Genomic DNA, 114,222 nt, shown 5'->3' with positions numbered 1-114,222 from the left:
TACGGCCTGTCGGCGCTGTCCGCGCGCGGTGGACTGGTCGACTCCGCCCGAGAGCACCTCGACCTGCTCGACCTGCTCTCCGCGGGAGACGCCGGCGGTTCCGAGCGGCTGATGCGCAACCACATCCAGCATGTGCGGGGCATCTGGGCCAGCAAGCCGGAGTAGCGGCCCCGGTTCAGCGAGGGCCGCGGGTCGCGCCCACGCTGGCGACGACCACGCAGCCGATGGCGGCCCATTCGCGCACGTCGAGCACCTCGCCCAGCACGAGCAGGCCGACCATCGCGGCCACCGCCGGCTCCAGGCTCATGAGGATGCCGAACACCTGCTTCGGCATCCTGCGCAGGGCCTCCAGCTCGATCGAGTAGGGGATGACCGACGACAGCAGGCCCACCCCGAGGCCGATCAGCAGCAGCTCGGGCTGGAGCAGGTCGGCGCCGCCCGTGCCGATCCCCACGGGGGCGATCAGCAGGAACGACACGATCATCGCGAAGGACAGGCCGGTCGTGCCGGGGAAGCGCTGGCCCACGGCGGCCGAGAGGAGGATGTAGCCCGCCCAGCAGACCGCCGCGACCAGGGCGAATCCGATCCCGACCCAGCTGATGCGCGAGGCCGCCGTCCCCCAGGGCGCCAGCAGCACCACGCCCGAACCGGCCAGCGCGACCCAGAGCAGGTCCAGACGGCGGCGCGAGGCGGCCACCGCGACCCCGAGCGGCCCGAGGAACTCGATCGCCACCGCGATGCCCATGGGCAGCCGGGCCAGTGCCTCGTAGAACGACAGGTTCATCACACCCAGCGTCACGCCGAAGGCCACCCCCAGCCCGATGTCCACGCGGGTCAGCCCCTTCAGCCGGGGCCGGGCGACCACCCCCATGATGAGCGCGCCCATCGCGATCCGCAGGAACACCACCGCGCTGGGCGGCAACTGGGAGAAGAGGTCCTTGGCGAAACCCGCGCCCACCTGGACCGACAGGATCGCCAGCAGTACCAGGCCGGACGGCGGGATGGCGTCGGAGGCGGCCCTCAGCAACGCTCCCGGCCTGGGCAGGCCCGGCTTGTACGGCTCAGCGGGCCCATGCAGGGCTTCGGCGGTCATCAGATTCCTCGCGCCAGGGGCCAAACGGTCTTTCACACCTTACTAAGCGCGGCGCGGCTCCCGGAAAAGGCGTCCGCGATGCGAGACCGGTCTAACGGGTGTAGAGGGCCACGGTCATGCCGGGCGACCGCCCCGCGTGCCACGTCCGGCTGCGGGTGAACCGCTGGACCAGCGGGTCGAGCCTGCCGATCCGCAGGGCCGCCCCGGCGGGGCCCCGCCAGAGCGCCCAGACCCGCTCGCGCCCGTCGAGGGCGGCGGAGACGTCGGCGCGCTCGGGGTAGTCGAAGGACACCGGCCGGGGGTCGGCGTCCAGGAGCAGCACGTCGTCGGGCAGGCCCCGCCCGCCGTAGTAGAGCATCCCGGTCCGCAGCCACGACCCGCCGTACACGATCGCGTCGCCCGGCAGGGCGTTCGCCGAGATGATCCGCACCGCGCGGGGGAAGCTCTCGCGGTGCCCGTCCTCCCTGCGCAGGTCGAGCTGTCCGGGCAGCCCCGCGGCCAGGGCACCCGCCAGGGCGAGCGCGGCGAGCAGGTGGGGCATCGAGGCGAGCGCGAGACCGGCCAGCAGCGCGTAGGCGGGCACCGTCGCGAACAGGTAGCGGTCGACGTAGACGGGGGAGAGCAGGTGCGACAGGGCGAACAGCAGGACGGGCGGCAGCAGGGCCCAGGCGGCCAGCAGCGTGGGCCAGAGCCCGTGGGCGCGCCGCGTCCGCAGGAGGAGCGGGGCGGCCGCCAGGGCCAGTAGGACGCAGCCCGCCGGTATGGTGCCCCCGGCCGTCCTGGGCAGGGCCAGGAAGACCGCGGGGCCGGGCATGTCGATCCACCGGATGGCGTGCCGCTCGGCGAAGCCGACCACGGTCCAGACGGCCCCCGGAACGCATCCCAGGGCCAGGGCGGGCAGCATCCTGGCCAGGGCGCCCCGGCCGTACAGCGTCATGGCGAGCACGTGGGCGGCCAGCACGAGCAGGGCGAACACCTGCGTGCAGCCGAGCAGGGCGACGGCCGCGGCGTATCCCCACCGGCCGCCGCGCCGCCCCGGTTCCTCGATCGCGCGGTGCAGCGCCCAGGCGGCCAGCACCGCGGCGGCGGCCGCGAAGGCGTAGGGGCGGACGTTCTGCCCGTGATGGGATACCGACGGCAGGAAAACGTATATGGCGGCGGCCGCCACCCCGGCGGCCGGGGAGTGCAGGCGCCGTCCCAGGCCGGCGATGAGCGCGGCCGCCGCGCCCGTCGCGATCGCCGAGGGCAGCCGCAGCCACCACTCGGCCTGGCCGAACCCCGCCCACAGGTGCATGAACGCGTAGTAGGGCAGGAAGTGCCCGTCGACGTGCTGCGCGAGCTCCCACAGGCCCGCCGCGCTCCGGCGGGCCGCGCTGAGGGTGGCCAGCTCGTCCGACGACTGGGAGACCCGCCACGAGCCGGCGACGGCGACGACCGTGGCGGCGAGGCCCGCGGCCAGGCTCGGCCAGACCGGTCCCGTCCGCCGTGCCGCCGATGGGCGCGGAGCGCGCGCTCCGGTGATGATCACTCAGCGGATGCTACGGGTTCTTGATCATTCCTGGCGGTACGTCCGGGTAATGATTGTCCGCAGGATGACAAAGGTTTCCGGTCACTCCCAGCGGAACGTCCGGGAGGTGAGGAAGAGCGAGACCGCCGCCCACCCCGCCAGGATCGCCGCCGCGGCCACCGGCAGGCCGGCGCCCTCGGTCAGGACCGAGCGGAGCCCGCCGGTCAGGGCGGAGATCGGCAGCAGTTCGAGCGCCGGCTGCACCGAGTCGGGGAACTTCGACATGGGGAAGATCACGCCGCCGCAGCCGAGCAGGACCAGGTAGACCAGGTTGGCCCCGGCGAGGGTGGCCTCGGCGCGCAGGGTGCCCGCCATCAGCAGGCCGAGCCCGCTGAACGCGGCGGTGCCCAGCAGGATCAGCAGGAGCGCGGCCAGTGGGGAGCCCGCCGGGCGCCAGCCCAGGGCGAGCGCCACCCCGCTGATGACGGCCACCTGGATGATCTCCACGGCCACCACCGCGAGCGTCTTGGCCAGCATCAGCCCGGTCCGCGACAGCGGGGTCGCGCCCAGCCGCTTCAGCACGCCGTAGCGGCGCTCGAAGCCGGTCGCGATGGCCTGCCCGGTGAAGGCCGTCGACATCACCGCCAGCGCGAGCACGCCGGGGGCGATGAAGCTCACCCGGGGGCCGCCGCCGACGTCCACCAGCGGAGCCGCGGAGAACCCGACGAGCAGCAGCACCGGGATGATCATCGTGAGCAGGAGCTGCTCGCCGTTGCGGAGCATCGCCCGGATCTCCGCGCCCGTCTGCGCCAGCACCATCCGGGGCAGCGGCGCGGCCCCGGGGGCGGGGGTCAGGTCCAGGGTCGTCACTGTGCTCTCCTGCGGTCTGGCGCGGTCCGTGCTCGGCGAGGGGTCATCGGAGCTCCCGGCCGGTCAGCTCCAGGAAGACGTCTTCCAGGGTGCGGCGCTCGATGCTGAGGTCGTCGGCGGTGACGCCCTCGGCGGCGCACCAGGCCGTCACGGTCGCCAGCAGCTCGGGGCCGACCTGCCCCTCGATGATGTAGTGCCCCGACGGCGACTCCTTGGCGGCGCTGCCGGCGGGCAGGGCGGTGAGCAGCTCGTCCAGGGTGAGCCCCGGCCGGGCGCGGAAGCGGAGCTGCCGCTCGGCGCCGGTGAGCGAGGACGGCGTGCCCTCGGCCACCACCTTGCCGTGGTCGATGATGACGACCTGGTCGGAGAGCTTCTCCGCCTCGTCCATGTGGTGGGTGGTGAGCACCACCGCTACCCCGGCGGCGCGCAGGTCGCCGACCAGCTCCCAGCACGCGTGCCGGGCCTGGGGGTCCAGCCCCGCGGTCGGCTCGTCGAGGAAGACCAGCTCGGGGCGGCCGACGACGGCCGAGGCCAGCGACACGCGCTGCTGCTGGCCGCCGGAGAGCCTGCGGTACGGCGTGCGCGCGTGCCCGGTCAGCCCGAGCCGCTCCAGCAGCGCCGCCGGGTCCAGCGGGTGGGCGTGGAAACGGGCCATCAGGCGCAGCCACTCGCCGCAGCGCATCGCCGGGGGCACGCCTCCGGCCTGGAGCATCACCCCGACCCTCGCCCGGAGCTCCGGGCGGGAGGGGTCGAGCCCGAGCACCCTCACGGTGCCGCCGTCGGCCCGGCGGAATCCCTCGCAGATCTCGACGGTGGAGGTCTTGCCCGCGCCGTTGGGCCCGAGGATCGCGGTGACCGCGCCACGGGTGGCACTGAGGCTGAGGCCGTCGATCGCCGTCGTTCGGCCGTATCTCTTGACCAGATCGATGATCTCGACGGCTGGGGATTCCATGGCCACGAGTTTAGGGACTGTACCGGCCGGTCACGTTCCCGCACCTGCTGATCGGAGCCCCCCATGCCCGGTAAAAGGCTTCGGGCGGATCCCGCCAAGCCCCCTGATCGCCCACCAGGCGGCCCAAGCCCCTCATGTAACGCTGCGTGTGTCCCGAATCACGACTTGAGGAGGTTCGGCGTGTCCGAACGGAGTGGTTACAAATCCGGTGTCCCGTGCTGGGTCGACCTGTCGAGTACCGACGTCACCCTGTCGGTCAGGTTCTACCGGGAGATCTTCGGCTGGGAGGCGGTGTTCGACCCGCGCCCGGAGGCCGGCGGACACGGGCGGTTCACGCTGAGGGGGAAGGCCGTCGCGGGGATCGGGCCGAGCCGCGGCGACGGCGGGTCCTCCGTCTGGAACACCTGGGTGGCCACCGAGGACGCCGGCCTCACGGCCGCAAGGGTCCGCGAGGCCGGAGGAGAGGTCGTCGTGGAGCCCGCGGGCGTCTTCGGCGAGGGCGCCATGACCGTCGTGCGGGATCCCTCGGGCGCCTCCGTCACGGCATGGCAGGTGGGCCCGCGCCAGGGCGCGGAGATCGTCGGCGAGCCCGGCGCGCTCGCCTGGAACGAGCTGGTCACCCGGGACACCGCCCGGTGCGGGGCCTTCTACCCGGCCGTCTTCGGCTGGGGCGTCAAGGACGTCGACGGGGCAGGGGGGCGGTGCGTCGAGTGGCAGGTGGACGGCCACCCGGTCGCGGGGATGACGGAGTCCGGCCCCCGGGTCCCGCCGGACACGCCGCCGCACTGGCTGGCCTACTTCGCGGCCGAGGACGTCGACGCCACCGTGGCCAGGGCCGAGGAACTCGGCGGTACCGTGGTGCTGCCCCGGACACCGGCGCCCAGGGGGCCGGTGGCGGTGCTGGCCGATCCACAGTCCGCCCTCTTCGCGGTCGTCGGGCCGGACCGCCCCCCGGCGGTGAGCCCGGCCGTCCGCCGCCCGGCTGACGGGCCGCCGGCACGGGCGGGGCACGGCCCGGCAGGTACGGGGCCGGCGCGGGCCGAGCACGAGAGCGACCCCGCGCCCTCCCCGGGGCAGGTAGATCTTTCTTGTGGAGTTTCCTAAATATGGGAATTTGAGTGACCTGATTGCGGTTGGAAACCCCTGGCCCTCATGGGCCCACTGTGGCCTGTGAGGGTAAAGGGGATCTGATATGACCGCGGCGGTCGCCGAGCCGGAGGTCGCGCCGGTCGCGCGGCGCAGAGGGCTGCTGCTGCTCATCCTGGGGGCGCTGTCCGCCATCGGCCCGCTCTCGATCGACATGTACCTGCCCGCGTTCCCCGCCATCGCCGGGGAGATGGGCACGGGACAGGCCCAGGTGCAGCTCACCCTGACCTCCTGCCTCATCGGCCTCTCCGTCGGGCAGGTCGTCGCCGGCCCGCTCAGCGACGTGCGCGGCCGGCGGATGCCGCTGCTGATCGGCATCGCCGCCTACGCGGTGGCCTCCCTGCTGTGCGCGTTCTCCCCCTCCGTCTACGGGCTGATCGGTTTCCGCCTGCTGCAGGGCGTGGCGGGCGGCGCCGCGCTGGTGATCGTCCGCGCGGTCGTCCGCGACCTGTACGAGGGGGCGGCCATCGCCCGCATCTTCGCCACCCTCATGCTCGTCAGCGGTCTCGCGCCGATCCTGGCCCCGATCGCGGGCGCGCAGCTGCTCGAACACACCTCCTGGCGCGGCGTGTTCGTCTCGCTGAGCGTCGCCGGACTGCTGCTGCTGGCCGCCGCCCTGTTCGGGGTGCGCGAGACGCTTCCCCGCGAACGGCGGGAGAGCGGCGGGCTCCGGCACACCCTCGTCACCTTCAGGCACCTGCTGCGCAACCGTTCCTTCATGGCCAGCGCGCTGGCCGGCGGCCTCGGCTTCGGCGGCATGTTCGCCTACATCTCCGGCTCGCCGTTCGTGCTCCAGCAGGTGTACGGCGCCTCGCCGCAGACCTTCTCGCTGGTGTTCGCGCTGAACGCGATCGGCCTGACCGTCACCGCGCAGATCGGCGGCCGTCTCGCCGGGGGCAGGGTGGCTCCGGCGCGGCTGATCCTCGTCGGGCTGTTCATCTCCGTGGCCGGAGTGGTGGCGCTGCTGGCCACCGTGCTGCTCGGCCTGCCCCTCGCCGTCCTGATCGCCGCGCTGTTCGTGATGATGTGCGGGGCCGGGTTCGTCCTGCCGGGCACCGGCGCGCTCGCGCTGGCCGGTCAGCCCCAGCAGGTGGCGGGGAGCGCCTCGGCGCTGACCGGAGTGCTGCAGTTCGCCATCGGCGCGCTCGCGGCACCGCTGGTCGGGCTGGGCGGGGAGGACTCGGCGCTGCCGATGGCCGCCGTCCTGGCCGGGCTCACCCTCGCCTCCCTCGCCGCCTTCGTCGGCCTGCGGAAGCACGCGAAGGACGTTTCCGCAGGTTAGGTAAGGCTTACCTGCGTGACAAATCGCATTCGGCTATCCCGGCCATCGGTTTGTATGCGGGGAAGGAATTACGCCACACTGATGTTGTGAAATACGTGAGCCAGATGCCGGGCACCGAGGAGACCGCCGCCGCGCGGCCCTCCGGCGTGTCCGCCGAGCGCAGCACGCGTGCGCGTGTCGCCCGGCTCATTCTGGAGCACGGACCCATCACCGCCGCCGCCCTCGGCGAACGGCTCGGGCTCACCCCGGCCGCCGTCCGCCGCCATCTGGACGCACTGCTCGCCGAAGGGATGATCGAGCCCCGTACGGCCCGGCCCCGCGGCCAGCGGGGGAGAGGGCGGCCGGCGAAGCTCTTCGCCATAACCGACGCCGGGCGCAGCGCCTTCGAGCACGCCTACGACGGTCTCGCCGGAAACGCGCTGCGCTTCCTCGCCGAGCGCGTGGGCGAGGAGGCGGTGGCCGAGTTCGCCCGGTCGCAGGTGTCCGGCCTCGTCGGACGGCTGCAGCTGGAGATGCGCAAGGTCCCCGCCGACCAGCGGGTCCGCGTCCTGGCCGAGGCCCTGTCGGCCGACGGTTACGCGGCCTCGGCGAGCAAGGCCAGTCTCGGCGGCGAGCAGTTGTGCCAGCACCACTGCCCCGTGGCGCACGTGGCCGCGGAGTTCCCGCAGCTCTGCGAGGCCGAGACCGAGGCGTTCGCGCAGATCCTCGGCACGCCTGTCCAGCGGCTGGCGACCATCGCCCATGGCGACGGGGTGTGCACCACCCACGTGAGCCCGCACAGAGCGGCCGAGCCGGACGCGCGGGAGCGTGAAGCGGGACGGCGGGCACCCGGGCGATCGCGACCATCCATAAGGCAACAAACGATCGATGACGAATCGAGCAAGGAGACCGGAAGGTGACTGTCACCGACCGCCCGGAGCTGGAAGGCCTCGGGAATTACAAGTTCGGCTGGGCCGACTCGGACGCTGCCGGATCGACGGCCCGCCGTGGCCTGTCCGAGGAAGTCGTCCGTAATATCTCCGCGCTCAAGAACGAGCCGGAGTGGATGCTGGACCTTCGCCTGAAGGGCCTGCGCCTGTTCGGCAAGAAGCCGCTGCCGAACTGGGGTTCCGATCTCAGCGGAATCGACTTCGACAACATCAAGTACTTCGTGCGCTCCACCGAGAAGCAGGCTGCCTCCTGGGAGGAGCTGCCCGACGACATCAAGAACACCTACGACAAGCTGGGCATCCCCGAGGCGGAGAAGCAGCGCCTCATCGCCGGTGTCGCCGCCCAGTACGAATCCGAGGTCGTCTACCACCAGATCCAGAAGGACCTCGAGGACAAGGGCGTCATCTTCGTCGACACCGACACCGCGCTCAAGGAGCACGAGGAGCTCTTCAAGGAGTACTTCGGCACCGTGATCCCGGTCGGCGACAACAAGTTCGCCGCGCTGAACACCGCCACGTGGAGCGGCGGCAGCTTCATCTACGTGCCCCCGAACGTCAACGTCGAGATCCCGCTTCAGGCCTACTTCCGGATCAACACCGAGAACATGGGGCAGTTCGAGCGGACCCTGATCATCGTGGACGAGAACTCCTACGTCCACTACGTCGAGGGCTGCACCGCGCCGATCTACTCCTCCGACTCGCTGCACAGCGCGGTCGTGGAGATCATCGTGAAGAAGGGCGCCCGCTGCCGCTACACGACGATCCAGAACTGGTCGAACAACGTCTACAACCTGGTCACCAAGCGCGCCGTGGCCTACGAGGGCGCGACCATGGAGTGGATCGACGGCAACATCGGCTCCAAGGTCACCATGAAGTACCCGGCCGTCTACCTGATGGGCGAGCACGCCAAGGGTGAGACGCTGAGCGTCGCCTTCGCCGGCGAGGGCCAGCACCAGGACGCCGGCGCCAAGATGGTGCACCTCGCGCCGAACACCAGCTCCACCGTGATCTCCAAGTCCGTCGCCCGCGGCGGCGGCCGTACCTCCTACCGCGGTCTGGTCCAGATCGAGGAGGGCGCGCACGGCAGCGCCAGCACGGTCAAGTGCGACGCGCTCCTGGTCGACCAGATCAGCCGCTCCGACACCTACCCCTATGTGGACGTGCGCGAGGACGACGTCTCCATGGGACACGAGGCCACCGTCTCCAAGGTCTCCGACGACCAGCTCTTCTACCTGATGAGCCGCGGTCTGAACGAGGACGAGGCGATGGCGATGATCGTGCGCGGCTTCGTCGAGCCGATCGCGCGCGAGCTCCCGATGGAGTACGCCCTCGAACTGAACCGCCTCATCGAGCTGCAGATGGAAGGAGCCGTCGGCTGATGGGTCTCGAAACCAAACCCCTGTCGACCCTCCACGAGAAGGCCTCCTACAACGTGGAGGACTTCCCGGTCCCGACCGGCCGCGAGGAGGAGTGGCGCTTCACCCCGCTGTCGCGCCTGAAGGGCCTGCACAGCGGCGCCGCCCCGGCCGGCGGCGTGCTGATCCACGTCGACGCGGCCCCCGAGGTCACGGTGGAGACCGTGGGCCGCGACGACCAGCGGCTCGGCAAGGCCTACGTGCCCGCCGACCGGGTCAGCGCCCAGGCCTTCGCCGTCTTCGAGAAGGCCACCGTCCTGACGGTCCCGCGCGAGGCGGTCGCCTCCAAGCCGACGGTGATCACGCTCACCGGCTCCGGCGAGGGCGCCGCCTACGGCCACATCCTGGTCACGCTGGAGCCGATGGCCGAGGCCGTCCTCGTCCTGGACCACCAGGGCAGCGCGGTCTACGCCGACAACGTCGAGTTCGTCGTGGGCGAGGGCGCCACGCTCAAGGTCATCAGCCTGCAGGACTGGGCCGACGACGCCGTGCACGTCTCCCACCACCACGCCCTGCTCGGCAAGGACGCGACCTTCCGCAGCTTCGTGGTCACCCTCGGCGGCGACCTGGTACGGCTGTCGCCGTCGGTCTCCTACAGCGGCCCCGGCGGCGACGCCGACCTGACCGGCCTCTACTTCGTGGACGCCGGGCAGCACATGGAGCACCGCCTGCTGGTGGACCACTCCCAGCCCAACTGCAAGAGCAACGTCGTCTACAAGGGCGCGCTGCAGGGTGAGGACGCCCACGCCGTCTGGATCGGCGACGTCATCATCCGGGTCGAGGCCGAGGGCACCGACACCTACGAGCTCAACCGCAACCTCCTGCTCACCGACGGCGCCCGCGCCGACTCGGTGCCGAACCTGGAGATCCTCACCGGCGAGGTCGCCGGAGCGGGGCACGCGAGCGCCTCGGGCCGCCTGGACGACGAGCACATCTTCTACCTCCAGGCCCGCGGCATCCCGTTCGACGACGCGCGCCGCCTGGTCATCCGGGGCTTCTTCGCGCAGCTGCTGGAGAAGATCGAGCTCCCCGAGCTGCGTGAGCGGGTGCTCGGCAAGGTTGAGGCGGAGCTCGAGAAGTGACGTTCGAAAAGGTCTGCAAGCTCAGCGACATCCCCGATGACGGCGTGATCGGCCTGGAGGTGGGGCAGACCCCCGTCGCCCTGGTCCGCCGGGGTTCGGAGGTCTTCGCCCTGCACGACGTCTGCTCCCACGCCGAGGTGAAGCTCAGCGAGGGCGAGGTCTACGACGAGACCCTGGAGTGCTGGCTGCACGGCTCGTGCTTCGACCTGCGCTCCGGCAAGCCCACCGGCCCGCCCGCCACCAAGCCCGTTCCCGTCTACCAAGTCAAGATCGACGGCGATGACGTCCTCGTCTCGCTCTCGAAGGAGTCATAACAGTGTCTGATTCGAGCCGAGTCCGCTCGGGATCCACCCTTGAGATCCGTGACCTGCACGTCGCCGTCGAGGACAAGGAAATCCTGCGCGGCGTCAACCTGACCGTCCGGTCCGGCGAGACCCACGCCATCATGGGCCCCAACGGCTCGGGCAAGTCCACGCTCGCCTACGCGATCGCCGGCCACCCCAAGTACACCGTGACCGGTGGCCAGGTCCTGCTGGACGGCGTCGACCTGCTGGAGCTGACGGTCGACGAGCGCGCCCGCGCCGGCCTGTTCCTCGCCATGCAGTACCCCGTCGAGGTCCCCGGCGTCAGCGTCTCCAACTTCCTGCGCTCGGCGGTCACCTCCGTGCGCGGCGAGGCCCCCAAGCTCCGCGAGTTCGCCAAGGACCTGAAGGCCGGCATGGACGCCCTGTCCATCGACGCCGCCTTCGCCCAGCGCAACCTGAACGAGGGCTTCTCCGGTGGCGAGAAGAAGCGCCACGAGATCCTCCAGCTCGAACTGCTCAAGCCGAAGATCGCCGTCCTCGACGAGACCGACTCCGGCCTCGACGTCGACGCGCTGCGCGTGGTCTCCGAGGGCATCAACCGCTTCCGTGACTCCGGCGAGACCGGCGTCCTCCTCATCACCCACTACACCCGCATCCTGCGCTACGTGAAGCCGGACTTCGTCCACGTCTTCGCGGGCGGCCGGATCGTGGAGCAGGGTGGCCACGAGCTCGCCGACAAGCTCGAGGCCGAGGGCTACGAGGCCTACACGAAGGCATCGGTCTGATGAACACGGGCTTTGACGTGGAGAGGATCAGGAAGGACTTCCCGGTCCTCTCCCGCGAGCTGTCCGGCGGTCGGCCGCTGGTCTATCTCGACTCGGGCAACTCCGCGCAGAAGCCCACCCAGGTGATCGACGTCATGCGCGAGCACCTGGCCATGCACTACAGCAACGTCGGCCGCGCCATGCACGCGCTGGGCGCCGAGTCCACCGAGGCGTACGAGAACGCCCGCGACAAGGTCGCCGCCTTCATCGGCGCGCCGAGCCGCGAGGAGGTCGTCTTCACCAAGAACGCCTCCGAGGCGCTCAACCTGGTGGCCTACGGCTTCGGCAACCCCACCAACGACGACCCCCGGTTCCGTCTCGGCCCCGGCGACGAGATCGTCATCTCCGAGATGGAACACCACTCCAACATCGTGCCGTGGCAGCTGCTCGCGCAGCGCACCGGCGCCACGCTGCGGTGGTTCTCGGTCACCGACGAGGGCCGCCTGGACCTGTCGAACCTCGAAGAGCTGGTCACCGAGCGCACGAAGATCGTTTCGATCGTGCACCAGTCCAACGTGCTCGGCACGGTCAACCCGGTCGCCGAGGTGCTCGCCAGGGTCCGCCAGGTCGGGGCGCTGATGATGCTGGACGCCTCGCAGTCGGTGCCCCACCAGCAGGTGGACGTCGCCGCGCTCGGCGTGGACTTCCTCGCCTTCACCGGGCACAAGGTCGTCGGCCCCTCCGGTATCGGCGTGCTGTGGGGCCGCGGGGAGCTGCTGGAGGCCATGCCTCCCTTCATGGGCGGCGGAGAGATGATCGAGGCGGTCTGGATGGACCACTCGACCTATGCCCCCGCGCCGCACAAGTTCGAGGCGGGCACCCCGCCGATCGTCGAGGCCATCGGCCTCGGCGCCGCGGTCGACTACCTGTCCGCGATCGGCATGGACGCCATCGTCCAGCACGAGCGCGAGCTCACCGGCTACGCTCTCGGCGCGCTGCGAGAGGTCCCCGGCCTGAGAGTGATCGGCCCGGAGAGCCTGGACCGGCGTGGTGGCACGGTGTCGTTCACCCTTGAGGGGATTCACCCGCACGATGTCGGGCAGATCCTGGATGACAACTTCGGTGTGGCAGTGCGCGTGGGGCATCACTGCGCCCGCCCGCTGCACCTGAGGTTCGGGATTCCCGCCACCACGCGGGCCTCCTTCTACCTGTACAACACCCCGGCCGAGATCGACGCCCTGGTCCGCGGCCTCCACCACGTGCAGAAGGTGTTCGCCTAGCCATGCCGGAGCAGTCGAGATGATCGCCGAGTCCATGTACCAGGAGCTGATCCTGGAACACTACAAGCACCCCCAGGGACGGGGGCTGCGCGACCCCTACGACGCCGAGGTCCACCACGTGAACCCGACGTGCGGCGACGAGATCACCATGCGGGTGAAGCTGGGTGACGGGGGCAAGGTCGAGGACGTCTCCTACGACGGCCAGGGCTGTTCCATCAGCCAGGCCGCCGCCTCGGTGCTGCACGAGCTGGCCTCCGGTTCGACCGTGGACGAGACGCTCGCGGTGGTGGAGGAGTTCACCAGGCTCATGCAGAGCAGGGGCCAGGTGGAGGCGGACGAGGACGTGCTCGGGGACGCTGTGGCGTTCGCCGGGGTCGCGAAGTTCCCGGCCCGGGTGAAGTGCGCGCTGCTGGCCTGGATGGCCTACAAGGACGCGGTTGTGAGGAGTTCTACATGAGCAAGCCTGTTGAGACGCCGACCGCGGCGTACGACGGGGAGACGACCCTTGACGAGGTCATGGAGGCCCTCAAGGACGTCGTGGACCCCGAGCTCGGCATCAACGTCGTCGACCTCGGCCTGATCTACGGGGTCAACCTCGACGCGGCCGAGGCCGGCACCCCGCCGATCGCGACCATCGACATGACGCTGACCAGCGCGGCCTGCCCGCTGACCGACGTCATCGAGGACCAGGCGCACTCCGCCCTGGACGGCATGGTCTCCGACGTGAAGATCAACTGGGTCTGGCTCCCGCCGTGGGGCCCGGACAAGATCACTGACGACGGGCGCGAGCAGCTGCGCATGCTCGGTTTCAACGTCTGATCTCCCCGTTCCGGTACGGCTCGCGCCCTCCGAGGTGCGGGCCGTACCGAATTGTGTGAGAGGATGCCCGATGCCGGGAAGAAAAGCCCGGCTCGGAGCGTTGGCTCTACCAGCGGACAAGCGTCCACATGATGTTGGACGCCCCGGATCACCTGGCGCTGCGAAGGCCGGGTATGCTTGATCGTGGTTTGACTGCGTGCGGGTAAGCTAGACCCGCCCCGTGCGGTGCGCCTCGACTTGCACCGCACTACCGCCCCGAAAGTGGGCGTTGATTAAGCGCGGCCTCAGGCCGCGCGTTCCAGGCTCGTCCTTTCGCAGAAGTGACGTGCCCCGTTCTTCTATCGAAAGGCACGAACCTTCGTGACCATGCTTGACGCTGCCCTGCCCGAAATCACCGACATCCCCGAGGTTGCCGCCGGGCCGTCCGAGTTCACGCTCCTCGGCCTGCCGAAGCCGCTGGTGACCGGGCTTTCCCGCCAGGGCATCGACAGCCCCTTCCCCATCCAGAGCGCGACGATCCCCGACATCCTCGCCGGCAGTGACGTCCTCGGCCGCGGCCAGACCGGCTCCGGCAAGACGCTGGCCTTCGGCCTGCCCATGATGGCCCGCATCGCCGGGAGCAAGGCCCGTCCGGGCCGCCCCCTCGCCGTCGTCCTCGTGCCGACCCGCGAGCTGGCCATGCAGGTGACCGACGCGCTCGAGCCGCTCGGCCGGGGCCTGTCCCTGAGGATGAAGACCGTCGTCGGCGGCATGTCGATGGGCCGGCAGATCGAGGCGCTGCGCCGCGGCGTCGAGGTCGTCGTGGCCACTCCGGGCCGGCTGACCGACCTGATCCAGCAGGGCGAGTGCACGCTGGACGAGGTCCAGGTGACCATCCTGGACGAGGCCGACCACATGTGCGACCTCGGCTTCTTCCCGGTCGTCAGCGCGATCCTGCAGCAGACCCCGGCCGACAGCCAGCGCCTGCTGTTCTCCGCCACCCTCGACGGCGACGTCGACAAGCTCGTCCGCCGCTTCCTCACCGACCCGGTGACCCACTCCATGGCGCCGGTCGCCTCCTCGGTGGACACCATGGAGCACCACGTGCTCGAGGTGCACCGCGACGACAAGTTCCCGGTGACGGCCGAGATCGCCAACCGCGAGGGCCGCACCATCATCTTCGTGCGCACCCAGCACGGAGTGGACCGCCTCTGCAAGCAGCTCGCCCAGGTCGGCATCAAGGCCGGCGGCCTGCACGGCGGCAAGCGCCAGAACCAGCGCACCCGCATCCTGGCCGAGTTCAAGGAAGGTGCGATCAACGTCCTGGTCTGCACCGACGTCGCGGCCCGCGGCATCCACGTCGACAACATCAGCCTCGTGCTGCACGTCGACCCGCCGCAGGACCACAAGAGCTACCTGCACCGCGGCGGCCGTACCGCCCGCGCCGGGGAGAAGGGCACCGTCATGACGCTGGTGCTCCCCAACGAGCGCCGCTCCACCGACGCGATGACCCGCCGCGCGGGCATCAAGCCCTTCCGTCTCAAGGCCACGCCGGGCCACCCGCGCCTGGAGGAGGTCGCCGGTGCGCGCCAGCCCAGCGGCGAGCCGATCCCGGTCTGGGAGCCCTCGGCTCCGGCCGCCAAGCAGCGCGAGCGTCGCGGTTTCGGCGGCAACGGCGGTGGCCGCGGTCCGCGCCGCTTCCGTGACCGTCCCGCCCACGGCGGCGAGGGCCACCAGCCCCGCGAGCGCTCCGCCGGCGACGCCGCCCGTGGTGGCGAGCGCGGTGGCAACGGCAGCGTGAGCGACGTGCGCGGCCAGTACCGCTCCGAGCGTTCCGGCGGCTACCGCGGCGACCGCTCCAGCGGCGGCGGCTACCGTGGTGACCGTCCCGCGGGCGACCGCGAGCCGTTCCGCGGCGACCGCCCCGCCGGCGGTGGCGGCGGTTACCGCGCCGGCGAGCGGCGTGAGCCGTTCCGCAGCGGCGAGCGCCAGGGCGGCGCTTTCCGCGCCGAGGGCCGTTCCGACGGCCGCGGCGACAGCCGTGGCGGTGGCTTCCGCGGTGGCCGCCAGGGCGACCACGCCGCGGGCCGCTACGGCCGCTGATCCACGCCCGCGGGCCGAACGGCAGGCCGCCACGGCGGCCGGCCGGACCCGCGGACCGACAACCCGGCTGATCAGATCGCGGGCCGTTACGGCGGCCGGTCGACCCAGCTGACCCAGGAGGGGCCGGTACGGCAGTCGCCGTACCGGCCCCTCCGTCGTGTCCGGGGCCCGGGGCGACGGTCGCGCCGCCGGCGGACATCCCGGAAGGCACCTGCCGGGGCTGCGTGGCGCGGCCGCGCGGCGGTGTGGTTTCCGGTGACCGCCAGCCGGTCACCTCCTGGACCGCGATCGACGGCGACGGCCGCCGCAAGCCGCTGTGGTACGCGCTGCGCCGTGTCCACGCCGACCGGCCCTCACGGTCCAGGACGGTGCCGTGGCCGTCGTCAACGACGGCACAGGGCCGTGGACGGGCGTGCTGGAGCCGCTGCGGCCCGGCCGGGGCGGTGGTCGCCCGGCCGGTCCGGCGCCGCGTCAACGAATGACCGGTGGATCGCCAATCCCTGTCCAGAGCGTGGACGGGCACCCCTGTGGGTCTGACGGCCCATTACTCTGGGAGGGCACATCCGACGACGCCGAGAGAGACCATGAAGACCTTCGAAGAGCTGTACGCCGAGCTGTCCGACAAGGCGCGCACCCGGCCCGAGGGGTCGGGGACCGTGGCCGCGCTGGACGCCGGAGTCCATGCCATCGGCAAGAAGGTCGTGGAGGAGGCCGCCGAGAGCTGGATGGCGGCCGAGCACGAGTCGAACGAGCGGGCGGCCGAGGAGATCTCCCAGCTCCTCTACCACGTGCAGGTCCTCATGATCGCGAAAGGGATCGGGCTGGACGAGGTCTACAAGCATCTGTGAGCCGGTGCGCCCGGCTCCAGCCTCGCAGGACCCGACATCCACGTAAGGATCTTCACGCCATGCTCCGTCTAGCTGTTCCCAACAAGGGCGCCCTCACCGAGGCCGCCCAGCGGATACTCAAGGAAGCCGGATACCGCGCCCGCACCGACAGCAAGGAGCTCGTGGTCGTCGACCCCGACAACTCCTGTGAGCTGTTCTTCCTGCGTCCCAAGGACATCGCCGTCTACGTCGGCGAGGGCACCCTGGACGCCGGGATCACCGGCCGCGACATGCTCCGCGACTCCGGCGCGCAGGTCGAGGAGATCCTGCCGCTCGGCTTCGGCAAGTCCACCTTCCGCTTCGCCGCCGACCCGGGCGCCTTCTCCTCCGTCGCCGACCTCAAGGGCAGGCGCATCGCCACCGCCTACGCCGGCCTGCTGGAGACCTACCTCGACGAGCAGGACGTCGAAGCCCGCGTGATCAAGCTGGACGGCGCGGTCGAGACCGCCGTCCGGCTGGGCGTGGCCGACGCCGTGGCCGACGTCGTGGAGACCGGCACCACGCTGCGCAACATGGGCCTGGAAGTATTCGGCGAGCCGATCGCCCGCTCCGAAGGTGTGCTGATCAAGCGGGTCGGCGGCGTGGAGACCCAGGGGCTGCAGCAGCTCGTCCGCCGCCTGCAGGGGGTGCTGGTGGCGCGCGACTACGTGATGATGGACTACGACATCCGGGCCGAGCGGATCGAGGAGGCCATCGCCCTCACCCCGGGCATGGAGGGCCCCACGGTCTCCCCCCTGCACCGGGAGGGCTGGGTCGCCGTCCGCGCCATGGTGCCGCGCAAGGGCCACCAGCAGGTGATGGACCAGCTCTGGGAGATCGGCGCGAAGGCCATCCTGGTCACCGCCATCTTCGCCTGCCGCCTCTGAGCGTGGTGCCGCCCGGGGCGGAGCCGATCCGCCTCTGCGCGGAGCTCCGCCCAGGGGGCCGATCCACCTCTGAGCGGCGCTCCGCCCAGGGGGGCCGATCCACCTCTGAGCGGCGCTCCGCCCGGGGAGGCGGCGTCGCGGCTCAGGACGACAGCGCCGCGGCCTCCTCCTCCTCGATCTGCCGGTTCCACTCCTTCTTGGAGGACCGCCAGGCCTCGTCGTCGCGGCCGAGGCGCCAGTAGCCGGAGATGGACAGCTGGGGCAGCGGGATGCCGCGCTCGGTCCGCAGGTGGCGGCGGAGCTCCTTGACGAAGCCGGCCTCACCGTGGACGAAGGCGTGCGGGGCGCCCGGAGGGAAGTCGAGCGCGCGCACGGCGGCGACCAGCGCCTCGCCGATGGGCGCGCCGCCCCGGTGCAGCCAGACGATCTTCGCGTCGGCGGAGGTGTCCAGTGCCTGCTCCTCCTCGGGGCCGGCCACTTCCACGAACACGTGGGCCAGGGCGCCGGCGGGCAGGCGCTCCAGCGAGGCGGCGATGGCGGGCAGCGCGCTCTCGTCGCCCACCAGGAGATGCCAGCCGGCCTGCGGGTCGGGCGCGTAGGCGCCGCCGGGGCCGAAGAAGTGGATCTCGTCGCCGGGCCGCGCCCCGGCGGCCCAGGGGCCGGCGAGGCCGCTGTCGCCGTGGTAGACGAAGTCGAGCGTCAGCTCCACCGCCTCCGGGTCCCACGCGCGGACGGTGTAGGTCCGGGTGGTGGGGAACTGCTCGCGGGGCAGATCACGCTGGATCGCCGCGAGGTCGAACGGTTCCGGATAGGTCACCCCGTGCGGGGCGAACAGGAGCTTCACGTAGTGGTCGGTGAACTCGCCCGCGCCGAACTCCGCGAGCCCGTCGCCGCCCAGCACCACCCGGATCATGTGCGGGGTGAGCTGCTCCACCCGTTTCACCTCGCCACGAGTCGCCTTCCGTGCGGGCCTGTCATCTGCCATATGCCACACTCCCGATCAACTCATATTAGGTAACCCTAAGTTGTAGCATACGGGCATTTCAGGGATGGAGGCCGTCCTGGCGGGTTTGCCGTCGGCCCGGGGGTCGCGCATAGTTATAGAGATTACTCTCTAAAACTGTTGGAGGCATCATGAACGCCGTCGAGCGACTCTACGGGGGGTTCGCCGCGGGTGATCCGCAGGAGATCCTCGCCTCGCTGCACCCGGACTTCACCGGGGTGGTGAGCGCGGGCATGCCGCTGGGCGTCGGAGGCATCCATCGAGGGCCGGAGGCGATGCTCCGCGACTGCTGGGGGGTCGTCTTCCGGCACCTCGACACCGGCCCGCAGCCCGAGGAGCAGGTCTGGTCGGGGCCCGACCGGGTGGTGGTGCTCGGTCACTACCGGGGGACGGCGCGGGCCACCGGCCGCACCCACGAGGCGGCCTTCGCCCATGACCTGCGCCTGCGGGACGGCCTGATCGTCAGGCTCGTGCAGGTCACCGACACGGCCAGGTGGGCCGAGGCGCTCACCGATAAATCTACAACGTAAAGGAGACGGGCGGGGAGCGTCCGGTGACGAGCCTCCCGCATGGCGGCTCGCCACCGGACGAGGCCGAACTCGGCAGGCAGGGAGCACGTAGGGCAGGGCGGGGTGGAGCGGCAGGCGGGGCGGGACGGAAGCGTCCGGCAGGCAGGGAGCACGCGGGGCCGGGAGCCGGTCAGGGGGGGCGTCCGGCAGGTACAGGGCCTAGCGGGCCGCGGCCACCTGGCGGATCAGGTCGGAGACCCGGACGATCCCCATGCAGCGGCCGACCTCGTCCACGACCACCAGGTCGTCGTAGACGCGTTCGGCGTCGCGACCGGCGACCTGCATGGCGGCGATGGCCGGAGTGGTCTTGGGGACCGTGCGGGCGGAGTCCGCCAGGCGCCTGGCGGGCTTCTTGCCGTGCAGGGCGTGGCCGAAGCGGCTGGCGATGGACAGCAGGAAACGGCTGCGGTCGAGGCTGCCCTTCGGGCGCTGGTACTCGTCCACCAGGATCACGCTGGTGATGGAGGGCTCGCTGCCGAAGGCCCCGACCGCGTCCTCCGCGGTGGCCTCGTGGGGGAGGGTCACCGCGGGCAGCAGGAACTCCTGGACGCGGGGGCCGAGCAGGGCCTGCACCGGTTCCTGCGCGAGGACCGGCAGCGGCACGTGGACCCGGCCGGACGGGCCCGGGACCAGTAGCGGGCCCTGCGCCAGCCGTACTCCCCAGCCGCGGACCGCGGAGAGCTGCGCCTCCTCGGTCACGCCCGGGGCCAGGACGTGCGCGCCCACCTCGCGGGCGAGCCTGGCCAGCCCCTCGGCGAGCGCCGCGCGGCGCGGGTCGCGGGGGACGCGCGCCATGAGCTCGGGGGAGAGCACCGCCAGGTACGGCGCCGCGTCGGTGAGCAGGTCCATCGGGATGTGGCCGGTCCCCAGGTCGCCCACCGCGATCAGGTAGCCGATGGCGCGCAGCCCGTCCAGGCCGGTGACCAGGGCCCGGCGTTCGGCCTGGGAGAAGCCGCCCCGGAGCATGAGGATCACTTCGCGGGGCCGCCGCCCGGACACGCGCAGCGCCTCGTGGAGCGGTGCCAGCGCGGCCGAACCGCCGATCACCGCCTCCGCCGGCAGGCCGAGCACCAGCGGGAGCAGGATCTCGCTCCGGGCCGCGCCGAGGAGCGTCCCGGCGAGGGAGGCGACGTTGCCGTGGTGGTCGCCGACCGCCTGGAGGGCGATGACGCCCCCCGTGTCGAGATCGACGATCGGTGTGATGTCCACGGTGGCCGCCGCGGAGGCGGGGAGGAGATGCGTTCGACTCGCCACGTACAGAGGATGAACCACTCTCAGCAATCACATAAGCCACGTTCGGTGATGTTCACCGATATTTCGCTGTTCGTTGGAGCCGGCAGCCGAAGAGCCGGCGGGCGGGGGAGGCCCGACCGGTAGTGTCCCGTTCCATGACGTCACGACCTGCCAAGGGAGGGGGGCGCTGGGTCTCGGTGGGCCCCGAGCGCCTCGGCCGCTGGGTGGACGGCTTCGTCGAGCGGCACGGCCCGCCGGACGTGACGGCCGCCGACGGGGTCGTGCGGCTCCGGGGCGCCGACGGCGCGGTGGCCGAATGCCAGGTGCCCTTCCCCCCGCTGACCCCCGCCGGCGGCGGGCCGCTGGCGCGCCTCATCACCCACGCGCGCACGGAGCGCCGGATCGGCGTGCTGCTGGTACGGCTCGGCGGCCACGCGGCCGGCATCTTCCAGGGTGACGAGCTCGTCTCCTCCAAGGTGGGGTCTCGGCAGGTCCACGGCCGCAGCGCGGCGGGAGGCTGGTCCCAGCAGCGCTTCGCCCGGCGCAGGGAGAATCAGGCCGGGCAGGCGCACGACGCGGCGGCCGAGGTCGCGCTGCGGATCCTCGGCCCGCACGTGGCCGAGCTGGAGGCGGTGATCCTGGGCGGTGACCGGCGTTCGGTGGACGCGCTGCGGGCCGACCGCAGGCTCGCCCCGGTCTTCGCGCTGGAGACCGACCCCTTCCTGACGGTCCCCGATCCCCGGCTGGTCGTGCTCCGGGACACCCCCGCTCAGTTCCGAGCGGTCCGCATCAGGGTGATCGACCCCGAATAATCATGGAGAAGCGCTCATGTGTGCGCCGTACACTGATCGGTATGCGCACTTCCGACTGACGCCGCCCTGATGAGGCGAGACAGCCGAACCGGGCCGGAAGAGACAGGGCGCGGCGGGTTCGGCCACAGCGAGGTGAGCCGGTTTATTTCCAGTCTGGGAGTGTTCTCCAACCATGATCGTAGCTTCTGACATCGAACTGCGCGCCGGGGCCCGCTTGCTCATCGAGGGCGCGTCGTTCCGGGTGAACCCCGGTGACAAGATCGGGCTCGTCGGCCGTAACGGGGCGGGCAAGACCACCCTGACCAGGGTGCTCGCGGGTGAGGGGGCGCCCGCCGCGGGCGCCGTCTCCACCACCGGCGCCGTCGGCTACCTGCCGCAGGACCCGCGCACCGGCGACCTGCAGGTGCTCGCCCGCGACCGGATCCTGTCCGCGCGCGGGCTGGACGAGGTGCTGCGCGAGCTGCGCGAGGCCGAGCTCGGCATGGCCTCCGACGACGAGCGCAGGAGGGACCGCGCGGTGCGCGCCTACGGGCGGCTGGAGGACCGGCTGCACGTGCTGGGCGGATACGCCGCCGAGTCGGAGGCGGCCTCGATCGCCTCCAGTCTCGGGCTGCCCGACCGGGTGCTGGGCCAGCCGCTGGAGACCCTTTCGGGAGGGCAGCGCAGGCGGGTGGAGCTGGCCCGGATCCTCTTCAGCGGAGCGGAGACTCTCCTCCTTGACGAGCCGACAAACCACCTCGATGCCGACTCAATCGGGTGGCTTCGTGATTTTTTACGATCGCATCAGGGCGGCTTGATCATTATTAGCCACGATGTCGGACTTCTTGAAGCGACGGTAAACAGGGTCCTGCACCTGGACGCCAACCGCGCGACGATCGACACCTACAACGTCGGCTGGAAGACCTACCTGGCCCAGCGGGAGACCGACGAGAAGCGCAGGAGGCGCGAGCGCGCCAACGCCGAGAAGCAGGCCTCGGCGCTGATGTCGCAGGCCGACAAGATGCGGGCCAAGGCCACCAAGGCCAAGGCCGCGCAGGACATGCAGCGCCGCGCCGAGCGCCTGCTCTCCGGCCTGGAGGTCGAGCGGCGCAGCGACAGGGTCGCCAAGCTGCGCTTCCCCGAGCCCGCGCCGTGCGGGCGGACCCCGATCGCCGCGGAGGGGCTGTCGAAGTCCTACGGCTCGCTGGAGGTCTTCACCGACGTGGACGCGGCCGTGGACAAGGGGACCAGGGTCGTCATCCTGGGCCTGAACGGTGCGGGCAAGACCACCCTGCTGCGCATCCTGGGCGGCATCGAGCAGCCCGACACCGGCGCCGTCAAGCCCGGCCACGGGCTCAAGCTGGGCTACTACGCCCAGGAGCACGAGACGATCGACCCGGACAGGACCGTCCTGGAGAACATGCGCTCGGCCGGGGGGATGCTCGCCGACGTCGAGCTCCGCAAGGTCCTGGGCTCGTTCCTGTTCACCGGCGACGACGTGGACAAACCCGCCGGAGTGCTCTCCGGAGGCGAGAAGACCCGGCTGGCCCTGGCCACCCTGGTGCTGTCGGCGGCCAACGTCCTGCTCCTCGACGAGCCCACCAACAACCTCGATCCCGCCAGTCGCGAGCAGGTTCTTTCGGCACTAAGGTCCTATTCTGGGGCGATTGTGCTCGTCACGCACGATGAGGGTGCTGTCGAGGCTCTACAACCAGATAGGGTGATCTTGCTGCCTGACGGAGTTGAAGACGCTTGGAGCGACGAATTTTCCGATCTTGTGGCACTTGCCTGATCTTAATTTGAGCGGGTACGGATCTTTTCCCATGGAGTAGGTAGCCGATCTCGCTGAAATGACTGATCATGGCGTGAGTAACGCTGCGGAAGTCTGGCACTACAGGAGGTACTCGTGGCCGAGACTCTTAAGAAAGGCACCCGGGTCACCGGGGCCGATCGCGACAAACTGGCCGCCGATCTAAAGAAGCGCTACAGCGCGGGTGAGAGCATCCGGGCGCTGGCCGCTTCGACCGGCCGGTCGTACGGCTTCATCCACCGCATCCTGAGCGAGTCCGGTGTGACTCTGCGCGGGCGCGGCGGCGCCACCCGAGGTAAGTCAAAGCGCTGACCCCGCCTCGGAACGCGCGTCCGCAGCCGCTCGTCCCCGCACTGAGACGTCCCGCTCGAGCCTGTAGAACCTCATTCTAGAGTGTCGATAGGCTCGGGCGAGACGGAATACGACAGGTGGGAGAGCGGGCGATGGCGGAAGTGGCGTTCGGGGGGAGTGCGGAGAAGATCTCCCTCGAGGAGGTCGGTCTGCGCTTCGAGGTGGACGGCGAGATCGCGACGATCACGCTGGACCGGCCGGAGAAGAGGAACGCTCAGACGTTCGCGACCTGGTCGGCGCTGGCTCAGATCGGTGACACCCTGCCGCAGCAGGTGAGAATCGTCGTGATCAGAGGTGAGGGGCCGTCCTTCTCGGCAGGCATCGACCTGCGGATGTTCACCCCCGAGGGGGTTCCCGGTCAGGGTTCGTTCGCGGCCTCCGCGACACTCGACAGCTCGACCTTCGAGCAGCGGATAGCGCAGGCCCAGCAGGGTTTCCTGTGGCTGCGACGTCCCGACATCGTCTCCGTCGCGGCCGTTCAGGGCCACGCGATCGGTGCCGGGTTCCAGCTTGCGCTCGCCTGCGACCTGCGAGTTCTCGCCGACGACGCCAAACTCTGCATGAAGGAGCCCGCGCTCGGGCTGGTCCCCGACCTGACCGGCACCAAGCCGCTGGTCGACCTCGTCGGGCTGTCCCGTGCCGTCGAGATCTGCCTCACGGCCCGTACCGTGGGAGCGGAGGAGGCGGCCAGGCTCGGGCTGGCCGAGCTGGTCGTCGCGCCGCAGGAGCTTGATGGGGCCGTACGCGACCTGACCGCCGCGCTGCTGGCCACCGGCCGGGACGCGGCGACGGCGACCAAGCGGCTCCTCCAGGGGGCCTCCGGCCGCACCCTGGAGGAGCAGTGCGCCGCCGAACGGCGCGAGCAGGTCGTGCGGATCAAGTCGCTGTTCGCCGGGAGCTGACGGGGGAATGGAGGTGCCTCTCCCGGTGCTCGCACCGGGAGAGGAGGCCAGATGGCGATGATGGGTGGGGGCTTCGGCCCGCAGATGATGCGCTCGCTGCGGCGCGACAGCTCCGTGACCAAGGAGCGTCTGACGCCGGGCACGGTCAGGCGCATCGCCCGCTACGCGCGGCCGTTCTCACGGCACATCTCGGCCTTCCTCGCGCTGGTCGTGATCGGCTCGGGCATCGTGATCGCCAACCCGCTGCTGATGAAGGCGATCATCGACAACGGCATCATGCCCAAGCGGCCCGGGGTCGTGGTCACCCTCGCGGTGGTCATCGCGGTCCTGGCGGTGGCCGACGCCGGGCTCACCCTGGCCCAGCGCTGGTTCTCGGCGCGGGTCGGCGAGGGCCTGATCTACAACCTGCGCACCGAGGTCTTCGACCACGTGCAGCGCATGCCCGTGGCGTTCTTCATGCGGACCCAGACCGGCGCCCTGGTCTCCCGGCTGAACACCGACGTGATCGGCGCGCAGCGGGCGCTGACCAGCACGCTGTCCTCGGTCGTGTCCAACGTGGTCATGCTGGTGCTGGTGCTCGGCGCCATGCTGGTGCTGTCCTGGCAGATCACGGCCGTCGCCCTCGTGCTGCTGCCGATCTTCATTTTCCCCGCCAAGTGGGTCGGCCGGAAGATGTCCGGGCTCACCCGCGAGCAGATGGAGCTCGACGCCGAGATGAGCTCCATGATGACCGAGCGCTTCAACGTCGCCGGCGCGATGGTGGCCAAGCTGTACGGCAGGCCGGACGAGGAGGCCGCGGCCTTCGGCCGCAGGGCCGGGCGGGTGAGGGACGTCGGCGTCACGGTCGGGATGTACGGGACGGTGTTCCGGGTCGCGCTCGGCCTGGTCGCGGCGCTGGCGACCGCCCTGGTGTACGGCGGGGGCGGTCTGCTGGCCGTCGACGACGTCTTCGAGCTCGGCACCCTCGTCGCCCTCGCCGCCCTCCTGATGCGCCTGTACGGCCCGCTGACGAGCCTGTCCAACGTGCACGTCGACGTGATGACCGCGCTGGTCAGCTTCGACCGGGTCTTCGAGGTGCTCGATCTCGAACCGATGGTCGCCGAGCGGCCCGGCGCCCGTGCCGTCCCGGACGGGACGGCCTCCGTCGAGTTCGACGACGTCCGGTTCAGGTATCCGGCGGCCTCGGAGGTGTCGCTGGCCTCCCTGGAGGCGGTGGCCCGGCCCGACACCGGGCCCAGCCAGGAGGTGCTGCGCGGGATCACCTTCACCGCCCGGCCGGGCGAGATGATCGCGCTGGTCGGCCACTCCGGCGCGGGCAAGACGACCATCACGAGCCTGGTCTCCCGGCTCTACGACCCCGACGAGGGCGCGGTCCGGATCAACGGCCTGGACGTGCGCGATGCCACCTTCGACTCCCTGCGCGACACCGTGGGCGTGGTCATGCAGGATGCCCACCTCTTCCACGACACCATCGGAGCCAACCTCGCCTATGCCAGGCCCGGGGCCACCGAGGAGGAGATCTGGGAGGCGCTGCGCGCCGCGCAGATCGCCGAGCTGGTCGAGGGGCTGCCCGAAGGGCTCGAGACCGTGGTGGGCGACCGGGGCTACCGGCTGTCCGGCGGTGAGAAGCAGCGGCTGGCCCTGGCGAGGCTGCTGCTCAAGGCGCCCCGCGTGGTCGTGCTCGACGAGGCCACCGCGCACCTGGACTCCGAGTCCGAGGTCGCGGTCCAGCAGGCGCTCAAGATCGCGCTGGCCGGGCGGACCTCGCTGGTGATCGCCCACCGGCTGTCCACGATCCGCGAGGCGGACCAGATCCTGGTGGTCCAGGACGGCCGCGTCGTGGAGCGGGGCCGTCACGAGGAGCTGCTCGCCAGGGGCGCGGTCTACGCCGAGCTCTACCGCACCCAGTTCAGCTCGGAGCCGTGAGCCGGGCCGATCACTGGTAGCCCAGGCGGCTGAGCTCCTCGCGGGCCACCTTCTCCACCAGCTCGGCGTCCTGGCCCCGCAGCCGGGTGCGCCAGGCACCCACCTTCGGCGCGCTCCCGCCGTACAGGGCGACCTTGGAGACCCGCGTCTCCAGGAAGGCCGACAGTCCCTCCACCGTCTCGGCGGGGGAGGAGACCAGGTCCTCGTAGCGCAGGGTCAGCAGCTGCTCGCGGGGGAGCTCCTGGCGCAGGGTGGCCGACAGCCGGACCGCGCTGCGCCAGCGCAGCGCGCACTTGCCGGCCGTGGGCATCGCCTTCCAGCGGTCGCGGTGCTCTCCGGAGTTGACGCCGAGGAACGGGTTGGGGAACTCCGTCTCGTCGCTCAGCATGACCGGCTTGAACCACGACAGGGCCGCCGGATCGGCCAGCATGTCGGCGGCCACGTCGCGGCCGTCCCTGATGAGCTGGACGAACCGGGCGTCGGGGAAGGCCTGCAGCAGCACCGAGGCGCTGTAGAGCAGGTCGGGACTGGCGTCGCCGAACCGGGCCACCGCGCCCGGGGCCGCGCACGGGCCCTCCCCGGTCACGCCTCCCGCCTCCCGGCACGCCGCCGGGCAGTCGAGGCACGCGCCCGGGACGATCTGCCAGGCCTCGGCCAGGGCGTCGCGGAGCACGCGGGTGGCGCCCATGCCCCGGCCGGCGATGGACGGGCGCCGGGCGAAGGCGTACACGACGTGGGCCACCGAGGGACGCCCCATCGTGACGTGGAAGCCGGGGGAACGCTTCAGGGCACGGGCAAGCAGATCCGCGCCGGAGTGAGGGGCGGAGAGCACGAACACCGGCTGGCGGACCTTGATCCCGTTGACCACGAGGATGTGGGTCGGAGGTCGCATATGTGAGCCCAGTGTGGCACCGTTTGGGAGGTGAACGAACCGGCCACGTCCATCGCAGCCCGGCCAGAAGGCATGATCGTCCCGCCTCCGCTGCGCGCCGGCGACGTGGTGGCGCTGGTGGCTCCGTGCGGGCCTCCCGACCCGGTACGGCTGGCGCGCGGAGCCCGCGTCCTCGAAGGCCTCGGCCTGAAGGTCGTCACCGGGGCCCACGCGCTCGACCGCGACCGCTACCTGGCCGGATCCGACGCCGACCGGGCCGCGGACCTGCAGGAGGCCTGGTGCGATCCCGCCGTGGCCGCGGTGATCTGCGCCCGGGGCGGCTACGGCGCCACCCGGATCCTGGACCTGCTCGACTGGGACGCGCTGCGCGCCGCCGGGCCCAAGACGCTGGCCGGCTCCAGCGACGTCACCGCGCTGCACCGGGCGTTCGCCGTCGAGCTGGGCGTCGCCTCCTGGTTCGGGCCCATGCCCGCCTGCGCCACGATCAGCGACCCCGAAGGACCGGAGCCCCGCTCCTTCGGGCACTTCAGCGCGGCCCTGTTCGGTGACGCGCCGCCGATCACCGGAGACCGGGTGATCGTGCCGGGCGATGTCGTCGCCCCGGTCACGGGCGGCAACCTCAGCCTGCTGGCCGCGCTGTGCGGCACGCCGTACGGGCTGCGGGCGCGCGGGCGGATCGTGCTGCTGGAGGACGTCGGCGAGCAGCCCTACCGGATCGACCGGATGCTCACCCAGCTTCTGCGGTCGGGGGCGCTGGACGGCGCCGCCGGGTTCGTCCTGGGCTCCTGGGAGGGCTGCGGCGATCCCTACCCGACGCTGGAGGAGCGGCTCGCGCCGCTCGGGGTGCCGGTGATCGCCGGATTGCCGGTGGGACACGGATCACCACAGTTCAGTGTGCTCCTAGGGGCACTTGGTGCTATTGATGCAGAATCGTGCTCTCTGACCGGCTCAATCATCGACCCCGTGGAGGCAGTCTAGGTGCGGACCTAGGAGGAAACCGGCAGAGGGGATGCATGCGTGAGGCTGTTCCGGCGGCACCGTGACCGGCAGACCAACCGGCATCGTGACCGGCAGGCCGAGAGGCCGTCGCGTCCGGTCGAGGAAGTGGATCTCGACTCCCTGCTCGCGCTGGTCGCCGACTCCCTGGGATACACCTGCTCTTTCGCCCCCGACGGCGGCACGCTGACGCTGTCGGGCCCCCGCCGGATCGTGGTGCGGCTGACCGGGCTGCACACGGAGGCGCGCCGGCGCTCGCGGGAGGACTGGCCGATGCTCGTCTCCGAGCACCTGTCCCACGCCCTGGCGACGGTGGACGAGCCGTTCGACGCCTGTGACCTGGACCAGGTCCGCCCGCTGCTGCGGACCAGGATCCGGCTCGACGACGACCTGGGGACGGCCCGGGTGGTCGGCCGCCACCTCAGCACCGACCTGGTGGAGGTGCTCACCGTCGGGCACGGCGCGGCCGGACGCCCGGTCCGCCCGGAGGAGGCCGGCTGCTGGCCGATCACCGCCGCCCAGGCGCTGGACCTGGCCGCCGGCAACGCCCGCGGCGACGAGCCGCTCTCGGTCGCCGAAGCCGACCTCGGCGGGGTGGCGATCCGGCGGCTGAGCGGCCCCACCGTGAGCGCCGCCGCCCACCTGCGCTGCCTGGACGACTACCTGATCGTCCCCGCCGACGGCGTGCTCGTCGTGCTGCCCGATCCCGCCACGCTGGTCGTCCACGCGGTCGAGGGCATCGGGGTGGTCCGCGCGATCGAGCGGCTGCGACTGTTCGCCCAGCGGGAGTTCGACCGGGGCGCCGGGGCGCTCAGCCCGCAGGTCTACTGGTGGCACGACGGCCGCCTGACCCTGATCCGGGCCGACCTGGTCAGCCAGGAAGGGCAGACCCGGCTGGTGGTGGCCCCGCCGCCGGAGTTCGCCCGCGTCCTCGCCGCCCTGGCCGTCCGCCCTGACGGCGGGACCGGCGACACCTGAGGGCACCCCGCGGGGCACCGGGAAGATCACTGGACCGCCGCGGGCCGCAGGGACGGACCACCGCGGGCCGCAGGGACGTGGTCGCCCGCTCCGCGCCCGCCTCGGCGATCCTCACGCGTCGCCTGGACCGTTCCCGGCGGGCCCGCCCGCGCTCCCGCCGTGGTCCGTGGATGCGAGATGATCGGGTCCGTATCTACGAGGAGGGGACATGGCGCAGTGGTGCCTCGGTGTCGATCTCGGGACGAGCTTCTCCGCCGGGGTGATAGCCGCCGAAGGACGCTTCGACATCCTGGAGGTCGAGGGGGAACGGCGCATTCCCTCCGCCGTCATGCTCGACGAGCACGGAACTCTGGTGGCAGGCCGGATCGCCCAGCGGGGGATCGCGATCAGCCCCGAACGCGTCGAGCGCAACCCCAAGCGCTACGTCGGCCGCGGCCGGATGCTGCTCGGCGGGGTCCCGGTGGACGTGACCGACGCCATGGCGGCTCTGCTTGAGCTGTTCGTGACCGAGGGGCGGCGGCGGTTCGACGGTGCGGCCCCCGAGTGCGTCGCGCTGACCCACCCGGTGGCCTGGGGCGCGGACCGCAAGGCCGTGCTCCTGGCGGCGGCCAGGAAGGTCGTGCGCGGCGTGCGGATCGTGCTCATCGACGAGCCCGTGGCCTCGGCCCGCTACTTCGCCTCCGCCGGGAGGGCGGCGGGCGGATCGCACCTGGCCGTCTACGACCTCGGCGGCGGCACGTTCGACGCCGCCGTGCTCAGCGTGGACGGCGGCGACTTCAGCGTCCTGGGGGAGCCGGGCGGCAGCGACGAGATCGGCGGTGAGGGGTTCGACGAGCAGGTCTTCGCCTTCCTCGGCGCCCAGATCGAGCGCCTCGACCCCGAATGGTGGCAGCAGGTGACCACGAGCCCGGAGCGGCGCTACGTGAGCTACGCCGCCGACCTGCTCAAGATGGCCAGGGAGGCGAAGGAGTCGCTGTCGAAGTTCGATACCTCCTCCCACTACGTGGTCGGCATCAACGAGGACGTGCACATCAGCAGGACCGACCTGGAGGACCTCATCGGAGGGGAGATCGTCAGGACGGTCGACATCCTGGACGAGACGATCCGGGGCTCCGGGATCCGGGAGGAGGAGCTGGGCGCGGTGTTCATGACCGGTGGGGCCAGCCGGATGCCGCTGGTCCAGAAGGTCGTGCGCGAGCGCCTCGGGGACCGGGTGCGGACCTACGACGACCCGAAGATCGTCGTCGCCTACGGCGCCGCGCAGCTCGCCTGGAAGCTCAAGGTCGAGCACCGCGACCCCGCCCGGAGCACCGGTCCGGCGACGGGCGCGGCGGCCGGGACGGCGCAGGCCGTCACCGGCCCGCACGCCGGTCCGCGGACCGGCCCGACCGGAGGTCATCGGGTGCCGGCCGGTACGGCGGGCGGGCACCAGGTATTCACGGGCCCGGCCGCGGGTGCCGGGAGCCCCACCGGGCCCGCGAACGCCGGTGGCCCGGCGGGCGCGCCCACCGGAGGTCACGCGGTCGTCCCCGCCGGGACGGGCGCCCCCACCGACGGTCCCACGGTCAAGGGGATCGAGAAGGTGCTGGACGGCGTGCTGGAGGCGCGCGCCGAGGCGGGCCGGGTCTTCGTCCACCAGGCCTTCGACAGCGGTCACCTCCTGCGCAGGCTCGACGGGATCGAGGGCCGCCACGACCGCGAGCTCGGCTTCGGCAGGCTGGTGGAGTGGGCCGCCTCGCGCGAGGGCGTCGTGGCGGTGGAGCAGGTCGGCCCGGCACAGGTGCTGGTCCGCACGCTCAGCTCCGATCTGGCCATCCGCGCCACCCATCCGCTGCAGATGTGGGGCGATCCCACCGTGATCGCCCACGGCCGTACGGCATGGGTCTTCTTCCAGCCCCGGCAGACCGTCGCGGTCGACACCACGGTGGGCCTGCCCTGGGGGGAGACCGGGCACCTGGCGATGATCGAGCTCGACCTGGGCGGTGGATTCTTCTTCCAGGCACCCCCGACCCGCGACCTGGGCCCGTACGCCCGGTGGTTCGTGAACGAGGACAACAGGCTGCGCCGCCTGCTCGACCAGGAGGGGCCCAGCGGCACCGAGCCGTCGCCCTCCGTGGGCGCGCCGGGCTGCACGGTGGTCCTCGGGCAGTTCAGCAGCAACAAGCCGATATTCCAGAACCGGCACCAGGACTTCAGGCCGTGGCAGGTGCTGTGCCTGGTCGATCCCGGCGGCGCCGTGCGCCCCACGGTGCGGGAGCCGGGGCGGAGCTGGCTCCACCAGGTGGTCCTGCACAACGGCAGATGGTTCACCTCCAGCTCGGCGGGGCTTGAGGCGGACACCGCGGACGGGCAGACCAAGCTGGTCATGCCGCGGCCCCCGGCCGGCGCCCTGCGCTGGTTCCCCGCCGGGAACCAGATCTACGCGGTCGGCGCCGACCAGGTGAGCCCCGCCCGGGGCTGGTCGGTCAGGATCTTCGACCAGCGGTCCCACACGCTGGAGTTCCTGATGGGCAAGCAGTCGGCGACCCTGGCCGGCCATCTCACCTCCCGCCACCGCTGGGAGCGCCCGAGACTGGTCGTCGACGGCGACTCGATGTGGATGACCATGCAGGACGCGGGGCGCAGCAGGCTCCTGCACGTCACCCCGGGAGGGGCGCGGGAGGTGCACCGCACGCCGGGGATGTTCGAGCCGGTCGCCCGGGTCCCCACGGGGCTGCTCTGCCTGCATCGTCCCGCGGACGCGGCCGGGACCACCCGCGACCGGCCCGCGACCCTGGTGCACCTGCCGCTCTGACGGCCGGCCGGGACCACTCGCGACCGGCCCGCCGACCTTGGTGCACCTGCCGCTCCGACGGTCGCCGGCCGTGACCTTGGTGCACCTGCCGCTCCGGCGGCCGCCCGTCCCGGGCGAGGGGCGGCCACCGGGGGAGGGCGGGTCAGCTTCCGGGTGTCCCGGCCGGGGCGGCGCCGAGGGCGGCCACCGCGGCCGCGAGCTCCTTGCGCAGCTCGTGTCCGCGCGTGGTGAGGGAGGCGATGGCGGCGATCCGGTCCTCACCGGACTGCCGCGCCTTGCGCCGGTCGGCCGCCGACCGGGTGGAGGAGGTCTTCAGCTCGGCGCGCCTGCCCTCCAGCTCCTTGCGCCGCCGCACGAGGCTCTCGTCCGCCGTCTGCTCGACCCCGACCCGCCAGGTGGCCACCATCCGCTCCAGGTCGAGCGTCATCTCCCGGGCGACCACCGCGAACTGGTCGCGGAGCGCCCCCCTGATCGCCGCCTGGCTGCGCTGGACCTTCTCCAGGGAGCGCCGTCCCATGAAGATGGCCGCCCCGATGGCCGGGGCGACCAGGAGGAAGCCCACCGGGCCGAGCAGGGCTGCGGCGAGGCCGCCGAACGACAACCCCATCGACGAGGCGGGCAGCACGTCCCGGACCAGGTCCACCTGGCCCGGGTCGTCGGCCGCCAGATCCCCCTTGACCTGGACCTGCGTCAGGCTGGGCATGGCCCGGCCGTCGGCGGCGAGCTCCACCGGATCGAGGCCGAGATCGCGGGCGAAGGCGTTCAGGGTGCCCTTCGCCAGGTTCTCCACGTCGTAGACGATCTGCGACCAGATGGCCTCCAGCGAGCGCTGGACGCTCTCCGGCAGCTCCGCCATGTACTTCTCGAGCTGGGCCTGCGTCTTCAGCGTGGCGATCGCGTTCTCGTACGGCTGGCGGATCTCGGCCACCCGCGCCGCCACGATCCCCGCCACCTCGCGCCCGAGGAAGGTGTTGGCCACCGCGCCCGCCCTGCGGCGGCCGGCCAGCTCGGCGAGCCCCGTCAGCTCGGCCTCCACCTCGGCGAGCCGGGCGGTGACGTCGCCCTCGTCGTCCGAGCCCGCGGCGACGTCGTCCTCGGCCCCGGCCGTCAGCGCGCCCAGCACCGACAGCGCGGCGGCGACCACGGTGGCGCCCCGGGCCGACTCCCTGCCCTCGGCGAAGCCCCGCAGGTGCCGTTCCAGCACGTCCATGCCGCTACGCGCGCGCAGCGTGTCCGCGCGCTCCCGGCGGCCCTCCCGCCGTTTGGCCTCGGCGGCCTCGGCGAGCTTGGAGCTCACCGGGATCCAGGGCGCCTCCAGCAGCGGGCCCAGCGTCGCCGCCCTGGCCGGGTTCTCCGCGACGGCCTGGGTCACGAAGGTCCTCAGCCGGGCCTTGTTCTCCTCCTGCAGGCTCTGCCAGTTGGCCGAGTCCTCCACCTTGGTCAGCACGAACGCGATCGCCTGGACCCGCTCGGCGGCCTCGGCGAGGAACTCCAGCTCGTGCCGGAGCACCGGCTGGTCCTGCGCGCTGAGCGTGAAGAGCAGCGCGTCGGCCCGCTGGAGCATGGCGACGGTGACCTGCCGGTGCCCCACGGTCAGGCTGTCCACCCCGGGAGTGTCGAGCAGCCGCAGGCCGTCGAGCAGGGGAGCGTCGAGGGTGATGTCCACGCTGACGACGTCACGGCGCTTGCCGGCGTCGCCGCGCATCGAGGCGTAGTCGGGGATCGACTCGACGGTGATCGGGGTCTGGACCGGCCCGCCGTCGGTGCTGCGGTGCACGACGGCGGTCAGGGCGGGGCCGCGACGCAGGGACAGGAAGCAGTTGGTGGCGACGTCGGCGTCGACCGGGAGCAGGTCGGGGTGGCCCACCAGCGTGTTCAGCAGGCGGCTCTTGCCGCGCTTCTGTGCCCCGGCGACCACGATGTCGGTGCACTCGTCCTTCCAGCGGCCCGCGCACGCGGCGAGCACCTTCGCCAGGTCCTCCCTGCCGCACCGGCCGGCCAGCGAGTGAACCTCGTTGGCGTAGCGGAGCAGCCGGGTCACAGGGCCGTTCGGGTCGGGGGTCGTCATGGTATGCCGTCTTTCCTGTCGGGCGAGGAGGGGAAGGGGGAACGCGCCGGTGGCACTGTTGTTCAGGGACCGTCCTGGTGGTGCCGGGCCCAGACGTCCTCGCAGGCGTCGCAGAGGGCCTCCGCCGCCCGCCGCTGCCGCAGGGAGAGCGGCCGGTGGGAGAGGACGCGGAAGCGGGCGCCCAGGGCGGCGGCGTAGCCCGCGAGCTCGCCGCCCGGGGTCCCGGGGGGCGCGCCGAGCTGGGTCGCCAGCTCGGCGCCGGCGAGCAGGGTCTCCATGGCGTGCCGGTCGCCGGCCGGGAGCATCGGGGAGGAGCGCAGGGTCGCGACCGCGGCGGGATCCACGGGGATCGGGGGGAGCGGGCCGCCTCCCTCCGGGGCGGCCGGGCCGCGCCCCTCGTCCAGGGCCGTGGAGACCAGGTCCTCCAGGACCGTCAGCACGTCTCTGGCCCGGTGCCCGCCGGTGCGGCCCTCGCTCATCATGGCGAGGGTGCGCCAGCGCATGGACGCCGCCGTGGCCGCGGCGGCGATCTCCTGCTGCGAGGCTCCGGCGGGCAGGCCGAGCTGCTCGGCGGGGTCGTCGTGGCGGGCCAGGAGGAGGAGCTCGGCGGTCATCTCCTCGTCCAGCACCAGCGTCCCCCGGTCGAGGGCCTCGGCCGCGGCGAAGATCCGCAGACCGCCCAGGGCGGTCGCGATCGGCCGGTTCTCGTCGAGCTGGGCCGCCAGCGCGTCCAGGGTCGAGCGGTCGGAGCCCATCGCGGGCGAGCGGGCGATCCGGCGGAGCCGGGTCAGGGCGTCGAGCGCCTTGAGCTGGTCGGCGCGGCGGGCGAAGTGGGCCAGGCCCGCGGCCACGGAACCGGTCGCGGCCTGTCCGGCCGAGGCGTATCCCGAACGTTCCAGCAGGTGGGCCGCGAGCCGGGCGGGGTCGGAGGCCTCGCCCCGCCGTAGCGCGCCGATCGCGGTGGCGATGCCGTAGCGGTGCAGCCGCTCCACCAGCCGCTGCCGTATCCCGGCCGGCACGGGGAGGTCGGGTGCCGAGCGGAAGTCGTTGAGGTCCAGGAGGTAGTCCTCCAGGTCGTCCTCGTCGAGGTCGGCCAGCCGTGACAGGGCCTCGACCTCCTCGGCGTCCAGCGGGCACGCGCGCGCGGTCTCGGCCAGCAGGCCGATCACCGGGACCACGTCGAAGACGGAGGTGCGCAGATCCCGGTAGCCCTTGGCCGCCAGCCGCCGCGCGGTCGGCCAGGGGTCGTCCTCGTCGCCGCGCCGGTCGACCTGGCCCAGCACGGCGAGGGTGTTGACGCAGCTCATGCCGCACGCGTCGGTGAGACCGCGGAACTCGGCAAGGGCGTTGTCATCGAATTTCTGGACATAGCGCAGCACGTAGATCATCGCCTGTGCGCGGTCGTCCTCCTCGCCGGAGCCGAACAGCATGCTCCTGGCGGCCCGCTCGTTGGCGGCCGTCACCGTGTTCATGCCGGGGGTGTCGATGATGGTGACCGCGCGCAGGGACGGCAGGTCCAGCGTGACGCGCAGGCGCCGGATGCGGGCCACGTCGACGCCGAGGTCGGCGGGGAGCCGGTGGCCGGGCAGCAGCCGGGAGTGGGCCACGCCGCCGTCCAGGAGCTCGACGGTGATGCGGCCGTCGTCCTCGCCGTACTCGTACTGGGTGACCACGAAGGTGCACTCGCCCGCGTCCACGGGAGCGACGGGCAGCCCGAGCAGCGCGTTCACCAGGGTGGACTTACCGCTGCTCACCGAGCCCGCCACCGCGACCCGCAGCGGCGCGTCGAGGCCGGCGCGTACCTGCCCCACCCGCTCGCGCAGCTCGGCCCCGGCCAGTTTGGCCGAGGTGGTGTCGCACAGGCGGCGCAGCAGCTCCGCCGGGCCGGCCGTCACGCGTCACCGCCGGGGCGCGGATCCCCGCCGTGGACGAGCGGGTCCTCGCCGTGAACGGGGAGGACCGGATCGGGCGGCGGATCGGGCAGCAGGGAGAGGTCGCCGCCGTCCGATGAGAACGTCTGGTCGAGCATGTGCCGGTGCTCCTCCTCGGTCGGTCCCGGGATCGTCTCGAAGAGGAGTCGACGCAGTTCAGTCAGGCCGTCTGACTCCTCATCGGGAGACCTGGGGGCCGAATTGTCACGGTCCAATATCATGACGAGTTACCTCATGCCGGGTGATCGCGCGACGTGGTGTCATTGGCTGATTTCCACCCCGGGAGGATGTGTGACCGATGACGAGCGGGTCGCTGAGCAGTACCGTCGAGGACGAGAGTCGTCTCGTCGCGGCAGCGCGGGCGGGTGATGAGCAGGCCTTCGCCGAGCTGTGGTCGACCGCGCAGCGCCAGGCCTTCGGCGTCTGCTACCACCTGACCGGAAACCGCGCCGACGCGCTCGACGCGCTGCAGGAGACGCAGCTCGCCGCGTGGAAGGGGCTGACCGCCTTCGAGGGCAGGGCGTCCTTCCGGTCCTGGGTCCTCGTCATCGCGCGCAACGCCGCCCACGCGGTGGTCCGGCGCCGCTCTCCCGGCGGGGTGCTCTTCGCCGAAGTGGCCGAGGAGTCGGTGCTCACGGCCCCCTTCGAGGACTCCGTCGCCCAGCTCGCCGACCTGCGCCGGGCGCTGGCCACGCTGCCGGCCTCCCACCGGGAGGCGCTGCTGCTGTGGGCGGGCGGCCTCACCTACGAGCAGGTGGCGGCCTCGCTGGAGGTGCCGCTCAACACGGTGAGGGCCTGGATCCACCGGGCCAGGCGGCGGCTTCAGGCCGGGCTCGCCGGTGGCTGAGCGCCTCACGGCTCCGTCCCGGTTCCGGGTGCCCCGTGCCGGTAGACGGCGACCTGCGGCACGCGGATCACACGGTCACCGTCGGCGTACCCCCGCTTGACGGTCTCCGCGACGACGTCGTGCAGCTCCGGCCGCTCGGTCGGCTCGGTGCCGAACGCCTCGTGCACGCGCGGGTCGAAGCGCTGCCCGTCCGCGACGATCTCCCGGACCCCGGCCCGGTTCAGCCCGTCCAGCAGCGTGCCGGCCAGCCGGGGATGCCGCTCGGCGATCTGGTCCCGGCAGCCGATGCAGGCCTCCACCAGGGCCTCACGCCCCGGACGGCCCTCGGCGAACAGGCGCTCCACCTGCTGGGTGAGCGCCTGGCTGATCCCGCTCCCGGCGACCTCCGCCAGCGCGTCGGCCATCGGGTCGGACGCGGCAGGAGCGGCCTGCTGCAGCGGAGGCTGCGATGCGTGGTGCGGTGTGGCAGGCGCCTGCGGGACCGGGTGCGGTGGAGGTACGGCGGGCGGAGGCTGCGATGCGTGGTGCGGTGTGGCAGGCGCCTGCGGGGCCGCGTGCGGTGCGGGAGGTACGGCGGGCGGGGCCTGCGGGGCCGGGTGGAGCGGGGGTGGGATGGGCGGTGTGCGCGGTGTGGCGGGCGCCCGCGGGATCGCGGAGCCGGGGGGCTCCGGCAGGGCGGGCCCGCCCTGCCACGTGGCCGGGGCAGGGGCGGGCGCGGGCCGCCGGTTCCGCCGCCGGAGGTGGACCCCGGCGGCGACCGCGACGACGGATCCCGACGCCAGCGCGAGAAGCAGCGGCAGTGGCAGCGGCAGCGGGAATGACCCGCCCGCCGTTCCCGTCCCGGCCGTTCCGGTCCGGTGACTCCTGGCCTGCGGGGGCGGGACGCCGTCTCCGGCCGATCCGCCGGCCCGCACGGGCGCCGGCGGCGCGGTGGCCGCCGTCCCCCCGCCGGAACCCGCCACCGGGCCGCAGCCGGTCACCGTCAGGCAGGCCAGGAGCAGCAGGGGCAGGAGCCCGCGTCGGTCTGTCATCGATCGTCTTCCTCGTCGGCGGGCCCGTGTGAACCCGAGTCCGGGTTCCCCCCTGGTGAGATCACACGGGCGCGTGCCGGATCGTGTGATCAGGCGGTCGGGAAGGGCCCCTGGGTCTGGGTGTAGTCGGAGACCCCGTCGCCGTTGACGTCGACCCGGGCCTCGTCGACGTAGCCGTCGCCGTCGATGTCGAGGTAGACGATGTCGGTGACACCGTCGCCGTCGACGTCGTAGCGCTCCTCGTCGGCGATGCCGTCCCCGTCGATGTCGATCAGCTGGGCGTCGGCGCTGCCGTCACCGTCGTAGTCGATCAGGTCCGTGGAGGTCACGTCGAAATCGCTCATTTTCCGATCCTTTCGAATGGTGTTCGTCAGCGGAGAGTCGTGGCCGCGACGGATTGTTGCACCGGGACCGGAGAATTCTCGCCGGACGTCCGCCCGGAGGCCCGCGCCGCCGCCTCAGCTCAGCGCGCGGGCGGTGTGGATCAGCGGAACGTGGCTGAAGGCCTGCGGGAAGTTGCCGACCATGCGGCCGTAGCGGGGGTCGTACTCCTCGGCGAGGAGGCCGACGTCGTTGCGCAGGGACAGCAGCCGCTCGAACAGCTCCACCGCCTCGTCCTTGCGGCCGATCATCGCCAGCGCGTCGGCCAGCCAGAAGCTGCACGCCAGGAACGCCCCCTCGCCGCCGGGCAGGCCGTCCACGTCGTTGTCGGAGGCCACGGGGTAGCGCAGCACGAAGCCGTCGATCATCAGCTCACGCTGGACCGCCTCCACGGTGCCGACCACGCGGGGGTCCTCCGGTGGCAGGAAGCCGACGATCGGGATCAGCAGCAGGGAGGCGTCCAGCTCGTGCGAGCCGTACGACTGGGTGAAGGTCCCGCGTGCCTCGTCGAAGCCCTTGTCGCAGATCTCGGCGTGGATCCGGTCGCGCACCTCCTTCCAGCGCTCCACCGGGCCGGTGCGGCCGAAGGTCTCCGCCTGCTTGACGGCCCGGTCCAGGGCCACCCAGCACATCACCTTGGAGTGGGTGAAGTGGCGGCGCGGGCCGCGGACCTCCCACAGCCCCTCGTCGGGCTCGTCCCAGTGCTGGGCCACGTATTCGACGAGCTCGCGCTGGATGGTCCAGGCCCGCTCGTCCGGCTCCATGCCCGACACGCGCGACAGGTACAGGGCGTTCATCACCTCCCCGTAGACGTCCAGCTGGAGCTGGTCGACCGCGCCGTTGCCGATCCGGACCGGCCGGGAGTCCTCGTAGCCGGGCAGCCAGTCGAGCTCCAGCTCCGTCAGCCGGCGCTCACCCGACACGCTGTACATGATCTGCAGGTCCTGAGCCCGGCCCGCGATGGCCCGCAGCAGCCACGCCCTCCAGGCGCGGGCCTCGCCCAGGTATCCGCCGCCGATGAGGGCCTCCAGCGTCATGGTGGCGTCGCGCAGCCAGCAGAAGCGGTAGTCCCAGTTGCGGACCCCGCCGAGGTCCTCGGGCAGGGAGGTGGTGGGGGCGGCGACGATGCCCCCGGTGGGCTCGTAGGTGAGCGCCTTGAGGGTGATGAGGGAGCGGATCACGGCCTCGCGCCACGGGCCCTGGTAGGTGCACTGCTCCACCCATTCGGCCCACAGTGCCTCGGTCTCGCTCAGCTGCTCGAAGGGGTCGATCTCGACCGGCCTGGACTCGTGCGAGGGGTGCCAGGTGAACACGAACGCCAGGCGCTCGCCGGCGGAGACCCGGAACCTCGCCTTGTGCGCGTAGTCGCCGCCCTGCAGGGGGACGGGGGAGTGCAGCCATGCCGAGTCGGGCCCGCCGACGGCCTGCAGCAGGCCGTCGGTGCGGCGCACCCAGGGCACGATCCGGCCGTAGTCGAAGCGGATGCGGATCTCGGTGGCCATCTCCACCGTGCCGGACACGCACTCCACGATCCTGACCAGGTCGGGGTTGGCCTGCCGCGCGGGCATGAAGTCGGTCACGCGGACCGTGCCGTCAGGGGTGTCCCACTCGCTCTCCAGCACCAGGGACTCGCCCTTGTAGTGCCGCCGGGTGGCGGCGGGCCGCCCGGCGTCGGCCGGGCCGAGCCACCACTGCCCGTTCTGCTTGTCGCCGAGCAGCGCCGCGAAGCACGCCGGCGAGTCGAACCTGGGCAGGCAGAGCCAGTCGATGGCACCGTTCCGCCCGACCAGGGCGGCTGACTGCATGTCTCCAATGAGAGCGTAATCTTCGATCCGCATGTCCTTGACGCTAATGCCTCCGGCGGCCGCCGATCAGCCCTTGGGGCGCATCCGGGGCATGAAGAACTGGGTCAGGGGCCCGATCGCCAGGGCGAACACCACGGTGCCGATCCCCACGGTCCCGCCGAGCAGCCAGCCGATGGCCAGCACCGTGACCTCGATGATCGTGCGGGCCGTACGGATGGACAGGCCGAGGCGGTTGAGGCCGGTCATCAGCCCGTCGCGCGGACCCGGGCCGAGGCCCGCGCCGATGTAGAGGCCGGTCGCCGCGCCGGTGGCGACGACGCCGAGCAGCAGGTAGGCCCAGCGCGCGGCCAGCGGGTCCGGGGTCGGGGCCAGCCACATGACGGCGTCGGCGAACACGCCGAGCAGGACGACGTTGCTGACGGTGCCGATCCCGGGCTTCTGCCTGAGCGGGATCCACAGCAGCATGACCAGGGCTCCCACCAGGATGATCCAGGTGCCGATCGACAGGCCCATGTGGATGGACAGGCCCTGGTGGAACACGTCCCAGGGGCTGCCGCCGAGGTGCGACTCGATCTGCAGGCCGATCCCGACCCCGTAGAGCGCCAGGCCCGCGTAGAGACGCGTGAGGCGGCTGGGAAGGGAGCCAAGAGTGGGGAGAGAAATTTCGCTCATAATGGCCTTAATCATCCAGGCCATCGGCCTGAATCAAAAGGGCCAATCATGGAAAGTGGCCTTATAGTGGTCGGTATGGACCGGTATCTGAGCGGGCCCCAGCTCGCCCGCCTCGTGGCGATCGACCCCGACACCAGGCCGTACTACAGCGCGCTGGCCGGGGCCGTGCGGCTGCTGATCCTCGACGGCCGGCTGTCCGTGCGGATGCGCGTCCCGGCCGAGCGGCACCTCGCCGAGGCCCTGGGCGTCAGCCGTACCACCGTGACCGCCGCCTACGACCGGCTCCGCGAGCAGGGATACCTGGAGAGCAGGCAGGGGGCGGGGAGCTGGACCGCGCTGCCCGACCCGGGCTCGATGGGCGCGGAGAACCCGTGGATCGCCTCCAACGACGACGGGCTGCTGCCGCTGCACGCCGCCGCTCCGCTCGCGCCCTCGACGCTCGCCCCGGCGGTCGCCTACGCGGCCGAACACTACCAGCGCCACGCGCTCGGCATCGGCTACGACCCGCTCGGGATCGCGCCGCTGCGCCAGGCGATCGCGGCCCACTACACCGCGAGGGGGCTGGCCACCCGGCCCGAGCAGATCCTGGTCACCACGGGGGCCCAGCAGGCGCTCCACCTGCTGGCCTCGATGCTGCTCCCGGCGGGCGACGCGATCCTGCTGGAGTCGCCCACCTATCCGCACGCGATGGACGTGGCGAGGATGCGCGGTGCCCGGATCGTCCCGGTCGGCGTCCCCGACGACGGCTGGCACCTGGACCTGCTCACCTGCGCGATGCGCCAGTCGGCCGCCCGCCTCGCCTACCTGATCCCCGACTTCCAGAACCCGACCGGGCACCTGATGGACGACGCCACGCGGGCCGCCCTGGCCGGTGCGGCCAGGCAGTACGGCACCACGCTGATCGTGGACGAGACCTGGAGCGAGCTGGCGATCGACGAGGTGCCCGCGGCGGCTCCGCTGGCCGCGTTCGACACCGACGGGCGGGTGATCAGCATCGGGTCGGCGTCCAAGCTGTGGTGGGGCGGGCTGCGCATCGGCTGGATCCGCACCACCGCCGCCATGGTCCGCCGCCTGGCGGTGCTCCGCGCGGGAGTGGACATCGCCAGCCCGCTGTTCGAGCAGCTCGTCGTGGCGAGGCTGTTCGAGGGCATCGAGGAGACCAGGGCCGAGCGCCGCCGCACCCTCCGCGCCTCCAGGGACGCCCTGGTGGCGGCGGTGCGGGAGCGGATGCCCGACTGGGACTTCACCGTGCCCAAGGGTGGAGGCGCGCTCTGGGTGCGGCTGGCGACCCCGTCGGCCACCGCGCTCGCCGACGCGGCGAGCTGCCACGGGGTACGGCTCGCGCCCGGCCCCTGGTTCGGCGTGGACGGCACGCTGGAGGGCCGGCTCCGCCTGCCCTTCACCCAGCCGCCGCAGGTCCTCGCCGAGGCGGTGGAGCGCATCGCCGAGGCCAGGGTCAGGGGGCCGTACGGCGTCCGTCCCGCCGAGCCGCTCACCCCCGCGCTGTGAGGCCTACTCCGAGGTGACGCCTCTGGCCAGCGGCGCGCGCAGCCGCAGCCGCATGGCCGCGATCCGCAGTCCGAAGGCGAGCACGGCGGCGGCCAGCGTGGCCGGCCAGCCGTGCAGGTCGACGGTGTAGAGCGCGGCCATGACCGCCGAGCCGAGCATGGCGGGCACCGCGTAGAGCTGGCGGTCGTAGAGCAGGTTCGGGATCTGGCCGGCGAGGATGTCGCGCAGGATGCCGCCGCCGACCGCCGTGGTGACCCCGAGCAGCGCCCCGTGCAGTGGGCTGAGGCCGAAGTTCATCGCCTTCTCGGTGCCGACCGCGCAGAACAGGCCGAGGCCCGCCGCGTCGAGCACGTCCACCGCCGGCATCACCCGCTGCACGTGCGGGTGCCAGAAGAACACGATCACCGTGGCGGCGATCGGCACGAGCACGTAGCCGGTGCTGGAGAAGGCGGCGGGCCGTACGTTGAGGATCAGGTCGCGCAGGATGCCGCCGCCCAGGGCCGTCATCTCGGCGAGTACGGCCATGCCCACCACGTCCAGCCGTTTGCGGACGCCGACGAGGGCACCGGAGAGGGCGAAGACGAAGATTCCGACAAGGTCGAGCACCTGGTTCACTGATGAATCATCCCATGACCGGCTCTATGTGATTTCCGTCAGGGCGACGCGGGCCCCGTCCCCGCCGCACTCTCGTGGTGCTCGCGCATCATGGCCCGGAGCCTGCCGACGGACGCGAGCAGCGCCAGGCCCGCCACGACGGCGATCGCCGCGAGTGTCAGGAAGTACGCGGGATCCGACATGTAGTTCTTCAGGCGGCCCGTCTGCCCGCCCACGGCGTCGCCCACCGAGACGGCGATGAACCACACCCCGAGCATCTGGCCCTTGAACGCCTGGGGGGCGAGCTTGGTGGTGACCGACAGGCCGACCGGGCTCAGCGACAGCTCGCCGAAGACCTGGATGAGGTAGACCAGCACCAGCCACCACACCGAGATCCTCCCGCTCTCGGCCAGCCGGGCGGCCAGGGCCATGACCACGAAGCTCAGAGCGATCATGAACAGCGCGAAGGCGAACTTCTGCGGAGCGGTCACCCGGTTGCCCAGCCTGACCCAGAGCGAGGCGAAGACCGGCACGAAGATCATGATGAACAGCGGGTTGAACGACTGCGTGGTCGCTGCCGTGATCCGGATGCCGAACAGCGACAGGTCGGTCCTGTCCTGGGCGAAGAACAGCAGCACCGTCGGGGCCAGGTCGTAGATCATCCAGAAGACGGCGGCGGCGATGAACAGCCAGATGTAGGCCTTCATCCGCGAGCGCTCGTCGTCGGTCAGGTTGTGGCTGCCGAACAGGACGTAGGCGAAGTAGACCACCGGGACGATGACGATGATCACCGTCACCACGAGCGCGAAGGTGTCGAGGTCGAACGTGCCCGAGGCCACCCAGGCGGCCAGGGCGCCGGCGATCACGACGGCGGCGGCGAGGGCCGACAGCACGAAGTGCCGGTGCTCGCGCGGGGTCAGCCGGTGGCCGGGCTCCTCGCCCGCGCCTTTGAGGTGGCGGCGGCCCAGCACGTACTGGAGCAGGCCCAGGGCCATGCCGACCGCCGCCGCGCCGAAGCCCAGATGCCAGCGGTTGTCGGCGGCGAGCCAGCCGACGACGATGGGGGCGATGAAGGCGCCGAGGTTGATGCCGAGGTAGAAGATGGAGAAGCCCGCGTCCCTGCGCGCGTCGTCGTCCTCCGGATAGAGCTTGCCGACCATGGCGGAGATGTTGGGCTTCAGCAGCCCGGTCCCGATGATGATGAGCAGCAGGCCCAGGGCGACGAAGACGCCCGTCCTGACCGGGATGGCCATGCTGATGTGGCCGCACATGATGACGAAGCCGCCCCACAGCACCGCCCTGCGGGCGCCGAGCACGCGGTCGGCGACCCAGCCGCCGGGCAGGGCCACCAGATAGATGAGCGCGCCGTAGATGCCGACGATCGCCTGGGCGGTCTGCTGCGTCAGGCCGAGGCCGCCCACGACCGGGGAGGCCGCCATGAAGGTGGCCAGGATGGCCCGGAGGCCGTACCAGCTGAAGCGCTCCCACATCTCGGTGCCGAACAGCGTGGCCAGGCCCCGCGGATGTCCGAAGAAAGTCTTCTCGCGAGCACCCGTCCCCGATGTCATGTGGCCCCCCGGCATCATCATGTGATCGGGTTCTAACTCTACGTACAGCTCCCGGCAGGGGGTGAGGGAGGTTGTGCATTGTGGCGCTTCTTCTCAGGTGCAGGGGCTTGTCCGGGGCACCGCCGTGTGGTGCGATGCATGCCACTCATGCAAGTGAGCACTTTCAGGAGGCGTCATGGCCGGTGTCCTTGAAGAGCGTGCGGCGATCGAGCGGGAGATCGCGGGCCGTACCGTTTGCGAGCAGTTGAGGGAGACGGCGGAGCGCAATCCCGACGCTCCGGCCTACTCCGACCCGGTCGAGGGGGGCTGGGCCACCCTCACCTACGCCGAGGCCCGGCAGCGGATCCTGGAGATCGCCGCCGGCTTCGTCGCCCTCGGGCTGCGGCCGGGCGAGGCGGTCGCGCTGATGATGGTCAACCGCAGCGAGCACGTCCTGGCCGACCTGGGCGCCGTGCACGCGGGCGGCGTGCCGTGCTCGGTATACGCCACCTTCACCCCGGACCAGGTGGCCTTCGTCGCCGGCGACGTCGGCGCGAGGATCGTCGTGCTGGGCGGGCCCGCCGACCTGGCCAGGTGGGAGCCGGTGCTGGACGGGCTTCCCGGGATCTCCAAGGTCGTCATGCTGGAGGGCGCCCCGTCCGGCGACCGCTTCCTCGGCTGGGAGGAGTTCCTGGCCCTGGGCCGCGCGCGGCTCGCCGAGGACCCCGCCTCGATCGAGGACCGCTGGCGGGCCGTGACCGCCGACGACACCCTGACGGTCCTGTACACCTCGGGCACCACCGGCAACCCCAAGGGCGTGCCGCTGACCCACGCCAACGTGTTCTTCGAGGTGGCGGCGACCAGCCGGATGGTCGCGCTGCCCGACAGGGGCACCCAGATCTCCTACCTCACCTACGCCCACATCGCCGAGCGGGTGCTCAGCCTCTACCTGCCGCTGTTCAAGATCTCCCACACCCACTTCTGCACCGACCTCGCCCAGCTCGGCGCCACCCTCGGCCAGGTCAAGCCGGTGCTGTTCTTCGGTGTCCCGCGCGTCTGGGAGAAGATGATGGCCCGCCTGCAGGCGCTGCTGGCCACCCAGCCGGAGGAGCAGCAGGAGAACGTGCGCAACGCCATGGCCGCCGGTCTCGCCCACGTCGAGGCCAGCCAGTACGGGCGGACCCCCTCGCCCGAGGTCCAGGCCGCCTACGAGAAGGCCGACGCCGCGCTGCTGTCGATCATCCGCTCGATGATCGGCCTCGACAACGCGGCCTGGCTGGCCAGCGCCGCCGCCCCGATGCCGCTGGAGGTCCAGCGCTTCTTCGCCGGCCTCGGCATGCGCGTGATCGACGTGTACGGCATGACCGAGACGACGGGCGCGTTCACCGCCAACGCCCCCGACCGCTTCAAGCTCGGCACGGTCGGCCAGGCGGGCCCGGGCGTCGAGGTCCGCATAGCCGAGGACGGGGAGATCGTCACCCGCAGCCCCGCCAACGCCCGCGGCTACCTGAACCGGCCCGAGGCGACCGCCGAGCTGCTGGACGAGGACGGCTGGCTGCACACCGGCGACGTGGGCTCCATCGACGAGGACGGCTTCGTCCGCATCGTCGACCGCAAGAAGGAGCTCATCATCACCTCCGGCGGCGAGAACATCTCACCGGCCAACATCGAGAACTACCTCAAGGAGCACCCCCTCGTCGGACAGGCCCTGGCCTACGGCGACGGCAGGCCGTACCCGGTGGCGGTCCTGACCCTCGACGGCGAGGTCGCCCCCGGCTGGGCGCAGGGCCGCGGCATCGAGTTCACCACCCTGGCCGACCTCGCCGAGCACCCCGACGTCCTCAAGGTCGTCGAGGCCGCGGTCGCCACGGCCAACGACAAGCTCGCCCGCGTCCAGCAGGTCAAGCGCTGGCGTCTGCTGCCGGTGGAGTGGACGGCCGAGACCGAGGAGCTCACGCCGAGCCTGAAGCTCAAGCGCCGCGTCATCCACGCCAAGTACGCCGAGATCATCGATGGAATGTACGAGAGCAGCTAGACCTCACGGCCCCGGAGGGCGCCCGGCCCCACCCCGGGGCGCGGGTGCCCCGCCGGTGGCGTTTTGCCCAATCAGACGTGTGTCGTCTCCTCGGTCATTACCGGGCGCTTCCTAGCCTCCTTCCCATGACCATGAGAGTCCTTCTTCCCGCCCTGGCGGCGGGGGCCGCCACTCTGCCGGCGGGGGCCGCCGCCCTGCCGGCACGGGCCGAGCCGCCCGCCGCCGTCAGGGACCTGGCGATCCGCTCCATAACCCTGGACCCCGAAGCCCCCGTGGTCGGACCGGCCGGCACAGTGCGCCTGGTGATCGAGGTGGTCGCCCGCGGGGTCTCGGGCCCGCGGGGAATGACGGTCCAGGTCGAACCGGGCGCACCACCCGAATCCGGGACGGGCTCTCTTCCCGGTGCTGTTATCCAGACGGTGTCCGGGACGGGCTCTCTTCCTGGGGTTGTCACTCAGGCGGTGTCCGGGACGGGCTCTCTTCCCGGGGTTGTTACCCAGGCGGTGTCCGGGACGGGCTCTCTCCCCGGCGTTGTCACTCAGGCGGTGTCCGGGACGGGCTCTCTCCCCGGGGCCGTTCCCCAGACGGTGTCCGTCCCGGTCTCCGAGCCGGACGCCGGGACGGCCCAGATCCCCGTGTCGCCCGCCCTGACGTACCTCACCCCTCCGGGGCCGGCCAGCCGGGTGCCCGCCGCCTCCGGCCGCGCCCGCCGGCACGCGACCGGGCCGGCCGCGCGTGCCGCCGGGGAGTGGGAGACCTGGCGGTTCCAGCCGGAGAAGAGGCTCAGCCGCTGGTATCCCGCCGGGCGCTGGACCGTCGCGGTGACCGCCAGGGGGGCGGATGGCGGCACGGTCACCGAGTACGCCGGGTTCTGGCTGAAACGCGAGGCCAAGTTCAGCGCCGTCCAGGCGGCCAGGAAGGCGGCGGGGGTGGAGGTCAGAGGCGTGCTCAACCGGGTCGATCCGCAGGGCTACCTGGACTACGCGCCCTTCCCCGGCCAGACCGTCGAGATCCTGCACCGGGCGACGGGGCAGGAGGAGTGGACGGAGACGGCCGAGGCCACGACCGACCTGCAGGGCCATTTCCTCCAGACCGTGACGGGCCGCCAGGGAGGCGAGTGGCGGGCGCGGTTCGCGGGGACGGGGCACTACGCCCTCAGGCACAGCCGCGTCCACGAGGCCTCCCGGCGGTAACCCCCCGATCGCCGGCCGCGCTCAGGCCCTGTCCGCACCGCCGCGTCCGCACTGCCCTGTCCGCACCGCCCTGTCCGCACTGCCCTGTCCGCACTGCCCTGTCCGCACCGCCGCGTCCGCACCGCCGCGTCCGGGCCGGTGCGCGTTGCCACGCTCAGGCCAGCGCGTGCACCGCCGCGCCGAACAGGGCCGGCAGCCGCTGGGCCGCGGGGACGATCAGCCGCGCGGATGCCCGGTGCCGGCGAGTCTCCAGAAGAGCCCCGGTGAGCAGCCGGTGGCGCCGCGACAGCCGCAGCCAGGCACCCTCGTACGCCTGCGGAGCTCCGGCCCGCAGGCAGCCCACCAGGGCCTGCGCGGACAGCAGGGCCAGCGACACCCCCTCGCCGGTGAGCGCGTCGGTGTATCCGGCCGCGTCGCCGACCAGCAGCACCCGCCCGGCGACCCGGGCGCGCACCCGCTGGCGCAGCGGTCCGGCACCGCGCACCGGGGTCGCGGCCGGTCCCTCCAGCCGGGCCAGGAGGTCGGGGAAGTCCGCCAGGTGCTCCCGGTATCCCCGGCGCCGGGAGCTCAGCACGGCCACGCCGACCAGGTCGTCACCCACCGGGGTCACGTACGCCTCGCCCTCCGCGGCCCAGTGGACCTCGACGAAGTCCGTCCAGGGCGGCACCCGGTAGTGCCGCCGCAGGCCGTACCGGCGCGGGCGGCGGTCGGGCAGCTCCAGCCCGAGCAGGGCGCGCAACGGGGAGTGCAGACCGTCCGCGGCCACCAGCCAGCGGGCCCGCAGCCCCGCCGCCTCGACCCCGTCGCCGCCCTGCCGTACCCCCTCCACCTTGCCGGGGACGACCTCCACCCCCAGCTCGGCCGCCCGCCGTGCCAGCGCGGCGTGCAGCGTGGTGCGCCGCACGCCCAGCCCCCGGCCGTCGCGGAACGCGGCGTCCACCCGGCGGCGCCCGTCCAGGTAGCGGATCCCCCGCAGCGGGCGGCCCTCCACCGGCACGCCCAGCGACCGCAGCGCGGCGGCCCCGCTGGGCATCAGCCCCTCGCCGCACGCCTTGTCCACCGGCGTGGGCCGGGGCTCGACGACCACCGCCTCCATCCCGGCCAGTGCCGCGTGGATGGCGGTGGCCAGGCCCGCCGGTCCGCCGCCGGCGACCAGGACGTCGATCACGTGGCCACCCGTCCGGGCGGCGGCGCCGTGGCGAGCGAGGCCAGGGCGGTCTCCTCGCACCGGATCCGTACCACCATCAGCGCGGCGTTGAGCACGGTGAAGGTCACCGCGGTGATCCACGCGCCGTGCACCAGCGGCAGCGCCGCGCCCTCCACCGCCACCGCCACGTAGTTGGGGTGGCGCAGCCAGTGCAGCCGGTAGGGGCCGCGCGTCACCGGCGGCAGACCGGGCACCACGATCACCTGGGTGTTCCAGCGGTGACCCAGCGCGGCGATGCACCACCAGCGCAGCCCCTGCGCGGCGACCACCAGGACGAGCATGGGCCAGCCGAGCGCCGGGACGAAGGGCCGGCCGGCCAGGCCCGCCTCCAGCAGGCACCCGGCCAGCAGGCCGGTGTGCAGGGCGACCATCCAGGGGTAGTGGCCCTGCCCGGACACGACCCCGCCACGGGCCGCGCTCCACCGCGCGTTGCGGCGCGCGACGACCAGCTCGGCGAGGCGTTCGGCTCCGACGAGCAGCACGAGCAGCAGGTACCACGACGAAAGATGCCAGGTCATCGGCCCCTACCAGCGCAGCAGGACGAGCTCGGAACAGAAGCCGGGCCCCATCGCGATCAGCAGCCCCGGCGTGCCCGGCGGTGGCGGCCGCAGGGCGAGGGTGTCCCGCAGGACGTGCAGCACCGAGGAGGAGGACAGGTTGCCGACCTCGGCCAGCGAACGCCAGGTGAGGTCCAGCGCGCCGTCGGGCAGCCGGAGCGTCTCGGCGACGGCCTCCAGGACCTTCGGGCCGCCCGGGTGGCACACCCAGGCCGTCACGTCCCGCGCCGTCAGGCCGTGGTCGGCGAGGAAGCCGTGCACGTCGTCGGCCAGGTAGGTGCGCACCACGTCCGGGACGCTCGCGTCGAGCACCACCTGGAAGCCGCTGTCGCGGACGTCCCAGCCCATCACGCCCTCGGAGCCGGGATACAGGTGGCTCCGGGTGGCCAGCACCGACGGGCCCGCCCGCTCCGGCAGCCGTCCGTCGCCGCAGGCCACCACCGCCGTGGCCCCGTCGCCGAACAGCGCGCCGGCGACCAGGTTGGCGGGGGAGGCGTCACCGCGCTGCAGGGTCAGCGAGCACAGCTCGACCGAGAGCAGCACGGCCACGTGATCCGGCCAGCCACGCAGGTAGTCGTGCAGGCGGGAGATCCCGGCGGCCCCTCCCACGCAGCCGAGCCCGAACACCGGGATCCGTTTGACGTCGGGGCGCAGCCCCAGGCGGCCCACCAGCCTGGCGTCCACCGAGGGCGCGGCGATGCCGGTCACCGAGGTGAAGAGGATCATGTCCACGTCCTCCGGCGCGAGCCCTGCCGCCTCCAGCGCGCCGCCGACCGCCTCGGCCCCCAGGTCGACGGCGGAGCCGACGAAGACGTCGTTGGCCATCCCGAAGCCGTCGAGCTTGGCGTACTGGTCGAGGGGCAGTGCCAGATGGCGGAATTCGACCCGTGCGCCGGTGTGCAGGCGCTCCAGCAGCCGGCGGTCGGCGCCCTCGGGCAGGCATAACCGCGCGAACGCGTCGGTGATCTCAGCCTGGGAGTGGCGGTTAGGCGGAAGAGCGCCGCATACAGCGGCGATTCGCGTCATCTGATGACTACCCCCTGGTTGACGAATAGCAGACATCTGCCTTTTGCCCATCTGCGTGTACGGCATGCCTTGCGGGCACGGGCAGCGGTCCGGACACCCGGAAACCATGGCCCGCCGGGCTTTCGAGCACCACGTGCGGCGCCCCGGGCAGTGGCCCGCGGCGCGGGTCGCGCGCGGAGCTCCGGCGTGCTCCACGCCTGCCGGGACGCTTACGATCGTTCCGTGACGACGAGCCGCCCTCCGGGCCTGGGCCGTGAATCCGGGCCCCAGGCCGTTCTGGGGCTGGTGCGGGCCTGTCACCCGGGGCCGACCGTGGCGGTCACCGCACTGGTGACCGCGCTGGCCGTGGCGAGCGGGCGCGACGCGGCCGGGTGCGCCCTGGTGGCCGCCGCCGTGCTGACCGGTCAGCTCTCGATCGGCTGGTGCAACGACGCGGTGGACGCCGGGCGGGACGTCGCGGCGGGCCGTACCGGCAAGCCGGTTGCCGACGGCGCGGTGAGCGTCCGGACGGTGTGGGCCGCGGCGGCCGCCGCCCTGGTGCTCTGCGTGCCGCTCTCCCTCGCCTCCGGCCTGGCGGCCGGGACCGTCCACCTCGCCGGGGTCGCCGCGGCCTGGGCCTACGACCTGTGGCTGAAGGCCACCGTGCTGTCGTGGCTGCCCTACGCCGTGGGCTTCGGCGTGCTGCCGCCGTTCGTGACCCTCGGGCTGCCGGGCGGTCCGTGGCCCGCGTGGTGGGCGGTCCTCGCCGCGGCGCTCCTCGGCTGCGGGGCGCACCTGGCCAACGTGCTGCCCGACATCCCCGCCGATCTCGCCACCGGGGTCCGCGGCTGGCCGCAGCGGCTCGGCCCGGCCCGCGTCCGCGCCCTGGTCCCGGTGCCGCTGCTGCTGGCCACCGGGCTGCTCGTCTTCGGGCCTCCGGGACCGGTCGGCGCCGGGGGCTGGGCCGCGCTCGCCGGGGCCGGGGCGTTCGCCGTCGCCGGGCTGCTGGCGGCGGGGCGCTCACCGCGCGCCCCCTTCGTGGCGGCCGTCGCCGTCGCGGCGGTCGACGTGCTGCTCCTGCTCGCCCGGGGCACCGAGATCACCGCGCTCTGATCCGCCCTCGGGTGGCGGGCCCGTACTAGGCGGGCCCGTACTAAGAGATTTAAAGGCATTTTTCCTGGTAAAGAGGGTTATAGATTTTTAATTCGGTTGCAGGAGCGGTGGAGTTCTGACGTCATTGTCGTCGTCGGTTGATCGGCTGGAGGGAGGCGATGTGAGGATGACGTACAACGAGGTGATGGGTGGCCGCGCGCCGATCCGCATGTGGGCCGACCCGGCCGAGGTCGAGCCCGAGGTGATGCAGCAGCTGCGCAACGTCGCGAACCTGCCGTGGGTGCAGGGCGTCGCCGTGATGCCGGACGTGCACCACGGGATGGGCGCGACGGTGGGGTCGGTCATCGCGATGCGGGACGCGGTCTCGCCGGCGGCGGTGGGTGTGGACATCGGGTGCGGGATGACCGCGGTGAAGACCTCGTTCAGGGCCGCCAACCTGCCCGACAACCTCGCCTACCTGCGCTCGAAGCTGGAGCAGGCGGTCCCCGTCGGGTTCGGTCACCACAAGAGGCCGGTCGACCCGACCAGGCTGCACGGGATGAAGACCGCCGACTGGGCGGGCTTCTGGAAGGACTTCGACACCCTGGCCCCGGCCGTGCGCCCGAAGCGGGAGCGCGCCGAGGTGCAGATGGGCACCCTGGGCGGAGGCAACCACTTCCTGGAGGTCTGCGCCGACGACGAGGGCGTGGTCTGGGTCGTGCTGCACTCCGGATCGCGCAACATCGGCAAGGAGCTGGCCGAGTTCCACATCGGGCAGGCCCAGAAGCTGCCGCACAACCAGGACCTGCCCGACCGGAACCTCGCGGTGTTCGTCGGGGGCACGCCGCAGATGGACGCCTACCGGCGGGACCTGTTCTGGGCGCAGGACTACGCGCGGCGCAACCGGGCGGTCATGATGGCCCTGGTCTGCGACGTGCTCAGGCGTCACCTGTCGGGCATCACCTTCGAACAGCCGATCTCCTGCCACCACAACTACGTGGCCGAGGAGCGGTACGACGACGTGGATGTGCTCGTCACCCGCAAGGGCGCGATCCGCGCGGGATCCGGCGAGTTCGGCATCATCCCCGGCTCGATGGCGACCGGCACCTACATCGTGAAGGGCCGGGGGAACGCCGGTGCGTTCAACTCGGCCTCACACGGTGCCGGTCGCCGGATGAGCCGGAGCAAGGCCAAGAAGACCTTCACGCTGGCGGACTTCAAGGCGCAGACCGACGGCGTCGAGTGCCGCAAGGACACCGGGGTGATCGACGAGATCCCCGGCGCCTACAAGGACATCCGGTCGGTCATGGCGGCCCAGGCCGACCTGGTCGAGGTGGTCGCCCGCCTCCGGCAGCTCATCTGCATCAAGGGCTGAGGCCCCCGTCCGCGCCGAGGGTCGCACGGCGGGCGGTTCAGGAATCATCCGCTGGATTGCGATGTTGTCGGCAGATACGGGCTCAGTATGGGCACAGGAGGGGGCTGGCCTTAGGCTGGCCCCCTGCCTGGATGAGGATGGACGAGAGGAGGTGACGCCCCATGTTGACGTTGCAAGACTCGTTCGGCCGGGTGGCGACTGATCTGCGGGTGTCCCTCACCGACCGTTGCAACCTGCGGTGTTCCTACTGCATGCCGCCCGAGGGCCTCGAATGGCTGCCCAAGCCCGACCTGCTGACCGCCGACGAGATCGTCCGGCTGGTGACCGTCGGGGTGGAGCGGCTCGGCATCACCGAGGTCCGCTACACCGGTGGTGAGCCCCTGCTCCGCCGCGAGCTGTTGGAGATCGTGGCCCGCACCACCGCCCTCCGTCCCGGCCCCCAGGTCTCGCTGACCACCAACGGCATCGGGCTCGCCCGGCTGGCGGCCCCGCTCGCCGAGGCCGGTCTGCACCGGGTCAACGTCTCCCTCGACACCCTCGACCGGGAGACGTTCAAGCGGCTCGCCAACCGCGACCGGCTGGCCGACGTGCTCGACGGCCTGGCCGCGGCCGACGCCGCCGGACTGCGCCCGGTCAAGGTCAACACGGTGCTGATGCGCGGGATCAACGACCACGAGGCCGTCGCGCTGCTCCACCACTGCCTGGAGCGGGGCTACGAGCTGCGGTTCATCGAACAGATGCCGCTGGACGCCCAGCACGGCTGGCGCCGCGAGAACATGGTCACCGCCGATGAGATCCTCGCGCGGCTGCGCGACTCCTTCGACCTGACCGACGACGATCCGGTGGAGCGCGGCAGCGCCCCGGCCGAGCTGTTCCTCGTCGACGGCGGGCCGGCCAGGGTCGGGGTGATCGGATCGGTCACCAGGCCGTTCTGCGGCGCCTGCGACCGGGTACGGCTCACCGCCGACGGCCAGATCCGCAACTGCCTGTTCGCCACCGACGAGTCCGACCTGCGCGCCGCGCTCCGCTCGGGAGCCGGCGACGACGAGATCGCCGAACGCTGGCTGGCCGCGGTCCGGATCAAGAAGGCCGGGCACGGCATCGACGACCCGGCCTTCCTGCAGCCCTCCCGGCCGATGTCCGCGATCGGCGGATGACCGCTCGCCACGACGCGTGCATCCTGGCGGGCGGCCTCGCCCGGCGGCTCGGCGGGCGTGACAAGCCGGGCCTGCGCGTCGCCGGCCGCCCGCTGATCGAGTCGGTGGCGGCGGCCGTACCGGACGCCGGGAGGCTCATCGTCGTCGGAGCGCCCCGTCCCGGACTGCCTCGGGGGATCTTCGTTCAGGAGGATCCGCCCGGAGGCGGCCCGGTCCCGGCGCTGCGCGCGGGGCTGGCGGAGGTCACCGCGCCCTGGGTGGCGCTGCTCGCGGCCGACCTGCCGTTCCTGGCCGCCGGGCACGTGTCGGCGCTGCTGGACGCGGCGGGGACGGGAGCGGGAGCGGTGCTCGTCGACGACGACGGACGGGAGCAGTGGCTCGCCGGAGTCTGGCGTACGGCGGAGCTCGCCGGGGCGCTCGCCCGCTACGAGGGGCGGTCCCTGCACGGGCTTCTCGCCCCGCTGGCCCCCGCCGGGCTCCACCTCGCCGGGCGGCCGTGGTTCGATTGCGACACGGCGGAGGATCTTCGCCGCGCCCGGAGCGGTGAGCCGGATGACCGGATGAGGAGTGAGAGTTGAACGTGCTGAGGGAGTGGACCGAGCTGGTCTGCCGCGAGCTGGGGGTCGATCCCGCGACGGTCGACCGCGACGCGCTGCTTGACCTGACCAAGGAGGTCGCCCACGGAGTGACCCGTCCGGCCGCGCCGCTGACGGCCTACGTGCTGGGGCTGGCCCAGGGCGCGGGCTCGGCGCCGCCGGACGCGGTGGAACGGCTCACCGCGCTGGCGCAGGAGTGGGAGAGAAAGGCCGCCGAGACGACAGGCGACAGATAAAGGCCGGGAAAAGGGCGACGCCGGGTGGTTACGGGGGCAAACCACCCGGCGCCGCTTCATCGGCGTTCCGACGGGGGCCCGGAACGCCGGCACCAGTGCCCCGACGGGGGACCAGGGCACTTGGCTAAAGCGTACACCTCCTACCCCTGAGATGCGTCAAGACTTAGTCACGACCCGATCTCGCGTCGGTGGAGCGGGATCTCGTTCTGGTCGGTTTCCGCCATGTCAGGGGCACTGGACACCCCGCGCTGAGGGGCGTTGGCCCCGATGACGGCAACGTATGGTAAAAAGATCGCCCCGGCGAAGAGGAGCAGCCTGACGGGCAGTGGGGCCGGGACCGTGAAGGCGAGCACGAGGCAGACAAGCCGGATCCCCATCTTGATGAAATAGCTTCTCTCGCGTTTCCCGATGTCCTCGCTCAGCGACGGCTGGGCATCGGTCACCTGATGGACCACCTGGCGCTTGTGCCATAGCTTCACAATTCCAACCTAGCCCCCGGACGGGGCGGGTCAGACTCCACCCCGGGACCGGGTGGGCGCCGGAGCGCGTGCGATCATGGCCGCCGGGTAAGGATGACGGCATGACGGATCGCACATACCGGGTGACCGAGATAGTCGGCACGTCCGAGGAGAGCATCGAGGCGGCCATTCGCAACGGCGTCCGCCGTGCGTCGCAGACCCTCCGTCACCTCGACTGGTTCGAGGTGACCGAGGTCAGAGGGCACATCGTCGACGGTGAGGTCGGCCACTTCCAGGTCGGGATGAAGGTCGGATTCCGCCTGGAGGACACCTGATCTTGTACGGCGGGGCCCGGCGGCGCAGACTACGGGGATGGAAGATCTACGCCGGACCACGGGCGCCGCGCTGGCCGCGGTGCTGCTGCTCGCCGGATGCTCCACCCCGGTGGGCGGCACCGCCGCCCCTCCGGCCGCCTCCGTCTCCCCAGCCACCTCTCCGGCCGCCTCCCCGGCGGCGCGCGGCTCCGCGCTCGACCAGACCGCCGCCGACACGCGGCGGACGGTCCAGAGCCTGCGCCGGGTGGACGACCTGCCGCTGTACGAGATGACCTTCCACGGCTCCTACGACCGCGAGGCCTCCCTGAGCGAGGAGGACCTCGCCGGGCGTGCCGACGGCTGGGCCTGCTCGCTGTTCCACCTGGCGGGGGAGCGGCCGCTGTTCGGCCGGAACTTCGACTGGGACCCCAACCCGGCGATGGTCGTGCACGCCGATCCGCCCGACGGTTACGCCTCGGTGTCCATCGCGGACCTGTTCTACGTGCTCGGCAGCAACATCCCGCCCGACCCGGCCGACTCGAGGACCCGCCGCCGGCTGGCCCACGCCGTGCTCACCCCCTTCGACGGGGTCAACGAGAAGGGCCTGGCGATCGGCATGGCCGCGGTGCCCGACGGCGAACTGCCCCCCAGGACGCCCGGACGCCCGTCCGTCGGCAGCGTGCGGATCATCCGGGTGATGCTGGACAAGGCGGCGACCGTGGACGAGGCGGTGGCGATCATGCGCCGCTACGACGTCGACTTCACCGGCAGCCCGCAGATCCACTACCTGCTCGCCGACGCCACCGGGAAGTCGGCCGTCGTGGAGTTCTCCGGCGGCAGGCTCAACGTCATCGAGGACCGGGTGCTGACCAACTTCGCCATGACCGGCACCACCCGCGAGCGGCGCATGGCCGACACCCGCTACGGCGAGCTCGCCAGGGGCCTTCCCGCGGCGAAGAGCTGGCGGGACGGGATGGACCTGCTCCAGCGGGTGGCCCAGGGGCACACCCGCTGGTCGGTCGTCTACGACCTCACCGACGCCACGGCCCGCGTGGTGACGGGCAAACGGTGGGAGCGGGTGCACACCATCCCGCTGGCCCAGCGCTAGTTCGCCTGGCTGACCGTCGACATGTTGAAGTCGGGCACCCGGATCGCGGGCATGACCGTGCGGGTGAAGTAGTCGCTCCACTCGCGCGGCAGGGTCTGCTCCGAGGCGCCGACCTCCGTGAGGCGGCCGAGCAGGTCCACCGGGCTCTCGTTGAAGCGGAAGTTGTTCACCTCGCCGACGACCTCGCCGTTCTCCACCAGGTAGACGCCGTCACGGGTCAGCCCGGTGAGGAGCAGGCTCTGCGGGTCCACCTCGCGGATGTACCACAGGCAGGTGAGCAGCAGGCCGCGCTCGGTGGAGGCGATCATCTCCTCCAGCGACCGGCCGCCCTCGGGCCCCCGCATGATCAGGTTGTCGATCGCCGGAGTCACGGGCAGCTCGGTCAGCTCGGCCGAGTGCCGGGTCTGGATCAGGCTCGTCAGGGTGCCGTCGGCGATCCAGTCGGTGGGCGCCAGCGGCAGGGTGTTGTCGAACACCGAGCTCTGCCTGCTGGAGGCGTGCGCCACCACGGACGGCGCGCACGCGATGCCCGGCGCGGCCGGATCGCTGTACAGGCGGATCGGGAGGGGGGAGAGGGTCTCCCCGACGCGGGTCCCGCCGCCCGGCCTGGAGAAGACCGTCCGGCCCTCAAGCGCGTCCCGGGCGCCGGCCGTCCAGTACAGGTAGACCATCAGATCGGCCACCGCCGTCGGAGGCAGGAGCGTCTCGTATCGGCCCGCCGGCAGGTCGATCCGGTTCTTCGCCCACTCCAGCCGCTGGGCCAGCGAGGCGTCGAGCGCCGCCACGTCCACGTCGGAGAAGTCGCGGGTGGCCACGCCCGTCCACGCCGAGCGCTTCATGTCCGGTGACTTGGCGTTGAGCTCCAGCCGGCCGGTGGGCTGGGTGTGCCGGAGCCGGGCCCCGGCCGAGGTGCCCACGAAGGTGGTGGTGACGATGTGCTCGGCGAAGCCGTACAGCCTGCGCCCGCCCGCCTCGGCCGTGGCGAAGGCCTCGCCCAGGGCGGGGGCGAAGGCACCGAACACGCCGATGGAGGTGGACTCCGCCGGCAGGTCCCAGTCCGCCGAGCGGCCGCCCTCGACCAGCGGCCGGGCGTCCTCGGACGGCGTCGCGTCCTCTGCGGCGTGATCGGCGGCGGCGACGATGTCGGCGAGCTGCTCGGGGCGGACCGCCGCCCGCGACACCACACCCACCCCCCGGCCCACGATCGAGATCACGGTGAGCTGCGAGGAACGGCCCACGCCGTTGGTGGTGAGCGTGTTGCCCGCGAAACGCAGGTTGGCGCTGGAGCCCTCGTCCACGATCACGACGACGTCGTCGGCCGTGGAGAGATCCAGAGCCTTCTCGATCATCTCCTGGGGGCTCATCCCGATCCCTTCCCCACGGCCGGTCGAGACGTCCGCCGAGGTGTGCTGTTCTCCGGTCCGCTCGCTCATGCGATCCCCTCGCCCCGGGCGCGGAGCCCGCATCCGCGGACGCCGTCGTGCCTGTCGCCGCGCCCGTTCAATTGCCACTCTCCTGCAGGGTGTTGAGAATGCGCACATCGCGGAAGAGCGCCGACGGGCAGCCGTGGCTGACCGGGGCGACCTGGCCGGGCTGGCCCTTGCCGCAGTTGAACGCGCCGCCCAGCACGTAGGTCTGCGGCCCGCCGACGGCCGCCATCGACCGCCAGAAGTCGGTGGTCGTGGCCTGGTAGGCGACGTCGCGGACCTGGCCGGCGATCCTGCCGTTCTCGATCCGGTAGAACCGCTGGCCGGTGAATTGGAAATTGTAACGCTGCATGTCGATGGACCAGCTCTTGTCGCCCACGACGTAGATGCCGCGCTCCACCCCGGAGATCAGCCCCTCGGTGGAGGGTCCATCGGGCGCAGGCAGCAGCGAGACGTTGGCCATGCGCTGGATCGGCATGTGGCCGGGGGAGTCGGCGAAGGCGCAGCCGTTGGAGGCGCCGAGGCCCTTCAACCGCGCCATCCGCCGGTCGAGCTGGTATCCGGCCAGGACGCCGCCGGAGACGATGTCGAACCGCTTGGTCGCCACGCCCTCGTCGTCGTAGCCGACCGTGGACAGGCCGTGCTCCGTCGTGCGGTCGCCGACCACGTTCATCACCTGCGAGCCGTACACCAGCTTGCCGAGCTGGTCGAAGGTGGCGAAGCTGGTCCCGGCGTAGGCCGCCTCGTAGCCGAGGGCCCGGTCCAGCTCGGTGGCGTGCCCGATGGACTCGTGGATCGTCAGCCACAGGTTGGACGGGTCGATGACCAGGTCGTAGCGTCCCGCCTCGACGGAGGGCGCCTTCAGCTTCTCCTCGAGGAACTCGGGCAGGCGGGCCAGCTCGCCGGGGAAGTCCCAGCCGGTGCCGGTGAGGTATTCGTACCCCCGGCCGACCGGCGGGGCCAGCGTGCGCATCGACTCGAAGCGCCCGTCCTCGACCTTCATCACCTCCAGCTCGGGGTGCAGGCGCACCCGCTGCTGGGTGGTGGAGGTGCCGGCGGTGTCGGCGTAGAACTTCTGCTCCTTGACCTGCTGCAGCGAGGCCTGGACGTGGTCCACTCGCGGCTCCCTCAGCAGGGCGTCCGACCAGTCGGCGAGCAGGGCGACCTTGTCGCGCAGCGGCACCGCGAAGGGGTCGACGTCGTAGGCCGAGACCCAGGTGACGTCGGAGTGGACCGGTTCGGGGGCCAGCGTGATGGGTTCGCGGTTGACGGCCGCGGAGATGACGGCCACTTCCACCGCCTGCTCGGCGGCCCTCACGGCCGCCTCAGGGGTAAGGTCGATGCCGGAGGCGAAGCCCCAGGTGCCGTTCTTGACGACCCGTACGGCGTAGCCGAGGTCGTCGGCGTCGATGGCGCCTTCGAGTGAGGCGTCGGACAGGCGCAGGGTCTCCGAGCGGACGCGCTCAAGCCGGAAGTCGGCGTGCTCGGCGCCGAGGTCACGGGCGCGTTGCAGGGCCGCGTCCGCCAGCCGCCTCAGGGGCAGAGCGAGGAAATCGGGATCGATCTGGCGCATGTCAACGATCCTAGCCCTGTGATCTTGTCCCTCACGGACAAGAGGTTTACCCCCGGGTAGCCGATAGCGTCAGCTCTATGGCTCGATCTGTTCTCGTAACCGGCGGCAACCGCGGCATCGGCCTCGCGATCGCCCGCCAGCTCGCCCAGGCCGGTGACGCCGTCGCCGTGACCTACCGCTCCGGAGAGCCCCCAGAGGGCCTCTTCGGCGTGCGGTGCGATGTGACCAGCACGGCCGATGTCGATGCGGCGTTCGGGAAGATCGAGGCCGAGCACGGCCCGGTCGAGGTGCTCGTCGCCAACGCGGGCATCACCAGGGACACGCTGCTGCCGATGATGAAGGAGGAGACCTTCGCCGACGTCATCGACGCCAACCTGACCGGCGCCTACCGGGTGGCCAAGCGCGCCACGCGCGGCATGCTGCGGCTCAAGCGCGGCCGGATCGTGCTGGTCTCCTCGGTGGTGGCCATGCTCGGCTCGGCGGGGCAGAGCAACTACGCCGCCTCCAAGGCCGGGCTGATCGGCTTCGCCCGGTCCGTGGCCCGCGAGCTCGGTTCGCGCGGCATCACGGTCAACGTGGTCTCCCCGGGCTTCGTGGAGACCGACATGACCGCCGCGCTGGACGAGGCCCACCAGGAGCAGATCCGCAAGAACATCCCGCTGGGCCGCTACGCGAGCGCCGACGAGGTCGCGCGCGTGGTCAAGTTCCTGGCGAGCGAGGACGCCGCCTACATCACCGGGGCCGTCATCCCCGTGGACGGCGGGCTGGGAATGGGGCACTGAGGTGACTCCTCCACTCCCCGGAAGGAGTGGCTTCTCGCCTTCCTCCACAGTGGTGAGCGGCGGGCAGGTCCTGCCCGCCGGAACACATGAACGATTCATCAGATGAGGGGCGGCACCCATGGGAATCCTTGAAGGCAAGCGCATTCTGGTCACCGGCGTCCTGACCGACGCCTCCATCGCCTTCTCCGTCGCCAAGCTGGCCCAGCAGGAGGGCGCGCAGGTCGTGCTGACCGGTTTCGGCCGCCTCAGCCTGGTCGAGCGCATCGCCAAGCGGCTCCCCGAGCCGCCGCCGGTGATCGAGCTGGACGTGCAGAACACCGAGCATCTCGACTCGCTGGCCGACCGCGTCGGCCAGCACCTGGACGGGATCGACGGCGTGGTGCACTCCATCGGCTTCGCCCCGCAGAGCTGCCTCGGCGGAAACTTCCTGAACACCCCGTGGGAGGACGTGGCGACCGCCCTGCACATCTCGACCTACTCGTTCAAGTCGCTGGCCGTCGCCTGCCTGCCGCTGATGAAGGAGGGCGGCGCGGTCGTCGGCCTCGACTTCGACGCGACCAAGGCCTGGCCCGTGTACGACTGGATGGGCGTGGCCAAGGCGGGCCTGGAGTCGTGCTCCCGCTACCTGGCCCGTGATCTGGCCAAGCACGGGATCCGCGTCAACCTGGTGGCGGCCGGGCCGCTGCGCACGATGGCGGCCAAGAGCATCCCCGGCTTCAAGGAGTTCGAGGAGAGCTGGCCGGAGAAGGCGCCGCTGGGCTGGGACCTGGGCGACACCGTGCCCGCGGCCAAGGCCTGCCTGGCCCTGATGTCGGACTGGTTCCCGGCCACGACCGGTGAGATCGTGCACGTCGACGGCGGCGTGCACGCGATCGGCGCCTGACCTCCGTCCGGCGGGCCGGGCCTCCCCCGTTCGCGGACGAGGCCGCCCGGCCGGCGCCGCCCGATGTCCGGCGGACCGCCGGACATCGGCCCAGGCCTCGACGCCAGGCTGACGCCGGCTCAGGCTTCGACGCCCGCCGAACGCCGGCTCAGGCTTCGACGCCCGCCGAACGCCGGCCTCCGCCGCTGTCGTGCCGCGCTACGAGGTCCTCACCCATGCCGGGATCATTCCGGTCGCGGCGCCGTCACCGACGTCCATGGGCGGTACGCCTAGGCCGTCCGCTGCCGTCCCATCCGGATCGGCTCGAACGGCATCGACTCCTCCTCGCCCCGCTTGGCGTAGAGCAGGCGGACGGCGAGGATCGCCACGACCAGCAGGCCGGCGGTGAGCACGGTGCCCAGCGTGCCGGACGACCGGGTGGGCGTGACGGTCCCCCCGCCGGTCACCCGCCCCTGGAAGTCCTGCACGCGCTTCTGGAGCTCCTCCATGCCCGGACGGGGCCACAGCAGCTCGACCCGGGGCGCCTCGGCGTCGATCACGGGGGGCGGCTGGGGGACCACCGGCTCGCCGGCGTCCGTGACGCGCGTCCGCGTCTCCGGCGGGCGGAGGGGCTCGGTCGGCAGCGGCACCGGCTTCTTCCCGGCGGAGTCGGGTCTGCCGCTCCGCGAGGGGCGGGGATGCGACCGCGCGGGCGGCTGCCCGGTCTTCTCCGGGGCGGAGATCGCCGACGGGCTCTCGCACTCCGGCGAGGCCACCAGCGGGAGACAGACATCGTCGAGGACCTTGGGCAGCAGGCCGTCGCCGGCGGGCTCCTCCGTGGCGGCCCTGGTGTCCGGTGCGGGCGCGGAACGCGAGGCTCCGGCGTCGTCCACGGCCGCTTCCTCGGCGGTGCCGGTGCCGGTGCCGGAGCCGGTGGCGCCGGAGCCGTCGTCACCGGCCGCGGGCGGCGTGGCGGTGCCCGTGAGCCCGCCCACGACATCGCCGACGGTGCCCACGGCCTTGCAGAGCCCGCCGGTTATCCCACCCAGCAGCCCGCTGTTGTCGCAGTCCACCTGTGCGGCGGCGCTCGCGGTCGTGGCCGCGATCATGGGGATCCCGCCGCCCAGCGCCAGCGCCAGCACACCGGCGGAGATCGTGGTTCGCAATTGCCCCCCTCGCCCATCAACGATCAGGTCTCGCTGACATCCGGGCGCCCCCTCCCGTCACTCACAGACAGTTTTGTTGGGGAGCCGGAGTTTTCCAGGTAAAGTTGCGATTCGGTATCGACTAGTGATACGCGAGACGGATTCTCGTTCTGTTCAACCTTCTCCTCGTCTCCCGCCTCCGGGTCTCAGTCGGCGGAGACGTCGTCGAGCGCCTCCCTGATCTCCATCGGCAGGGTGAGGTCCTCGGCCTGGAGCACACCGGCCAGCTGGGCATGGGTGCGGGCACCGACGATCGCCGAGGTCACCCCGGGCTGGTCGCGGACCCAGGACAGGGCCACCGACAGCGGCGAGACGCCGAGCCCCTCGGCCGCGGTCGTCACCGACTCCACGACCCGGCGGCACCTCTCGTCCAGGTAGGGCTTGACGAAGTCGGCGAAGTGCGGGGTCGCGGCCCGGGAGTCGGCGGGGATGCCCGTGCGGTACTTGCCGGTGAGGACTCCCCGGCCGAGCGGCGACCAGGCGAGCACCCCGGCGCCGACGTGCTCGGCGGCCGGGACCAGCTCGCGCTCGGCCTCCCTGGCCAGCAGCGAGTATTCGACCTGGGCCGCGACGATCGGCACCCGGCCGGGAACGGTCCGCTGGCCGACGGCGGCGGCCGCCAGCTGCCAGCCGGCGTAGTCGCACACCCCGGCGTAGGCGGCCCGGCCCGAGGACACGATGGCGTCCACCGCGGCCAGGGTCTCCTCCAGGGGGACGGCGGGGTCGAAGGCGTGGAGCTGCCACAGCTCCACCTCGTTGACCCCGAGCCGGGTCAGCGAGGCGTCGATGGCGGCGATCAGGTGCTTTCTGGAGGCGTCGCGCGGCCGGCGCCCGGTGGGGGTGAGCACGGCCTTGGTGGACAGCACCAGCTCCGAGCGCGGCACCGCGTCGCGGATCAGCCGGCCGAGCAGCCGCTCGGCCTCCCCGCCCGTGTAGACGTCGGCGGTGTCGATGAGGGTGCCGCCGGCCTCGGCGAACGTGCGGAGCTGCGCCGCGGCCTCCTCGGCGCCGGTGTCACGCCCCCATGTCATCGTCCCCAGTCCAAGGCGGGATACCGACAAGCCGCTCCGGCCCACATAGCGCTGCTCCATGATCCGGCCAGATTACCGGTCAGGCAGTTAAAAGTAGTGGAGTGAGGCCTGCAAGACTTGGCCACGTGACGACCTTGTTGCTGGCCAGACACGGCCTTACCCATCTCACCGGTCCGGTGCTGGCCGGCTGGACCCCGGATGTCCATCTCAGCGAGGCGGGACAGGCGCAGGCGGAGGCGCTGGCCACGCGGCTGGCGTCGCTCGAGCTGGACGCGATCGTCTCCAGCCCGCTGGAGCGCTGCCAGGAGACCGCCCAGGCGATCGCCGGCGCGCGGGACGGGCGGACGGCGGAGGTGCTGACCGACGACCGGTTCGGCGAGTGCCGTTACGGCGACTGGACGGGCCGCCCGCTGGGCGAGCTCGCCAAGGACCCGCTCTGGCAGGTCGTGCAGACCCACCCGAGCGCCGTGACGTTCCCCGGGGGAGAATCCCTGCCCGCCGTCCAGCACCGCGCCGTGAGTGCCGTCCGGGAGTGGAACGAGCGCCTGGGCCCGGAGGCGGTCTATCTCGTCTGCAGCCACGGAGACGTGATCAAGGCAATCGTGGCCGACGCCATGGGCCTCCATCTGGACCAGTTCCAGCGGATAGCCGCCGACCCCGCCTCGCTCACCGCGATCCGTTACACCCCGCTGCGCCCCTTCGTGCTCAGGCTCAACGATCTGGGAGGAGATGTGGCCGGACTGCGGCCCCCGGAGGGTTCGGAGCACAAAGACGGGGGAGAAAACTTCACCGGGAGCGATGCCGCAGTCGGCGGCGGAGCCGGGACCACGTAAGGTCGGGCTATGCCGGTCTTCGACTACGACCCACCCGAGAGGTTTGTGGCCGGTGCCGTTGGGCAACCGGGATCACGAGCCTTCTTCCTGCAGGCCCGGGGACAGGGCCGGTTGACCACCGTCGGCCTGGAGAAGTTCCAGGTCGCCGCGTTGGCTGATCGGCTGGACGAGCTCCTCGACGAGGTGCTGCGGCGCAGCGGGGGGACCGCGCAGGTGCCCGCCACCGCCCCGGCCGCTCTCGCCGACAACGGCCCGCTCGACGTGCCGATCAGCGAGGACTTCAAGGTCGGCACGATGGCCCTGGCCTGGGATTCCGACACCGCGCAGGTGGTGATCGAGGCCCAGGAGATCGTCGCGGAGGACGAGGAGCTCGAGCCGCCCTCGCTCGCCGAGCCCGCGGTGCTGCGCGTGCACATCAGCCCCGGCGCTGCCAGGGCCTTCACCAAGCGCGCCATGGCCCTCGTCGCGGCAGGACGCCCGCCCTGCCCGCTGTGCGGCCAGCCGCTCGACGCCGAGGGGCATATCTGCGTGCGTCTCAATGGTTACCGGGGTAGTAGCGCTTCATCGGTTGAAGGAGGCGAATGAGTGCCGAAAGCGAGCCCACGCTGAGCGCGGCGCCCGCGGCGGGGCTGGACGACGAGACTGCTCTGCGTCTGCTCCGCGACGGTCAGTTGGAGGTCGCCGGCCGGCTTGTCGAGGCGACCAACATGACGCTCTACTGTTCGGTCCGGCTGGGCGGGCTCGCGGCGGCCTGCGTCTACAAACCCGTACGCGGAGAGCGCCCGCTCTGGGATTTTCCCGACGGCACCCTGGCCGCCCGCGAGGTGGCCGCCTTCGAGGTCTCGGCGGCGACCGGCTGGCGGATCGTCCCGCCGACCGTCTACCGCGACGGCCCCTTCGGCCCCGGCATGTGCCAGCTCTGGATCGACACCGATCCGGAGGTCGACCTGATGGCGCTCATCCGCAGCCGCCAGCCCGCCCTGCGGCGGATGGCCGTGTTCGACGCGGTCGTCAACAACGCCGACCGCAAGGGCGGCCACCTGCTCCCTCTGATCGACGGCCACATCCACGGGGTGGACCACGGCGTCTCCTTCTCCGCCGAGGACAAGCTCCGCACCGTGCTCTGGCAGTGGCGCGGCAAGCCCCTGTCCCGTGAGGCCATGAACGTCCTGGCCCGCCTCGAGCGCGATCTGGAGCAGGGCCGCCTGGGCCGCCGCCTGCGCGAGCTCCTCACCCTGGCCGAGGTCGAGGCCACCTGGTCCCGGGTCCGCAGGCTCCTCGACACCGGCCTGCACCCCCTCCCGTCGCAGGACTGGCCCGCCCTCCCCTGGCCCCCGATCTGAGGTCGTCCCCGGCGGGGGCGATACCCTGCCGGGCATGTGCACGGTTGTCGTCAGCATCGATCCGAGCGCCGAGATCCCCCTGATCCTCGTCGGGGTGCGCGATGAGTTCACCGGCCGGCCGTGGGTCCCCCCGGCCGAGCACTGGCCGGGCCTGATCGGCGGGCGTGATCTCCAGGCGGGCGGCACCTGGCTGGCCGTCGATCCCCCCACCAGGCGGGTCGGGGCCCTGCTCAACGGCCGTGGCGTGCTCGCCCCGGAGGAGACCCGCCGGTCCCGGGGCGAGCTGCCGCTCCGGGCGGCGGCCGAAGGCCGTCTACCGGACCTGGACCTGACCTGCTATGACCCTTTCCATCTGGTTCTGGCGGATCCGGGCGGGGCCCGGCTGTGGCACTGGAACGGCGTCCTGCTGGGGGAGGAGGAGCTCCCGCCGGGGACCCACATGATCGTCAACAGTGGCTGGGAGCAGGGCGACGAGAACGAGCGCGTGGCCTTCTTCCGCCCCCTCTTCGCCAAGGCCGGCCGCCCCGCGACCCTCGACGCCCCCTGGGAGGAGTGGCGGGAGCTCGCGACCGGGGCGGGCCTGCCCTCCGGGGACCCTCGCGCCATGATCATCCATCACGAGCTGCCCGACGGGCGGGTCTTCGGCTCCCTGTCGGTGACCCTGCTCGCCCTGGCCGCCGGCGGCGTCCGCTACGACTTCACCGAAGATCCACGCGACCCGGCGGCCTTCCGCCGCGTCCTCCCGGGATGATGAACCGGGCTCCGGCGGTTGAGACAAGTGCCCCTGTATCCACCGCCCCGGGCTGATCGGGGCGGTCCGTCTGCTGGATAGGCTCAATACATGAGATCGTGGTCTGCGCCGAAGGTCCCTCGGCTCCCTGGTGTTGGTGCTCCGCTGCGGCTGTTCGACACCGCCGCCGGAGAGGTCGGCCCCACCCAGCCCGGCCCCACGGCGCGGCTGTACGTCTGCGGCATCACGCCCTACGACGCCACCCACCTGGGCCACGCCAACACCTACCTCGCCTTCGACCTGGTCAACCGGCTCTGGCGGGACGCCGGTCACGAGGTCCACTTCACCCAGAACGCCACCGACGTGGACGATCCCCTCCTGGAGCGCGCCGAGCAGACCGGGCAGGACTGGCGGGAGCTCGCCGAGCGCGAGATCGAGCTGTTCCGGACCGACATGGAGGCGCTGCGGATCCTCCCGCCGCGCGAATACGTCGGCGTCACCGAGGTCATCGACCAGGTGGCCGAGCTGATCGAGCTCCTGCGCGACAAGGGCGCCACCTACGACCTCGACGGGGACCTCTACTTCGACGTCGCCGCGGCGCCCAAGTTCGGTGCCGTCTCCGGATACTCCGAGGAGCGGATGCTCGACCTGTTCGGCCAGCGCGGCGGAGACCCCGACAGGGCCGGCAAGAAGCACCCGCTCGACTGGCTGCTCTGGCGCGCCGAGCGTCCCGGCGAGCCGTCCTGGCCCTCGCCGTTCGGCCAGGGCAGGCCCGGCTGGCACATCGAGTGCACCGCGATCGCGCTGGCCAACCTGGGCAGCGGGTTCGACGTCGCGGGCGGCGGTTCGGATCTGATCTTCCCGCACCACGAGTGCGGCGCGCACGAGGGCCACGTCGCCTGCGGGGAGTGGCCCTTCGCGAAGGCCTACGTGCACGCGGGCATGGTCGCCCTGGACGGCGAGAAGATGTCCAAGTCCAAGGGCAACCTGGTCTTCGTCTCCCGGCTCCGCAAGGAGGCCGACCCGATGGCCATCCGGCTGGCCCTGCTGGCCCATCACTACCGCAGCGACTGGGAGTGGACCGCCGACCAGCTGGCCTCCGCCGAGGTACGGCTGGCACGCTGGCGCTCGGCCGTCGGCCTGCCGGCCGGACCCGAGGCGGAGACCGTGCTCGCGGAGCTCCGCGCCCGCATGACCGACGACCTGGACGCCCCCGGAGCGCTCGCGGTGGTCGACGCCTGGGCGGACCGGGCCCTGGCGGGCGGCGGCACCGACCCCGGAGCGCCCGCGCTCGTCAGGGACATCGTGGACGCGCTGCTCGGCGTCGAGCTCTGAGAGCCGGCCGCTGCCCTGCCGGCGGGCGCCGTCCCGTGGGCAGGGCGCCCGCCGCCGACGGCCGGACGCCCGCCCGCGTACGGGGCGCCTGAAGGCGGGATGACCCGGGAAGGTGACGGCGGCGTCTCCGGGGGAGGCGCCGGGGTCCCGGCGGGTCACGGCGGCAAAAAAGTCCGGGCCCGTACCGCTGGAGCGGTACGGGCCCGGACAGGAAGCCTTTAGATCAGGTCAGATGACCTGAACCTGGTCGGCCTGCGGGCCCTTCTGGCCCTGCGTGGTGGTGAAACTGACACGCTGGTTCTCCTCCAGGGTGCGGTAACCACCGGAGTTGATAGCCGAGTAGTGCACGAAGACATCGGCGGTGCCGTCATCCGGCGCGATGAATCCGAAGCCCTTTTCGGCGTTGAACCACTTAACAGTGCCCTCAGACAAAACTACTTCTCCTCATTGGGAGCCTCACCGAACCATCAGGTCGAAGGTTCGGGGCTGCGTTGCGGACCCTACCATGCATCCGCGGAAACCATCCGGAGAAACTGTAACGCCCGCTGTCGGCGGTCTTCCTGTGGTGCTTGAGATGACAAGCGCCGTCGAGAACTACGACTGCAACCATCGAAGTGTACAGGTCGGCGGCATGGCGGGCAAATGTTTCCGCGGAGAGTCGGCGCACAGGGGGATCCGGCGCCGGAGCCCGCGGGCGGGAGGGGGCGGGATCGCGCGCGGCGGGAGCCGCCGGGGAGCGGGGCCGCCGGGACGGGCCCGGCGTTCCGGCGGCGGTCGTGGAAGGGCCCGAGGCTCCGGAGGGGTCAGGAGGAGGCGGTCTGGAGGAAGCGTTCCCGCTCGTCCTCCGGGAGGCGGTCGATGAAGAGGACGCCGTCGAGATGGTCGGCCTCGTGCTGCAGGACCCGGGCGAGCATGCCCAGGGCGCGGACGGTGACGGGCTTGCCGAACATGTCACGGCCACGGGCGGTGACCATGTAGGAGCGTTCCAGCGGCCACCACAGGCCGGGGGCGGACAGGCAGGCCTCGTCGGCCACGATCTTCCGCTCGGACGGCTCCAGGCGCGGATTGATCAGATGGCCCGCCCTGCCGTCCAGCTCGTAGACGAGAACCCGGAGCGAAACGCCGAGCTGCGGGGCGGCGAGGCCCGCGCGACCGGCGCCGGCCCGCATGGTCGCCTGGAGGGATTTGACCAGGCCGCGCAGCTCGCGATCGAAGCTGGTCACGGGTTCGGCTACGGTCCGTAGCACTGGATCTGCGAACGGTCGGATCGGCTGGACGGCCACGCGCACTCCCCGAGGCGACGAACGGACATGCACACGATTCCCATTGTCGCATTGCCTCAACCGTGACCGGCGGAATCATCGTGTTTCCGGGACGTTACGTATGTGCGGCCTGTGCATTGCATATTTCAGCGGTTAGTCACACGTAACCCGCGCACCATCACAGAGCGTGAATGTGCGTAACGCCCCCCTCCTACGGTTTTCCCAATAATCCCCCTTTTGGAAAACTAGGAGGAACGATGGCGAAGCGCTGGATCAGCGAGTGGCGGCCCGACGACCAGGGCTTCTGGGAGGCGGAAGGACGGAAGGTCGCCCGGCGCAACCTGATCTTCTCGATCTTCGCCGAGCATCTCGGCTTCACGCTCTGGACGGTGTGGAGCATCGTGACCGTGCAGCTCGGCTCCTACGAGTTCTCCACCGACCAGCTCTTCTGGATGGTCGCGCTGCCCAACCTGATCGGCTCGGCGCTGCGCATCCCCTACACCTTCGCCCCGGCCAGATTCGGCGGCCGGAACTTCACGGTCGTCAGCGTGCTGCTGCTGCTCGTGCCCGCCGTGCTGCTGGCCGTGGCGGTCGGCGACCCGGGCACGCCGTACTGGGTGTTCCTGTTGATCGCGGCCACCGCGGGGCTGGGCGGCGGCAACTTCGCCTCAAGCATGGCCAACATCACCTACTTCTACCCCCAGTCCAAGCAGGGGTCGGCGCTCGGTCTCAACGCGGCCGGCGGCAACATCGGCGTCAGCTCCGTCCAGCTCGTCATGCCGCTGGTGATCGGCGCCTTCGGCCTGGCCGCCGCCGGGCTGTTCTGGATCCCGTTCATCCTGGCCGCCGCGCTCGGCGCCTACTTCTTCATGGACAACCTGACCTCCGCCAAGGCCAGCCCGAGGGACCAGCTGAAGATCGCAGGGCGGGCCCAGACCTGGATCATGGCGGTCCTCTACATCGGCACCTTCGGCTCCTTCATCGGCTACTCCACCGCGCTCCCGCTGCTCATCAAGAGCCAGTTCCCCGAGCACGCGTCCCTGGTCGGCCTGGCCTTCATCGGCCCGCTGCTCGGATCGCTGATCCGCCCGGTCGGAGGGTGGCTGTCGGACCGGCTCGGCGGGGCCCGGGTGACGCTCGTCAACTTCGCCGCCATGGCGGGTGCGGCGGCGCTGGTCTGGCAGGGGGTGGCCCAGCACGGCTTCGCCCTCTTCTTCGGCGCGTACATGCTCCTGGTCGCCACCACCGGCATCGGCAACGGCTCCACCTACCGGATGATCCCGGCGATCTTCCGGGCCAAGGCCGTCGCGGGGATCGCCCCCGGTACGCCCGCCTACGACACCGCCCTGGCCGTCGGCAAGCGCGACGCCTCCGCCGCGATCGGGATCATCTCCGCGATCGGCGCGTTCGGCGGCTTCTTCATCAACCGGGGATTCGGCAGCTCCATCGCGGCGACCGGGGGCGCGGGCGCCGCGCTGGCCGCGTTCGCCGGATTCTACGCGATGTGCGCGCTCCTGACCTGGGCCTGCTACCTGCGGACGGCGGGCCCGGTGCGGAGCCTGGCGGCCGCCCGCGTATGACGGGTTCACACCCGGCTCACCGCCAATGTGAACGTCGTTAGCGGCTTGTAGCACATCGGTAACAGAGGGGACCCAGCGGTGAAACCGCCTGAAAGCACCATCGGAGATGTGTCGATCTCACTTTCCGCCCCGACGCCTGTGAAGGCGGCGACGGCGACGCACTGCCCGTACTGCGCGCTGCAGTGCGGCATGAGCGTCGCCGTGGACGAGACGGTCACGATCACCCCCAGGAAGGACGTCCCCGCCAACGCGGGCGGTCTCTGCCAGAAGGGCTGGACCGCCGGTGAGCTGCTGACCAGTGGAGATCGGCTCACCACCCCGCTCCTGTACGGCGAGCCGGTCGGCTGGGACGAGGCGCTCGACTTCGTCGCCGCCCGGATCCGCGCGGTCCAGGAAGAGCACGGCCCCAACGGCGTGGCCGTGTTCGGCGGCGGCGGGCTCACCAATGAGAAGGCCTACCAGCTCGGCAAGTTCGCCCGGATGGTGCTGCGGACCAGCCAGATCGACTACAACGGCCGGTTCTGCATGTCCTCGGCCGCCGCGGCCGCCAACCGCGCCTTCGGCATGGACCGCGGCCTGCCGTTCCCGATCACCGACCTCGGCGGGGCCGACGCGGTCCTGATCGCAGGCGGCAACGTGGCCGAGACCATGCCACCGTTCGTCCGCCACCTGACCGCGATGCGCGACAGGGGCGGCCGGCTGGTCGTCATCGACCCCAGGGTCACCGCGACCGCGCGGCAGGCAGACCTCCACCTCCAGCCGGCCCCCGGCACCGACCTGGCGCTCGCCCTGGGCCTGCTGCACATCGTGATCACCGAGGGCCACGTGGACGAGGACTACGTGGCCGGCCGTACCAGCGGCTTCGACGGGGTCCGCACCTCGGCCGCCGCCTGGTGGCCCGAGCGGGTGGAACGGATCACCGGCGTGCCGGTCGCCCGGATGCGCCTGGCCGCGGAGATCCTCGCGGACGCCGGACGCGCGGTGATCCTCACCGGGCGCGGCGCCGAGCAGCACGCCAAAGGCACCGACACGGTGAGCGCGTTCATCAACCTGGCGCTCGCGCTCGGGCTGCCGGGCAGGGAGGGATCCGGCTACGGCTGCATCACCGGGCAGGGCAACGGGCAGGGCGGGCGCGAGCACGGTCAGAAGGCCGACCAGCTTCCGGGATACCGCAGGATCGACGATCCCGCCGCCCGCGCCCACGTGGCCGCCGTGTGGGGGATCGCGCCGGAGGATCTGCCGGGGCCCGGCCGCTCCGCCTACGAGCTGCTGGACGCCCTCGGCACCGCCGCCGGCCCCAGGGCGCTGCTGCTGTTCGGCTCCAACCCGGTGATCTCCGCGCCCCGGGCAGGGCACGTCACCGAGCGGCTGCGCTCGCTGGACCTGCTCGTGGTCTCCGACCTCGTCATGTCGGAGACGGCCGCGCTGGCCGACGTCGTCCTCCCCACCACCCAGTGGGCGGAGGAGAGCGGCACGATGACCAACCTCGAGGGCCGGGTGCTGCTGCGCCACCAGGCCGCCGCGCCGCCGCCGGGAGTGCGGAGCGATCTGGAGATCCTCCGCGGCCTCGCCGTACGGCTGCGCGGAGCCGAGGGGTTCCCGGCCGACCCGCGCGAGGTCTTCGACGAGCTGCGGCGGGCCTCGGCCGGGGGGATCGCCGACTACGCGGGCATCACCTACGAGCGGATCGCGGCCGGGACCGGCGTGTTCTGGCCCTGCCCGGCCGAGGACCACCCCGGCACTCCCCGGCCGTTCCTGGACCGCTTCGCCACCCCCGACGGCCGCGCCAGGTTCGTGCCCGTCGAGCACCGGCCGCCCGAGGAGGACATCGACCGGGACTATCCCCTCTACCTGACGACGGGCCGGGTGCTCGCCCACTACCAGAGCGGCGCCCAGACCCGGCGGATCGCCGCCCTGAACGCGGTGGCCTCGGAGGTCTTCGTGGAGATCCACCCTGATCTCGCCGAGCGCCTGGAGGTGGCGCCGGGCGACCTGCTGCGGGTGGTCGGCCGCCGGGGCGCAGCCGAGGGCGTCGCCAGGGTCACCCCCGCGGTCCGGCCGGACACCGTGTTCATGCCCTTCCACTGGGCCGGAGCCAACCTGCTCACCAACCCCGCGCTCGACCCGGTGTCGCGGATGCCGGAGTTCAAGGTCTGCGCAGTGAAACTGGAGCGTGTCGGATGACCCGGCTGGTGATCGTGGGGAACGGGATGGCGGGCGCCCGCCTCGTCAGCGAGGTCCGCGCCCGGGACAAGCACGTCAAGGTGACCGTGATCGGCGCCGAGACGTGGCAGCCCTACAACCGGGTGCTGCTGTCGAACGTGGTGGCCGGGACCATGCTGCCCGACCAGGTGCGGCTGCTGGACCCGGCGTGGTATGCCGACCATTCGGTGACGGCCCTGCTCGGCGTCGAGGTGACCGCGATCGACCGGGAGACCCAGGCGGTGCTCACCGCCGACGGCAGGCGCGAGCCGTACGACGTCCTGGTGCTGGCGACCGGCAGCGAGGCGGTGGTGCCGCCGGTGCCCGGAGCGGCCGGCGCCATGGCGTTCCGGACGCTGGACGACTGCCGCGCGATCCTCGCCGCGGCCGGTGCGGCCCGGCGCGCCGTGGTGGTCGGCGGCGGCCTGCTCGGCATCGAGGCGGCCCGCGGCCTGGCCGGGCGCGGGCTGCCGGTCACGTTGCTCCACCTGGCCGGTCACCTGATGGAGCGGCAGCTCGACGCCGAGGCCGGGCTGATGCTGGGGGAGACCCTCGCGGAGCTGGGCGTGGAGGTGCGGACCGGCGTGGTCGTGGAGGAGATCCTCGGTGACGGCGTACGGCTCGCCGGAGGCGAGACGGTGGGGGCCGATCTGGTGGTGCTCGCCTGCGGGGTCCGGCCGGTGACGGGACTGGCCGGGGACGCGGGTCTGGAGGTGGCGCGCGGGATCGTCGTCGACGACGAGATGCGGACCGACGACCCGTCGATCTTCGCGATCGGGGAGTGCGCCCAGCACGACGGAACGGTCTACGGCCTGGTCGCCCCCGCGTGGGAGCAGGCCGCCGTGGTCGCCGACCTCGTGACCGGGGCGGACAAGACCTCCCGCTACCGGGGGTCGCGCCTGGTGACCCGGTTGAAGGCCAGGAGCGTGGAGCTGGCCGCGATGGGCGAGACCCACCTGACCGAGGACGACGCCGAGGTCGTGCGCTTCAGCCACCGGGCCCGGGGCTCCTACCGCAAACTCGTCATCCGCGACGGCCGCCTGGTCGGCGCGATCCTCCTGGGGGAGACGTCCGCGGTGGGCACCCTCACCCAGCTCTTCGACCGCGGGTCCCCGGTCCCCGCGGACCCGGCCGGGCTGCTGTTTCCCGGCATCTCCGGCAGTGCGGTCGCCGAGAGCCCGGTCCGGATGCCGGACGCGGTGAAGGTCTGCCAGTGCAACAACGTGACCAAGGGACAGATCCGGGCCTGCTGGGAGTCCGGCGCCCGTGACGTCGAGGCGGTGGCCGCCGCCACACGCGCCACGACCGGTTGCGGCGGCTGCCGCGACGTGGTCGAGGGCATTGTCGGCTGGCTGTGCGAGCAGGAAGGCATCTCCGTATGAAACTCGTTGTGGTGGGGCATGGACCGACGTCCAGCCGGCTGGTCGAGGCGCTGGTCGCCAAGGGGTTCGCCGGCCGGATCACGGTCCTGGGGGAGGAGCCCAGGGCCGCCTACGACCGGGTCGCGCTGACCTCCTATCTCACCGGCAGGAGCGCCGAGGATCTCACCTACCCGGTGCCGGAGGGGGTCGTGCTGCGGCTGGCCTCCAGGGTCACCGGGATCGACCGGGACGGCCGGACCGTGACCACCGCCGACGGCCATGTGGAGCCGTACGACGTGCTGGTGCTGGCCACCGGATCCAGCCCGTTCGTGCCGCCGGTGCCCGGCAGGGAGCTGGAGGGCTGTTTCGTCTACCGGACGATCGACGACCTGGACGCGATCAGGAAGGCCTCCGCGGGGGCCGGAAGCGGCGTCGTCATCGGCGGCGGGCTGCTGGGGCTGGAGGCCGCCGACGCGCTGCGCGGGCTGGGCCTTTCGACCCACGTCGTGGAGATGGGCGGCTGGCTCATGCCGCGGCAGGTGGACGAGGGCGGCGGCGCCGTCCTGCGGGGCCACGTCGAGGCCCTCGGCCTGAGCGTGCACACCGAGGCCGGGGCCAAGGAGATCGTCGCCGGGCCGGACGGGCGGGTCGCGGGACTGGTCAAGCCGGACGGGGAGACGATCGAGGCGCAGGTCGTGGTCTTCTCGGCGGGCGTCAGGCCACGCGACGAGCTGGCCAGGCAGGCCGGGCTGGCGGTCGGCGACCGCGGCGGGATCGCCGTGGACGACGGGATGCGCACCAGCGACCCGGCGATCTACGCGGTGGGGGAGTGCGCCCTGCACGACGGCATGGTCTACGGGCTGGTCGGGCCGTGCTTCACGATGGCCGAGGTCGCCGCCGACCGCATCCTCGGCGGCCAGGCGGCCTTCGCCCGCGCGGATCTGTCCACGAAGCTCAAGCTGCTCGGCGTGGAGGTCGCCCAGTTCGGCGCGATGGACGGCGCCCTGGACGTGACCTTCATGGACCCGGTGGGCGGGGTCTACCAGAAGCTGTTCGTCAGCGACGACGCCCGCACCCTGCTCGGCGGGATCTGCGTCGGCGACGCCACGCCGTACAACACCCTCAAGCCGTTCGTCGGGCGGGACCTGCCCGGCGCGCCCAGCGAGCTGCTGTTCACCGGTGGCCCGGCGAGCATGGACCTTCCCGACGACGCGCAGGTCTGCTCCTGCAACAACGTCACCAAGGGGCAGGTGTGCGCGGCCATCGCCGACCACGGCCTCACCGACGTGGCCGGGATCAAGGGCTGCACCCGGGCGGGCACCACCTGCGGCAGCTGCCTCCCGATGCTCAAGCAGATCCTGGTCAAGTCCGGCGTCGAGGTCTCCAAGGCCCTGTGCGAGCACTTCACGCACAGCAGGGCCGAGCTGTTCGACATCGTCCGGGTGCGCGGCATCACGACCTTCTCCCAGCTCATCGACGAGCACGGCACCGGCCGCGGCTGCGACGTGTGCAAGCCCGTCGTCGCCTCGATCCTGGCCTCGCTCGGCAACGGGCACATCCTCGACGGCGAGCAGGCCGCCCTGCAGGACACCAACGACCACTTCATGGCCAACATCCAGCGCAACGGCACCTACTCGGTGGTGCCGCGCATCCCCGGCGGCGAGATCACCCCCGACAAGCTGATCGTGATCGGCGAGGTGGCCCGCGACTTCGGCCTCTACACCAAGATCACCGGCGGGCAGCGGATCGACCTGTTCGGGGCGCGGGTGGAGCAGCTCCCGCTGATCTGGAAGCGGCTGGTGGACGCCGGTTTCGAGTCCGGCCACGCCTACGGCAAGGCGCTGCGCACGGTGAAGTCCTGCGTGGGCTCCACCTGGTGCCGGTACGGCGTGCAGGACGCCGTCGGCCTGGCCATCGCGGTGGAGCTGCGCTACCGGGGCCTGCGCTCGCCGCACAAGCTGAAGTCGGCCGTCTCCGGCTGCGCCCGCGAGTGCGCCGAGGCGCGCGGCAAGGACTTCGGCATCATCGCCACCGAGCAGGGCTGGAACCTCTACGTCGGCGGCAACGGCGGCTTCACCCCGCGGCACGCCGACCTGTTCGCCTCGGACCTGAGCACCGAGGAGTTGATCCGGACCATCGACCGGTTCCTGATGTTCTACGTCCGTACGGCCGACCGCCTGCAGCGCACCTCGGCCTGGCTGGAGAGCCAGGGCCTGGAGTACGTCAAGCAGGTGGTCCTGGAGGACTCGCTGGGGATCTGCGCCGATCTGGACGCCCAGATGGACCGGCACGTCGCCTCCTACGCCGACGAGTGGCGGACCGCCATCGAGGACCCCGACAAGCTGCGGCGCTTCGTCTCCTTCGTCAACGCCCCCGCGACCCCGGACCCCTCGATCGCCTTCACGGCCGAAAGGGACCAGATCAAGCCCGTCCTCCTCCCCCTGGAGGTGGTCCGCTCCTGAACGTCCTCTCCACGGCCGGAGCCGGGGCCACCCGGCGACCCCGGGCCGCGCCGCCGGCACCACGAACCCACCGACGCAACCCGAATGGAGGCTCCACCATGACCGTCCTGAGCGAGGCCACGACGACCGTCTGGACCGCGGTCTGCGCCTACACCGACCTGCTGCCCGAGCGCGGCGCCTGCGCGCTGGTCGGCCGTCACCAGATCGCGCTGTTCCGGACCTTCGACGGCGAGCTGTTCGCCATCGGCAACCGGGATCCTTTCAGCGGCGCCCAGGTCCTCTCGCGGGGGATCGTGGGCACCAGGGCGGGTGAGCCCAGCGTCGCCTCGCCCATGCACAAGGAGGTGTTCTCGCTGGTCACCGGGGTGTGCCTGGACGACCCGGCGGTGGCCGTGCCGACCTATCCGATCCGGGTCGCCGACGGCACGGTGGAGGTGAGTGTGAGGTGACCCGGCGGAGGGCCGGGCACGGGGAGCGGCGGCCGAGCCCCGGGCCGGCCAGGCCCGGTGAGCGGAGCGGCCGACGAGGGACGAGACGTCCACGTGGTGGACGGGGAGTGGTGGACAACAGATGAGCATCGCCCTTCTGGACGACCCCGGCGGGTCTCCCGAGACGGCGCCCGACGCGCTGGCCGGGTTCACGATCGGGGTGACCGCGACCAGGCGGCGTGAGGAGTTCTGCGCGCTGCTGGAGCGGCGGGGCGCGAGAGTGGTGCGCGCCCCGGCGATCAGGCTGGTGCCGCTGGCCGAGGACGCCGACCTGCTGGCCGCGACCCGGGCCGCTCTGACGGGCCCGCTCGACGACGTGGTGGTCACCACCGGGGTCGGGTTCCGGGGCTGGATGGCCGCGGCCGAGGGCTGGGGGCTGTCGGGCGACCTGTCGGCGCACCTGACCGCCGCCCGGCTGCTGACCCGCGGGCCCAAGGCCCGCGGCGCGGTCCGGGCCGCCGGGCTGAACGACCACTGGACGCCGGCCACCGAGTCGTGCGAGGAGGTCAAGCAGTACCTCCTTGCCCAGGACCTGCGCGGTCGCCGCATCGCCGTGCAGTTGCACGGGGAGCCGCTGACCGGCTTCGTGGCCGCGCTGCGCGAGGCGGGGGCCGAGGTCATCGAGGTGCCGGTCTACCGGTGGCTGCCCTACCGCGACACCTCGCCGCTGCGCCGCCTGATCAGTCAGTCGATCTCCGGCGGGGTGGACGCGGTGGCCTTCACCAGCGCCCCCGCCGTGCTGGCCATGCTCGCCGCGGCCCGCGCCGACGGCCTGGAGGACGCCCTGGTGGCGGCCTTCGCCGGGCCGGTCGTCGCCGCCTGCGTGGGCCCGGTCACGGCGGCGCCGCTGCAGGCGCGCGGGGTGCCCGCCGTACAGCCCGAGCGTGCCCGCCTCGGCGCGCTGGCCCGGACGCTCGCCCGGCACCTGCCCGAGCACAGCGTCACCCGCCTGCTCGCCGGCGGCCACGGGCTGGAGATCCGCGGCCACGCCGTCGCCGTGGACGGTGAGCTCAAGCCGCTGCCGCCGGCCCCGATGGCGGTGCTCAAGCGCCTGGCCGACAAGCCGGGGCACGTGGTGGCCCGCTCCGAGCTGCGCACCGTGCTGCCCGGCGGCCCCTCCCGGGACTCGGCCGAACACGCCGTCGAGATGGCCATCACCCGCCTGCGCCGCGCCCTGGGCCCCTCCGGCATCGTCGAGACGGTCGTCAAGCGCGGCTACCGCCTGGCCTGCGACCGCGGCGAGGCCATGTGAGGGCGCGCGCCGGCCGCCGCGTCCCGGCGCCCGCGGGCGCCTGCGGGCCGCCCGGCGGGGAGGGGGCGTGACGACGCTGGTCCTGGCCGGGCACGGGACCCGCAGCGCGCGAGGCGAGGAGGCGATCGCCGGACTGCGGGATCTCGTACGGCGGGCACGGCCGGGCAGCCGGGTCGAGGCGGCCTTCCTGGAGATCAGCTCGCCTCCGCTGGCCGGCGTGCTCCCCGGCCTGCCGGGTCCGGCGGTCGTGGTGCCGCTGCTGCTCGCGGGCGGCTACCACGTCCACATCGACCTGCCGTCGGTGGTCGCCGGGGCCCGGCCCGACGCGGTGGTGGCGGCCCCGCTCGGACCGGACCCGCTGCTGGCCGCCATCCTGGCCAGGCGGCTGGCGAGCGCGGGGCTGCGGCCCGCCGACTCGGTCGTCCTGGGCGCGGCGGGATCCTCCGACCCGGCCGCGCTGGCCGACGTGCGGGCCGCGGCCCGGCTGCTCGCGGTACGGCTGTCGCGCCCGGTCACGGCGGCCTTCGCCGCGACGGGCGCCCCCTCGCTGGGGGAGGCCCTGGAACGCCTGCGGTCCGGTCCCGCGCCCCGGATCGCCGTGGCGTCCTACCTGCTGGCCCCCGGCTTCTTCCAGAGCCGTCTGGAGTCCTCCGGCGCGGACCTGGTCAGCGCCCCGCTGGGAGTGGACGCCGACCTGGCCGCACTGGTGTGGGCCCGCTTCGATCAGGCCCGCTGGAGATCCAGCCGCAGCTCGCGGACGATCTCCTCGGCGCTGTCGTCCCGCGAGGGCAGGAAGTCGGCGCCGACGAACATCTCGTAGTAGGCGTGGCGCAGGCATCCGGCCAGCAGCAGCCGGGCGCTGGCGAGGGGGTCCACCTCGGGTGGGATCCGGCCCGCCCGCTGCTCGGCCGCCAGGTACTCGGTCAGCGGGACGACCTCGGCCATCGGCCCCAGCTCGCTGTCGCGCAGCGCCTCGCGGAAGCGGACGGTGACCGAGGGAGAGGTGAAGACGGGAACCGCGGCCGACTGGACCTCGGAGTAGTAGTCGATGCCGGCCCGCGCGATGGGCAGCAGGTTGTCGCTGACCCGCCCCTTGCCGACCAGGTGCATCAGGTCGTCGAGGATGCGGAGCCAGACCGGGAGCCGGTCCTGGAGCAGGGCGAGGAACATGTCGATCGCCTGTCCGGGCTGGGCGGTGCCCCGTGGACGCGAGGAGGCGTTCCCGCCGTCCTCGCGCTTCATCAATACGGCCATCTCAAGAACGCGGCGTCGCGTCTCCTGAGCTTTCTGGTATGGGTCGAGCTGGGGAGTCGCCATGGTCGCCCTAACGTGCGCAGTCACATGGACAATGTGCGGCATGGTGATGGGCCGATCACCGATGTTTACAGAGCCGTGTTTCTCCTGGTTGCGGAATTGTTGCAGGCCGGTCGCCCAATCTGGTGCGACCCGGACGGACCGGGTGGGCACTGATTATTGCCCGGAAGCGCTGGAAAAGGGGGCGAACAATGGTAACTATGCGCTGTGTGTTTCAGCCGTCGCCGTCACGGTCGCGGCGGCGCAGGTAGCGCTCGAACTCCGCGGCGATGGCGTCGCCGCTCGCCTCGGGCAGCTCGGCGGCGTCCTTGCGCTCCTCCAGCTCCTTGACGTATTCGGCGACCTCGCTGTCCTGCGAGGCCAGCTCGTCCACGCCGTGCTCCCAGGCCCGTGACTCCTCGGCCAGGTCGCCCAGCGGCATCGGGATGTCGAGGAGGTCCTCCATCCGGCTGAGCAGCGCCAGGGTGGCCTTGGGGTTGGGCGGCTGGGCGACGTAGTGCGGCACCGACGCCCACAGCGAGACCGCGTGGATCCCGGTGGCCCCCAGGGCGTGCTGCAGGACGCCGACGATGCCGGTCGGCCCCTCGTAGCGGCTCAGCTCCAGGTTGATCGCACGGGCCAGGCCCTCGTCGGTCGCCGAGCCCACGATCGGCACCGGGCGGGTGTGGGGAGAGTCGTTGAGGAGCGCGCCGAGCAGCACCGCCAGCTCCACCCCCAGCTCGCGGCAGACCACGACGATCTCCTCGCAGAAGGCGCGCCACCGCATGTTGGGCTCGATGCCGCGCAGCAGCACCACGTCGCGGTCCACGCCCGGCGGCCGGGCCACCGACAGCTTGGTGGTCGGCCAGGTGATGGAGCGGGTCAGCCCCTCGCCCATCTCGACGATCGGACGGGTGACCTGGAAGTCGTAGTATTCCTCCGGGTCGAGGGAGACCAGGGGGGTCGCCTTCCACTCGTCCTCGAGGTGTGCGATCACTCCGCTCGAGGCCTCGCCCGCGTCGTTCCACCCCTCGAACGCGGCGATCAGCACCGGGTCGACGAGCTCGGGTAGACCTTCGAGTTCGATCACGCGCCGCCTCCTTCTGGCCTCGCCGTACTATCCGGCTAAGCCTATGCGCTGAGGAGGCCTTTTCGTCACCTTCCCGAAGTGGTGTGAACGATCAGCACATCGCAGCCCGCCCGCTGGGAGACGCTGGAGGGCACCGAGCCCAGCAGCCGCCCGGCGAGGCTGTTGAGCCCCCGGTTGCCGATGACCAGCAGATCGGCCTCGAGCCTGTCGGCCAGGGCGACCAGGACGTCCACCGCGTCGCCCTCCTCGGCGGCCAGCTCGATCTGCCGGGCGCCCGCGGCCACCGCGTGCTCCCGGGCGGCGCGCAGCGCGTCGTCGGCGGGGGTGGAGCCGCTCACCTTGTAGGACAGCTCGCCCAGGGCGTCGGCGGCCGCGTTGCGCTCGCGCTCGCGCATGGGGGCGTAGGCGCAGGCCAGGACCAGGGTGGCGCCGGTCACGGAGGCGAGGGAGGCCGCCGAGGTGACCGCGCGGAAGGAGGAGGGGGAGCCGTCGGTGCCGACGACAATCGTGCGGTAGGACGCCATAGGATGCCTCGCAAGGTAATTGGACGATGAGTGCAATTGCCACAAGAACAATCAGAGAGAATAACGCCTGGACGGTTCCCAGTAAGCTTTCTCTCATGACTAGCAGACCGTCTTTCCGTGAAGTCCTGGCCGAGCGCGTGATGGTCGCCGACGGGGCCATGGGGACGATGCTGCAGGCGCACGACGTCACCCTCGACGACTTCGAGGGGCACGAAGGCTGCAACGAGGTGCTCAACGCCACCCGCCCCGACATCGTGCGGGCCGTGCACGACGCCTACTTCGAGGTCGGCGTCGACTGCGTCGAGACCAACACCTTCGGCGCGAACCTCGCCGCCCTCGGCGAGTACGACATCTCCGAGCGGACCCACGAGCTGTCCGAGGCCGGCGCCCGGGTCGCCCGCGAGGCGGCCGACCACTGGTCCACCCCCGACCACCCCCGCTACGTGCTCGGCTCCATCGGCCCCGGCACCAAGCTCCCCACCCTCGGGCACAAGCCGTACGGCGTGCTGCGCGACGCCTACTACGACAACGCCGCCGGGCTCATCGCCGGCGGGGCGGACGCCCTGATCATCGAGACCTGCCAGGACCTGCTCCAGGTCAAGGCCGCCGTCATCGGGGCCAAGCGGGCCATCACCGACTCCGGCCGCGACGTGCCGGTCATCGCCCAGGTCACCGTGGAGACCAACGGCGCGATGCTGCTCGGCTCGGAGATCGGCGCGGCGCTCACCGCGATCGAGCCGCTCGGCGTCGACGTCATCGGCCTCAACTGCGCCACCGGCCCCGCCGAGATGAGCGAGCACCTGCGCTACCTGTCGCGCCACGCCCGCCTGCAGCTTTCCTGCATGCCCAACGCGGGCCTGCCCCAGCTGACCTCCGACGGCGCCTACTACCCGCTCACCCCGGACGAGCTGGCCGACGCCCACGAGAACTTCACCCGCTCCTTCGGCCTGTCGCTGGTCGGCGGCTGCTGCGGCACCACCCCCGAGCACCTGCGCAAGGTGGTGGAGCGGGTGCGCGGCAACGGGCACAGCCCCCGCCGTCCGCGCCCCGAGGCCGGGGCGGCCTCGCTCTACCAGCACGTGCCGTTCCGCCAGGACACCTCCTACCTGGCGATCGGCGAGCGGACCAACGCCAACGGCTCCAAGGCCTTCCGCGAGGCGATGCTCGCCGAGAACTGGGAGGAGTGCGTCGAGATCGCCCGGGCCCAGGCCCGCGACGGCGCGCACATGCTCGACCTGTGCATCGACTACGTGGGCCGCGACGGCGTCAGGGACATGAAGGAGCTGGCGTTCCGCTTCGCCACCGCCTCCACCCTGCCGATCGTGCTCGACTCCACCGAGCCCGCCGTGCTGGAGGCCGGTCTGGAGATGATCGGCGGCCGGGCGATCATCAACTCGGTCAACTACGAGGACGGCGACGGCCCCGACTCGCGCTTCACCAGGATCATGAAGCTGGTCCGGTCGCACGGCGCGGCCGTCATGGCGCTGACCATCGACGAGGAGGGCCAGGCCCGCACCGCCGAGTGGAAGCTCAGGATCGCCACCCGCCTCATCGAGGACCTGACGGCCAACTGGGGCATGAACGTCGAGGACATCATCATCGACGCCCTCACCTTCCCCATCGCCACCGGCCAGGAGGAGACCCGCCGCGACGGCGTCGAGACCATCGAGGCCATCCGCGAGCTCAAGCGGCGCTATCCGGGCGTGCAGACCGTGCTCGGCCTGTCCAACATCTCCTTCGGCCTCAACCCGGCCGCGCGCATCGTCCTCAACAGCGTCTTCCTCAACGAGTGCGTCAACGCGGGCCTCGACTCGGCCATCGTGCACGCCTCCAAGATCCTGCCGATGGCCCGCATCCCCGACGAGCAGCGCCAGGTGGCCCTGGACATGGTCTACGACCGCCGCCGGGAGGGCTACGACCCGCTGCAGCGGTTCATGGAGCTGTTCGAGGGCGTGGACGCCGCCTCGATCAAGGCCGACCGGGCGGCCGAGCTGCTCGGCCTGCCGCTGTGGGAGCGGCTCAAGCGCCGCATCATCGACGGCGAGCGCAAGGGACTGGAGGCCGACCTCGACGAGGCGCTGGCGCAGCGCCCCGCCCTGGAGATCGTCAACGACGTGCTCCTCGACGGCATGAAGACCGTCGGCGAGCTGTTCGGCTCCGGGCAGATGCAGCTGCCGTTCGTGCTCCAGTCGGCCGAGGTCATGAAGACCTCCGTCGCCTACCTGGAGCCGCACATGGACCGGGTCGAGGGGGAGAACAAGGGCCGCATCGTGCTGGCGACCGTCAAGGGCGACGTGCACGACATCGGCAAGAACCTGGTCGACATCATCCTGTCCAACAACGGCTACGAGGTCGTCAACCTCGGCATCAAGCAGCCGGTGTCGGCGATCCTGGAGGCGGCCGAGGAGCAGAAGGCCGACGTCATCGGGATGTCCGGGCTGCTGGTGAAGTCCACGGTCATCATGAAGGAGAACCTCGAGGAGATGAACTCCCGGGGGATGTCCGAGCGCTTCCCGGTCCTGCTCGGCGGCGCCGCCCTGACCCGCGCCTACGTGGAGCAGGACCTCGCCGAGCTGTTCCAGGGCGACGTCCGCTACGCCCGCGACGCCTTCGAGGGCCTGCGCCTGATGGACGCCTTCATGGCGGTCAAGCGCGGCGAGGCCGGCGCGAGCCTGCCGCCGCTGCGCGAGCGGCGGGTCAAGACCGGTGCGACGCTGGTGCGCACCCCGGAGGCGGAGCTGCCCGCCCGCTCCGACGTGGCCGCCGACAACCCCGTCCCGACGGCCCCCTTCCTGGGGGAGCGGATCATCAAGGGCATCCCGCTGGCCGACTACGCCGCGTTCCTGGACGAGCGGGCGACGTTCATGGGCCAGTGGGGCCTCAAGGCCGCGCGCGGCGGCGACGGGCCCTCCTACGAGGAGCTCGTCGAGACCGAGGGCCGGCCGCGCCTGCGGATGTGGCTGGAGCGGATGCAGACCGAGGGCCTGCTGGAGGCGGCCGTCGCCTACGGCTACTTCCCCTGCGTCAGCGACGGCGACTCCCTGATCATCCTCGACGACGCGGGCAACGAGCGGACCAGGTTCACCTTCCCGCGCCAGCGCCGTGACCGGCACCTGTGCCTGTCCGACTTCTTCCGGTCGAAGGACTCCGGCGAGGTCGACGTGGTCGCCCTCCAAGTGGCCACCATGGGCAACCGGGTCTCCGAGGCCGCGGCCGAGCTGTTCGCCAAGGACGCCTACCGCGACTACCTGGAGCTGCACGGCCTGTCGGTGCAGCTCACCGAGGCGCTCGCGGAATACTGGCACGCGCGGGTCCGCAGCGAGCTCGGGATCGGCGGTGACGAGTCGCTGGAGGACATGCTGAAGGTCAACGTCACCGGCTGCCGCTACTCCTTCGGCTACCCGGCCTGCCCCAACCTGGAGGACCAGGTCCAGCTCATGGAGCTGATCGACCCCTCCCGGATCGGCGTGAACCTGTCGGAGGAGTTCCAGCTCCACCCCGAGCAGTCCACCTCCGCGCTGGTCGTCCACCACCCCGAGGCCAGCTACTTCAACGTCTGACCGTAAGGGGTTTCCGGGGTGATGGACGCGGTCCTGTTCGACATGGACGGGCTTCTCGTGGACAGCGAGAAGATCTGGTTCCAGGTCGAGTCCGAGGTGATGGAACGGCTCGGCGGCCACTGGGGGGCCGCCGACCAGGAGCACCTGGTGGGCGGCTCCATGCCGTCCACCGTCGCCTACATGCTCAAGGCCTCCGGCTCCAGCGCCCATCCGGACGACGTGGCGGCCTGGATGCTGGAGGGCATGACCCGCCGGCTCGCCGACGGCGTGGAGATGATGCCCGGCGCCGCCGAGCTGCTGGCGGCGGTACGGCGGGCGGGCCTGCCCACCGCCCTGGTGACCTCCTCGGTGCGGCCGATCGCCGAGGCGTGCCTGAAGGGCATCGGCAGGGGCAACTTCGACCACGTGGTGACCGGCGACGACGTGATGCGGACCAAGCCCCATCCGGAGCCCTACCTGACGGCCGCCCGGCTGCTGGACGTGGCCGCGGCCCGCTGCGTCGCGCTGGAGGACTCCCCGAACGGGGTGACCGCGGCCACCGCGGCCGGCTGCCGGGTGGTGGCCGTGCCGAGCGTGCTGCCGATCCCCTCCGCCCCCGGCCGCCTCGTCGTGGACTCCCTGCGCGAGGTCGACGTCGACGTCCTCCGGGCGCTGTCGGCCCGCGGCGGAGACCGCTGAGCGGACCTCCGGGGAGCCCCATGGAGGACCTCCGGGGAGCCTCACGGCGGGGCTCCGCGCCGCGCGGCCGGGGCCGTCCGTCTCCACCCGCCACCTAGGGGACGACCCCTTACCGGCCCTTAGGGGACGATCCCTCCCTGGGGAGGAGGAAGCGTTCCGCCGCGACGTGCCAGGATGGATCTGGTAAGCCGATACGAGGGGCGGTCCGCTATGTCGTTCGACCAGATCGCGTGGTTGCCGCTCTGCGCCGGGGTGACCGGGGTGGGGCTGGTGCTGAGTTTCCTGCTGATGCGCCGCCGGGGGGTCGTGGCCGGGCTGCGCGGCGTCGCCTGGTCGCTGCTGCCGCTCGCGGCCTTCCTGACCGGCGCGCTGCCGACCCTGTGGCAGATCGGCACGGCGATCGGCGGGTTCTTCGCCGGAGTGGTCTTCAATCCCACGGTGTGGGCCGGAGTGGCCGTGACCGGGCTCTCCCTGGTGCTGTTCCTGGTCACCGGGGTGCTGCGCGGCCGCCGTACGGCCGCTTCCGCCGAGCCCCGGACCCCCGCGGCGGGTGCTGCCGCGGCGCCGGGCGGGGCCGTGACGGCCGGTGGGGGCGCCACGCAGCCGCTCCCGCAGCGCAAGGCCGCGCCGGCCCAGAAGCCCGCGCCCGCCCGGAAGCCGGCCGCGGACGACGACTTCTCCGACATCGAAGACATCCTCAAGCGTCGTGGGATCGGGTGACGCTGAGTTACCTATCAGTGCAATGTCACAAATCCAAGACAGAAGGGAGATAGCTTCAGGACATTCGCCTCAAGATCAAAACAAATGAATTGCACGTGAATCACAGTTAAGCCACATAGCGCCCCAGGGGACTAGTCAGCGCAGATCAGCCCATAGATTCTGCGTCACGGGACCGTGAAACGGACTCGTAGACTCAGGGCGCGCCCCCCGACCCGGGGGACGCGTCCCATCGGACAACGTCGTCTGGGATCCAGGGGGCCACTGTATGACCGCACCGCTCGATGTTCCTGGCTCGGCTACGGAGGCGGACCCCGAAGCCGTGCTCGCGGGCGCGGATCGGAAGGCCATCCAAGGCCGCTCTCTCGGTCAGATCGCCTGGATGAGGCTGAAGCGTGACAAGATCGCTCTCGCGGGAGCGGGAGTCATCATCTTCCTCATCCTGGTGGCGCTCCTCGCGCCGCTCATCGTGAAGTTCCTCGGCCATCCGCCGCTGGAGTTCCACCGTGAGAAGATCGACCAGTCCACGCTGACGCCCAAAGATGCGTTCGGCGGTATGAGCTGGGACTACCTGTTCGGCGTCGAGCCCCTCTGGGGGCGCGACATCTTCAGCCGGATCGTCTACGGCGCCCGGATCTCCCTGCTCATCGCCTTCCTGGCCACCCTGCTCTCGGTGGTCATCGGCACCGTCCTCGGTGTCGTCGCCGGCTACTTCGGCGGCTGGGTCGACGCCGTGATCAGCCGGGCGATGGACGTCTTCCTGGCCTTCCCGCTGCTGGTGTTCGCCATCGCCCTCGCCGGCGTCGTGCCCGACCAGGCGTTCGGCATGTCCGGCGACACCCTGCGCGTATCGTTGCTGGTGTTCATCATCGGATTCTTCAGCTGGCCGTACATCGGCCGGATCGTCCGAGGTCAGACCCTCTCCCTGCGTGAACGGGAGTTCGTCGACGCGGCCAGGAGCCTCGGCGCCCGTGGGCCGTACATCATCTTCCGTGAGCTGCTGCCCAACCTGATCGCGCCGATCCTGATCTACGCGACGCTGGTCATCCCGACCAACATCCTGTTCGAGGCGGCGCTGTCCTTCCTCGGTGTGGGCGTCCGCCCGCCGACACCGACCTGGGGCGGCATGCTCGCCGAGGCGGCGCGCTTCTACACGGTGCCGCACTTCGCGATCTTCCCTGGTTTGGCGATCTTCGTGACCGTGCTGGCCTTCAACCTCTTCGGAGACGGCCTGCGTGACGCGCTGGACCCGCGCGGCCGTTGACGCTTCTCGATCCCCGTAGTTTCCCTGGTTCCTATCCACAAGGGGTGTAGTAACAGATGAAGAGAAAACCCGCAGTCGCGACGTTCGCGGTCACCGCGGCGCTCGCCTTGGGCCTGTCGGCCTGCGGTGGAACCAGCACCGACTCGCCCAAGGAAAGCGCGGGTGCCGGCACTGGGGCGGCCGCTCCGGCCCAGGCCGAGTTCAACGCCGCGATGACCAAGGTGTTCAACCCTTCGACCAAGAAGGGCGGCACCCTCAAGTTCGTCAACTCCGGTGACTGGGACTCGCTGGACCCGGCCGACACCTACTACGGCTACTCGTGGAACTTCATGCGCCTGTACGGCCGGGCGCTGACGGTGTTCAAGGCCGCGCCGGGCGCCGAGGGCGCGACCGTCGCACCCGACCTGGCCAAGGACCTCGGCAAGCCGAGCGCCGACTTCAAGACCTGGACCTACACGCTGCGTGAGGGTCTGAAGTTCGAGGACGGCACCCCGATCACGTCCAAGGACGTGGCCTACGCCGTGGCGCGCGCGTTCGACAAGGAGACCTTCCCGAACGGTCCCACCTACCTGAACGAGATGCTCGACTGGCCCAAGGACTACAAGGGCGCCTACAAGTCGAAGGACGCCGACTTCAGCTCGGCCATCGAGACGCCGGACGACTCCACGATCGTCTTCCACCTGAAGCAGCCCTACAGCGGCTTCGACTACATCACCCAGATGTCGCCGACCGTGCCGGTGCCGAAGGCCAAGGACACGGGCGCGAAGTACCGCGAGCACGTGATCTCCTCCGGCCCGTACATGTTCGAGAAGAACGAGATCGGCAAGGGCTTCTCGCTCGTCCGCAACCCGAACTGGGACGCGGCGACCGACCCCAACCGCCCGGCGCTGCCGGACCGGATCGAGGTCCAGACCAACGTCAACGCCGACGACCTCGACAACCGTCTCCTCTCCGGTGACATCCACGTCGACATCGCGGGCACCGGTGTCCAGCCGGCCGCGATGAGCAAGATCCTGCCGGACCCCGCCCTCAAGGCGCGGGCCGACAACCCGACGCTGCAGCGTCTCTGGTACACCTCGGTCAGCCCGACGGTGAAGCCGCTGGACAACATCGACTGCCGCAAGGCCGTCCAGTACGCGGCCGACAAGACCGGCTACCAGGCCGCCTACGGCGGTGAGTTCTCCGGTGGCGCGATCGCGACCAGCCTCATGCCGCCGAGCGTCCCGGGCGCCGCGAAGATCGACCTGTACCCCAGCGGTGCTGACGGCAAGGGTGACCTGGCCAAGGCCAAGGAGCACCTGGCCGCCTGCGGCCAGCCGAACGGCTTCGAGACCAACATCTCCTACCGCGCCGAGCGGCCGAAGGAGAAGGCGACCGCCGAGGCCCTGCAGGAGTCGCTGGCCCGCGTCGGCATCAAGCTGACCCTGAAGCCGTACCCGCAGGCGGACTACTTCTCGCTGTACGCCGGCAAGCCGCCGTTCGTCGTGGAGAACAAGCTCGGCCTGGCCGTCAACGGCTGGGGCTCGGACTACCCCGACGGCTACGGCTTCCTGCAGCAGATGGTCGACAGCCGGGTCATCCGGGAGACCGGTGGCTCCTCCAACGTCAGCGTCCGCATCCCCGATGTGGACAAGATGCTCGACGAGTCCCTGCTCGAGGCCGACGCCAAGAAGCGTGAGCCGATGTGGGCCGCCATCGACAAGCGCGTCATGGAAGAGGCGGTCATCCTGCCGGGTGTCTGGGCCAAGAGCCTGCTGGTCCGCGGCCAGGGTGTGACCAACGTCTTCATCAGTGACGGCCAGCAGATGTACGACTACGTCGCGATGGGCGTCGAGTAACACCGCTTCTCAGACAACGAGTAGTTAGGCAGGTGAAGGCAGCGGTGGCCGCCGGGAGCAATCCTTCCGGCGGCCACCTGGGCCGGGCACTGTGGTCACATACATCATCAGACGCCTGATCGGCGCAGTGATCATGCTCCTCGTCGTGAGCATGGCCACCTTCGCGATCTTCTTCCTCGTGCCCCAACTGGCGGGGGCGACTCCGGAGGGCATGGCCAGCCGGTATGTCGGCCGTACGGCCACGGCGGAGACGGCCAAGCTGGCCGCCGAACGGCTGGGGTTCAACGATCCACTGGTCGTGCAGTACGGCAGGTTCGTGAAGGGGATCGTCGCGGGCGCTGAGTACGACTACGGCCCCGGGGTCGAGGCGTGCCCGGCCCCCTGCCTGGGATATTCGTTCATCACCCGGCAACCGGTCTTTCCCGACCTCATGAACCGCCTGCCGGTCACCCTGTCCCTCGCGATCGGCGCGGCGGTGATCTGGGTGGTCATGGGCGTGGGCATCGGCGTGCTGTCCGCGTTGCGCAGAGGCAGCGTCTTCGACCGGGCGGCCATGACCGTCGCTCTGGCAGGAGTCTCCCTGCCGATCTTCTTCACCGGCCTGGTATCCCTGCTGGTGTTCAGTTACGGCAACCCGTTCTCCTTCGCGGCGCAGGGCGGCCACTACACCACCTTCCTCGACAGTCCCGGCCAGTGGGCCTACAACCTGCTTCTCCCGTGGATCACGCTGGCCTTCCTGTTCGCGGCCACTTATGCGCGTCTCACCCGGGCGGGCATGCTGGAGACGATGAACGAGGACTACATCCGCACCGCCCGTGCCAAGGGGCTCCGTGAGAGCACCGTGGTCACCAAGCACGGCCTCCGGGCGGCGCTGACGCCCATCCTCACCGTCTTCGGCCTGGACTTCGGCCTGCTGATCGGCGGCGCCGTCCTCACCGAGAGCGCCTACTCCCTGCCGGGCCTCGGCAAGTACGCCATCGACGCCATCGTCAACCAGGACCTTCCCAAGGTGATGGGGGTGACGTTGCTCGCGGCGCTGTTCGTGGTCGTCGCGAGTCTGATCGTCGACCTGCTCTACGCGGTGGTCGACCCGAGGGTGAGGCTGGCGTGAGCTTCCTTGAACTGAAGGACCTGAAGATCCACTTCCCGACCGACGACGGGCTGGTCAAGTCCGTCGACGGGCTGACCTTCTCGCTGGAGCGGGGCAGCACGCTCGGGATCGTGGGAGAGTCCGGATCCGGAAAGAGCGTCACCAGCCTGGGCATCCTGGGGCTGCACAAGGGCGGCCACGCCAGGATCTCCGGTGAGATCTGGCTGGACGGGGAGGAGCTGGTCAGCGCCTCCCAGGAGCACGTGCGCGGGCTGCGCGGCAAGAAGATGGCGATGATCTTCCAGGATCCGCTGTCGGCGATGCACCCCTACTACACGGTCGGCGACCAGATCGTGGAGGCATACCGGATCCACCACAGCGTGAACAAGAAGGTCGCGCGCAAGCACGCGATCGACATGCTCGGCCGGGTGGGCATCCCGGAGCCGGGCCGCCGGGTGGACGCGTATCCGCACGAGTTCTCCGGCGGCATGCGGCAGCGCGCGATGATCGCGATGGCGCTGTCGTGCGACCCGGAGCTGCTGATCGCCGACGAGCCGACCACCGCGCTGGACGTGACCGTACAGGCCCAGATCCTGGACCTGATGCGGGATCTGCAGCGGGAGTTCAACTCCGCCCTCATCATCATCACCCACGATCTGGGCGTCGTGGCCGAGCTGTCGGACGACATCCTGGTCATGTACGGCGGCAAGTGCATCGAGTACGGCGCGGCGGAGGACATCTTCTACCGTCCCGAGCACCCCTACACATGGGGTTTGCTGGGGTCGATGCCCCGCCTGGACCGGGAGCGCACCGAGCGGCTGATGCCGATCAAGGGCTCCCCGCCCTCACTGATCAACATCCCGTCGGGCTGCGCCTTCCACCCCCGCTGCCCCTACTCCGACCGGACGCACAGCAAGGCCGACACCGAGGTGCCGGCTCTCCTGGAGACCGAGGGCGGTCACCTGGTCCGCTGCCACCTGCCCCGTGAGGAGCGGCGGTCGCTCTGGGAGAACGAGATCAAGCCGATGCTGGAGACCACGTGACCACTCCTAATGAGCCGCTGCTGTCCGTCCAGGACCTGCAGAAGCACTTCCCGGTGACGAAGGGGCTGCTCAAGCGGCAGGTCGGCGCGGTGAAGGCGGTCGACGGGATCAGTTTCGACGTCTTCAAGGGCGAGACGCTGGGCGTGGTCGGCGAGTCGGGCTGCGGCAAGTCCACCATGGGACGGCTGGTCACCCGGCTGCTGGAGCCGACCGGCGGCAAGGTGGTGTTCGAGGGGCAGGACATCACGCACATGTCGCAGGGCAGGCTCCGCCCGCTCCGCCGCGACATGCAGATGATCTTCCAGGACCCGTTCTCGTCGCTGAACCCGCGCCACACCGTGGGAGCGATCGTGGGAGCGCCGTTCCGGATCCAGGGCATCAAGACCGAGCACGGCACCAAGAAGGCCGTGCAGGACATCCTGGAGCTGGTGGGGCTCAACCCCGAGCACTACAACCGCTACCCGCACGAGTTCTCCGGTGGCCAGCGCCAGCGGATCGGCATCGCCCGCACCCTCGCGCTCAAGCCGAAGATGATCATCGCGGACGAGCCGGTGTCGGCGCTGGACGTGTCGATCCAGGCGCAGGTGGTGAACCTGCTGGAGGACCTGCAGAACGAGCTGGACCTGACCTACGTGGTGATCGCCCACGACCTGTCGGTGGTCCGGCACATCAGCGACCGGGTCGCCGTCATGTACCTGGGCAAGCTCGTCGAGCTGGCCGACCGGAAAGACCTGTACGAGTCGCCCATGCACCCGTACACCAACGCGCTGATGTCCGCGGTCCCCATCCCCGACCCGGCCCGGCGCAACGACCGCGAGCGCATCCGCCTCCAGGGTGACGTGCCCAGCCCGCTGAGCCCGCCGCCCGCCTGCCGCTTCCACACCCGGTGCTGGAAAGCCCAGGCGATCTGCAAGGTGGAGGAGCCGCCGCTGGTCGAGCTGGCTCCCCGGCACCAGGTGGCCTGCCACTTCCCGGAGAACGTCTCCAAGGAATCCACCGAAGCCGTTTCCGCCTGACCCGATCGGGCGGTGGTCCACCCTCAGGGGAGGACGGCCCCGGCACGCGCTGAGGGCGTGGGCCGGGGCGGCGGGGAGATCCGACGGGGGCGCGGCGGACCGGCCGGTCGGAGGAGGCCGGCGCCTTCGAGGGGGAGGCCCGGAACGGACGCCCGGCGCCAACCGGCGAGAGGCCGGAGGTCGCCGGGGAAGGCGTCCCCGTCACCCCAGTGCGGACATGACCGGGGCGAAATACCTGCTCCGGTCGCCGGGGAGCGGCTCGGTGCCGGCGACCATGTCCGAGGTCCTCATCCCCGCCACCATGCCGTGCCTGGTCAGCCACTCCGCCAGCTCCCGGCGGCTCTCCTCGACCTCGATCCGGGCCGGGCCCCCGACCTGGGAGGCGAGGTCGGCGATCAGCCGCCGGGCGTCCGCCGGATCCGCGGCGATCACCGGCCCGACGACCGTGTTGCCCATATTGCGCCACATGCCGGCGTAGCCCGTGACCACTCCCCGGTCCTCGATCACCCGGATCTGCTCGGCGAAGTCGAACAGCCTCGTCAGGAGGGCCGAGCGGTCGGCACCGACGACCTCCGCGTCGAGGTCGGCGATCGCCTTCAGGTCCTCGGGGGAGGCGGGGCGGGACGCGCCGGCCGCCTGCCCGGTGAAGGTCCCCAGATGCATGGCGACCGGGCTCGTCACCCGGAAGCCGAGCCGCTCGTACAGGGGACGGCCCGTCGCGGTCGCGTTCAGGAAGACGGTCGCGCCGCGCGCCTGGTCCAGAATGTGGCCGATCAGGCGGCCCCCCAGCCCCTGGCGCCCGTGACGCGAGGCAACCAGCACCATGCTGATCGCGGCGGTGCGGGTGCCGTAGCGGGTCAGGATGGCGGTGGCCACCAGCTCGCCGCCGGGGTCCACCATCCCGTAGCCCTCCCCGCCCTGGAGCAGGAACAGCCACTTGCGCTCCTCGCGCGACCACTGCCGGTCCGCCGCGAGCCGCAGGCAGGCGCCGAGGTCGTCAGGGGTCAGTTCACGGATGATCACAGAAGTCCTCCAAGAGTCACAAGCGCTCCGGCGGCGGTGCCGAGGAGCATGGCGGGCAGGAATCCCAGGCGGCGGACTGCCACGCCCGCCACGGCGGCGGCGACGACCAGGTGGGCCACCGGGCGGCCGCCCGGTGCGGCCTGGAGGGCCGCGACGGCGGCCAGCAGCGCCACCGGCAGCAGCGCGGTGAACAGGCTCCGGCGGCCGTCCCCCGTATCCCGCGCCGCGGCGCTCACCCCGGCCAGCCGGAGCAGGTAGGTCACGACGGCCAGGCCCGCGACGAACAGCACGACGTTCATGCCGACCGCACCGCGAACGGGACGGCGGCCAGCGCGGCGACGAGGACCGGCAGGCCCGGCGGCAGCCACCACGACGCCACCAGCGCCAGGCCGGCCGCCCCGGCGGCGACCAGCGACTCGCGGCGGGTGCGGAGCAGAGGGACGAGCAGTGCGGCGAAGGCGGCCGCGGCGGCGCCGTCCACCGCCTCCCGCGCCCCGTGGGGCAGCACCGAGCCGAGCACCGCACCGGCGGCCGTGCCGCCCACCCAGCCGGTGAACAGCAGCGACCCGACCACCAGGAACGTCCGCCTGCGGGTGGCCGGGGTCCCCCGTGACACCGCGGCCGCCACCGACTCGTCGGAGACCAGGTGCGCGGCGAGCCATCGGCCCCACCGGGTCCGGAAGACGTCGCCGAGCGCCAGCCCGAACGCGGTCAGCCGCAGGTTGACCAGCGAGGCGGCGACCACCGCCGCGATCACCGCCCCGGTCGCCGGCGACGCGCCGCCCGGCGCTCCGGGGACGCCGCCTCCCAGCGCCGACAGCCCGACGATCTGGCTGCTCCCGGCGTGCACCGCGACACTGGCCAGCACCGCCTCCCACGCGGACCAGCCCCGGTCCACCGCCGCCGCTCCGAACACCGCCGAATAGGTGGCCGCACCGGCCGCCGCGCCCAACGCGAGCCCGAGATCCGACCGCGTGCCGCCCCACCCGGTCTCCGCGCCGGTATCCGACCGCGTGCCGTCCCGCCCGGTCTCTGTGCCGGTATCCGACCGCGTGCCGTCCCGCCCGGTCTCTGTGCCGGGGGTGGCGCCGGGATCTGACCGCGTGCCGTCCCGCCCGGCCGATGCCGGGCGCACGGCGGCCGGGTCGGCCGGATCCCACGGCCCGGTCTCGGACGCCCGTGCGTTCGGCTGATATGTCATGGGTGAATCGTGCGGCAGGGGCCGCGCCCGCGTTCAATAGTTTGCGGCTATGCCGATAGGCGATGGCTATCCTTGCTGGATGGACGTTACGCTGCCGGCCGTACGGGCGTTCGTCGCCGTGGCCAGGGCCGGGTCGTTCCGGGGCGCGGCCACCTCGCTCGGGGTCAGCCAGCCGACCGTGAGCGCCGCCGTGAAACGCCTGGAGGCCGGCGCCGGACGGCCGCTGCTGATCCGCGACCGCGACGGGGTGCGCCTGACCGAGCTGGGCGGCCGGCTGCTGGCCCACGCCGTGGCGGTGACGACCGCCGCCGACGAGTTGGAGGCCCTGCTGGCCGGGGACACCTCCGGGCTGACCGTGGGATTCATGGGCGAGGCGGCCGGCACGCGCACCTCCCGGCTGTTTGACGGGATACGGCGTGCCTCCGGCAGGGAAGTACGGCCGCGCCGCTTCGATTTCGACGACCCGTCGTGCGGCCTGCTGGCCGGGACCAGCGACCTGGCCGTGGTGTGGCCTCCGCTGAGCACCGGCGACGCCCTGGAGGTGCTGGTCCTCGGCAGCGACCGGAGGGCCGTCGCCGTGCCCGCCGGCGACCCGCTCGCCCGGCTGGCCGAGGTCGGCCCCGCCGACCTGGCCGGCCGCGTCTGGGTGGTGCCCCGCAGCCCCGACCCGGTCTGGCGGGCCTTCCGTCATCCGGGGTCCATCGGTGTCGGGGACATCGCAGGTGAGGTGGAGTCCCGCGCGATCGAGGAGACCCTGGAGCTGGTCGCGGCCGGTCAGGGCATCGCCCTGCTCTCGCAGAGCACCGACGACCACTACGCCCGCGCCGGGGTGGTGTTCGTCCTGCTCTCCGACGGATGCCGCTGCACCACCGCCGTCGCCTGGCGCCGCGCCGACACCCGGCCGGTGATCGCCCGGATCCTCGCCGGACTCTGACCCGGATCCTCCCGGCCGCGCTCGCGAGCCGGGTGGTCCCGGATGCCGGTCCGGTCCCTGCCGGATGGTGGTGCGGTTCGGGAGGTGGTCGATCCGGGTTCCGGGGCGCATTCCCCGGCCGGGGTGGGGGAGCCGGGTGGTCCCGGATGCCGGTCCGGTCCCTGCCGGATGGTGGTGCGGTTCGGGAGGTGGTCGATCCGGAGTCTTCCGCAGGGAGCCTAGGGGATGGCGCCCGGGGTGATCAGGCCGGTCTCGTAGGCCAGGACCACGGCCTGGACCCGGTCGCGCAGGCCGAGCTTGGTGAGGACGTTGCCGACGTGGGTCTTGACCGTCGTCTCGCTCACCACGAGCTCGGCGGCGATCTCCGCGTTGGACATGCCCCGGGCGATCAGCCGCAGCACCTCCATCTCGCGCTCGGTGAGCCGGTCCAGGCGGGCCGGGGTGGGCTGCTGGTGTGCCGAGGGCAGGCGCGCCCCGAACCTGTCCAGCAGCCGCCGGGTCACGCTCGGCGCGACGATGGCGTCCCCCGCCGCGACCACCCTGATGGCCTGCACCAGCTCGTCCGGCGGGACGTCCTTCAGCAGGAAGCCGCTGGCCCCGGCGCGCAGCGCCTCCACGATGTATTCGTCCAGGTCGAAGGTCGTCAGCACCAGGACCTTGGGCACGTGGGCCCCGCTCACGGCCTCCCGCACGATCCGGCGGGTCGCCTCTATGCCGTCCACGCCCGGCATCCGGATGTCCATCAGCACCACGTCGGGCATCAGCGCCCGCGACTGGTCCTGAGCGGCCTTGCCGTCCCCGGCCTCGCCGACCACGGTGACATCCGGCTCGGCCTCCAGGATGAGACGGAAACCGGTGCGCAGCAGTGGCTGGTCGTCCACCAGTAACACTCTGATCGTCATCACACGTCCTTGAGGGGAAACCGGGCATTGACCTCGAACCCGCCCTCCGGACGCGGGCCGATCCTCAGGATCCCACCATAGAGGGCCACACGCTCGCGGATGCCGACCAGCCCGTGCCCGGTCCGGTCGTCGGCCGGTCCGGCGGCGCCGGAGCCCTGACCGTCGTCCTCGACCCGGACAGCCAGCTCGCCCGGCTCCTGCCGTACGGTCACCCAGGCGCGGGCCTGCGGTCCCGCGTGCCGCAGGCTGTTGGTCAGCGCCTCCTGGACCAGCCGGTAGACGGCCAGGTCGACGCCGGGCGGCAGCGAGCCCTCCCGGCCCTCGATCCACAGCTGCGTCCGCAGGCCCGCCTCGCGCATCTGGTCGACCAGGGTGGGGATCTCCTGCACCCCCGGCTGGGGGTTGCGCTCGGCGGGCGCCGCGTCGGTCCTGAGCACGCCCACGATGTTGCGCATCTCGGCCATCGCGGTCCGGCCCATCTCCTCGATCGCCGACAGCGCCTCACGGGCGCCGTCGGGGTTGGTGGCCAGCACCCGGCGGGCCGCGGAGGCCTGGACGGTCATCACGCTCACGTGGTGGGCGACCACGTCGTGCAGCTCGCGGGCGATGCGGGAGCGCTCCTCGGCCCTGGCCGCCCGCGTGTCGGCCTCCCGGGCCCGCTCCATCCGCCCGGCCCGGTCGCGCAGCTCGGCGAGGTAGGCCCGGCGCAGCCGGACACCGCGCCCGGCGATCCACAGCGTCATGGTCAGCAGGGCCACGAACAGGTGCGCCGTCCGGTCGCCGGGGTCGGCGGCCGTCACCGCGAAGACGGCGCGGTAGGTGAGGCTCAGCACCAGCGCGCACAGGCTGAGCGCCAGGCCGCGACGGGCGGCGATCGTGTAGACCAGCACCAGCGCGGCGACCCAGAGCAGGGAGCCGCTCCGGTCCAGTGACGCCAGCGTCATCTCCACGACGCCGACCAGGAAGAGCATCGTGAACGGCAGACGCCGGCGCAGCGCCGGGGACAGGCAGCCGGCCACGATCAGGGTGAGGCCCAGCGCGTCGGGCCCGGCGGCGCCGGCCGGGGCGTCGAAGCCGGACAGGGAGGTGACGTAGGCGCACGGCACGGCGGCGGCCGCAAGCGCCACCGCCAGGGCGGCGTCGGAGATCAGCGGGTGTCCGTGGAGCCAGGCCCGCAGGCCGCCTGGGGTGTTGCGCACACAATCAATTTAGGCGTCCCGTTTCTCCAGCCACCCTGCTACGGGGGGATATCGCACTCATCCCCACGGATGACCCGCGGGGCCCCGGGCTGTGGAGAGCGGCCGGACGTCGCCTCCGTGGCGCCCGGGAAGCCCCGTGCCCCCGGGGCCGGAGGCTGGGAGCCGTCTCCGGTGCGTCCACGAGGCCCACGTCCATGAGGCCCGTGTCCGCGGGGCCCCGGCCGTTCAGAGCTCGTCGGTCGCGGCCCTGGAGGTGCGGCGGGTGCTGCGCACGGTGTCGCCCGGCTGCCGCCCGGGCAGCGGCGGGGGAGTGCCGCCGAACTGCGGGCACAGCTCCTGGTAGCTGCACCAGTCGCACAGGCGGCTGGGCCTGGGGGGCCACTCGCCGGTCTCCATCGCCCGCTCGATGGCCGTCCACAGGGCCTGCACCTTGCGCTCGGTGGCACGGAGATCCGCCTCGTCCGGGGCATAGCGGAGCACCTCGCCGCCGCCCCCCAGATACATCAACTGCAGCAGGCGCGGCACCGAGCCGTGCAGCCGCCACAGCGTCAGCGCGTAGAACTTCATCTGGAACAGGGCCTTGGCCTCGAAGGCCGGCCCCGGCGCGCTGCCGGTCTTGTAGTCGACCACGCGCACCTCGCCGGTGGGCGCGACGTCCAGCCGGTCGATGTAACCGCGCAGCATCAGGCCGTTGTCGAGCACCGCCTCCACATACAGCTCCCGCTCGGCGGGCTCCAGGCAGGTGGGATCCTCAAGGGTGAAGTAGCGCTCCAGCATGGAGCCGGCCTGGGCCAGCCACTGGGCCTGCTCCCGGTCGTCGGCGAACATCCCGCCGTAGGCGGGGTCCTCGGCCAGCAGCCTGTGCCACTGCGGCTCCAGCAGCTCCTGGGCCGCGGCGACCGTGCGCGCGGGGGCGGGGAGATCGTAGAGGCGCTCCAGCACCGAGTGGACCATCGTGCCGCGCACCGCGGCGGGCGACGGCGGCTCGGGCAGCCGGTCGATCACCCGGAAGCGGTAGAGCAACGGGCACGTCATGAAGTCACCGGCGCGAGACGGCGACAGCGCTCCGATGATCGTGGGCTCGGTCAGTGACATGTCCGCACTGTAGGTCACAGTGGCGACAGTTTGGGCCCAAGGGGGCTCGCACCGTCTGCGGGCGGCCTGATGGCGCGTAGCATCGAGGCCTGAAGGCGGAGTGTAACGAGGAGTGGTGAGCCAGCGGTGAGCAGCGAGAGCCCGCGTCAGAACAGCCCGGGACTGCGGATGGGGCGGCCGTTCGGCATCCCGGTGTACGTCTCGCCGACCTGGTTCATCGTGGCGGCGTTCATCACCTTCACCTACCAGCCGATCGTGACCGGCCGGCTGCCCGAGCTGAGCGTCCCGGTGACGTATCTCGTCTCGTTCGTCTTCGCGGTGCTGCTGTACGTCTCGGTGCTGCTGCACGAGCTGGCGCACTGCGTGGTCGCCAGGATGTACGGCCTGCCGGTCCGCCGCATCACCCTCTACCTGCTCGGCGGCGTCTCGGAGATCGAGCGCGAGCCGGAGACCCCAGGCCGGGAGTTCATGGTGGCCTTCGCCGGGCCGCTGCTCTCGCTCGGGCTGGCCGCGATTGGTTTCGCCGCCTCCCTGGTCATCGACCCGGGCACCGTCCTCGGCGTGCTGACCTTCCAGCTCTGGTTCGCCAACCTGATCGTCGGGGTCTTCAACCTCCTGCCGGGGCTGCCGCTCGACGGCGGGCGCATGCTGCGCGCCGGTGTCTGGAAGGCCACCCGCAACCCGGGCTCGGGCACGATCGCCGCGGCCTGGGTGGGCCGCGTGCTGGCCGTCGTCATGGTCGCGGTGCCCGTCGGCCTGGCGCTGATGAGCGGGCAGGCGCCGGGCTGGGAGCTCATCTGGTCGGTGCTGCTGGCCTCCTTCATCTGGTTCGGCGCCACCCAGGCGCTGCGCGGCGCCCGGGTGCGCGCCCGCATCCCGCAGGTGAACGCCCGCGCCCTGGCCAGGCGGGCCATCGCGGTGACCGGCGACGTGCCGCTGGCCGAGGCCCTGCGCCGGGCCGCGGAGGCCCAGGCGGGGGCGATGGTGGTGGTCGACCACGAGGGCCGCCCGACCGGGATCGTCAACGAGGTCGCGGTGGAGGCCACCCCGGAGAACCGCCGCCCCTGGGTGACGGCCGGCTCGCTGGCGCGCGGCCTCGAACCGTCGCTGGTGCTGGCCGCCGACCTGTCGGGGGAGTCCCTGATCGACGCCATGCGCGAGGCCCCAGCGGGGGAGTACCTCCTCGTGGAGCGCGGCGGCGAGATCTTCGGGGTGCTGGCCACCTCGGACGTGAACCGGGTGTTCAGCGGGGTCTGAGCGAACCACCGAGGGGTTTCGGGCGTCACACTGAATGTGTGCCGGGACGCCACGGCGGTGCGGAGGGGCAGAACGTACCGTTCTGCCCTCTCGTTTTCGGTGCGCGCCACGACTAGTGTTCTGGCCAACCGCACCGGTTGGCCATGTAGCTAAGGGACGCATCCATTGGCACCCCCCCACACGCCGGTCTCGGCCGGTGATCTCACTCCGGAGCTGCTCGGCACGCCCGAATGGAGCGATCAGCTGGTCGCAGCCGCCGGCATTCCCATGTACGACATTCCGTTCCTGACGGTCGGCGGTGGCATGGGCTCCTTCGTGACCCTGGACTACCTGCGGATCTACGGCGTGCCCGCCTCCCAGATGCGGGTGGTGTCCAACATCGACACCCCGTGGCAGACCTACGAGTTCCTGACCAGGTGCTCGCAGATCCCCCGCTCCGAGCGGATCCGCTCCGACTCCGCCTCGCGGCCCGACAACATCTGGGGGTTCCCCTCCTATGCGCTGCAGGAGACCTGGACGGACAAGACGCCGGCCTACCTGTGGCAGCTGCTGACCGAGCCGCTCCTGAACGACTACTGGACGCCGCGCGCCGGCACGGTCTTCCAGAGCCTGGAGCGCGAGGCCAAGCGCATCGACTACTGGGACATGCTGGTCAAGGGCCAGGTCCGGATGGTCCGCCGGCGGGCCGGCGGCGGCTACTTCACCGTGGTCACCCCGCCCGAGGGCTCGGCGCCCACCAAGCGCATCATCTTCCGCTCGCGCTTCGTGCACATCGCGATCGGCTACCCCGGCCTGAAGTTCCTGCCCGACCTGCAGGAGTTCCGTACCAAGCACGGCGACTACCAGCACGTGGTGAACGCCTACGAGCCGCACGAGCAGGTCTACGAGTTCCTCAAGACCCGTCCCGGCACGGTGGTCATCCGGGGCGGCGGCGTCGTGGCCTCCCGCGTGCTGCAGCGCCTGTTCGACGACCGGGAGAAGTTCCGGCTGCAGACCCAGATCGTCCACATCTTCCGGACCTTCGTCACCGGCTCCCACGGCCCGCACGTCTGGGCGCGGCGCAAGGGCGGCGACGGCTGGGCCTACCAGGGCTTCAACTATCCCAAGTCGGTGTGGGGAGGCCAGCTCAAGGCGCAGATGCGCCGGCTGGAGGGCGCCGAGCGGGCCGCGAAGTACAAGGAGATGGGCGGCACCAACACCCCCTACCGCCGGCGCTGGCAGGAGCAGATGCGGGCGGGCCGCAGCGGCGGCTACTACCACCCCGTGCAGGGCACCGTGGACCGGGTGGAGCGCGGCCCCGACGGCCGGCTGGTCAGCTACGTGCGCAGCAGCGACGGCATCGTCCGCGAGCCGGTGGCCGACTACATCATCGACTGCACCGGCCTTGAGGCCGACATCGCCGAGCACCGGATCTACGAGGACCTGCTCCGGCACGGCGGGGCCTACCGCAACCCGGTCGGCCGGCTGGAGGTGGAGCGCCACTTCGAGGTGAAGGGGACGGCCAGCGGCGACGGCGTCCTCTACGCCTCCGGCTCGGCGACGCTCGGCGGTTACTTCCCCGGCGTCGACACCTTCCTCGGCCTGCAGATCGCGGCCCAGGAGATCGCCGACGACCTGGCACGGCGGGGGTTCGTCCGCAGGATGGGGCCGCTCCGGTCGACCTCGCAGTGGTTCAAATGGGCCTTCAACTCGCCGGTGTAAGGAGTAATCCTCCGTGGTTCCGACTCTGGCGGGGCGCATCCAGACGCGCCTCTTCCTGCTCGCCACCGTGGGCGCGATCATCACGTTGCTGATCGTGCCGGTGCTTCCGGGCTCCTCCGGGCCGCTCGGTGACCGCTACGTCAACGGGTTCCTGGTCCTCGCGGCGGTCGCCGTGCTGGGGGTGGGCTGGGAGCTCGTCTACCACTTCCTCATGCAGTTCCGGTGGGAGAAGGACTGGCCGACGCTGTTCGGTTTGCTGACGCTCGTTCCCGAAGGTCTTCTGCTGTACTTTTTGCTACGGTCCGGTGCAGTCGATTTCATTGATCCGGTGCCGCCGGCCGCGTTCTGGACGCATTTCACCGTCGTCTGGGTATGCGTGTGGCTGGTGGCGAACGGTCCGATGCGCGTGCCGTTCATCCGATGGCGTTTTCGGGGAGGGAGAGTTTTGTGACCGAGCGAAGCGAGGGAACGATTCAGCACAGCACCCTGGTCATGAAGCCGACGAAGGAGGTTTCATGACCGCGCGAAGCAAGGCAACGATTCAGCACAGCACCTTGGTCATGAAGCCGGCGAAGGAGGTTTCATGACCGACGAGGGCTTCGGGGTGGTGCGTCCGCTTCCGGGCAACGGGCTGGTCGCCCACGTGGGTGGTCTGCTGCTGGTGTGTGACGCGGCCGAGGCCGTCGTGGAGGACCTGCTGGGGGCGTTGAGGGAGACCGCGGCCTCGGGCGGGGACGGCCGCGCGCTGGCCCGCCGGGTCGCCCAGGTGCTGGCCGTCATGATGGGCGAGCCCGTGGCGTGCGCCGTCGCCGGTCCCGTCACCGGGGGAGTGGCCGTGCTGGTCAGCGGCCCGGCCTTCGCTTCGGTCACCGGCTCGGGCGGCGAGGTCCAGCTGGCCGGGCGTGACGCGCTCACCTGGTCCGACCGGCTGGTGCCCGGCCCGGTGACCCGGGTGGAGCTGCGCCTGCCCGAGGCCGGCGAGGCGCACCCGCTCGCCCGGCTGGACGGCGGTGTCATCGTCGGCGGCGGCGTCTGGTGCGACCTGACCGAGGGCGGGGGGCCATCGGCCGTCCAGCGGCCCGCGCCCCGGGCGGAGACCGCTCCGCCGGCCGTCCGGCCGTCCGCGCCGCAGGCGGAGGCCGTCTCCCCGGCGGAGCCGCCGGCTCCGGCGCGCCCCGAACGGTCGGCACCCCCGGTGGACAGCGCACCGCCGGCGCCCTACCCGATGAGCTCTCCCGAGCACTACCCTCCGGTCCCCGTCCCGCTGCCCGCGCCGGAGCCCCATCTCTCCGCGCCGCCGGCGTGGCAGCCCGACCCCATGCCGGTCCCACCGCAGGGGCCACCCTCCGGGCCGGTTCCGGTCGCGGTCCCGCAGGAAGAGGTGGAGACCGCCAGGGCGAGCGGGATCGGCGGCGACCCCGTCGACGCCCGTGACCAGCCGTTCGAGTACGAACTGCTGACCCCGGACGGTCCGCAGGCCGCGCCCGAGCCGCCTTCCGGGCCGGAGCCGCAGCCGGAGTCGCGACCGCTGGTCTACGGGGTGGACTGCAAGAACGACCACTTCAACGACCCGCGCGTGCCGTACTGCGCGGTCTGCGGCATCGCGCTGGTGCAGCGCACGCTCGTCCCCTACAAGGGACCGCGCCCGCCGCTGGGCGTGCTGCTCCTCGACGACGGCATGACGCTCCGCCTCGACACCGACTACCTGGTCGGCCGCGACCCCGAGCGGGCCCCCGAGGTCGCCGACGGCTCGGTGCGCCCGGCCAAGGTCACCAGCCCCGACGGGTCGGTCTCCCGCCGTCACCTGCGGGTGGCGCTGGACGGCTGGGACGTCAACCTGGTCGACCTGGGATCGGTCAACGGCACCCAGATCCAGCCGCCGGGCGACCCCAACTTCTACGACATCCCGCCGAACGAGGCGGTCGCGATCCTGCCCGGCACGACCGTGCGGATCGGCGTCTCCCGCACCATGCGCTACGAGTCGCACCGCAACCGCTAGCGGACCCGTCCTCCCGGGCGGTACGGCCCGTGCCGTGCCGCCCGTCCGTTTCCCGGAGGTCCCGTGACGCCCCGGTCAGGGGTGGGGGACCGGGGCGCGCAGCGCTGAGACGGCCGCCGCCCAGTCCACCGGGTCGGCGTCCTGCTCGGCGCGGACCAGCAGGTGCGCGCCGTCCACGGCGGTGCCGGCGTCGGGGGCCACGACGAGTGCGCCGGCCGGGACCGCGCCGGAGGTGGCCGCCACCCCGAGCTTGGCCAGCCGCTGGGCCAGGGCGGAGGCCCGGCCGCCGCCGGTGACGACCAGCGGGCGATCCTGAAGGAGCGCCAGGGTCAGCGCCACGTGAGCGGCGGCGTCGCCGCCGGAGCCGTGGTGCACGGCGATCGGCCCCGTCGCGGATCCAGATGCCCGGGCGGCGGGGTCGGGGGAGCCCGAGGGGGTCCGGACAGGGGAGTCCTGGAGGCCGGAGGCGGCCGCCGGGGAGACGGTCACCACGCGGCAGACGACGCCGTCGCGGATCCCGGCGTAGCCGGTGGCATCGGCCGGCAGCACGACCAGATCGGGCTGCGCGCCGCTGACCAGCTCGGGCAGCTCGGCCGCCACGTCGCCGCTGAACCGGCTCACCACCCTGACCTCCGGGCCGCGGGCACGGACGGTGCCGGCGAGGCCCTCCAGGTCGTGGAGGGTCTCGGCCAGCTCGGCCAGCTCGGAGGAGAGGCCACTGCCGACCTCCAGGCGGCCCTGAGGGTAGGGCCGCAGGTGGGCGAGGACCACCTCCGACGGGGACGCGGCCCGCGCCAGGGTGGCCGCCAGGTCCACCAGCGGAGCCTGCTCGGCGGGGGAGCCCGGCACGACGGTCAGCACCCGGTGGGCGGCGGCCACTCCGAGGGCGGCGCGCTCGGCCTCGGCGATGTCGCGGGCCACGCGCCGGTCGGGGTAGATCCTGCGCAGCAGCGGGCCGGTCATCGCGGTGGTGACGAGGGCCATCACCACCATCAGCGAGTACAGCTCGTCGTCGAGCACGCCCTTCTGCAGGCCGACGCTGAGGATGACGATCTCGGTCAGTCCCCGGGTGTTGAGCAGGACGGCCATCGCCCAGGCCGGCCGGTCGGGCAGCCGCTGCGCCCGCGCCGCCGCGTAGGAGCCGAGCAGCTTGCCGCCGACCGCCACCGCCAGGATCGCGGCCAGCGTGCCGAGACTGGACAGGTCCAGCGCGCGCAGGTTGACGTTGAGCCCCGCCACCACGAAGAACATCGGCAGCAGCAACAGCACGGCGAGCTGCTCCAGCCGTTCCAGGATCTCGTGGTTGAGCCGTTCCGCGCCCTCACGGGGCATCACCGCGCCGAACACGAACGCCCCGAAGATGAAGTGCACGTGCAACCACTCGGTGGCCCAGGCCGAGGCGATGAGGCCGATGAGCACCAGCGACAGCAGGCTCGGCGTCAGCCGTCCCGCCTTCTCGTAGGCGGGCACCAGCCGGGCCAGCAGCGGCCGGACCACCAGGAACATCACCAGCGCGTACGGGACGGTGAGCAGGACCTTCCACTGCCCCTCGGCGTCACCCGCACCGGCGATGCCCACCACCACGGCCAGCACGGTCCAGGCGAGCACGTCGATCACCGCGGCCGCGGCCAGGGACAGGCCGCCGAGCGCGATGCGCTGCATCCCGCGGTCGGTGAGGATGCGCGCCAGCACCGGGAAGGCGGTGGCGGACATCGCCGCCCCCATGAACAGCACGAACGGCAGCGTCTTGTCGCCGCCCACGTGGTCGCCCGCGATGCCGAGCGCGAGCACGCACCCCAGGACGAACGGCACCACGGTGGAGCCGAGCGCCACGGTCACCGCGATCCGGCCCTTGCCCCTGACCAGCTTCTGGTCCAGCTCCAGGCCGACGACGAACATGAACAGCACCAGCCCGACGTTGGCCAGCGCCTGCAGCGGGGCGCGCATCTCCGCGCCGAACAGCCGGTCGCCGATCAGCGGGCCGAGGAGGGTGGGGCCGAGCAGGATGCCCGCCACGATCTCGCCGATGACCGGGGGCTGGCCGAGCCGTCGGGCCACCGCTCCGAGCAGTCGTGCGGCGGCGAGGACGATCATCAGGTCGAGCAGGAGCAGATCTACGTGGAGCACTTGCGAGCACGCTTCCCGTAAGTAAAGAAGAGCCCCGAGAATGACCAGGGCGACGTTACCGTGTGGGGGGTTGTCGCCGCGAGCGTCGCGTGAAGCGTGGAGGGGAGACGTTGGTGGAAGGCATCGCCGACTACGAGTTCGTCCGCTCACTGGGGGCGGGTAATCATGGCGAGTTCTATCTGGCGAGGAAACCCGATCGGCTGCCGGTCGAGGCGGACTACGTCGCGGTGAAGGTGGTGGGGGGCACCGGAGGTGACGCCTTCCGGCGGGCCACCCGCGAGCTGAAGGCCTTCGCCGCGGTGCGCTCCCCCTACCTGGTGACGCTCTATGACGCGGGGCAGCAGGGCGGTGTCTTCTACTACTCGATGGAGTATCTTCCCGGCGGCTCGCTGGGCCGGCCCGCGGAGCCGCCGACGCGGGAGCGGGCGCTGCGCTCGATCGCCTGCGTGGCCCACGCCGCGCAGGCGCTGCACGAGGAGGGCATCGTGCACCGTGACATCCGCCCCGGCAACGTGCTGCTCACCGACGCCGGGGGCAAGCTCTCGGATCTGGGCCTGTCGCAGGTGCTGATGCCGGGGGTGACGGTGACCGGGATGGGCGACATCGGCTCGGTGGAGTTCACCGACCCGGCGCTGCTGCAGGGGGAGACGCCCACTCCCGCCGGGGACGTGTGGTCGCTCGGCGCGACGTTGCACTGGGCGGTGACCCGCACCGGCCTGTACGGCGAGCTGCCCGTCCATGATCCGCTGCTGACCCTGCGCAAGGTCTACAGCACGCCGCCGTCGGTCCACGCCGACCTGGAGCCCGAACTGTCGGAGCTGGTCCACGCCTGCATCGGGGACGCGGCCAAGCGGCCCACCGCCGGAGGGCTCGCCGACCGCCTCTACGCGCTGGTGGTCTGAAGCCGGTCCAGTTCGGCGCCGAGCAGCCTCTCCAGGCGCTCGGCGCCCAGCCGGTCGGGATAGAGCAGGCTGCGCACGCTCAGCCCGTCGACCAGGGCCAGCAGCCGCTCGGCGACGTCGCCCAGGTCCTCCCCGGTGGTGATCTCCCCGGCCTCGGCGGCCGCGCCGAGCAGGCTGCGCACCAGGTAGCGCAGCTCCCCGGCCTCGGCGCGCTGCGCCTCCAACATCGCCGGGCTGGTCAGGCTCCGGCTCCAGAAGCCGATCTCCAGCCCGCTCTCCCGGGTGCGCTCGTCGTCCAGCGGCAGGTTGTCGAGCAGGAGCTCGCGGAGCGCGGCCAGCCCGCCGCGCCCGGCCAGCTTGCCGCGCAGCCGCTCCACGATGCGCCGGTGCGAGGAGCGCAGCGCCGACAGCATGATGTCGTCCTTGTCGGCGAAGTAGTGGGTGAGCACGCCGTTGGAGTAGCCGGCCTCCTTGGCGATGGCCCTGGTCGTGGCCGCCTCGATGCCCTCGCGCAGGATGATGCGGCGGGCGGCCTCGACGACCTCCTCCCGGCGCTCTCCGTGGTCGACGATCTTCGGCATCCGGTCCCTCTCTCTTCTTCCTCGTTGACATGGTATTCGGGCGCCCGTCTATTATCCGCTGAAGACATGAGGAGGACTCGCTATGACCGTCGTCACCCTCGGGGTGCACATCGTGGACGTGCTCGCCCGGCCCGTGGAGTCGATCCCGGCAGGGCAGGACACCCACCTGCTGGAGCAGATCCGCATCACCGCGGCGGGCGCGGCCGCCGGGACCGCCGTGACCCTGGCCAGGATCGGCGTCCCGGTCGCCTCGATGGGAGCGGTCGGCGACGACGAGCTCGGCGACTTCCTCGTCATGATCATGGAACGGCGCGGGGTGGACGTCACCGGGATCGTCCGCAAGGGCGGCGAGCAGACCGCCGCCTCGATCCTGCCCATCCGGCCGGACGGGGGGCGCCCGTCCTTCCACGTGCCCGGTGCCAACCTGGGCCTGTCCCTCACCGACCTCGACCGCGGGCGCGTCACCGGCGCGCGGGTCGTGCACCTGGGCGGCATGGACGTGACCTGGGGCCTGCACGACCCGGGTTTCTTCGCCCTCCTGGCCGAGGCCCGGGAGGCGGGCACGATCATCACGATGGACCTACTGTCCAATATGCCGGATCTGATGCAGGGAGCGCGGAGCTTTCTGCCTCACGTGGACTACTTCCTGCCCAACGAGGAGCAGGCGCTCATGATGAGCGGCGCGGCCGACGTGGAACGGGCCGCGCTCACGCTGCTGGAAGAGGGGCCCGGGGCCGTGCTCGTCACGCTGGGCGGGGAGGGCAGCCTGATCGCCACCGCCTCGGGGATCACGCGGGTACCCGCCCTCGACGTCCCGGTGGTGGACACCACCGGCTGCGGCGACGCCTACTGCGCCGGGTTCATCGCCGGCCTGGTCGACGGCCGCGACGTCCTCGCCGCCGCCGGGCTCGGCACCGCGGTGGCCGCCCGGGTCGCCGGAGGCCTCGGCTCCGACGCCGGTCTGGACGGGGCGGCGGAGCTGCGGGCGAGCGGCTGACAGCGCTGCCACGCACCCCCGGCCGGCCCTCGAAACGCGCCGGGCGCGCAGGCCACCGGGCCGGCCGCTGAAACGCGCCGGGCGCGCCGGCCGGTGGGCCGGCCGGGGGAACGCGCCGGGCGCTCCGGCCCCGCCGCGGCGGCCGCGTGTGCGGCTCCCGGCCCCTCCGAACGTGACTAGTCCCAACCTGAAAGGACGACACACACATGTCCATCGACGCCAGCCTCCGGGAGCGGGCCGCCAGGGTCGTCCCCGGCGGCATGTACGGCCACCTCAACGCGGCCCTGCACGGCCCCGGATACCCGCAGTTCTTCGTCGGCGGCCAGGGGTGCCGCCAGCTCGACGCGGACGGACGCGAGTACATCGACCTCATGTGCTCCTGGGGCCCCGTCGTGCTTGGCCACCGCCATCCCGCGGTGGAGGCCGCCGTCACCGCCCAGCTCGCCGCGGGCGACTGCCTCAACGGCCCGGGCCCGGTCTACGTGGAGCTCGCCGAGCTGATGGTGGAGACCGTCCCGCAGGCCGACTGGGTGATGTTCTCCAAGAACGGCACCGACGCCACCACCCAGGCGCTGATGGTCGCCCGGGCCGCCACCGGCCGGACCAAGGTGCTCATGGCCCACGGCTCCTACCACGGGGCCGACCCCTGGTGCACGCCCAGCCCGTCGGGCACCACGCCCAGCGAGCGCGCCGACCTGATCGAATACACCTACAACGACCTGGCCAGCGCCGAGGAGGCCGCGGCCCGGGCCGAGGGCGACGTCGCCGCGATCATCGTGACGCCTTTCAAGCACGACTCCTTCGAGGACCAGGAGCTCGCCGCCCCCGAGTTCGCCCGGGGCCTGCGGGCCCTGGCCGACCGGATCGGCGCCGCGCTGGTGATCGACGACGTGCGCGGCGGCTGGCGCCTCCACCTCGGCGGCTCCTGGGAGACCCTGGGCGTCCGCCCCGACCTGTACGCCTTCAGCAAGGCCATGGCCAACGGCCACCCGATCGCGGCCGTCACCGGCGTGGACGCCCTGCGGGGCCCGGCCCAGACGATCTACTCGACCGGCTCGTTCTGGTTCAACGCCGCCCCGATGGCCGCGGCCAAGGCCACCATCGAGACCCTGCGCGACATCGACGGCGTGGCCCTGATCGAGCGGGCGGGCACCCGCCTGCGCGAGGGCCTCGCCGCACAGGCCGCCTCCCACGGCTTCGTGGTCAACCAGACCGGCCCGGTGCAGATCCCGTGGCTCTCCTTCGAGGGCGACACGACCCTGGACAAGGGCATGTTCTGGGCCTCGGCCTGCCTGCGGGAAGGGGTCTACCTGCATCCCTGGCACAACTGGTTCCTGTCGGCCGCCCACACCGACGCCGACATCGACCGCGCCCTGCTGGGCACCGACGCCGCCTTCGCCAGGCTCAGGGAGGAGTTCGGCGCCGACTGAACCCCGCCGACTGAACCCCCTGGCTGCCCCCCCCGGGCTGAATCCCGCCGGCCGGACCTCGCCGGCCGGCTCCCGCCGTTCGGCTCCCGCTGCGGGTGGGGCCGGTGGCGGGGGAGTCCCGCGACCTACGCCCCGGGACGCAGGCGGTACCACTGCTGGTCGTCCAGGCGCGTGCCGTCGGGGCCCGGCAGCAGCCCGTGCATGAGGGGTCCCCGGGTGAAGCCGGCGCGCTGCAGCACGCGGTGCGAGGCGACGTTGTCCGGGGAGGTGCCCGCGATGATCCGGGCCAGTGGGGTGTGCCCGAAGGCCCACTCCACCAGCAGGACCACCGCCCGGGCGGTGAAGCCCCTGCCGCGGAACTCCGGCAGCGTGCTGTAGCCCGTCATGGCCTGTCCCAGGGGCGGGATGATCGAGGTGAGCTGGATGTGCCCGGCGAAGGCGTCCGTCCGCGCGTCGCGCACGGCCACCTCGACCCGGTCGCCGGCCAGCCAGCGCATGCCCGCCTCCCGGCAGGACTCCTCGCTCTCCGCCGGGTCGGGGGCCTGCGGCGGCACGCTGTGCGCCACGACCTCCGGAAGGTTCTGCAGCGCGTGGTAGTCGTCGGCGTCGGCCAGGTTCAGCGGCGCCAGCCGTACCACGCCGTCGGACAGCGAGCCGCCGGGGAAACCGGGCAGGTACGGCTGGACGCGGTCGCCGGAGTCGTCGGACAGCCTGGCGAAGGACACCAGGTCGCCGCGGGTGCCGTCGCGCCGCTCCTCCGCCGAGCGCTGCACCCCCTCGCGTCGGAAGCCGGCGGCCAGCGCGACCCGCTGGCTGGCCAGGTTCTCCACGTCGGCCAGCAGTTCCATGCGCCGCACCCCGTGGGCGAAGGCCCACTCGGTCAGCGCCCTGGTGGCCGCCGTGGCGACCCCGCGCCTCCGGGCCCACGGCGCGATCAGGTAGCCGACCTCGCCGTTGCCCCGCGGGTCGAGCGCCTTGAGCCCGATGTTGCCCAGCCACTCGCCCGTACCGGCGTCCGCCACGGCGAACGAGGCGCCGCCGCTCTCCCAGAGCCGCTCGGCGACCTTCAGGTAGTGGAGGGCGTCGTCGCGGGTGTACGGCACCGGCACGGTCGGGATGAAGCGGGTGATCTCCGGATCGGAGCAGGCGCGGGCTATCGGCTCGGCGTCGTCGGGGCCGAGCATTCGCAGGACGACAGGGCCGGCGGGTATCACGTCTCGAGGAAACACCCTCCCAGTGCTATCAGCTACCCCTATGACGGGCGAATCGTTTTCGGACCGCCCCGGGCGGGGGCGCGCGGGCGCGGGCCGGACCCGGACGGCTCGACCCGGCCGGAGGGGGTCGCCCGGCCCCGGAGCGGAACCGGCGGCAGCCGTACGCCGATAACCTTGCGGGCATGGGTTTTCGCAGGCATGGGCCGTTTCAGGCCGGGGATCAGGTTCAGCTCACCGATCCCAAGAACAAGCGTCACACGGTGACGTTGAAGGAAGACGGGGTCTTCCACACGCACAAGGGCGGAATCCCGCACAGCGAGCTGATCGGCCAGCCCGAGGGGTCGGTGGTGCGCTCGTCCGGCGGCACCCAGTATCTCGCGTTCAGGCACCTGCTCCAGGACTACACGCTGTCCATGCCCCGTGGCGCGGCGGTCATCTATCCGAAGGACTCGGCGCAGATCGTCGCCATGGCCGACATCTTCCCCGGCGCGCGCGTCGTGGAGGCGGGGGTCGGCTCCGGCGCGCTCACCTGCTTCCTGCTGCGTGCCGTGGGCAACGAGGGCACCGTCACCTCCTACGAGCGGCGTGAGGACTTCGCCGAGGTCGCCACCAAGAACGTGGAGAAGTTCTACGGCGGTCCGATGGACCAGTGGCGCCTGGTCGTGGGCGACTTCGTGGAGGCGCTCGACGAGAGCGACGTCGACCGGATCATCCTGGACATGCTCGCCCCGTGGGAGTGCGTGGACGCCGCCGCCAAGGCTCTCACGCCCGGTGGCGTCATCTGCTGTTATGTGGCGACTACGACCCAGTTGTCCCGCACCGTCGAAACTCTCCGCGAACACGGGAGTTTCACCGAGCCCCATGCGTGGGAGACCCTGGTTCGCGACTGGCATGTCGAAGGTCTGGCCGTACGACCCGATCACCGGATGGTCGGGCACACCGGCTTCCTCGTCACCGCCCGCCGCATGGCGGACGGGGTGACGCCACCACCTCGTCGCAGACGTCCGGCAAAGGGGGCGCATGGCGAAGAGTCCGGTTCCTCTACCAGATGATGACGATTCGGCCACGACGGTACGTTTACCAGTGACAAGGGAACAGATGGACGTGTTCTCATGCTCACAGGACTAAACGCACCATAAGGGATTAATCACTGCCAACTTAATGTAGCCATACGAACACTGCTCGGCCAGGTAAGGGACAGCCCCCAGATGGGTAGGGTTTTGAGTAGTCGGTCTCGACTGGGAAGGAGGTGACGCCGTGGCAGCTCGCGACGACGCTGAGGCTCGAGCCGCGCAGCGCGAACGGGAGGTCGCTGACCTCACAACACAGGTCTCCTTCCTGCAGGAGGAGCTCACCGCGCTACGTCGGAAGTTGACGGAGTCTCCCCGGCAGGCCAGGGTCCTCGAAGAGCGTCTCCATGAAGTGCAGGCGAATCTGGCAGCCGTCACAGGCCAGAACGAGCGTCTGGTGGCCACCCTCAAGGAGGCCAGAGACCAGATCGTCGCGCTGAAGGAGGAAGTCGACCGGTTGGCGCAGCCGCCATCCGGGTTCGGCGTGTTCCTCGAAAGCAGGGAAGACGGCACGGTGGAGGTCTTCACCGGTGGCCGCAAACTTCGAGTGAACGTCAGTCCAGCGGTGGAGGTCGACTCGCTGAAGCGTGGCCAGGAGGTCATGCTCAACGAGGCGCTCAACGTGGTGGAGGCCCTCGGGTTCGAGGAACTCGGCGAGATCGTGATGCTCAAGGAGCTCCTTGAGGACGGCCGGCGCGCGCTGGTGATCTCGCACGCCGACGAGGAGCGGGTGGTGAAGCTCGCCGAGTCGTTGGTCGGCCAGCCGATCCGGGCGGGCGACTCCCTGCTGCTGGAACCGCGCTCGGGCTACGTCTACGAGCGCATCCCCAAGTCCGAGGTCGAAGAGCTCGTCCTGGAGGAGGTGCCCGACATCTCCTACGAGGAGATCGGCGGGCTCATGCGGCAGATCGAGCAGATCCGGGACGCGATCGAGCTTCCCTACCTGCACGCCGACCTCTTCCGCGAGCACAAGCTCCGTCCGCCGAAGGGCGTGCTGCTGTACGGTCCGCCCGGCTGCGGCAAGACGCTCATCGCCAAGGCCGTCGCCAACTCCCTGGCCAAGCAGGTCGCGGAGAAGACCGGCCAGTCCGGTAAGAGTTTCTTCCTCAACATCAAGGGTCCCGAGCTTCTCAACAAGTACGTCGGCGAGACCGAGCGGCACATCCGCCTGGTCTTCCAGCGGGCCCGTGAGAAGGCCTCCGAGGGCACCCCGGTGATCGTGTTCTTCGACGAGATGGACTCGATCTTCCGGACCCGAGGCTCGGGCGTCTCCTCCGACGTCGAGAACACCATCGTTCCCCAGCTCCTGTCGGAGATCGACGGCGTCGAGGGCCTGGAGAACGTGATCGTGATCGGCGCCTCCAACCGCGAGGACATGATCGACCCGGCGATCCTGCGGCCCGGCCGTCTGGACGTCAAGATCAAGATCGAGCGGCCGGACGCCGAGGCGGCCAAGGACATCTTCTCGAAATACCTCATCGAAGACCTCCCCCTCCATCCCGAGGACCTCGCCGAGCACGGCGGAAGCCGCGGGGGCACCATCTCGGGCATGATCCAGCGGGTGGTCGAGCGGATGTACACCGAGAGCGAGGAGAACCGCTTCCTCGAGGTGACCTACGCCAACGGCGACAAGGAGGTCCTGTACTTCAAGGACTTCAACTCCGGCGCCATGATCCAGAACATCGTCGACCGCAGCAAGAAGATGGCGATCAAGCAGTTCCTCGAGTCCGGGCAGAAGGGCCTGCGGATCCAGCATCTGCTGGCGGCCTGCGTGGACGAGTTCTCCGAGAACGAGGACCTGCCCAACACCACCAACCCCGACGACTGGGCCCGCATCTCCGGCAAGAAGGGCGAGCGGATCGTCTACATCCGCACCCTCGTGACGGGCAAGCAGGGCACCGAGGCCGGTCGATCCATCGACACGGTGGCCAACACCGGCCAGTACCTCTAGCAGCACCACGGCGACTGGCGACGCCGGCAACGCGCGCGATGGCGCGGTCCCCCCGCCGGGGGCCGCGCCGTCGGCGTTCCCGGCCCCGGCCACCGATTCCCACTCGTCACAGAAGTGAAGTGACGTCACATGGAACCCAATTGATCAAAACGCCGTCCAAGTGGCGTGCGTGAACATTTCGGCCTGGTCGTCAGGTGACCGGCGCGGGGTCTCGCGGAGCGGCTCGGGGGAGCGGCCGCCTCGCCGAACTCGACCTCCTCCGTTTCGTCGCCGCCCTGGCGGTGCTCGCCTTCCACTACTTCATCGCCTTCGCCTCGGTGTGGGGGGATCGCCCGTCCAAGCTGTTCCCCGCGATCTCCACGCTGTCCGGTCTCGGCATCCTGGGCGTCGAGCTGTTCTTCATGATCAGCGGATTCGTCATCCTGATGAGTGTCTGGGGCCGGGGGCTGGGCGCGTTCGCCCTGTCCCGGCTGGTGCGGCTCTTCCCCGCCTACTGGGTCAGCGTCGGCGTGACGGCCGCGGTCTACGGCCTCACCGCCGCCACCGCCCTGGACCC

106 protein-coding genes (2 of these 106 running past the window's edge) are annotated in these 114,222 nt (G+C 71.8%); 68 read left to right on the top strand and 38 right to left on the bottom strand.

Annotated features, from left to right (window positions below; genetic code table 11):
- On the top strand, positions 1-165 hold the 3' end of the coding sequence (locus SROS_RS28905; protein WP_012892464.1) for a GntR family transcriptional regulator. 516 nt of this gene lie to the left of the window's left edge; 165 of the gene's 681 nt are visible here — the last part of the coding sequence; its start codon lies beyond the left edge, outside the window; its stop codon occupies positions 163-165.
- Between the two features lie 10 nt (positions 166-175).
- On the opposite strand, the gene SROS_RS28900 is transcribed toward SROS_RS28905, so the two are convergent.
- The 4 genes from SROS_RS28900 to SROS_RS28885 all read right to left on the bottom strand — a co-directional run bounded on the left by SROS_RS28900 (position 176) and on the right by SROS_RS28885 (position 4,422).
- Complete coding sequence (locus SROS_RS28900; RefSeq protein WP_012892463.1) at positions 176-1,093, bottom strand: EamA family transporter; 918 nt, start codon at positions 1,091-1,093, stop codon at positions 176-178.
- A gap of 91 nt (positions 1,094-1,184) precedes the next feature.
- A complete protein-coding gene (locus SROS_RS28895) occupies positions 1,185-2,621 on the bottom strand; it encodes a glycosyltransferase family 39 protein (protein ID WP_012892462.1) in 1,437 nt (478 codons plus the stop codon).
- Positions 2,622-2,702: 81 nt separating this feature from the next.
- Positions 2,703-3,419 carry an ABC transporter permease gene (locus tag SROS_RS28890; RefSeq protein WP_043656958.1) on the bottom strand — a complete coding sequence of 239 codons (717 nt, stop codon included), beginning with the start codon at positions 3,417-3,419 and terminating at the stop codon, positions 2,703-2,705.
- Positions 3,420-3,513: 94 nt separating this feature from the next.
- Positions 3,514-4,422, bottom strand: a complete 909-nt coding sequence (locus SROS_RS28885) for an ABC transporter ATP-binding protein (RefSeq protein ID WP_012892460.1) — start codon at positions 4,420-4,422, stop codon at positions 3,514-3,516.
- A gap of 180 nt (positions 4,423-4,602) precedes the next feature.
- Between SROS_RS28885 and SROS_RS28880 the strand changes: the two genes are divergently transcribed.
- The 14 genes from SROS_RS28880 (at position 4,603) to hisG (ending at position 17,279) form a co-directional block, all read left to right on the top strand.
- Positions 4,603-5,526 (top strand): VOC family protein, encoded by a 924-nt coding sequence (locus SROS_RS28880; protein WP_012892459.1) that lies wholly within the window; start codon positions 4,603-4,605, stop codon positions 5,524-5,526.
- Positions 5,527-5,614: 88 nt separating this feature from the next.
- A complete protein-coding gene (locus SROS_RS28875) occupies positions 5,615-6,850 on the top strand; it encodes a multidrug effflux MFS transporter (RefSeq protein WP_012892458.1) in 1,236 nt (411 codons plus the stop codon).
- A 104-nt stretch (positions 6,851-6,954) separates the two neighbouring features.
- Positions 6,955-7,749 carry a helix-turn-helix transcriptional regulator gene (locus tag SROS_RS28870; RefSeq protein WP_081453465.1) on the top strand — a complete coding sequence of 265 codons (795 nt, stop codon included), beginning with the start codon at positions 6,955-6,957 and terminating at the stop codon, positions 7,747-7,749.
- Complete coding sequence (gene sufB, locus SROS_RS28865) at positions 7,746-9,158, top strand: Fe-S cluster assembly protein SufB (RefSeq protein WP_012892456.1); 1,413 nt, start codon at positions 7,746-7,748, stop codon at positions 9,156-9,158. The genes SROS_RS28870 and sufB overlap by 4 nt, the downstream gene beginning before the upstream one ends.
- Positions 9,158-10,276, top strand: coding sequence for a Fe-S cluster assembly protein SufD (gene sufD, locus SROS_RS28860; RefSeq protein ID WP_012892455.1), 1,119 nt, complete (start codon positions 9,158-9,160; stop codon positions 10,274-10,276). Before sufB ends, sufD begins: the two co-directional genes overlap by 1 nt.
- On the top strand, positions 10,273-10,590 hold the full coding sequence (locus SROS_RS28855; protein WP_012892454.1) for a Rieske (2Fe-2S) protein: 318 nt from the start codon (positions 10,273-10,275) through the stop codon (positions 10,588-10,590). The genes sufD and SROS_RS28855 overlap by 4 nt, the downstream gene beginning before the upstream one ends.
- Positions 10,591-10,634: 44 nt before the next feature.
- The gene (gene sufC, locus SROS_RS28850; RefSeq protein WP_218920079.1) at positions 10,635-11,366 is read left to right on the top strand and encodes a Fe-S cluster assembly ATPase SufC; all 732 of its coding nucleotides are present in this window, start codon (positions 10,635-10,637) and stop codon (positions 11,364-11,366) included.
- A complete protein-coding gene (locus tag SROS_RS28845; protein ID WP_012892452.1) occupies positions 11,366-12,625 on the top strand; it encodes a cysteine desulfurase in 1,260 nt (419 codons plus the stop codon). The genes sufC and SROS_RS28845 overlap by 1 nt, the downstream gene beginning before the upstream one ends.
- 19 nt (positions 12,626-12,644) lie before the next feature.
- Positions 12,645-13,082, top strand: coding sequence for a Fe-S cluster assembly sulfur transfer protein SufU (gene sufU / locus SROS_RS28840; protein ID WP_012892451.1), 438 nt, complete (start codon positions 12,645-12,647; stop codon positions 13,080-13,082).
- Positions 13,079-13,444: a metal-sulfur cluster assembly factor gene (locus tag SROS_RS28835; protein ID WP_012892450.1), complete on the top strand. Its 366-nt coding sequence runs from the start codon at positions 13,079-13,081 to the stop codon at positions 13,442-13,444. Before sufU ends, SROS_RS28835 begins: the two co-directional genes overlap by 4 nt.
- 366 nt (positions 13,445-13,810) lie before the next feature.
- Positions 13,811-15,526 (top strand): DEAD/DEAH box helicase, encoded by a 1,716-nt coding sequence (locus SROS_RS28830; RefSeq protein ID WP_012892449.1) that lies wholly within the window; start codon positions 13,811-13,813, stop codon positions 15,524-15,526.
- A gap of 245 nt (positions 15,527-15,771) precedes the next feature.
- Positions 15,772-16,008, top strand: a complete 237-nt coding sequence (locus SROS_RS50035) for a hypothetical protein (RefSeq protein ID WP_148269236.1) — start codon at positions 15,772-15,774, stop codon at positions 16,006-16,008.
- A gap of 102 nt (positions 16,009-16,110) precedes the next feature.
- Positions 16,111-16,374 carry a phosphoribosyl-ATP diphosphatase gene (locus SROS_RS28820; RefSeq protein WP_012892448.1) on the top strand — a complete coding sequence of 88 codons (264 nt, stop codon included), beginning with the start codon at positions 16,111-16,113 and terminating at the stop codon, positions 16,372-16,374.
- Positions 16,375-16,433: 59 nt separating this feature from the next.
- Positions 16,434-17,279 (top strand): ATP phosphoribosyltransferase, encoded by an 846-nt coding sequence (gene hisG / locus SROS_RS28815; RefSeq protein WP_012892447.1) that lies wholly within the window; start codon positions 16,434-16,436, stop codon positions 17,277-17,279.
- 142 nt (positions 17,280-17,421) lie between these two features.
- On the opposite strand, the gene SROS_RS28810 is transcribed toward hisG, so the two are convergent.
- Positions 17,422-18,264 (bottom strand): siderophore-interacting protein, encoded by an 843-nt coding sequence (locus SROS_RS28810; RefSeq protein ID WP_012892446.1) that lies wholly within the window; start codon positions 18,262-18,264, stop codon positions 17,422-17,424.
- A 149-nt stretch (positions 18,265-18,413) separates the two neighbouring features.
- Here SROS_RS28810 and SROS_RS28805 point away from each other — a divergent pair, with 149 nt between their 5' ends.
- Positions 18,414-18,812: a nuclear transport factor 2 family protein gene (locus tag SROS_RS28805; protein ID WP_012892445.1), complete on the top strand. Its 399-nt coding sequence runs from the start codon at positions 18,414-18,416 to the stop codon at positions 18,810-18,812.
- Between the two features lie 198 nt (positions 18,813-19,010).
- Here the strand turns inward: SROS_RS28805 and SROS_RS28800 are convergent, their stop codons facing one another.
- A complete protein-coding gene (locus SROS_RS28800; protein WP_043653162.1) occupies positions 19,011-20,105 on the bottom strand; it encodes an EAL domain-containing protein in 1,095 nt (364 codons plus the stop codon).
- Positions 20,106-20,239: 134 nt separating this feature from the next.
- Between SROS_RS28800 and SROS_RS28795 the strand changes: the two genes are divergently transcribed.
- The 5 genes from SROS_RS28795 (at position 20,240) to SROS_RS28775 (ending at position 25,864) form a co-directional block, all read left to right on the top strand.
- Positions 20,240-20,896 carry an acVLRF1 family peptidyl-tRNA hydrolase gene (locus SROS_RS28795; protein ID WP_012892443.1) on the top strand — a complete coding sequence of 219 codons (657 nt, stop codon included), beginning with the start codon at positions 20,240-20,242 and terminating at the stop codon, positions 20,894-20,896.
- Positions 20,897-21,068: 172 nt separating this feature from the next.
- Positions 21,069-22,667 (top strand): ABC-F family ATP-binding cassette domain-containing protein, encoded by a 1,599-nt coding sequence (locus SROS_RS28790; protein ID WP_012892442.1) that lies wholly within the window; start codon positions 21,069-21,071, stop codon positions 22,665-22,667.
- A 114-nt stretch (positions 22,668-22,781) separates the two neighbouring features.
- Positions 22,782-22,997 (top strand): helix-turn-helix domain-containing protein, encoded by a 216-nt coding sequence (locus SROS_RS28785; protein WP_012892441.1) that lies wholly within the window; start codon positions 22,782-22,784, stop codon positions 22,995-22,997.
- Positions 22,998-23,128: 131 nt separating this feature from the next.
- On the top strand, positions 23,129-23,938 hold the full coding sequence (locus tag SROS_RS28780) for an enoyl-CoA hydratase/isomerase family protein (protein WP_012892440.1): 810 nt from the start codon (positions 23,129-23,131) through the stop codon (positions 23,936-23,938).
- A gap of 51 nt (positions 23,939-23,989) precedes the next feature.
- Positions 23,990-25,864 (top strand): ABC transporter ATP-binding protein, encoded by a 1,875-nt coding sequence (locus tag SROS_RS28775; RefSeq protein WP_012892439.1) that lies wholly within the window; start codon positions 23,990-23,992, stop codon positions 25,862-25,864.
- A gap of 10 nt (positions 25,865-25,874) precedes the next feature.
- Here the strand turns inward: SROS_RS28775 and SROS_RS28770 are convergent, their stop codons facing one another.
- Positions 25,875-26,756 carry a sulfotransferase family protein gene (locus SROS_RS28770; RefSeq protein WP_012892438.1) on the bottom strand — a complete coding sequence of 294 codons (882 nt, stop codon included), beginning with the start codon at positions 26,754-26,756 and terminating at the stop codon, positions 25,875-25,877.
- A 30-nt stretch (positions 26,757-26,786) separates the two neighbouring features.
- Between SROS_RS28770 and SROS_RS28765 the strand changes: the two genes are divergently transcribed.
- The 3 genes from SROS_RS28765 (at position 26,787) to SROS_RS46275 (ending at position 31,524) form a co-directional block, all read left to right on the top strand.
- The gene (locus tag SROS_RS28765; protein WP_245564311.1) at positions 26,787-27,734 is read left to right on the top strand and encodes a S66 peptidase family protein; all 948 of its coding nucleotides are present in this window, start codon (positions 26,787-26,789) and stop codon (positions 27,732-27,734) included.
- A 39-nt stretch (positions 27,735-27,773) separates the two neighbouring features.
- Positions 27,774-28,730, top strand: coding sequence for a hypothetical protein (locus tag SROS_RS28760; protein ID WP_012892436.1), 957 nt, complete (start codon positions 27,774-27,776; stop codon positions 28,728-28,730).
- A 208-nt stretch (positions 28,731-28,938) separates the two neighbouring features.
- Positions 28,939-31,524: an Hsp70 family protein gene (locus SROS_RS46275; protein WP_012892435.1), complete on the top strand. Its 2,586-nt coding sequence runs from the start codon at positions 28,939-28,941 to the stop codon at positions 31,522-31,524.
- Between the two features lie 142 nt (positions 31,525-31,666).
- Here the strand turns inward: SROS_RS46275 and SROS_RS28750 are convergent, their stop codons facing one another.
- The 3 genes from SROS_RS28750 to SROS_RS51265 form a co-directional block, all read right to left on the bottom strand.
- Entirely contained in the window at positions 31,667-33,592 is a 1,926-nt protein-coding gene (locus tag SROS_RS28750) for a dynamin family protein (protein WP_012892434.1), read from the bottom strand.
- A 62-nt stretch (positions 33,593-33,654) separates the two neighbouring features.
- The gene (locus tag SROS_RS28745; protein ID WP_012892433.1) at positions 33,655-35,487 is read right to left on the bottom strand and encodes a dynamin family protein; all 1,833 of its coding nucleotides are present in this window, start codon (positions 35,485-35,487) and stop codon (positions 33,655-33,657) included.
- Positions 35,484-35,621, bottom strand: coding sequence for a hypothetical protein (locus SROS_RS51265; protein WP_169369397.1), 138 nt, complete (start codon positions 35,619-35,621; stop codon positions 35,484-35,486). The genes SROS_RS28745 and SROS_RS51265 overlap by 4 nt, the downstream gene beginning before the upstream one ends.
- A 200-nt stretch (positions 35,622-35,821) precedes the next feature.
- On the opposite strand from SROS_RS51265, the gene SROS_RS28740 reads away from it, so the two are divergent.
- Positions 35,822-36,370: an RNA polymerase sigma factor gene (locus SROS_RS28740; RefSeq protein WP_012892431.1), complete on the top strand. Its 549-nt coding sequence runs from the start codon at positions 35,822-35,824 to the stop codon at positions 36,368-36,370.
- 5 nt (positions 36,371-36,375) lie between these two features.
- Here SROS_RS28740 and grpE read toward each other — a convergent pair whose 3' ends face one another.
- The 4 genes from grpE to yczE all read right to left on the bottom strand — a co-directional run bounded on the left by grpE (position 36,376) and on the right by yczE (position 40,259).
- On the bottom strand, positions 36,376-37,401 hold the full coding sequence (gene grpE, locus SROS_RS51260; RefSeq protein ID WP_012892430.1) for a nucleotide exchange factor GrpE: 1,026 nt from the start codon (positions 37,399-37,401) through the stop codon (positions 36,376-36,378).
- An 89-nt stretch (positions 37,402-37,490) separates the two neighbouring features.
- A complete protein-coding gene (locus SROS_RS28730) occupies positions 37,491-37,745 on the bottom strand; it encodes a hypothetical protein (protein ID WP_012892429.1) in 255 nt (84 codons plus the stop codon).
- 114 nt (positions 37,746-37,859) lie between these two features.
- Positions 37,860-39,620, bottom strand: coding sequence for a glycoside hydrolase family 15 protein (locus tag SROS_RS28725; RefSeq protein WP_012892428.1), 1,761 nt, complete (start codon positions 39,618-39,620; stop codon positions 37,860-37,862).
- Between the two features lie 33 nt (positions 39,621-39,653).
- On the bottom strand, positions 39,654-40,259 hold the full coding sequence (yczE, locus tag SROS_RS28720; RefSeq protein ID WP_043653156.1) for a membrane protein YczE: 606 nt from the start codon (positions 40,257-40,259) through the stop codon (positions 39,654-39,656).
- A gap of 75 nt (positions 40,260-40,334) precedes the next feature.
- Between yczE and yczR the strand changes: the two genes are divergently transcribed.
- Positions 40,335-41,768 carry a MocR-like transcription factor YczR gene (gene yczR / locus SROS_RS28715; protein WP_174435267.1) on the top strand — a complete coding sequence of 478 codons (1,434 nt, stop codon included), beginning with the start codon at positions 40,335-40,337 and terminating at the stop codon, positions 41,766-41,768.
- 3 nt (positions 41,769-41,771) lie between these two features.
- Here yczR and SROS_RS28710 read toward each other — a convergent pair whose 3' ends face one another.
- Positions 41,772-42,383 carry a trimeric intracellular cation channel family protein gene (locus tag SROS_RS28710; RefSeq protein WP_012892425.1) on the bottom strand — a complete coding sequence of 204 codons (612 nt, stop codon included), beginning with the start codon at positions 42,381-42,383 and terminating at the stop codon, positions 41,772-41,774.
- 38 nt (positions 42,384-42,421) lie between these two features.
- Positions 42,422-43,930, bottom strand: coding sequence for a peptide MFS transporter (locus SROS_RS28705; protein WP_043653154.1), 1,509 nt, complete (start codon positions 43,928-43,930; stop codon positions 42,422-42,424).
- 175 nt (positions 43,931-44,105) lie between these two features.
- Here SROS_RS28705 and SROS_RS28700 point away from each other — a divergent pair, with 175 nt between their 5' ends.
- Complete coding sequence (locus SROS_RS28700) at positions 44,106-45,944, top strand: AMP-dependent synthetase/ligase (protein ID WP_012892423.1); 1,839 nt, start codon at positions 44,106-44,108, stop codon at positions 45,942-45,944.
- 587 nt (positions 45,945-46,531) lie between these two features.
- Entirely contained in the window at positions 46,532-47,137 is a 606-nt protein-coding gene (locus SROS_RS28695; RefSeq protein WP_043653151.1) for a hypothetical protein, read from the top strand.
- A gap of 154 nt (positions 47,138-47,291) precedes the next feature.
- Here SROS_RS28695 and SROS_RS28690 read toward each other — a convergent pair whose 3' ends face one another.
- The 3 genes from SROS_RS28690 to SROS_RS28680 are packed head-to-tail and all read right to left on the bottom strand — an operon-like array spanning position 47,292 to position 49,927.
- Positions 47,292-48,305 (bottom strand): NAD(P)/FAD-dependent oxidoreductase, encoded by a 1,014-nt coding sequence (locus SROS_RS28690; protein ID WP_012892421.1) that lies wholly within the window; start codon positions 48,303-48,305, stop codon positions 47,292-47,294.
- Complete coding sequence (locus tag SROS_RS28685; protein WP_012892420.1) at positions 48,302-48,862, bottom strand: isoprenylcysteine carboxyl methyltransferase family protein; 561 nt, start codon at positions 48,860-48,862, stop codon at positions 48,302-48,304. The genes SROS_RS28690 and SROS_RS28685 overlap by 4 nt, the downstream gene beginning before the upstream one ends.
- 6 nt (positions 48,863-48,868) lie before the next feature.
- On the bottom strand, positions 48,869-49,927 hold the full coding sequence (locus tag SROS_RS28680) for a type III polyketide synthase (protein ID WP_012892419.1): 1,059 nt from the start codon (positions 49,925-49,927) through the stop codon (positions 48,869-48,871).
- A 222-nt stretch (positions 49,928-50,149) separates the two neighbouring features.
- Here SROS_RS28680 and SROS_RS28675 point away from each other — a divergent pair, with 222 nt between their 5' ends.
- From SROS_RS28675 to SROS_RS28655, 5 genes are all read left to right on the top strand, one after another.
- Positions 50,150-51,019 (top strand): UbiA family prenyltransferase, encoded by an 870-nt coding sequence (locus SROS_RS28675; RefSeq protein ID WP_043653148.1) that lies wholly within the window; start codon positions 50,150-50,152, stop codon positions 51,017-51,019.
- Between the two features lie 166 nt (positions 51,020-51,185).
- Complete coding sequence (locus SROS_RS28670; protein ID WP_012892417.1) at positions 51,186-52,373, top strand: RtcB family protein; 1,188 nt, start codon at positions 51,186-51,188, stop codon at positions 52,371-52,373.
- Between the two features lie 161 nt (positions 52,374-52,534).
- Positions 52,535-53,530, top strand: coding sequence for a GTP 3',8-cyclase MoaA (gene moaA / locus SROS_RS28665; RefSeq protein ID WP_012892416.1), 996 nt, complete (start codon positions 52,535-52,537; stop codon positions 53,528-53,530).
- Positions 53,527-54,108 carry a molybdenum cofactor guanylyltransferase gene (mobA, locus tag SROS_RS28660; protein ID WP_012892415.1) on the top strand — a complete coding sequence of 194 codons (582 nt, stop codon included), beginning with the start codon at positions 53,527-53,529 and terminating at the stop codon, positions 54,106-54,108. Before moaA ends, mobA begins: the two co-directional genes overlap by 4 nt.
- 2 nt (positions 54,109-54,110) lie before the next feature.
- Positions 54,111-54,362: a DUF6457 domain-containing protein gene (locus tag SROS_RS28655; protein ID WP_245564769.1), complete on the top strand. Its 252-nt coding sequence runs from the start codon at positions 54,111-54,113 to the stop codon at positions 54,360-54,362.
- A 167-nt stretch (positions 54,363-54,529) separates the two neighbouring features.
- Here SROS_RS28655 and SROS_RS28650 read toward each other — a convergent pair whose 3' ends face one another.
- A complete protein-coding gene (locus SROS_RS28650; protein ID WP_245564310.1) occupies positions 54,530-54,805 on the bottom strand; it encodes a DUF3099 domain-containing protein in 276 nt (91 codons plus the stop codon).
- A 137-nt stretch (positions 54,806-54,942) separates the two neighbouring features.
- Between SROS_RS28650 and SROS_RS28645 the strand changes: the two genes are divergently transcribed.
- Positions 54,943-55,155, top strand: a complete 213-nt coding sequence (locus tag SROS_RS28645) for a dodecin (protein ID WP_012892412.1) — start codon at positions 54,943-54,945, stop codon at positions 55,153-55,155.
- 37 nt (positions 55,156-55,192) lie between these two features.
- Positions 55,193-56,242 (top strand): carcinine hydrolase/isopenicillin-N N-acyltransferase family protein, encoded by a 1,050-nt coding sequence (locus tag SROS_RS28640; protein WP_012892411.1) that lies wholly within the window; start codon positions 55,193-55,195, stop codon positions 56,240-56,242.
- On the opposite strand, the gene SROS_RS28635 is transcribed toward SROS_RS28640, so the two are convergent.
- Together SROS_RS28635 and SROS_RS28630 are read right to left on the bottom strand one after the other, a co-directional pair.
- Entirely contained in the window at positions 56,239-57,606 is a 1,368-nt protein-coding gene (locus tag SROS_RS28635; protein ID WP_043656951.1) for a metallopeptidase TldD-related protein, read from the bottom strand. The two genes, SROS_RS28640 and SROS_RS28635, sit on opposite strands and share 4 nt — an antisense overlap.
- Positions 57,607-57,742: 136 nt before the next feature.
- A complete protein-coding gene (locus SROS_RS28630; RefSeq protein WP_012892409.1) occupies positions 57,743-59,242 on the bottom strand; it encodes a TldD/PmbA family protein in 1,500 nt (499 codons plus the stop codon).
- Positions 59,243-59,319: 77 nt separating this feature from the next.
- On the opposite strand from SROS_RS28630, the gene SROS_RS28625 reads away from it, so the two are divergent.
- Together SROS_RS28625 and fabI are read left to right on the top strand one after the other, a co-directional pair.
- Positions 59,320-60,024: a beta-ketoacyl-ACP reductase gene (locus tag SROS_RS28625; protein ID WP_012892408.1), complete on the top strand. Its 705-nt coding sequence runs from the start codon at positions 59,320-59,322 to the stop codon at positions 60,022-60,024.
- Between the two features lie 118 nt (positions 60,025-60,142).
- A complete protein-coding gene (fabI, locus tag SROS_RS28620) occupies positions 60,143-60,907 on the top strand; it encodes an enoyl-ACP reductase FabI (RefSeq protein WP_012892407.1) in 765 nt (254 codons plus the stop codon).
- Positions 60,908-61,176: 269 nt separating this feature from the next.
- Here fabI and SROS_RS28615 read toward each other — a convergent pair whose 3' ends face one another.
- Together SROS_RS28615 and SROS_RS28610 are read right to left on the bottom strand one after the other, a co-directional pair.
- A complete protein-coding gene (locus tag SROS_RS28615) occupies positions 61,177-62,052 on the bottom strand; it encodes a hypothetical protein (RefSeq protein WP_012892406.1) in 876 nt (291 codons plus the stop codon).
- A 185-nt stretch (positions 62,053-62,237) separates the two neighbouring features.
- Complete coding sequence (locus SROS_RS28610) at positions 62,238-63,182, bottom strand: aldo/keto reductase (RefSeq protein ID WP_012892405.1); 945 nt, start codon at positions 63,180-63,182, stop codon at positions 62,238-62,240.
- Between the two features lie 65 nt (positions 63,183-63,247).
- Between SROS_RS28610 and SROS_RS28605 the strand changes: the two genes are divergently transcribed.
- The 5 genes from SROS_RS28605 to mshC all read left to right on the top strand — a co-directional run bounded on the left by SROS_RS28605 (position 63,248) and on the right by mshC (position 67,363).
- On the top strand, positions 63,248-63,955 hold the full coding sequence (locus tag SROS_RS28605; RefSeq protein WP_012892404.1) for a histidine phosphatase family protein: 708 nt from the start codon (positions 63,248-63,250) through the stop codon (positions 63,953-63,955).
- 9 nt (positions 63,956-63,964) lie between these two features.
- Positions 63,965-64,540, top strand: coding sequence for a DUF3090 domain-containing protein (locus SROS_RS28600; RefSeq protein ID WP_012892403.1), 576 nt, complete (start codon positions 63,965-63,967; stop codon positions 64,538-64,540).
- A complete protein-coding gene (locus tag SROS_RS28595) occupies positions 64,537-65,298 on the top strand; it encodes an SCO1664 family protein (protein ID WP_012892402.1) in 762 nt (253 codons plus the stop codon). The genes SROS_RS28600 and SROS_RS28595 overlap by 4 nt, the downstream gene beginning before the upstream one ends.
- Positions 65,299-65,332: 34 nt before the next feature.
- The gene (locus SROS_RS28590) at positions 65,333-66,049 is read left to right on the top strand and encodes an NRDE family protein (RefSeq protein ID WP_012892401.1); all 717 of its coding nucleotides are present in this window, start codon (positions 65,333-65,335) and stop codon (positions 66,047-66,049) included.
- A 90-nt stretch (positions 66,050-66,139) separates the two neighbouring features.
- Positions 66,140-67,363, top strand: coding sequence for a cysteine--1-D-myo-inosityl 2-amino-2-deoxy-alpha-D-glucopyranoside ligase (mshC, locus tag SROS_RS28585; RefSeq protein ID WP_012892400.1), 1,224 nt, complete (start codon positions 66,140-66,142; stop codon positions 67,361-67,363).
- 228 nt (positions 67,364-67,591) lie between these two features.
- Here mshC and SROS_RS28580 read toward each other — a convergent pair whose 3' ends face one another.
- Both SROS_RS28580 and def read right to left on the bottom strand, forming a co-directional pair.
- Positions 67,592-67,795 (bottom strand): cold-shock protein, encoded by a 204-nt coding sequence (locus SROS_RS28580; RefSeq protein WP_012892399.1) that lies wholly within the window; start codon positions 67,793-67,795, stop codon positions 67,592-67,594.
- A gap of 371 nt (positions 67,796-68,166) precedes the next feature.
- Entirely contained in the window at positions 68,167-68,646 is a 480-nt protein-coding gene (gene def / locus SROS_RS28575; RefSeq protein ID WP_012892398.1) for a peptide deformylase, read from the bottom strand.
- 236 nt (positions 68,647-68,882) lie between these two features.
- Between def and SROS_RS28570 the strand changes: the two genes are divergently transcribed.
- The 7 genes from SROS_RS28570 (at position 68,883) to SROS_RS28540 (ending at position 78,790) form a co-directional block, all read left to right on the top strand.
- Entirely contained in the window at positions 68,883-70,205 is a 1,323-nt protein-coding gene (locus SROS_RS28570) for an MFS transporter (protein ID WP_012892397.1), read from the top strand.
- A gap of 108 nt (positions 70,206-70,313) precedes the next feature.
- Positions 70,314-72,389, top strand: a complete 2,076-nt coding sequence (locus SROS_RS28565) for a molybdopterin oxidoreductase family protein (protein WP_012892396.1) — start codon at positions 70,314-70,316, stop codon at positions 72,387-72,389.
- Positions 72,386-73,789, top strand: coding sequence for an FAD-dependent oxidoreductase (locus SROS_RS28560; RefSeq protein ID WP_012892395.1), 1,404 nt, complete (start codon positions 72,386-72,388; stop codon positions 73,787-73,789). The genes SROS_RS28565 and SROS_RS28560 overlap by 4 nt, the downstream gene beginning before the upstream one ends.
- Positions 73,786-76,230 (top strand): nitrite reductase large subunit NirB, encoded by a 2,445-nt coding sequence (gene nirB, locus SROS_RS28555; RefSeq protein ID WP_012892394.1) that lies wholly within the window; start codon positions 73,786-73,788, stop codon positions 76,228-76,230. The genes SROS_RS28560 and nirB overlap by 4 nt, the downstream gene beginning before the upstream one ends.
- 98 nt (positions 76,231-76,328) lie before the next feature.
- Positions 76,329-76,679, top strand: coding sequence for a nitrite reductase small subunit NirD (nirD, locus tag SROS_RS28550; RefSeq protein ID WP_012892393.1), 351 nt, complete (start codon positions 76,329-76,331; stop codon positions 76,677-76,679).
- Between the two features lie 121 nt (positions 76,680-76,800).
- Positions 76,801-77,970 carry a uroporphyrinogen-III synthase gene (locus tag SROS_RS28545; RefSeq protein ID WP_012892392.1) on the top strand — a complete coding sequence of 390 codons (1,170 nt, stop codon included), beginning with the start codon at positions 76,801-76,803 and terminating at the stop codon, positions 77,968-77,970.
- A gap of 67 nt (positions 77,971-78,037) precedes the next feature.
- The gene (locus SROS_RS28540; protein ID WP_012892391.1) at positions 78,038-78,790 is read left to right on the top strand and encodes a sirohydrochlorin chelatase; all 753 of its coding nucleotides are present in this window, start codon (positions 78,038-78,040) and stop codon (positions 78,788-78,790) included.
- Here the strand turns inward: SROS_RS28540 and SROS_RS28535 are convergent.
- From SROS_RS28535 to SROS_RS28525, 3 genes are all read right to left on the bottom strand, one after another.
- Positions 78,694-79,311: a hypothetical protein gene (locus SROS_RS28535; RefSeq protein ID WP_148269233.1), complete on the bottom strand. Its 618-nt coding sequence runs from the start codon at positions 79,309-79,311 to the stop codon at positions 78,694-78,696. The genes SROS_RS28540 and SROS_RS28535 overlap by 97 nt on opposite strands.
- 187 nt (positions 79,312-79,498) lie before the next feature.
- Positions 79,499-80,353 carry a PAC2 family protein gene (locus SROS_RS28530; protein ID WP_012892389.1) on the bottom strand — a complete coding sequence of 285 codons (855 nt, stop codon included), beginning with the start codon at positions 80,351-80,353 and terminating at the stop codon, positions 79,499-79,501.
- 65 nt (positions 80,354-80,418) lie between these two features.
- A complete protein-coding gene (locus SROS_RS28525; RefSeq protein ID WP_012892388.1) occupies positions 80,419-80,877 on the bottom strand; it encodes a universal stress protein in 459 nt (152 codons plus the stop codon).
- Between the two features lie 95 nt (positions 80,878-80,972).
- On the opposite strand from SROS_RS28525, the gene metH reads away from it, so the two are divergent.
- From metH to SROS_RS28485, 8 genes are all read left to right on the top strand, one after another.
- A complete protein-coding gene (metH, locus tag SROS_RS28520; RefSeq protein WP_012892387.1) occupies positions 80,973-84,437 on the top strand; it encodes a methionine synthase in 3,465 nt (1,154 codons plus the stop codon).
- 21 nt (positions 84,438-84,458) lie between these two features.
- Positions 84,459-85,115, top strand: a complete 657-nt coding sequence (locus tag SROS_RS28515) for an HAD family hydrolase (protein WP_012892386.1) — start codon at positions 84,459-84,461, stop codon at positions 85,113-85,115.
- Positions 85,116-85,325: 210 nt separating this feature from the next.
- The gene (locus SROS_RS28510) at positions 85,326-85,835 is read left to right on the top strand and encodes a hypothetical protein (protein ID WP_012892385.1); all 510 of its coding nucleotides are present in this window, start codon (positions 85,326-85,328) and stop codon (positions 85,833-85,835) included.
- Positions 85,836-86,100: 265 nt separating this feature from the next.
- On the top strand, positions 86,101-87,096 hold the full coding sequence (locus SROS_RS28505) for an ABC transporter permease (RefSeq protein WP_012892384.1): 996 nt from the start codon (positions 86,101-86,103) through the stop codon (positions 87,094-87,096).
- A 56-nt stretch (positions 87,097-87,152) separates the two neighbouring features.
- Positions 87,153-88,934, top strand: coding sequence for an ABC transporter substrate-binding protein (locus SROS_RS28500; RefSeq protein ID WP_012892383.1), 1,782 nt, complete (start codon positions 87,153-87,155; stop codon positions 88,932-88,934).
- A gap of 91 nt (positions 88,935-89,025) precedes the next feature.
- A complete protein-coding gene (locus SROS_RS28495; protein WP_012892382.1) occupies positions 89,026-90,045 on the top strand; it encodes an ABC transporter permease in 1,020 nt (339 codons plus the stop codon).
- Positions 90,042-91,067 carry an ABC transporter ATP-binding protein gene (locus tag SROS_RS28490; protein WP_012892381.1) on the top strand — a complete coding sequence of 342 codons (1,026 nt, stop codon included), beginning with the start codon at positions 90,042-90,044 and terminating at the stop codon, positions 91,065-91,067. Before SROS_RS28495 ends, SROS_RS28490 begins: the two co-directional genes overlap by 4 nt.
- Positions 91,064-92,083, top strand: a complete 1,020-nt coding sequence (locus SROS_RS28485) for an ABC transporter ATP-binding protein (RefSeq protein ID WP_012892380.1) — start codon at positions 91,064-91,066, stop codon at positions 92,081-92,083. Before SROS_RS28490 ends, SROS_RS28485 begins: the two co-directional genes overlap by 4 nt.
- Positions 92,084-92,284: 201 nt before the next feature.
- On the opposite strand, the gene SROS_RS51255 is transcribed toward SROS_RS28485, so the two are convergent.
- Genes SROS_RS51255 through SROS_RS28470 form a run of 3 tightly spaced genes read right to left on the bottom strand, consistent with a single transcriptional unit; the run spans position 92,285 to position 94,307 of the window.
- A complete protein-coding gene (locus SROS_RS51255) occupies positions 92,285-93,106 on the bottom strand; it encodes a GNAT family N-acetyltransferase (protein WP_012892379.1) in 822 nt (273 codons plus the stop codon).
- Positions 93,103-93,405 (bottom strand): AzlD domain-containing protein, encoded by a 303-nt coding sequence (locus SROS_RS51250; protein ID WP_012892378.1) that lies wholly within the window; start codon positions 93,403-93,405, stop codon positions 93,103-93,105. The genes SROS_RS51255 and SROS_RS51250 overlap by 4 nt, the downstream gene beginning before the upstream one ends.
- A complete protein-coding gene (locus SROS_RS28470) occupies positions 93,402-94,307 on the bottom strand; it encodes an AzlC family ABC transporter permease (RefSeq protein ID WP_012892377.1) in 906 nt (301 codons plus the stop codon). Before SROS_RS28470 ends, SROS_RS51250 begins: the two co-directional genes overlap by 4 nt.
- Positions 94,308-94,386: 79 nt before the next feature.
- Between SROS_RS28470 and SROS_RS28465 the strand changes: the two genes are divergently transcribed.
- Positions 94,387-95,241: a LysR family transcriptional regulator gene (locus tag SROS_RS28465; protein ID WP_012892376.1), complete on the top strand. Its 855-nt coding sequence runs from the start codon at positions 94,387-94,389 to the stop codon at positions 95,239-95,241.
- A gap of 218 nt (positions 95,242-95,459) precedes the next feature.
- On the opposite strand, the gene SROS_RS28460 is transcribed toward SROS_RS28465, so the two are convergent.
- The 3 genes from SROS_RS28460 to SROS_RS28450 form a co-directional block, all read right to left on the bottom strand.
- Entirely contained in the window at positions 95,460-96,143 is a 684-nt protein-coding gene (locus SROS_RS28460) for a response regulator (RefSeq protein ID WP_012892375.1), read from the bottom strand.
- Positions 96,143-97,342: a sensor histidine kinase gene (locus SROS_RS28455; RefSeq protein WP_012892374.1), complete on the bottom strand. Its 1,200-nt coding sequence runs from the start codon at positions 97,340-97,342 to the stop codon at positions 96,143-96,145. Before SROS_RS28455 ends, SROS_RS28460 begins: the two co-directional genes overlap by 1 nt.
- A gap of 225 nt (positions 97,343-97,567) precedes the next feature.
- Positions 97,568-98,437 carry a RecB family exonuclease gene (locus tag SROS_RS28450; RefSeq protein WP_043653142.1) on the bottom strand — a complete coding sequence of 290 codons (870 nt, stop codon included), beginning with the start codon at positions 98,435-98,437 and terminating at the stop codon, positions 97,568-97,570.
- Positions 98,438-98,605: 168 nt separating this feature from the next.
- Between SROS_RS28450 and SROS_RS28445 the strand changes: the two genes are divergently transcribed.
- From SROS_RS28445 to SROS_RS28430, 4 genes are all read left to right on the top strand, one after another.
- Positions 98,606-99,694 carry a site-2 protease family protein gene (locus SROS_RS28445; protein ID WP_012892372.1) on the top strand — a complete coding sequence of 363 codons (1,089 nt, stop codon included), beginning with the start codon at positions 98,606-98,608 and terminating at the stop codon, positions 99,692-99,694.
- Positions 99,695-99,859: 165 nt separating this feature from the next.
- A complete protein-coding gene (locus SROS_RS28440; RefSeq protein ID WP_012892371.1) occupies positions 99,860-101,395 on the top strand; it encodes a hypothetical protein in 1,536 nt (511 codons plus the stop codon).
- A gap of 13 nt (positions 101,396-101,408) precedes the next feature.
- A complete protein-coding gene (locus tag SROS_RS28435) occupies positions 101,409-101,846 on the top strand; it encodes a hypothetical protein (RefSeq protein ID WP_012892370.1) in 438 nt (145 codons plus the stop codon).
- 132 nt (positions 101,847-101,978) lie between these two features.
- Entirely contained in the window at positions 101,979-103,394 is a 1,416-nt protein-coding gene (locus SROS_RS28430) for an FHA domain-containing protein (RefSeq protein WP_012892369.1), read from the top strand.
- Positions 103,395-103,469: 75 nt separating this feature from the next.
- On the opposite strand, the gene SROS_RS28425 is transcribed toward SROS_RS28430, so the two are convergent.
- Positions 103,470-105,521: a cation:proton antiporter domain-containing protein gene (locus tag SROS_RS28425; protein WP_012892368.1), complete on the bottom strand. Its 2,052-nt coding sequence runs from the start codon at positions 105,519-105,521 to the stop codon at positions 103,470-103,472.
- A 113-nt stretch (positions 105,522-105,634) separates the two neighbouring features.
- Between SROS_RS28425 and SROS_RS28420 the strand changes: the two genes are divergently transcribed.
- Positions 105,635-106,423 (top strand): serine/threonine-protein kinase, encoded by a 789-nt coding sequence (locus SROS_RS28420; RefSeq protein WP_012892367.1) that lies wholly within the window; start codon positions 105,635-105,637, stop codon positions 106,421-106,423.
- Here the strand turns inward: SROS_RS28420 and SROS_RS28415 are convergent.
- Positions 106,405-107,004, bottom strand: coding sequence for a TetR/AcrR family transcriptional regulator (locus SROS_RS28415; protein ID WP_012892366.1), 600 nt, complete (start codon positions 107,002-107,004; stop codon positions 106,405-106,407). The genes SROS_RS28420 and SROS_RS28415 overlap by 19 nt on opposite strands.
- Before the next feature lie 82 nt (positions 107,005-107,086).
- Between SROS_RS28415 and SROS_RS28410 the strand changes: the two genes are divergently transcribed.
- Both SROS_RS28410 and SROS_RS28405 read left to right on the top strand, forming a co-directional pair.
- Positions 107,087-108,001: a carbohydrate kinase family protein gene (locus SROS_RS28410; RefSeq protein ID WP_012892365.1), complete on the top strand. Its 915-nt coding sequence runs from the start codon at positions 107,087-107,089 to the stop codon at positions 107,999-108,001.
- Positions 108,002-108,207: 206 nt separating this feature from the next.
- On the top strand, positions 108,208-109,431 hold the full coding sequence (locus SROS_RS28405) for an aminotransferase class III-fold pyridoxal phosphate-dependent enzyme (RefSeq protein ID WP_012892364.1): 1,224 nt from the start codon (positions 108,208-108,210) through the stop codon (positions 109,429-109,431).
- 125 nt (positions 109,432-109,556) lie between these two features.
- Here SROS_RS28405 and SROS_RS28400 read toward each other — a convergent pair whose 3' ends face one another.
- Positions 109,557-110,615: a GNAT family N-acetyltransferase gene (locus tag SROS_RS28400; RefSeq protein ID WP_012892363.1), complete on the bottom strand. Its 1,059-nt coding sequence runs from the start codon at positions 110,613-110,615 to the stop codon at positions 109,557-109,559.
- Between the two features lie 212 nt (positions 110,616-110,827).
- Between SROS_RS28400 and SROS_RS28395 the strand changes: the two genes are divergently transcribed.
- The 3 genes from SROS_RS28395 to SROS_RS28385 all read left to right on the top strand — a co-directional run.
- A complete protein-coding gene (locus SROS_RS28395; protein ID WP_012892362.1) occupies positions 110,828-111,697 on the top strand; it encodes a tRNA (adenine-N1)-methyltransferase in 870 nt (289 codons plus the stop codon).
- A gap of 205 nt (positions 111,698-111,902) precedes the next feature.
- A complete protein-coding gene (gene arc / locus SROS_RS28390) occupies positions 111,903-113,666 on the top strand; it encodes a proteasome ATPase (RefSeq protein WP_012892361.1) in 1,764 nt (587 codons plus the stop codon).
- A 194-nt stretch (positions 113,667-113,860) separates the two neighbouring features.
- A protein-coding gene (locus SROS_RS28385) for an acyltransferase family protein (RefSeq protein ID WP_012892360.1) crosses the window boundary here: on the top strand, positions 113,861-114,222 show its 5' end (the start). It continues 793 nt past the right edge of the window; 362 of the gene's 1,155 nt are visible here — the first part of the coding sequence; the start codon lies at positions 113,861-113,863; the stop codon falls past the right edge of the window.

Source organism: Streptosporangium roseum DSM 43021 (genome assembly GCF_000024865.1).
Classification (GTDB): Bacteria; Actinomycetota; Actinomycetes; order Streptosporangiales; family Streptosporangiaceae; genus Streptosporangium; species Streptosporangium roseum.
This window is presented reverse-complemented; position numbering and strand designations above follow the sequence as displayed.

Bases quoted from the DNA above. Each gene is read 5' to 3' on its own strand.
- SROS_RS28900 (WP_012892463.1), bottom strand. From the start codon at position 1,093: ATGACCGCCGAAGCCCTGCATGGGCCCGCTGAGCCGTACAAGCCGGGC.
- SROS_RS28890 (WP_043656958.1), bottom strand. From the start codon at position 3,419: ATGGTGCTGGCGCAGACGGGCGCGGAGATCCGGGCGATGCTCCGCAAC.
- SROS_RS28885 (WP_012892460.1), bottom strand. From the start codon at position 4,422: ATGGAATCCCCAGCCGTCGAGATCATCGATCTGGTCAAGAGATACGGC.
- SROS_RS28875 (WP_012892458.1), top strand. From the start codon at position 5,615: ATGACCGCGGCGGTCGCCGAGCCGGAGGTCGCGCCGGTCGCGCGGCGC.
- SROS_RS28870 (WP_081453465.1), top strand. From the start codon at position 6,955: ATGCCGGGCACCGAGGAGACCGCCGCCGCGCGGCCCTCCGGCGTGTCC.
- sufD (WP_012892455.1), top strand. From the start codon at position 9,158: ATGGGTCTCGAAACCAAACCCCTGTCGACCCTCCACGAGAAGGCCTCC.
- SROS_RS28845 (WP_012892452.1), top strand. From the start codon at position 11,366: ATGAACACGGGCTTTGACGTGGAGAGGATCAGGAAGGACTTCCCGGTC.
- sufU (WP_012892451.1), top strand. From the start codon at position 12,645: ATGATCGCCGAGTCCATGTACCAGGAGCTGATCCTGGAACACTACAAG.
- SROS_RS28835 (WP_012892450.1), top strand. From the start codon at position 13,079: ATGAGCAAGCCTGTTGAGACGCCGACCGCGGCGTACGACGGGGAGACG.
- SROS_RS28830 (WP_012892449.1), top strand. From the start codon at position 13,811: ATGCTTGACGCTGCCCTGCCCGAAATCACCGACATCCCCGAGGTTGCC.
- SROS_RS28820 (WP_012892448.1), top strand. From the start codon at position 16,111: ATGAAGACCTTCGAAGAGCTGTACGCCGAGCTGTCCGACAAGGCGCGC.
- hisG (WP_012892447.1), top strand. From the start codon at position 16,434: ATGCTCCGTCTAGCTGTTCCCAACAAGGGCGCCCTCACCGAGGCCGCC.
- SROS_RS28810 (WP_012892446.1), bottom strand. From the start codon at position 18,264: ATGGCAGATGACAGGCCCGCACGGAAGGCGACTCGTGGCGAGGTGAAA.
- SROS_RS28805 (WP_012892445.1), top strand. From the start codon at position 18,414: ATGAACGCCGTCGAGCGACTCTACGGGGGGTTCGCCGCGGGTGATCCG.
- SROS_RS28795 (WP_012892443.1), top strand. From the start codon at position 20,240: ATGACGTCACGACCTGCCAAGGGAGGGGGGCGCTGGGTCTCGGTGGGC.
- SROS_RS28790 (WP_012892442.1), top strand. From the start codon at position 21,069: ATGATCGTAGCTTCTGACATCGAACTGCGCGCCGGGGCCCGCTTGCTC.
- SROS_RS28780 (WP_012892440.1), top strand. From the start codon at position 23,129: ATGGCGGAAGTGGCGTTCGGGGGGAGTGCGGAGAAGATCTCCCTCGAG.
- SROS_RS28775 (WP_012892439.1), top strand. From the start codon at position 23,990: ATGGCGATGATGGGTGGGGGCTTCGGCCCGCAGATGATGCGCTCGCTG.
- SROS_RS28770 (WP_012892438.1), bottom strand. From the start codon at position 26,756: ATGCGACCTCCGACCCACATCCTCGTGGTCAACGGGATCAAGGTCCGC.
- SROS_RS46275 (WP_012892435.1), top strand. From the start codon at position 28,939: ATGGCGCAGTGGTGCCTCGGTGTCGATCTCGGGACGAGCTTCTCCGCC.
- SROS_RS28750 (WP_012892434.1), bottom strand. From the start codon at position 33,592: ATGACGACCCCCGACCCGAACGGCCCTGTGACCCGGCTGCTCCGCTAC.
- SROS_RS51265 (WP_169369397.1), bottom strand. From the start codon at position 35,621: ATGCTCGACCAGACGTTCTCATCGGACGGCGGCGACCTCTCCCTGCTG.
- SROS_RS28740 (WP_012892431.1), top strand. From the start codon at position 35,822: ATGACGAGCGGGTCGCTGAGCAGTACCGTCGAGGACGAGAGTCGTCTC.
- grpE (WP_012892430.1), bottom strand. From the start codon at position 37,401: ATGACAGACCGACGCGGGCTCCTGCCCCTGCTGCTCCTGGCCTGCCTG.
- SROS_RS28730 (WP_012892429.1), bottom strand. From the start codon at position 37,745: ATGAGCGATTTCGACGTGACCTCCACGGACCTGATCGACTACGACGGT.
- SROS_RS28725 (WP_012892428.1), bottom strand. From the start codon at position 39,620: ATGCGGATCGAAGATTACGCTCTCATTGGAGACATGCAGTCAGCCGCC.
- yczE (WP_043653156.1), bottom strand. From the start codon at position 40,259: ATGAGCGAAATTTCTCTCCCCACTCTTGGCTCCCTTCCCAGCCGCCTC.
- yczR (WP_174435267.1), top strand. From the start codon at position 40,335: ATGGACCGGTATCTGAGCGGGCCCCAGCTCGCCCGCCTCGTGGCGATC.
- SROS_RS28705 (WP_043653154.1), bottom strand. From the start codon at position 43,930: ATGACATCGGGGACGGGTGCTCGCGAGAAGACTTTCTTCGGACATCCG.
- SROS_RS28700 (WP_012892423.1), top strand. From the start codon at position 44,106: ATGGCCGGTGTCCTTGAAGAGCGTGCGGCGATCGAGCGGGAGATCGCG.
- SROS_RS28685 (WP_012892420.1), bottom strand. From the start codon at position 48,862: ATGACCTGGCATCTTTCGTCGTGGTACCTGCTGCTCGTGCTGCTCGTC.
- SROS_RS28680 (WP_012892419.1), bottom strand. From the start codon at position 49,927: ATGACGCGAATCGCCGCTGTATGCGGCGCTCTTCCGCCTAACCGCCAC.
- SROS_RS28670 (WP_012892417.1), top strand. From the start codon at position 51,186: ATGACGTACAACGAGGTGATGGGTGGCCGCGCGCCGATCCGCATGTGG.
- moaA (WP_012892416.1), top strand. From the start codon at position 52,535: ATGTTGACGTTGCAAGACTCGTTCGGCCGGGTGGCGACTGATCTGCGG.
- mobA (WP_012892415.1), top strand. From the start codon at position 53,527: ATGACCGCTCGCCACGACGCGTGCATCCTGGCGGGCGGCCTCGCCCGG.
- SROS_RS28645 (WP_012892412.1), top strand. From the start codon at position 54,943: ATGACGGATCGCACATACCGGGTGACCGAGATAGTCGGCACGTCCGAG.
- SROS_RS28640 (WP_012892411.1), top strand. From the start codon at position 55,193: ATGGAAGATCTACGCCGGACCACGGGCGCCGCGCTGGCCGCGGTGCTG.
- SROS_RS28635 (WP_043656951.1), bottom strand. From the start codon at position 57,606: ATGAGCCCCCAGGAGATGATCGAGAAGGCTCTGGATCTCTCCACGGCC.
- SROS_RS28630 (WP_012892409.1), bottom strand. From the start codon at position 59,242: ATGCGCCAGATCGATCCCGATTTCCTCGCTCTGCCCCTGAGGCGGCTG.
- SROS_RS28625 (WP_012892408.1), top strand. From the start codon at position 59,320: ATGGCTCGATCTGTTCTCGTAACCGGCGGCAACCGCGGCATCGGCCTC.
- fabI (WP_012892407.1), top strand. From the start codon at position 60,143: ATGGGAATCCTTGAAGGCAAGCGCATTCTGGTCACCGGCGTCCTGACC.
- SROS_RS28610 (WP_012892405.1), bottom strand. From the start codon at position 63,182: ATGGAGCAGCGCTATGTGGGCCGGAGCGGCTTGTCGGTATCCCGCCTT.
- SROS_RS28600 (WP_012892403.1), top strand. From the start codon at position 63,965: ATGCCGGTCTTCGACTACGACCCACCCGAGAGGTTTGTGGCCGGTGCC.
- SROS_RS28595 (WP_012892402.1), top strand. From the start codon at position 64,537: ATGAGTGCCGAAAGCGAGCCCACGCTGAGCGCGGCGCCCGCGGCGGGG.
- SROS_RS28590 (WP_012892401.1), top strand. From the start codon at position 65,333: ATGTGCACGGTTGTCGTCAGCATCGATCCGAGCGCCGAGATCCCCCTG.
- mshC (WP_012892400.1), top strand. From the start codon at position 66,140: ATGAGATCGTGGTCTGCGCCGAAGGTCCCTCGGCTCCCTGGTGTTGGT.
- SROS_RS28570 (WP_012892397.1), top strand. From the start codon at position 68,883: ATGGCGAAGCGCTGGATCAGCGAGTGGCGGCCCGACGACCAGGGCTTC.
- SROS_RS28560 (WP_012892395.1), top strand. From the start codon at position 72,386: ATGACCCGGCTGGTGATCGTGGGGAACGGGATGGCGGGCGCCCGCCTC.
- nirB (WP_012892394.1), top strand. From the start codon at position 73,786: ATGAAACTCGTTGTGGTGGGGCATGGACCGACGTCCAGCCGGCTGGTC.
- nirD (WP_012892393.1), top strand. From the start codon at position 76,329: ATGACCGTCCTGAGCGAGGCCACGACGACCGTCTGGACCGCGGTCTGC.
- SROS_RS28545 (WP_012892392.1), top strand. From the start codon at position 76,801: ATGAGCATCGCCCTTCTGGACGACCCCGGCGGGTCTCCCGAGACGGCG.
- SROS_RS28525 (WP_012892388.1), bottom strand. From the start codon at position 80,877: ATGGCGTCCTACCGCACGATTGTCGTCGGCACCGACGGCTCCCCCTCC.
- metH (WP_012892387.1), top strand. From the start codon at position 80,973: ATGACTAGCAGACCGTCTTTCCGTGAAGTCCTGGCCGAGCGCGTGATG.
- SROS_RS28515 (WP_012892386.1), top strand. From the start codon at position 84,459: ATGGACGCGGTCCTGTTCGACATGGACGGGCTTCTCGTGGACAGCGAG.
- SROS_RS28510 (WP_012892385.1), top strand. From the start codon at position 85,326: ATGTCGTTCGACCAGATCGCGTGGTTGCCGCTCTGCGCCGGGGTGACC.
- SROS_RS28505 (WP_012892384.1), top strand. From the start codon at position 86,101: ATGACCGCACCGCTCGATGTTCCTGGCTCGGCTACGGAGGCGGACCCC.
- SROS_RS28500 (WP_012892383.1), top strand. From the start codon at position 87,153: ATGAAGAGAAAACCCGCAGTCGCGACGTTCGCGGTCACCGCGGCGCTC.
- SROS_RS51250 (WP_012892378.1), bottom strand. From the start codon at position 93,405: ATGAACGTCGTGCTGTTCGTCGCGGGCCTGGCCGTCGTGACCTACCTG.
- SROS_RS28470 (WP_012892377.1), bottom strand. From the start codon at position 94,307: ATGACATATCAGCCGAACGCACGGGCGTCCGAGACCGGGCCGTGGGAT.
- SROS_RS28465 (WP_012892376.1), top strand. From the start codon at position 94,387: ATGGACGTTACGCTGCCGGCCGTACGGGCGTTCGTCGCCGTGGCCAGG.
- SROS_RS28460 (WP_012892375.1), bottom strand. From the start codon at position 96,143: ATGACGATCAGAGTGTTACTGGTGGACGACCAGCCACTGCTGCGCACC.
- SROS_RS28450 (WP_043653142.1), bottom strand. From the start codon at position 98,437: ATGTCACTGACCGAGCCCACGATCATCGGAGCGCTGTCGCCGTCTCGC.
- SROS_RS28445 (WP_012892372.1), top strand. From the start codon at position 98,606: ATGGGGCGGCCGTTCGGCATCCCGGTGTACGTCTCGCCGACCTGGTTC.
- SROS_RS28430 (WP_012892369.1), top strand. From the start codon at position 101,979: ATGACCGACGAGGGCTTCGGGGTGGTGCGTCCGCTTCCGGGCAACGGG.
- SROS_RS28415 (WP_012892366.1), bottom strand. From the start codon at position 107,004: ATGCCGAAGATCGTCGACCACGGAGAGCGCCGGGAGGAGGTCGTCGAG.
- SROS_RS28410 (WP_012892365.1), top strand. From the start codon at position 107,087: ATGACCGTCGTCACCCTCGGGGTGCACATCGTGGACGTGCTCGCCCGG.
- SROS_RS28405 (WP_012892364.1), top strand. From the start codon at position 108,208: ATGTCCATCGACGCCAGCCTCCGGGAGCGGGCCGCCAGGGTCGTCCCC.
- SROS_RS28400 (WP_012892363.1), bottom strand. From the start codon at position 110,615: ATGCTCGGCCCCGACGACGCCGAGCCGATAGCCCGCGCCTGCTCCGAT.
- SROS_RS28395 (WP_012892362.1), top strand. From the start codon at position 110,828: ATGGGTTTTCGCAGGCATGGGCCGTTTCAGGCCGGGGATCAGGTTCAG.